We start from the raw sequence: 115343 nt of genomic DNA, 5'->3' as shown, positions 1-115343 counted from the left end.
CCAAGTCTAAGATTCGTGTAGAATTCGGGGGAATCAAACTTATAATTCGTCGTTTCCATAAATGATCAATACCAAAGGTGGCGACATTGACCATGAAATCATAAGTTCGTCCTGTTCCCGAAAAGAATCGATTGACAATTTCGATTTCCGAATCATGACTGTGAGGTGAGTTCATGTGCGCGTTGTTGGTGTCCGTTGCAACGTGAAATAAAATCGGAATTTCTACATTCCAGACAAAGTCGAGTTGAACCCATGCTTCGATCGAGGCTTGTTGAAACGTAATCCTTGGCGGTGTCGTTAGTCAATTGATTCATATTTTCTCTAGATTGAGTCAGTGGCCCTGGTCCTTGAAAGGCAGCAAGCCCGGATCCTCAACATTTCAATGATTCCGTATGTCATTTTAAGACAAAGAATGAGGGGCCGGCCGGAATTTTTACTACAATTTACTCTTCATCGATGAACTCCCCTGTGAAAGGTGACGAGTCGTCTGTGTCCCTATTCCATGAGTGCCGAGCTATTACGCACCTAGATATATCAGTCGACGCATCAAAAAAGTACTATAATACGATACGTATGAAACATTTTCAGTGGCAATCATTTTGGCAACACGATTTAGGTTTACGTGTAGGGTTTGCCTGGATTATTACGCTGTATGTGATCACCATGGCGTGTATGCTCGCCTTCACATATATCACATTTCAAAGCCAAAGGTCTGATGCGGTCATCATTGATCTTGCAGGACGACAGCGGATGCTCAATACGAGACATTTGATGCAAGTCCTGTTGGTTTCACAGGGGGGCACAGCGAATTATCGTGCAACTCGTTTACTTCTTCAGCAAACATTAGATGCTTTGACGAATGGGGGAGAGGCGGTTAGTAATCTTGATACAAAAACTCTGGCGCATTTGCCGCCGGCTCCCACTGACGCGATTAGAGAGAAGCTGGAAGAGCAAAGACAATTGATTGAGACCTTGACCAATAAGGCTGATGTGTTTTTAGAGTTAGAGCTAACTAGTCCGTCATATCAAAAAGTGTTGAATGAACTGCGCAGTCTCAATGTGACGCTCCACAACGTCACGGATGATGCGGTGAAGATGCTTGCTGCGGAGTCACGCGCCAAAGTGACGATAATGGTCGAGTGGCAGGTCGTGGTTGTGTGTCTCGTCGGGTTGCTTGGAATGTTGCTGGCCCTACAAGTATTGAGGGCGAATAAAGAAAAAGAGCGTGAGATTCTTGCGCGGCAAAGAATTCAAGAAGATTTACGTCAAAGTGAAGTCCAGACTCTTCATGCATTGCGTCAAAACGATACGCTCAAATCGGCATTGTTGTCTTCGGTTTCGCATGAACTTCGAACTCCACTTACTTCGATTAAGGCCATGGTTTCCAGGGCTTTTGACTCGTCGATCAAAGTCATGCCGAGTCCTCGAGGTGAGTATGTTCAGTCCATTCATCAAGAAATTGATCACTTATCCCGGTTGGTCGAAAATCTTTTAGATATGTCTCGAATCGAGGCTGGAATATTGAAGCCCAAACGCGACTGGGAACTTTTGGAAGACTTGATTGAGGGCGCTATTGGTGTTCTGGGGAAACATCTCGAGCAACGAGAGCTACATTTGGATTTAGAGGATGATTTGCCTCCATTGTTTGTTGACGGGATTCAAATTCAACAGATTCTTATTAATCTTTTAGAAAATGCGCTGAAATACTCGATGAGGGGTTCTGCAATTGGGTTAAAGGCGTGGCGGGTGAATGATTCTGTGGAAGTCCATGTGTCGAACGTTGGGGAGGGTATTCCCAAGGATGAGGTGTCGAAAATATTCGATCGGTTTTATCGCGTTCGTTCCAGAGGAGAGCGTCATATTCGAGGGACTGGGTTAGGGCTGGCGATTTGTAAAAGCCTCATTGAGGCTCATGGCGGAACCATTACTGTGGAGACAACTGTGAACTTACACACATGTTTTTCGTTTACGCTGCCATTGCATGCTCAGTCTCAAGACCGTGTGTCATCTTCTACCACTGAATCGGATGGGGCTCATGATGAATAAGGGGGCAAGAATTTTAGTCGTCGATGACGAGCGGGAAATTCGACGATGTTTAGAATTGAGTTTGGAGGAACGGGGCTTTACGGTGATCGCGGCCGAGAGCGGGGAGCGGGCGCTGGATCTGTTACAACAGCGACCTGCCGATGTTGCGATTATTGATTTACTCTTGCCTGGCATGGATGGCCTAGAACTTACTCAAAAAATTAGAAAGTGGTCAACGCTCCCCATCATTTTTCTTTCAGCCATTGGAGATGATAAAATAAAAGTAGAAGCCTTAGAACATGGGGCTGATGATTACGTCACGAAACCGTTTAGTACTGAGGAGGTGATCGCGAGGATTCGATCAGTGTTGCGTCGGGTTGTCGGTTCTAAGGACGTCAACCCTGTTCTCACTTTTAGTGACCTCGAAATCGATTTTGAACGTCGTGCATTACATTTGAGTGGTGAACCAATTAAGCTGACACCGATGGAATACGAACTTCTGAAATATATGGTACAAAACGCTGGGAGAGTCCTCACCCGCCGAATGTTGCTCTCTGCTGTGTGGGGTCCTGGGCACGAAGACGACACGCAAAGCCTTCGCGTTCTTGTGAGGCAGTTAAGAAATAAAATTGAAAAAACTCCTGCTAAACCCCGATTTATCTTGACTGATCTAGGTGTGGGGTATCGCTTCAATGCTGAAGCCACCTAGACCCCTTCTCTTCTGAGGGAAGCGTGATACCGTTTCTTCCCTTTGTCAGGACGGCTTCTTCTTGTCACAGTCTATAGCCTGTCGGTTTCAGTCTTTTGAGAGGACATGTGAAAGGGGCAGAGTCGAGTTATTATTGGGGTTCACCTTCATTCATTTTTTGATGCCGGTTGCGATCCTGAGGAGTGTGAATTTTATGGAAAACTTATGTATGTTCACGAAGTTTTCACTGATTTTTTATGAGAGTTGGTTATTAGGTGAATCGAATTCTTACGACCTTGAGGAGTATAATATCGTTAAGGTGAGTTGATAGCGTCACATTCTTCTGTAAATGCGACGCGTCATATAAAGGAGATATGGTCATGGTTCAGCAAAGAAAATTGCTAACAACGTTGTTAGGACTTGGTATACTGTTTCTGATTTATGGTATGGGGTTTGGACAAATGCATTCCACGCCTGTCAGTATTCATATGGAAAGTTGGGCTCCCTATTATCGTCCATTTGAGGCGACTATCCAATCGGGAACTCCTATACATTGGAATAATCCCACCGCTTCCTCTCATACGGTCCGGCATGATGGTTGTGACAAAGAAGGTCCGTGTCTTTTTGATTCCGGAGCAGTACCGCCTAACGGCAGTTTCTCTGTCCAAGGTCTTGCACCTGGCCGCTATCCCTATCATTGTGAATTGCATCCGATCATGCGGGGGCAGTTGGTTATTGCGGGCCCTGTTGAGTCGAAAGTGGGTTCGGCACAAATGCTCAACTAAGACAATGTTTCTAGTGTCACGAGACCCCGAGGAGAGTGTATGATGGTCTCTCCTGTTCTGTTGGAAGTGGTACGACCGAAGAGATGAGAGGTCGAAGTAAGTGTCAGAGAGGAATGGTAAGCTTGTCGAGTCTGTTTGACCTGGCCTTAAAACAACCGGTCCCGGAATCTCAACCGGTCCCACAGTGTGACCTTGCGTAGCAAGGGGGAATTCTTGTCCAGTCGATGCCGTTTCCCCCGGCGTGTTTCGATTTCGATCGTGTCGTCATCAAAGACCTGGATCACTTTCCAAAACTTGTTAATCGTGTATGAATAGGTTTCTCCATGCTGGGCGGGGTAGATTTCTTGCGCGCGCGGACTGGGCTGAGACGATGTTTTTGATTTCGTAAAGACGACAAAGTCACCGACATTGATTGTCATACGGGATACCCTTCGCTTAGGGATATTGAGTACTGGTCATAGATTTCTTTTACTCTCTCGTCGGCTTTTCTTATATAGATTATCACGTTGGCTGTTTTTTTTAAATTCTGGTGTTGGAACACCAGGGCATGTGGCGGCCGCATTTGCATGAATTTTTATTTCACCAACAGCACGTGGAAAAGCCTGAGCGCCTGGTTTGTTCAGGCTGTTCAGCCCACCCTGGACGCTTTAACGTTAACAGTCAGGACTGTTGGTGGGCAGTCGCGAACAGTTCGCGTGACTCATGAATTGAATGAAGATCATCATCTGAGGATTGCGTGTGGTTCGAATTGATCCTCGAGTTGAGACATTTTTTTGTTGAAGATGTGTCATTTATCAACTGGTTTTATCAACTTTTCTCTTTATAATGTAGATGATCACCCCCTTATTCATTTTTAGGATGGTTAAACGTATGCACTTCCGCTTCCAATTTCTTGCATTCGTGGCTGTTGTGTGCCTTGGTAGTTCTCCTGGGTTTGCCTCAGAACGGGTGGACGATACGAGTATTGATATTCCTGACGCTGAGATCGACTCTCGTCCCACTGTGAGGGAAGCAGAGCGTCCTGGCACTGTGGATGATGCGCGAATAACGGTAGCTATCAAGAAAAAGTTTTCGCGGGTCAGCCGCCGGCTATTTTCTGCTATCGAGGTTTCGGTCCATGAGGGGGTGGCCACGCTCAAAGGTACGGCCGAGAGCTTATGGGCACAGGAACGCGCTGGTGAATTGGCTCAGGTGATCCGAGGGGTCCGTGGTGTGATCGATCGTATCTCCGTTGGCCCAGTGGGCAAGACGAAAGATTCGACGATTCAGGAACAGCTGGAACATCAGTTTCGTGAAGATCCTGTGGTTGAGTTGAAAAATCTTGACATCTCGGTAAAGCGAGGGGTCGTCACCCTAAAAGGTCAGTTACAATCGTGGCAGGAGAAGCAGTCAGCCCTGAGTGTCGCGAAAATGGTGAGAGGTGTTCAGGCTGTTCGAGATGCGCTGACCGTTCATTTGGTTGAAGGGAGAACGGACTCCGTCATTCGGAAAGAAATTGTGCGTCGATATCAATTTGATGTATGGGTTGAAAGACCTGAATTAGTGAAGGTGAGCGTTCAGGATGGTGTAGTGACGTTGAGTGGTCGTGTGCGAAGCGTGTATGAAAAACATCGGATCGCAGAGCTTTCTCGGGTGTCAGGTGTTCGGGACGTGCAGATCAATGGAGTTGAAGTCATGCGAGGGACTGATGACCCCATGATTCGTTCCCATCGTCCCACCCCAACGGATGAGGGTATCACTGATGCCATTCATCGTGTCTTGGCCTATGACCCTCGTCTGGCCTTGTTCGACATTCGCGTTTCGGTCAAACACGGAATTGTGACCCTCAAGGGAACGGTGCCGTTTCTGTCCATCAAACGGGAAGCGGAAGAGGATGTGCAGCATACCGTTGGGGTTCGTGCCGTGAAGAATCAACTCACGGTTCAAACCAGTTCCTCCATGACTGATCAAGTCATCCGTACTCGTATTCAGAATGCTTTTAAGCATGATCCGGTTCTGGCAAGGTTTCCGCTGTCGGTGGCTGTCCGGAAGGGAACGGCTCTCCTGACTGGAACCGTGGATTCGATTTACGAACGTCATCGGGCTGAAAATGTGTCATCACGTATCCGGGGCGTACATGCTTTGCAGAATAAAATCGAATTTGCGACTCGAGAAGAAGAAAAAACGGATGGAGACATCCAACTAGATATTGAAAATCAAGTGTGGTGGAATCCCTATCTCTCAGAGCAAGATATCGTGGCAACGGTGAAGGATGGAACGGCCATCTTGAATGGCTCAGTCGAACATGCTCCGCAACGGGTGATTGCCGAACAGCAAGCGTTTGAAGCCGGAGCCTCGGCAGTTGAAAATCGATTGCAAATCAAAAAACGGGCCTCTACCCCAGACTCGTAAATTAGGCGAATGATTGACAGGCGATGAGGCGAACGGTTTCAAGTTTCTGTAATATGTTTTGACCCGTCGTTTGGTTACTCTATCCTGCTGATCGTGACTCCCCGCTGGTTATATCTCGATAAGCGACAAGGCTGAGTTCACATTTCTGTTAGCCAACTTATAACCCCAAGACATATTCTTCAAGTGCCTGATTCTGAGAGCTTTCTTTACAGCGAACCTCGCAAATGATCTTGTTGACTAGGTTGCCACAGAGGCGTAGACTTTAACCCGTTCACAGATTTCCGCCAGGGTTTAACCATGGGGTGACTGACGTGAACAGACAAGATCGATCACATGACTTCCTTAGAAAGCCCGACAGGTTTCTGTGCCTGGAGGGCTTTTGTGTTTTGTTCACAAGGTGAGAGAAGAAGCCCAGACCAGCCAGGAAGGTTGGGAAATATTCCCTTCCTCATCGGCAGTACAGGGGCGTTCTCTTTTTACTGAGGGTACCTACAAAGGAGGTGCTGTCATGATCAAAACAGGTTTCTTGTGGCGAACCATTTTTGCTGGCATCGTGTTGATCGCGTATGTGGGTTGTTCCTCAGGAACAAAAGAAGCAGGTGGCGAGGCCTGTGTTGACCCAAAAGTGGTTGCAGGTTATGTTCACGCGATCATTGAAGCAGACCGGACCCTCTATGCTTCCCTCGTGGTGGAAAGAATGAAGCATCATGGAAAAGACCTGGTGGCAGAAGACTGGGCTGAGAAGGACAAGCTTCCCCTTCCAGCTCAAATGCTTCAGTTTGCAGGGCTGGAGGTGGAAAGGAAGGGAGCTGGCCTGAAATACCGTCTAGCGAGTTTGTGGCCTATTGATAAAACCAATGGGCCGGTCAACGATATTGAACGAACAGGATTGCAGGCGGTGTCGGATGATCCAAGTACAGTGCAGACGAGTACGATCAATCAGCCAACCGGTCCCCTCTTTAAAGCGATCTATGCGGATAGAGCAGTCTCTGAAACCTGCGTAACCTGTTATAATGAACACTCGCTCAGTCCGAGGAGTAACTACAAGCTCAATGATGTCATGGGGGGCATCATTATTGAATTCCCTCTGAAATCATCGTAGGTCTTTGCCTGCGTTGAGCTTTAACAAACATTATCAAGATTGGCATCGTTGCATAATTCACAAACGTAGCCGGTTATGTGGGCTCGTGCGTAGGCTTATACATTGGACAAGCCCTTCCTGAGCCGTCCGGTTAGGCACAACGAAGCCGAAGAGGTCAGAAACCTTGCCCCATGCCTGCGGCCTCATATCGTCTTTATGAATAGTCGCGGAATAGTTCAGTATTGAACCAGTCTTCTGAATTATCTCTCAAATCCTTTGTTACATAATAATGATCTCTGCACTTGTTTTTACTTGTTCGTATGTACTTTTTATGACGGAAAGCAGCGAGCAAAGGCGTTGAGAAACTTGCTGGGACCTTTGATGCGGATCTTTCGTCTGAGTAATGCCCCGAAGATATTTTTCTTTTTCACGAGAAATTCCAGTCGCGTTTTTTAGCTGTCACCCAATTGCCAAGCCCATAACATACTCTTCAAGCGTCTGCTTCTGAGAGATTTCTTTTTTGACCAGAGCGTCCATCTCTTGCTGAATCGTTTCAAGTTCCGTTTCTTGCGCGTGGAGTTTTTTGACATATCGCGTGTATAGCTGACTTTGTCGGGAGAGGCGGTTCATGTTGTCCCGAATTCGTTTTTGGTCTTTGGCAATGTTCGTGATTCGAGACTCGTGTTGTTGGCGGGCGTCTTGTGTGTGCGAGAGTTGCTGACGTAGTTCGACAACACGTTCAAGTGCGGTCTTCACATCGGCGCTTACCTGTTGAGCCTTTAGATAGACGCCGATGATGTCGTGTCCAGAAGTGATGAGGCTCACAGTTTCTTCAAGTGATTTCCCCTCCTGAATGGTTAACGATTCTGTTTTTCCAGTATCAACGGTCATGGCAAATCGATACATGTTTCGTGTTTGCTCGACTGGCGTGAGGGTGTTGACGAGTTTCCAGTCAGAGCGGTAGGGGTGTTCGACGAGCACAGTTTTTTGTTTCTGACTACGATTGATAATAGTGTACGTCGTAGTATTGAGTGCTTTTCGTGTGGCGATGAGCACGCCTTTTCGGAGTTTTGCGGAGACGAGTTCTTGTGCGAGTGGAATCGGTTTTCGATGGACTTCGGTGGTCAGATCCAAGGCATAGCTGATGAGTCGATCTTGTCCGGGAGCTAAATCTTTCATTTGTGCATCTCCGGCATAGGCATTGTCATCAAATACGGTGATGGGTCCTTGCATGAGGGACAGGTCAGTGATGTTTTTGAGTCTGAATGCCTGTAGCGGATGTTTGGCGTGAGTGGTCGAATTATAGAGTGACAGTTTTTCTCCGGTGACAGCTTGATTGAGGATGGGCAGCATGGCGGATCCATGTCGTGGAATACTCACTGGTGCTTGAATCACGTAGCTGAATAGTTCGCCGGTTTCCTGTCCTTGGGCGGCGGCCTGAACGCCTTGCCGAAGATTCCAGTCCGCCCCCATTCGTGATTCTGCTGGTGCGGGAGCAGCAAGGCCCATCATGGTTTCTTGGTCTTCTTGGCGCAGGGCTTGGTTGTCGTTAAATCGTTTGGCTTTTGTGCGACTTTTACGTGAACCGATCCGACTTTCTTCTTTTATTTCAGTTTCCATGGAAAGATTGTCTCCATGTGTTTGAGGTCTTAAAGCCGCATGCAATTCTGATCTAACGAACGGGCGGGGTGCGTAGAGTGGTTGATAGAGATCCATCATGAATGAGATGGGTCGTCCTGAGACTAACGAGAGCTGCACCTGATCCCAATCGTGATCCGTGGTGTTATCGATAATTCCCCATCCTTGCAGGAATGGTTCATCATCATCCTGAAGAATTAATCGATACGACGTTTTCCAGACTGGCGTTTCTCTGAGATAGGCCATTCGTACTCGCCGTTCATCCTCTCCTTCGAATGTGATGGCGATTGTTTTTTTCTGCCGGTCGTGACTCTGGGATAAGACGCCCAAGACTTGTTGCAGTTCTTTGTTGAGGGCGTGATTCACGATCTCAATGTCCTGGATGAGGGGAAGCGGTATGGACCGCAACCTTCCGCTCGCCAGAATATTCAGGTATTCCACTTCAATGTGCTGCGAACCCGTTCCGGTCTCTTTCCATTCATTTTTTTTCTCGACCCCGACGATCGTTCCAGTAATCGGCGTTGGGGTCGTGAGATGAATGGGTTCTCCTCGTAATTGAATGAGGAGTTGTCCCAAGGTTGGATGATTGGAAAGATCGAGACTAAACGAACTCAGTGTTTTCGCCAGCGGGTCTTGAGATTGATATTGAATGGATGAAATGGTCCCGCCGTCAAAATCCTGAACAACCAGACTTTTTAGCAGATCGTTAATATCGTTGACTTGAACGGGAAGTTGAATGTCCGTTTGATTCTGGACGGTTCCATCATGTTGAAAATACCCTACGCCGCTTGTATAGAGAACGACTTTCGAAATTGGGAGTTGATCTGCTTCAGTCAGGCTTGTCTTCTGAGCGGCTGTCACGGCTGGTAGAAGCAGCACGGCTAAACATAAAAACCAGAACGTGCGATAGGGCATGGTGTTCTCCATCAAGTGAATGCATAGAGCAGCTAGTCTATGCCTATGAAATGTCTAGAACTTGACTGATTTTACCATGCACAAATGACACGTATAGGGGGACGCTTCGAGATGGTTAAAAAGAGAGGATCGATACGTTATTCACACTAGATTTTTATGAAGTAAGCAGATTCTGTTGAACCTGAACTATTTCGTCTATCCCTTCACGCCTAATTCCTTCTTGATCAGATCAAGTGCGGTCAGAGCTGTTTCGATTTGGGCAGACGTATGTTCTGAGGTCACGGTGAGCCGAAGACGACTTGTGCCTTTCGGAACAGTAGGCGGTCGAATGGCGGGAATGTAGATTCCGTGTTCTAGCAATCTTGTGCTCATCGATACTGCGAGTTGAGGATCACTCAGGATAATGGGAAGGATGGGGCTTTGGGTGTTAGTGAGTTGAAAGCCCATGGCCTTAAGCCCTTGATAGAGTTGATCGCGATTTTGCCAGAGCCGTGTTCGACGGTCTGGGTCAGATTGGATAATGTTGATGGCCGCTTGGGCTGCTGCGGCCATAGAAGACGGAGGTGCGGTCGTATAGATGAATGAGCGGCTTGTATTAATAAGGTAATCAATCAATGAGCGAGAACCAACCACGTATCCGCCGATTGTGCCCAAGGCTTTGCTGAGAGTCCCCATTTGAATGAGCACATTGGGATCTATCTCAAAATGTTCGACAATGCCACGTCCATGTTTTCCCATGATTCCCGTGCCATGCGCGTCATCAACTAACAAGGTAGCTTGAAAGTCACTGGCCAGGTTTACGATTTCTGGAAGCGGTGGGATGTCTCCATCCATGCTGAAAACCCCTTCCGTGATAATCAACGTTTTCTGTGCTCCAGATCGTTTTTCGAGGAGTTGTTTGAGATGTGTCGTATCATTGTGATGAAAGACTCGAAGGGTGGCTTGGCTGATTCGACACCCATCGATGAGGCTGGCATGGCAAAGACGGTCAGCAAGAATAAGGTCTTGTGATCCGACTAATGTGGGAATAATCCCTGTGTTGGCACTGTATCCGGTACCAAAGGTCAGGGCGGCTTCTGTCGCTTTAAAGTGAGCGAGAGCGGTTTCCAGTCCGTGATGTGGGGTTTGTGTGCCTGAAATCAGGCGTGAAGCTCCTGATCCCACTCCATAGTGTTGTATGGTCTGGATCGCGGCTTCTTTGACTTCAGGGTGATTGGCCAGGCCTAAGTAGTTATTGGAGGCCAGTTGGATAACAGGTTTTCCGTCGATCGTGATGGTGGGGGCAGTCGCAGAGTTGACGGTTTTGAGCTGGCGTCGTAGGTGTTTTCGCGTGAATTCGTCAAGTTCGTCTTCAAACATTATGGGTAGACGATCGGCTGGAGAGGCATGGATGAATTACCTGAAACAGTTGGTTGGATGGCTATTCCATGTTAGAATGGTTGTTGACTTGTCAAATAGAGGAAGAATATCATGCCATATTCATCAAATACTTAACAAAGTCTATTAAACTCATGATTAAATCCTGAGTATTTTTCTACGCAGTAGACCTTACATTAAACACACACGCAGGCTCCGACGTGAGGGAGTCCATAACAAGAGGGTGAGTCATCATGCAACTGACAGGTGCTGAAATTTTTCTTGAGTCATTGAAACGCGAAGGCGTGAAAACCATTTTTGCCTTACCAGGCGGTGTGGTCCTCAAGATTTTCGATGTGCTGCACCAACAAAAAGATATTGAAGTGATTCTCACTCGTCATGAGCAAGGAGCCGGGTTTATGGCCGTCGGGTCTGCAAAGGCGACGGGGAAGCCTGGCGTTGCGCTGATTACTTCCGGTCCTGGGATGACGAATGTAATTACTGCTCTTGCTGATGCCTATATGGATTCTGTTCCTATCGTCGTGTTTTCTGGCCAAGTGCCGACTGCGCTGATTGGGAATGATGCCTTTCAGGAAGCTGACAATATTGGTCTGAGTCGTCCATGTACCAAGTATAATTTCTTGGTGAAGGATGTCAATGATTTAGCGGTGACCATTAAGGAAGCATTTTATATTGCGTCGACCGGTCGCCCTGGCCCTGTCTTGGTTGATATCCCTAAAGATATTTCCATGGACAAAGCGGACTTTAAGTATCCTGACTCTGTCGCGATTCGGGGCTATAGTCCCACCTATGAGGGCAGTCGGTGGAAAATTAAGCAAGCGGCTGAAGCGATCACAAAGGCTAAGCGTCCCATCTTGTATGTTGGTGGAGGCGTGGTGTTTTCAGGTGCCTCCAAAGAGTTGCTCGAATTGGCCGAGATGACTCAGATTCCTGTCGATATGACATTGATGGCATTGGGCGGGTTTCCTGGAAACCATCCGCTCTCCCTCGGCATGTTGGGTATGCACGGAACCTATGTCGCCAATATGGCCATGCACTATTCAGATTTGGTGATTGCTGTTGGTGCTCGATTTGATGACCGTGTGACTGGAAAGGTTTCCGAGTTTTGTCCTCAAGCCAAAGTCATTCATATTGATATCGATCCAACCTCCATTCGGAAGAATGTTCACGTTGATATTCCTATTGTAGGCGACTGTAAACGAGTCTTGGAGGAACTGAATACGATTCTTCGAGCGACGGTCAATGGCAATCAACGAGATCTCCGGAAACCTTGGTGGGATCAACTCCAGAAATGGAAAACTGAGCATCCCTTACACTACGACCAGGATCTGGAAGGCCAGATAAAACCGCAGTATCTGATTGAACGGTTGTACAAGCTGACGGAAGGGCGTGATCCAATTGTTTCGACAGACGTTGGGCAACACCAAATGTGGACAGCTCAGTTCTTTAAATTACCCAGTCCGCGGACGTGGTTGACATCAGGGGGGCTCGGGACCATGGGGTTTGGATTCCCCGCCGCTATGGGAGCTCAAGCTGCGTTTAGAAATCGCTTAGTACTCTGCGTCGCCGGAGATGGTAGTTTTCAAATGAACACGCAAGAACTGGCGACCGCTGTGATTGAGAAATTGCCTGTGAAAATCTTTGTCATCAATAATCGATTTCATGGGATGGTTCGTCAATGGCAGGATCTGTTTTATGAAGGTCGTTATGCCTCCAGTTATCTTGACCAACATCCTGATTTTGTGAAGTTAGCCGAAGCCTACGGCGCCGCAGGTGTACGAATCGAAAAAGTCAGTGAGGTGGATGCTGGGATTCAAGAAGCCTTATCCATTGATCGACCGGTCGTGATCGATGTTCCGGTGTATCAATATGAGAATTGTTATCCGATGATTCCGGCTGGCGGAAGTAATCATGAAATGCTGTTGGCTGACCCGCCGGATTTGAAGAAACCTCAACCGACTGGCAAGAAAAAAACTCAGCAAGGCAAAGATCCAATCTTAACGGCCTAAAGCCGTGCCTCGAGTCATCTTGGCAAAGAACGTCGACTTTCCTGACGATTCTTTTTGATTTAAGCCATGCAAAGCTGATGATATCCCTCACACTTTAGAAACACGATCATAGGTTTATTCGCATATGGAACATATCATCTCTCTCACGATAGAAAATAAATTTGGTGCGCTGTCTCGTGTTGCCGGGTTATTCAGTGGACGTGGTTTTAATATCGAAAGTCTTTCGGTTGCGCCGACTCTTGATCCGTCCATCTCGATGATGACCATTGTGACAACTGGGGAAGAGCGAATTATTGAGCAAATTTTAAAGCAATTAAATAAAGTCATTGACGTCATCAAGGTTGTTGATATTAGTGAAAGTGAATATGTTGAACGAGAGACAGCCCTCATAAAAGTGCATACCCGTCCAGAAGATCGTGCCGAGGCTCTTCGCATTGCCGATATTTTTCGAGCTAATGTTGTTGATTCCTCGCCGATGTCTTACACCATTGAAGTGACTGGCGATGTCCGAAAAGTCCAAGCGATTATTAATCTCCTTCAACCGCTCGGCATTAAAGAACTGGTTCGAACGGGCAGGGTCGCTATTGGACGAGAGCCGACTCGCACCGCGAGTGCTCAATCCCGGCCACTTGCCAAAGTGAACTGACACGTAGCATTTCAACGATCTCCGGCCTGATTATTTTCGGAGAATATGGCCCAACCCTCTTGTATGTTTTAGGAGTCCGTTATGAATATTTTCTATGAGAAAGATGCAAATCAACAAGACATTTCAAAGAAAAAAGTGACGATTGTCGGCTTTGGCAGCCAGGGGCATGCCCATGCTTTGAATTTACACGAAAGCGGGGTCAATGTTGTCGTGGGTGTGCGACCAGGCTCGTCTTGGCGAAAGGCTGAAGCGGCTGGCTTGAAAGTGATGCCGACGGCTGATGCCGTGAAAGATGCGGACGTGGTAATGATCTTGGCCCCGGATGAATCTCAAGCGGCGATCTACGAAAAGGATATTGCTCCGAATTTGAAAGATGGGGCGTATCTGGCTTTTGGCCATGGATTTAATATTCATTTTGGTCAAATTCAACCAACAGAAAAAACCAACGTGTTTATGGTCGCGCCGAAAGGGCCAGGACATCTTGTTCGTTCAGAATACTCTAACGGTAGCGGAGTGCCTTGTCTCTTGGCCGTCCATCAAGATCCCAGTGGCGACACGACAAAAGTTGGGTTGGCATATGCGAGTGCCATAGGTGGGGCTCGAGCCGGTGTGATTCAAACGAATTTTCGAGAAGAAACCGAAACGGACTTGTTTGGTGAACAAGCGGTATTATGCGGTGGACTTACGTCTTTGATTCAAGCTGGCTACGAAACACTCGTCGAAGCGGGCTACTCTCCGGAAATGGCCTATTTTGAATGTTTGCATGAAGTGAAATTGATCGTCGACCTGATTTATCAGGGCGGCATTGCGAATATGCGGTACTCGATTAGCACCACGGCCAAATATGGCGATGTCACGAGAGGGCCGCGAGTTGTGACGGCTGAAACTAAAAAGACCATGAAGCGGATTTTGTCTGAAATTCAAAGCGGACGGTTTGCACGAGAGTGGGTGTTAGAAAATCAGGCGAATCGACCTGTCTACAATGCGCTTTTGAGGAAGGGCGAAGACCATCCCATTGAAGAAGTCGGACAAAAACTTCGAGGAATGATGCCTTGGCTGCAAAAAGATAAACTTGTTGACCAAAGTAAAAATTGATCGGTCTTGTGTGACCTCTCTGTGAAGGTGGGAGATACAATCATTGGCTGATCGTGCTGGGGGAATACCGATTGCTCGCGAAGGGGTTCCCTTTGTTTTAGGGGCCGGAGCGCCGGCCGTGGCGGCAGGTGTCGTGGGTTGGATGGGACCTGCCTTGGCATTGGGAGCACTTGCGAGCTATTGCGCTTGGTTTTTTCGTAATCCGGCTCGTGTCATTCCACCAGGCGATGAGCTGATCGTGTCTCCAGGAGATGGGTTGGTCGTGGCGGTTGAGCGAGAATATGAGTCACGATTTCTGAAAGCTCAAAGTATCAGGATAAGTATTTTTCTCAATATATTTAATGTCCACATCAATCGAGTGCCCTGTGAGGGGGTCCTCTGTGATGTGGCCTATCAGCCTGGCCAGTTTATCCCGGCCAGTAAGCCTGATGCGACGATACGAAATGAGCAAAATGCGTTGATGATTCAACGGTCTGATGGCAAGAAGGTCCTGTGCGTTCAAGTCGCTGGCCTAATTGCCCGGCGAATTGTCTGTTGGGCGACCCCGGGTGAACGTGTGGCCAAGGGTGACCGGTTTGGGTTGATTCGATTTGGTTCACGGATGGATTTATATTTACCTGAAGAAAGTCAGGTTATTGTCAAAACAGGCGATCGAGTGAAAGGCGGGTCGTCAATCCTAGCGGAATTAGCCTAGCGTACTGATAGTTGCATATAAAGAGGACACCACTTCTCTCAGACCATTATTTTGGTAAAATACGTGAGTCACAACAAGACCATGACAAAATTTTTAAAGAAGACACAAGCATGCGTGGATCATTTATAAAAGAACCTAAACGGCGACGGGGGGTGTATCTCATCCCTAATCTTCTCACAACCGGTAACCTGTTTAGCGGATTGGCGTCGATCCTCTTTGTCTTTGACGGGAACTTTCAGGCGGCGGCTATCGCGATTTTTGTTGCGATTGTGTTTGACACCTTAGATGGCACTTCTGCCCGTCTCATGAAGAGTACCAGCCAATTTGGGTTGCAGTACGATTCCTTGGGTGATTTGATTTCGTTTGGTGTGGCTCCGGGGCTCGTGATCTATGCCTGGGCGTTGAACACTCCGACTATGCTGGGAGCGGCCGTCATGTTTGCCTTTGTGGCGTGTGGTGCGTTACGGCTTGCACGGTACAACGTATCAGCGGCATCAAATGATAGTAAGGCGTTTACGGGACTGCCCATTCCAGGAGCTGCTGGTGTCATTGCATCTCTTGTGATCTTTGATCATCATGTTCTTCCCTTAGGCGATGCCATCCGGCCAATTTTCGGGTTGGTTTTGAGCTTGGTGTTATCATTTTTGATGGTGAGCACGATCAATTATCGAAGTGTCAAAGATCTCAAGTTTCGTGAAAGTCATCATTTCAATTATTTGGTGTATGCGATTCTTGTGTTAATGGCGGTCTTAGCTTATCCGCAGCTCATGTTATTAGTGCTCTTCGGAACTTATGCGCTTTCAGGTTTGGTTGATCAAGGTTATCAAGCACTTTCGAAAACATTTCGTCGACAGAAGAACTCGACTGGAGTCAAGGACACTCTGAAGGAATCCAAGGAAACGTAAAGTGAGTCTGAAATTCTGTACATTCTTAAGGTCTCAGGTCGTGTTGATGTCTGTGAGTCAATGTCTTTTTCTTCTAGGAAAAGTGTAGTGTAAGTTCGATCGGGTGCCTGGGTGAAATAACTAGCCTTCGTCCCGATCGGGAGGAAGGCTTTTTTTCATACCTACATTGAGCGATTTTTGTGGATGAGATGTTCTAGGACCTCGTGATGCCAGGGGTTTTAAAAAATGCAGGCAGACTCTTTGGTCTGTCGAGGCTTTTTAAAATTGCTGGCGCGCAAGGGATTGGTGCAGGTCGCCATATACAATTGCTCAATGTAGGTAAAATAGGAGGTATGGGTTATGGCACGGTTGATCAGGATCTTTGATACGACATTGCGGGATGGAGAGCAATCTCCTGGCGCGAGTATGAATATTGAGGAAAAGGTCCTGGTGGCAAAACAACTTGCCCGGCTCAATGTCGACATTATTGAAGCTGGATTTGCCTTTAGTTCTCCAGGTGATTTTGAAGCCATTACGAGGATTGGTCAAGAAGTTGAAGGCCCCGTGATTTGCAGCTTGGCACGGGCAAAACCAGAAGATATTGATCGAGCCTGGGAAGCCCTCAAGGGTACACCCAAGCGCCGGATCCATACGTTTCTGTCGACGTCGGATATTCATCTCAAACATCAATTTCGCATGACGCGTGATGAAGCCAGAATACGAGCGGTCGAAATGGTTCAACATGCCAGAAGTTATGTCGATGATGTTGAGTTTTCCCCAATGGATGCCACACGATCTGACCTTTCGTACTTATGTGAAGTGGTCGAAGCTGTGATTGAGGCGGGGGCTGGGACCGTGAATATTCCCGATACCGTGGGCTATACCACTCCGCAGGAATTCGGCAATATTATTCGAACGCTTCGAGAGCGTGTTCGCAATAGCGACAAGGCGATTATCTCCGTTCATTGCCATAATGATTTGGGGTTGGCTGTCGGGAATTCTATGGCAGCGATTTATGCCGGAGCTGGACAAGTGGAATGTACGATTAATGGCATTGGTGAGCGGGCTGGGAATGCGTCGCTCGAAGAAATTGCCATGGGATTGAGAACCCGAAAAGATTTTTATGATGCTGACACGCAAATCTTGACTGAAGAAATTTCAAAGAGTAGTCGTCTGGTGAGCAAAATTACCGGAATGGTCGTGCAGCCGAATAAGGCTATCGTGGGAGCCAATGCTTTTGCCCATACGTCCGGCATCCATCAAGACGGTCTTCTCAAGGAAAAGAATACGTACGAAATCATGCAGCCGGAATCAATTGGATTAACCCACAGTCGTTTGGTGATGGGAAAATTATCCGGGCGACATGCGTTTCGAGAGGAACTGCAGAAGTTGGGCTATACACTTTCTGATCAAGAGGTGAATGAAGCCTTTGATCGTTTTAAGCGCTTAGCGGACCAAAAGAAGGAATTATTTGAGGAAGATCTTGAGGCGATCGTCTCGGAAGCGGCCATTCGTGTTCCAGAACGGTATGTCCTGAAAGGGCTATCGGTCAAGAGCGGAGTGGGACAAGAACCAACGGCAATGGTGGAACTTGAAGTCGACGGAAACATTGTTCAACAATCAGGCACGGGCGATGGTCCGGTTGATGCCGTGTATCGAGTCATTGCCAGCTTGACCGAAACAAAGAGTCAATTAAAAGCCTACATTGTGAAAGCCATTACTGGTGGAACCGATGCGCAAGGTGAAGTGTCTGTTCGCGTTGAAGAAAATGGGGAACTAGTGACGGGACACGGGTCCAATACGGATATTATTGTGGCATCGGCGTATGCCTACTTGAATGCGCTCAATAAGTTGATGTCGCTGATGGAACGACATGCGCGTGCTGAACAAAAGGTTCCGCTGTGTTAATACTATTTATGGATTTATTGGGTTGAGGCGAGGACAATGAAGAAAAAAATTGCGGTGTTTTCAGGTGATGGAATTGGACAAGAAATTGTTCCAGAAGCCGTCAGAGTCTTAGATGCGATTGGGGCACGTTTTGGTCATGCGTTTGCGTGTGAGTATGCGCAGGTGGGTGGAGCTGCCATAGATTCGGCAGGGATTCCTTTGCCGCCAGAATCCTTGGCGTTAGCCAAAGAGAGTGATGCCGTGTTGTTGGGTGCGGTGGGAGGACCAAGGTGGGAAGGCTTAGACTACGAGCGTCGTCCGGAGCGGGCCTTGTTGGGGCTTCGAGAACAGCTTGGGCTTTTTGCCAATTTACGTCCGGCGAAAATTTATTCGGCATTGATTCAAGCCTCAACGCTCAAGCCTGAAGTGATTGACGGCATTGATGTGCTGGTTGTCAGGGAGCTGACGGGAGGAATTTATTTCGGAAAACCAAAGGGGATCGAAACAACTCCAACGGGTCATCGAGGCGTGAATACCGAGGTCTATACCACGGAAGAAATTACGCGGATTGCTCACGTGGCGTTTAAAGCGGCTCAGAAACGCCGCCGTCTCGTCACCTCTATTGATAAAGCCAATGTACTTGAATCCTCTGAACTCTGGCGGCGAGTCGTGATCGAGGTGCATAAAAGTTACCCTGATGTGGAACTCCGCCACATGTACGTTGACAATTGTGCGATGCAGCTTGTGCGAAATCCGAAGCAGTTTGATGTGATCGTCACCACGAATCTGTTTGGTGATATTCTCAGTGATGAAGCGGCGATGCTCACTGGGTCCATTGGCATGCTGCCCTCAGCGAGTATTGGCTCGAGCGTGGGCATGTTCGAACCGATACACGGCAGCGCTCCCGATATTGCCGGGAAGAATATGGCGAACCCTATTGGAACGATTGCATCGGTGGCCATGATGTTGAATTATTCCTTTGATCTTTCCAAAGAGGCGGAACTGATTGAACAGGCGATTCAGATAACGCTCGATCAAGGCTTTCGCACGAAAGATATTGAAGGTGCGGGCACAACGCTTTTGGGAACGAAGGAAATGGGCGAGACCATTCTTCAGAACTTAGGGCGGTTATAAGATGATTGATTCTATACAATCTGGACACATTGGAACGATTGCTGGGATTGGTGAACCAGGTGGAGCAGGTGACGGAGGCGCATCGACCAAGGCGTCCGTGAATGAACCGAAAAATGTGGCCTTTGATCATCTGGGTAATCTCTATGTGATTGATTCTGAAAATCATGTGATTCGGAAAATTGATGGCAAGAACGGTCTCATTTCGACGATTGCAGGAGATGTGAGTGAATGTCAGCAAACGACTGTTGTCCCGGAGGCTGTCGCAACCGAGACATCGGCTGAACCTGAAGATTTGTTGGCTGATTTAGCTGATAACCCGGCTGGTGCGTATGAGCATACTCCCGATCTCAGCGGGACAGTTCGATATTGGGGAGGAAAAGCGCCAACAGAAACGCGTTTTGATGGCGATGGAGGACCAGCGCCAAAGGCCAAGCTGAACTTTCCTTCAGGAATTGCTATTGATGGGACTGGGGTTTTGTATATTGCGGACACCCTGAACCATCGTATTCGAAAAATTGATCCACTGACAGGGAAGATCCAGACCATTGCGGGAACCGGGAGGGCCAAATGGACGGGCGATGACGGACCTTCTCAAGCCGCCACCTTGAACGAGCCGGTGGCATTGGTGATTGATGGAAAAGGCAGACTGTTTGTTGCCGATCAGAGCAATAACCGTATCCGTATGATTGATACGACAACTGGGGTGATTACTACCGTGGCCGGTATGGGTGAGGCCATCTATAACGGTGATGACATGCCTGCGATTGAAGCCGGTCTTTCCGGGCCAAGCGGGTTAGCCTTAGATGCAGACGGAAATTTATTAATCGCCGATACATTTAACAATCGAATTCGTAAGGTGAACTTGGAGTCAGGAAGCATTGAAACCGTTTTGGGGAATGGACAGGCCTTTAGTTATCAGCCTGGTGCCAACGAGGGAGAACTATCCGTGGCCAGACCCTATGGCATTGCCTTTGATCAGAATGGACATTTATTAATTACGGATTCTGATAACCACTTGCTCAGAAAGTGGGACCCTGTTGAAAACACGATGACGGTCGTGGCTGGGGCGGGAGTAGCTCAATTTTCGGGTGATGGCGATCTTCCTCAAAAAAGTAGCCTCAATTTCCCTTTTGGTGTTGCGGTTGATCAGAACGGGAATATTGCTATCGCGGATACCTTTAATCATCGTATTCGTATGATTGTCGTGTAAGGATGATCCACAGAATATTTTCATGAGGGTTCAACGGTTTTCTTTTTCCCATAATGTGGGTTGTGTGTGAAGGTTGGAGCCATCGTTGACGACAACCATGGTAATTATTCCTTCAGTCTTTCCTCTGATTGATTCGTTTTTGAATGATGAAAGTGGGACAACATACTACAATTAAAATAGATTTTTTGGTTTCCTGCGTCGTGTGCGAGGCGTAGTTATGTCACTCAATTGCTAGAAAGATAAATGGTTTATGAAGAAAAAGTCAGCCTATAACGTCGCGGTTGTTGGAGCCACTGGTGCGGTGGGCACCGAAATGCTGCGCATTCTTGAAGAGCGGAAGTTTCCCGTTGATCAGGTCCTTCCCCTGGCTTCAGCACGTTCTGCCGGTGAAACCGTCTCGTTTAATGGTGAAGACCTCACGGTCAAACTTTTAGAAAAAGATTCATTCACAGGAATTGATATTGCCCTCTTTTCTGCCGGCGCTGACACGAGCAAAGAATTTGCGCCTCTCGCCGTTGATGCCGGAGCGATCGTGGTGGATAATAGTTCTGCCTGGCGTATGGACCCGCAAGTTCCTTTGGTGGTTCCGGAAGTTAATGCCCATGCGCTTGAGTGGCATAATGGAATCATCGCTAATCCGAATTGTTCGACGATTCAAATGGTGATGGCGTTACAGCCGTTACATAAAGCGGTGTGCATTAAAAGGGTGGTCGTGACGACCTTTCAGTCCGTTTCGGGTACGGGCAAAGATGCCATGGAAGAACTGGCTGACCAATCTCGCAAACTCATGAGTTTGCAGGAATCCAAGTCAACGGTTTATCCCCATCATATTGCCTTTAATTGTCTTCCCCATATTGATGAGTTTTTGCCGTCTGGTTATACCAAAGAAGAAATGAAAATGGTCAATGAGACACAAAAGATTATGGAAGATGCGATGATCCAAGTGACCGCGACCACGGTGCGGGTACCGGTATTTGTCAGTCACGCTGAATCGATCAACATTGAAACTAAAGGGCGCTTAACGGCCAATGAGGCTCGGGCCATACTTTCTGAAGCCCCAGGCGTTCAAGTTTATGACGATCCTTCACATCAGATCTATCCACTTCAAAAAGATGTCGCAGGAACCGATGCGGTCTATGTGGGGCGTGTGCGAGAAGATGAGTCGATCGCCAATGGATTGAATTTATGGGTGGTCGCGGACAATCTTCGAAAAGGTGCTGCGTTGAATGCCGTGCAAATTGCCGAGGAACTCATTCGGTGAGAGAAGCGTATGGATTTCAGTGGACTAGGAAAACTGTTGGTGCTGATGGGGCTTTCGATTGTGGCTCTTGGTGTGCTGTTCATCCTGTTGAGTAAGTGGCCTCTGGCGGGAAGTGGATGGCTCGGGCGGTTACCTGGGGATATTCTGATTAAACGCGATAATTTTACCTTTTACTTTCCGCTTGCGACGAGTGTGTTGATTAGTGTGGTGGGCAGCTTTCTTGTGTATCTTTTTATGAAGCGTTAATGTCGTGATTGCTGAGGGTAAAAGGGGGTGAATGATGAGACGTGCGGTTCAGGTTTGAAGAAACATCTGATTGGTCTTGAGGCATGGACCATTGGATTCATCTGTGGTGTCTGTTTCATTTGGCCAACGTCAAGTTTTGCTTCCGAAAACATTCGTGTTGCTTTAGCTGACACTGCCACACGTGTGGTGATCTCGTCGTCCCATCCAATCACACTTCGATTCCCATCTGGTCCACGTGTCATTGAATCCAAATCTTTGGTCGTTAAGTCAGAACGAGGCGGGTTAAACATTAATGGACGTCGACTCGCATTTAAGAAGGTGTTTGTTCGGGGCTCTCGGGGCCATTTAGCGCTGTCTGTTCAGTCATCCGTCCCAGGCGGTTCACCTCGAAGGACCACTCGGAAATGGTTATTAAACGGCCGAGTGGAAATCCAACAGCAACAGGCCAAGCTCCTGGTCATCAATGAAGTTGATGTTGAAACTTATGTGGCTGGGGTGGTGACAGGTGAAATTAATACGAGTTGGCACGCTGAGGCATTAAAAGCGCAAGCTGTAGCGGCACGAACCTATGTGTTATATAAAAAAATGATGAATCAGCAACAACCGTACGATGTGGTCTCAAGTGTTCAAGATCAGGTCTTTCAAGGTCAAGGCCAGGTTAATGCGAAGGTTGAAGCCGCGATTCGAAGTACAAGAGGGCAAGTGATTACCTATGATCGGCATCCCATCCTTGCGGCCTATTCATCAACGGCGGCAGGTCCAACCGAAGATGCCTCCTATGTGTGGAATGTTGACGTGCCCTACTTGAAAGGCGTGGAATGTCCATTTGATGATTTGTCTCCTCGGTATCGTTGGCGGGCCGCGGTCTCACTGGAAACGTTAGAGCGTCAGTTTCGGAAGCTCGACTATCCTGTTGGCACGATAGCCACTATTACTCCGTTTAGCCTGACGCCGTCCGGAAGAATTGACCGCATCCGGATATTGCATTCTCAAGGCCAACTCATTCTTCGTGGACAGGATTTTCGTCGTGTGGCAGGGTATTCCACGATTCTCAGCACACAATTTCAGATTGAACATATGGGTCGAGAACTGGTTTTAGTGGGAAAAGGTTCTGGGCATGGTGTGGGATTGTGTCAGTGGGGTATGAAGGAAATGGCTGAATTAGGATATTCGCATGAAGCCATTGTACGATACTATTATCCGGGAACAGAGTTGTCGGCACTGTCCCAAGTGAATTTGTCTCCCCCTCTTCTTCATTAACTCGTTAGTACGTTGCTTGAGAATATGCAGCTTACTGACTTCCAATTTCCATTCGATCCGTCGCTGATTGCTTCTCATCCAATTCGTCCTCGTGATCATGCAAGATTGTTGATCGTCCCGAAGGCGCAGGGAACGTACTGTGACTCTCATATTTTTGATCTCCCCAATGTGTTGCAGCCTGGCGACTTAGTCGTGGTAAATGATACGCGCGTGATTCCCGCTCGCGTATTCGGCACCAAGCTGCCCAGCGGCGGGAAAATTGAGTTACTGGTGCTTCGGTCTTTTGGTCTTAGTCAATGGGAAGTCCTGTTAAAAGGCAAAGTGCGTGTTGGTCAACGGATTCGTCTAGAAGGAGATGCTGAGGCCGTTGTTGAGGAGCGGAGTCAGGATCGAACCGTTGTGTCGATCATGAGTTCTCTATCGGGACCTGAGTTGTTACAACATGTTGGCCAGATGCCGCTGCCGCCCTATATCAAACGTCAACCGACGGATGCTGATCGAGAAGATTATCAAACCATGTTTGCTCATGCTGAAGGAGCGATTGCAGCTCCCACGGCAGGATTGCATTTTACGCCGCAATTACTCACGGCCTTAACTGAGAAACATATCCATGTGGCTCATATTACGCTGCATGTCGGGTCGGGGACATTTCGGCCCGTGACGGTATCAAAGGTTGAGGAGCATCGCATGGAGCCTGAGTGGTTCCACATATCAGAAGCCACAGCTCAAGCGATTGCTCGTGTGAAGCAGTCTGGTGGACGGGTTGTGGCGGTAGGGACGACGGTGACGAGGAGTTTAGAGTCGGCGGTCGATGCAGCGGGAAGTGTTTGTGCGCAGGAAGGACAGACGAATTTGTTTGTAACGCCTGGTTATCGTTTCCAAGTGGTTGATGCTCTGATGACGAATTTTCATTTGCCGGGGACCACCCTCCTCATGTTGATCGCCGCCTTTGCCGGGTTAGAGCAATCACGAGCGGCTTATGAACATGCTGTGAAGGAGCGTTATCGATTTTATAGCTATGGTGATGCGATGCTCATTCAGTAGCGTCGCTCGTTGCTCGTGCCTGTGCGCTGTAGCGCTTCGGCGCGCAAGCGTGAATCGTATCTCGTAAGAACCAATTCAGAAACATTTCCTGCGAACGACGAGCAACGAGAGACGCTCTGCATCAGAGCAGTTGGTCGTGAATAACGATATTATTTCTTGAGCGCAAAGCAGTTTGAAAGGCTTGAAGGGCTCGTTGTTTTTTCTGTAGAAGAAATTGGAGCCGAATTCGTTCGGTGGTTGTTGCGTCCGGTTCTTCTCCTTCCCCGGCTTGACGTTTGGCAAGTTCTTCCACTTCTTTGAGTTCTGTCGGTGTGAGCGTGGTCGATTCCGACACGAGCAGGCGAGCTTTATCTCGAAGAAGTTCAATTTTCCGTTGGCTTTCAAATTGCCCCGGCGTCATTCGATTATTGGCAAGCACGCGCTGGTAAAATTGCGAGTCGAATTGTCCGTCTTTTTGAAACTCTTTTTGTGCGACGATTGAGTTTCGTAATTCTTCTTGTGACACCACGAGTCCAAGCTCTTCAGCCACGAGCGTCCATGATTTGGCATCAATGAGGCCATTAATCGCTAACTGTTTAATTTGTTCTTCATCAATGTCTTCTTGTTTCAACTGATCACGATAGAAACTATAGTAGTTGTCATAGGTGCGACGATACTCTTGAAGGGACACTTTATACGGTCCGACCTCGGCGACGGCATTTGACGAAGACCCTTCGTAATCCCACGCTCCGACGATCACAAAGGTGACGGTGATCGCGATAAGAATCGACCAGAGAATCCAGGGATGTTTTTGCGATCCCTCTCGCATTGTGCGAAGCATGAATACTCCTTGGTTATTGGACAACAATACGAACCAAAACAATTTTAAGTTAGGTTGTAAATAAACGCAAGATCTACAGAAAACTTATGACTTTACATCCACTTTGACAGCATGGTATTGAGGTACCTCATGAATGGTCTGCGCATGCTCAACATTTTCTCTGTCGCTTCACGTCTCACTCTTTTCGTCGCTCGTTGCTCGTCGCTCGTTGCTCGTCGGTTTTATCTATTACATTTAACCTTACCGTCTTCCACATCTCGTTTTATGTCTTTCACTTTACGAGTTCTGTATGTCTAATGTTCGTGTCCGGTTTGCTCCCAGCCCGACGGGGTTTCTTCATATTGGTGGAGTGCGGACAGCCTTGTTTAACTGGCTGTATGCCCGTCATGAAGGCGGGACGTTTGTCTTACGAATCGAAGATACCGATCGAGATCGTTCGACCGATGAGGCGATTCAAATTATTCTTGAAGCTCTCAAGTGGACAGGGCTTGACTGGGATGAAGGTCCGTACCGTCAAACCGAACGATTGGAGTTGTACCGTGAGCAAGCGATGGGGCTCTTTGAGCGGGGTCTCGCGTATTGGTGTGTGTGTACGCCAGACGAATTAGAGGTCAGGCGCAAAGAAGCACAAGCGAAGGGGGAGTCGTTGAAATATGACGGCACCTGCCGAGAAAAAAGACTTCGAGCTCCTACCGAACCGGCGGCTCTGAGATTTCGATCTCCTCAAGAAGGTCAAACCGTCTTTGATGATCTGATTAAAGGCCAGATTGTGTTTGAGAATCAGATTTTAGATGATCTCATCATTCTGCGTTCCAATGGGTATCCGACGTATAATTTTTCCGTGGTTATTGACGATGCGTTGATGAATATTACGCATGTGGTTCGTGGTGATGATCATGTCAATAATACGCCTCGGCAAATCCCACTCTTCGAAGCGTTGGGTTATGCCGTTCCCAAGTTTGCTCACCTTCCAATGATTTTGGGCTCGGATAAAACGAGATTATCCAAACGGCATAGTGCAACGTCGGTTCTTGCCTATCAAGAGATGGGCTATCTTCCTGAGGCTCTTGTCAATTATCTGGTGCGTTTGGGTTGGTCGCATGGTGACCAAGAAATATTTTCACTGAACGATATGATCCGGTTGTTTAGTTTTGAGCATGTTCAGTCTTCGGCGGCGGTGTTCAATCCAGAGAAACTGCGATGGCTCAATGCCCAGTATCTTCGGACGTCTGAACCACAGTATGTCGCAAAACAAATGCTCCCTTACCTAGAAAAGGAGGGTTATGATGAGAAAGCGTGTGCGAGAATCCCTGGCGGCGTGGAGGCCTTGGTGCCCCCCCTGCGAGAACGGTCCGAAACGTTGCTTGACATGGTCGCGGGTGCAGCCCCTTATCTTTCAGAAACGATTACCATTGAGGAAACCGCGGCGAAGAAATTTTTAACGCCGGCGATTGTGCCGAGTCTGACGAAGTTTGCCGACCGTCTTGAAGCTGACCCGTCTTTTACCAAAGACGTGCTCGAGCACATCTTTTATGTCATACTTGAAGAAGATGGGTTGAAGATGGGGAAGTTGGCGCAACCCCTTCGTGTGGCGTTAACGGGTGGGACGGTCAGCCCTGGCATTTACGAGGTCATGGCCCTGCTTGGTAAAGATCGGACATTGCATCGTATTCGAGAAGGCATCAAGCAGATCGATGTTACATCTTCTTCATTAGCAGGATAAACTTGCGGTTTTAGTCCAGTCCCGCTCGCCTGCCAATCGTCAAAATGTGGTGATGTGAAGGACGATGCCTTGTTGACCTGATTGTTTCTCGATTTGGCTTGACTCACAAAGAAATCCTCTACTAAGCTACACCTAGGATTGGGGGATCGTCTAAGGGTAGGACGGCAGATTCTGGTTCTGTCTGTGAGGGTTCGAATCCTTCTCCCCCAGCCATTTTTTCCGTTTTTGCGAACCCACCATTAGCTCTGGCAATTCAAACACATTCAACACAAATTTTTCAGGATAGACTTCTATATTCTTGAGCAAGCACTGCAGGGCCTCGGTTTGTTCCTGAGGGGTCAGAGCGTGGAAACATTGCTGAAAGTTTTGTAAATTCTGTTGCACCAAATCAGCGTTAAAGTCACGTATCCCAATTTGTTCAATTCTGGTGGAGAGTTGAATTAGTTGTTTCTCTAAGCCCCTCTGTTCGTTCTCTAGACGAAAAATTGCTTGTTCGAGATATTTCACCGAAAGTTTTCCCTGGCCTACCGCCCGAACGTACCGTTGAATCTCTTTGGCAATTGTCTCCAGGCGGGCCTGGACAGCTGACATTTCTTTTTCCAACGGTCCTCGTTCTAGCTTGAGTAATCGGTTCACTTCCTCAATGGACATCTGCAGTGACCTTGGCCCCCTTTTGAGACAAGTCTTAACCAGAGCAGACGGCGACTTCAGCTGCCTGACTCTCCTGACGTTGTTGTAAAAACTCATTCGGAGTCAGGTGCCCGAGTGAGCTATGGGGACGGTGCTGATTATAGTCCAGCCGCCAGGCTTCGATGATCGCTCGAGCTTCCTCAAGCGACCGGAACTGGTGGATGTTGAGGCACTCGTCTCGCCACCGCCCGTTAAACGATTCAATGAAGGCGTTTTCGACCGGCTTCCCGGGGCGAATGAAGTCGAGCTGAACCCCTTGCCGAAACGCCCACTCTTCCAACGCCCGCGATTGGCATTCCGTGCCGTGATCCACGGTGATGGAACGTGGTCGCGCGCGAGCCCCGACGACTCGATCAAGCGCCTGCCCAACGATCTCCCCTGACATTCGAAAGCCCACCTCCAGTAACGGACTGTATCGACTCCAGTTATCGACGACCGTGAGTATCCGAAACGGCCGACCATCGGCCAGCGTATCATGCAGAAATCCATACTCCCGCGCTCAGTCGGACCTCCTGGGGTAGGAGCCGGACCTCGGTGCAAGGCCATGTGTTTGCGTCGGCGGACCCGCATGCGGAGTTGTAAGCCCTCGAGACGATAGAGCCGCCGCACACGCTTTCTGTTTACGAGCCACCCTTCCCGCCGCAAGAGGACCCAGATCCGCAGAGAGCCAAAACGTGGACGGGCATGCGCCAGCTCACGAATGCGGAGACGTAAGGCTGCTTGATCCTTCGCCTGGCTTCGTCGATACCATGACGATCGTGTAAACTGCGCTAATCGACAGGCCCGCACACAACTCACCGAGAATGTCTGCTGGAACCACTGAGCCAATGCTCGGCGGCGGGCGGGCCTCAAACTGTTTTTCGTAAGGCCTCCGACAACATGTGTTTATCCAACGAGAGATCAGCCACCAGGCGCTTCACTCGTGTATTCTCCTCCTCCAGTTGCCGTAACCGTCGGAGTTCTGATACTCCGAGATGCGCATATTTCTTCTTCCACGCATAGAACGTCGCCTCACTCACACCCAGTTGCCGTCGCCGACAGGCGTGCCCGCTTCACTTTGGCGTAGGGCATAAATGACTTGCTCCTCCGAGAATTTGGATCGCTTCATCAAGCCCCTCCTGTCGTGTCGGACCACCGAAGGGACCATCTTACTCCAGTCTTAAACTGTCGTCGATTTCAGGGGAGACGTCAGACTTCGCAAGCTTTTCAAATAAGTTGGGGAGTTGTGAAATTGGAATTACTGCGTTGGAATCCAATTCTTGTGCTTCCATAAACTTCAACGCCTCATCAAGTCTATGATACTTTTCCCTTTCATCATTAGAGAGAAATTCTCCACCAGACCGGTCAGGGTGAGATTCTGCTCGCAACCTTCTTAATTCGGTGGTTAAAGCATTAGGGTCATTAACAAAGGTTTCTAACCCAAATTCTTTGGCAATATCACGGAAAGATAGCCAGTTAATTTCAGCCATGGGGAACTCAAAATAATAAGAGAATAATTCGCCTTTCTCTATTGGCACTTTGAGGATAATTTACGCTAAAAAATCTTCATTTTACTTCCTTAAAGTTCCCCTGTTTTTTCATTTCGTTAGATATATCTTTTCAAGGTTCACAAAGAACAGGTTTTATTCTTCCTCCCCAATTTCTACAAGCCAATTCAGCCTTGCGGCCGGGGCGCCACCCGGATAGAACAAATTCAGAGTCTGATCACGATTGCTCGTAAATGGCCAAAAGCGGGCGCTTAATCTCATTTTTTTGTAGCCAACATTCGATCGCATTCTGAAATAATATATTGGGGAATAAAATCATATTTCGAGGGATTTAGCTGCATTATATATTCGTTCTCAATGTGGAATGTTTCATTAATAAACTTTTGTATCACGCCGCTTTCATGTGAAGTGTCATCACATATAATTCTGAAAATTTGCAACTTCTCATAATTATTCGTTAATCTTTTATACAAAGAAACCATGGTATCTTTATCTTTTAATAGACCCAGAAGTTTCCCGTATTTGAAACTCGAAATCCGTTCTTTAATTTTCTCTTCACCTATTTTTATTTTATCTTCTGGCATCTGTTTCGTGCCTTCTTGGTCATATGTAGGTATGGGCCTTTTATGAAGCAAACTCGATAGGATATGGTATTCTTCGCCCCTATCATCCACAATTTCACAGTATCGTCTTAAATATATAAGTTTGATGAGGTCTTGCTTATTGCTTTTCATGTTTTTAATGCAAACCTGCCCAAAACTTATTATGTCTTTCTTTTCGATTGAAACCTCAGTTAAAACACCATCCCTGTTATTTAAAAAGCTGGCACACGGGAGAGGTTGAAAAATTCCTCTCAATGTACTCAACATATCGACGATCGGTTCAAGATCGTGTGTTACCATAAAAACCGTCTTACCTTTAAAACTATTTTGCCTCCGGAACAGCATTTCAACTATTGCGAACTTTTTATTTTTATCAAACGAAGATATGGGGTCATCTAAAATAATTAAATCTGGACTTTTAGACAGACTTTCGTACATAAATAGGACCAATGAAAAAGCGTTTCTTTCGCCGAAGCTCAGGTGTTGGGAAGAGTTTTCTATGCTTTTTTGCCAATCTTTATGTCTCAACCTCATTTTATATGAATTGCCATCCTCTTCTATGTCTACATGGTAATCATATCCTGCATATTTCAGGAAAGAATTAATTTCCTCCTTATGCTTCTTAATTGTCCTTTGAATTTCGATTTTTTGCTGGTTTATCTCTCCTTGTAACATTCCAATATTACCAAGAACCTTATCGAGTGATCGGTTAACCTCTTCTACAATAGCTTTTGCAGCTCCTGAGTTCATATGCGAAAGTAAGGCTAAATCTATTTTCAAAGAACTAACTTTTCCTTGAACATTATCGTCCTCTTTGAATGAATAAAATGAAATATCTTTTAAACTAGTAAGGTTATTTTTGAGAACGTCAATTTGATTTTTGATCTCAACCAAATAGTTAATTTCTGCTCTCGTTAAGCCCTCCTTATTGCAGAAAATCTTGTGAACTTGTTCTTTTGCATCTCGATTAAAATACTGGAATTATTGTCAAATCTAGTGTCTGAACTGTTGATTACGCGGCGACGGGTTTGTTGGTCGTGACTTCTATTCCATCTGTAAATTGCACACCCTTGATCACCAAGACCAACTGCCGGAATCCCCTCAAGCGTCGCCAGGTCTTTTCGGCACAGCGTCCTAGCTTAAACATCATGTGCAACACCCCATCCCGCGTGAGACAGCCTTTGGTACGCTTCGTGCGGTGTCGGATCGTGGCAAACGTTGACTCAATGGGATTGGTGGTGCGCAAACTTTGCCAGTGTGCTGCCGGAAACGCATAAAATGTGAACAGGTCTTCGCGATCTTTCTTTAAGCATGCCGTCGCCTTGGGATACTTGGCCCCATAGCTCTTGAGAAAGAGCTCGAAGGCCTGTTCGGCGTTGGCTTTGTTCTCTGCCTGCCAGATCTCGTGCAACGCCTGCTTCGCCTTGGGTTGCACACTCTTGGGCAAGGCATTGAGCACATTGCGGGTTTTGTGTACCCAACAGCGCTGCTGCCGGGTGGTGGGGTAGACTTCCTCTAACGCGCTCCAGAACCCCAGGGCCCCATCGCCAATGCCGACAGCCGGGGCCGACAGTCCCCGCGCTTTCAGTTGCAGCAACACCTCGTGCCAACTCTGAGTGGACTCCCGTACCCCATCTTCGATGGCCAAGAGCTGCTTCTCGCCCTGGCTCGTCACCCCAATGACCACTAATGCACAGAGCCGTTGGTGGTCAGCACGAATCCCACTGTAAATCCCATCGACCCAGATATACACCCAAGTCTCCTCCTCAAGGCGTTGCTGACGCCACGTCTGATATTCCTCCCGCCAGGTCTGCTTCAATCGCGCCACCGTACTGGCGGACAGCCCTTGAGCCTCCGGTCCCACTAAGGCTTTCAAGGCCGTCTGCATCTCGCCCGTCGAAATGCCTTTCAAATAGAGCCACGGAATCGCGGCTTCTAACGTGGCCGTTTTCCGCACATACGGCGGCACCAACGCTGAGTGAAAGGTGACTGGGAGGCCCTGACGACTACGGACCTTCGGGACCTGAACGGGCACAGGCCCGAGGCCCGTTTGAAGGTCACGCTCTGGCTGATAGCCATTGCCGACTACGACGGCCCGTCCGTGCTCATCCTGCTGATCGGCATACTCAGCTAACAGCTCCGCCCGCTCGGCTTCCAATGCGTGAGCCAGCAGTTGTCGGGCACCGGTCCGGAGCAACTCCGTTAACGTATCCCGGCTCACTCGCTCTGCGGATTGCGTTTTGCTACTCTTGGTCATCGTGGCGTCTCTCCTTTTTGTGGTTGATGTGTGGATGTTTGGCAACACCCATTTCAACCCGAGACGCCGCGTCTTTTCAACTCACCCAAACACTACTTTCAACTATAACTCAAAATACTGCCCTAACCTTTTCAGTATTTCTAAAAGTTTATTGAGATGTTCTATTGATTTATGGTCATATTCCTTGCTGACTGCCAAAATTTTTTCTCTCTTTTCCTTCGTTGATGAAGTGCAGTAGGGGCAATAATTTGCAACTTCCAAGAAGTCGTTTCCATCGATGTGCCATTTTATCCATCGCACGTTTTCAGATATTCTTAGAAAAGGTGCAAACGGCTTCAAATTTTCTGGTATATTTTCAACTTTGTTCCCCTTGCCTACTGCCTTTCCAATTCTTCCTCCTGCGGAATATCCGGATTTCGATCTTCCAAAACTGTCGCTAAGTTCGGTAAGGTCTTTTATAACTTCTTCCAGGTGTTCGTTATTTCGAAAGGTTTCTTTAATATCCGATATCAAATCGTCTATCTTTTCCATTTTTTTATCGAATTCTTTTGTCTTTATAAAAATCTCAAAGCTGTTATTTACAACCTCATTTTGTTTAAAAACAAATTGATCGACGTATTGTTCATTAAAAATACAAACAGAACTAACCGACTCTAAACCATCTATGCAGGGTTTTCCTTTCCCTCCCCCTTCTTTCTCCAAGTACTTAAAGGGTGTTAATTCTGATAAATCGCCACCTTCAATTGTATTCGTAGCGAGTTCTATAGCTTTAACGATAGTGCTTTTACCAGTCCCATTAATTCCATATTTAATATTCAGTTTGTCCTCGTGAATTTGAATTTTCGCTTCATCAATGTTGTTGCAATTGTTGATAATTATTTGCATACAAATGCTTTCCGTAGTTTAATTTCGGGAAAAGAGAGTCTGATGTGGATCGTTTTCACCAAATCTTCTGCAATTCCATAAATATTAGATTTGAAACCTTTCTAGTAAAATGCCTTGCTCTCTTTAGCAAGTTTAGACCTGAGAGTTGGGAATATAGATCTTCCCTCATTATTACGGCTTACCTTAAAAAAATGGTGGTTAAATGATCTAATTAAACTCGTTTCAAGTTTATGACAAAACGATTAAAAAATCGAGATTTGTATTATTTTCATTTCAGCTCAGGGTTTAAACCCATTTTGAAAGAGGGCCGGAATCAGTCCATAATTGAAGGATGGTTCGGGAGTGGGATTACGTAGCTTGATTTTTTGAAAGAAGAATTAGGATACCTCAGAGAAATCTTGCTTGCGAGGGGCTTTCCCCTTAGAATTGATTAAAAACGGACTAATTCGAATAAGGGTTCGCAAATCGTACAATTTAGGCAGCCATTCTTCTCCTTTTTCCTTGGCAGTTGTCCCTGTGTTCTGTTGTGTCGCCGTAGATGCCACTCTTCTTCCTGACCATTTAACCCTGACATGCAGTATGCAAGCTCGTCCTTGAGAGTTTTGTTCCTTCCTGCCAGAGAGTTCCGTTGTATTGACAAGTAACTAAAATTGTCGGTGGTATGACTAAACGCTGGAAAAGAAGGGGGGTAGGCTCTATGCGGATTAATGCACGATTAAATGATGAACAGACGAGAAAAGTTAATTTTTTAAAAGAAGCTACAAATTCTAGTGTGAGCGAGGTCATTAAACATGCACTAGACCAATATTATGAGGATATTCGAAAAACTCAAGTCAACACGATTGATCACTTACGGAAAGCGGGGTTTATCGGGTGTTCGAAGGGACCGTCAAATCTTTCTACAACGTATAAGGATAAGCTCGCTAAGGGGTTAAAGTCCAAGCATGACCATCGCCGATAGGGGTTTTTGGCTGGCCTTGGCCAATCGGCGTGATCGTCACCATCTTGTGGCAACAGAGCGACTGAGTCAAATCCATGAACCGCTTATTACGACGTGGCCTGTTGTCACTGAAACCTGTTACCTCCTTCTCAAACATCTTGGGAAAGAGGCGCAAGTCTCTTTTATGCAAAGCTATACGACAGGAGCGTATGACCTGTTTGATCTGACGCACTCTCACGTTCCTCGTGTTCTTGAATTGTTAGAAAAATACGCAGACCTGCCTATGGACTTAGCTGATGCCTCTTTAATGATTCTCGCTGAACATTTGGAGGAAGGAAGGATCTTGTCAACGGACGATCGTGATTTTTCGACGTATCGCTGGAAGAATCACAGGCCTTTCAAAAATCTCCTTCTCAACATCTGAAATCTCGGTCAAGTATCTTCCTGTCTAGGCTTTTCTAGAAAGTTCAGCTATAAGAGAACCTCCAAATGAGTATGAGTCGAGCGTTCTCGCTCACATTGGTGTCTCTCCACCCCAAGTCGGATAGTGGAATCGTCGTCTATCGACTGTAGGTTATGGGGTGCTTTAGGGTAACGGCAGATTCTGGTTCTGTCTGTGAGGGGTCGAATCCTTCTCCACCTGCTTGTGGGCCTTCCTATTTAAATTGTTTTCGCATTATTCATTGCTCGAAACTTTCTTGTGAGCCGTGTCTCGCACGGTATGCTGCGCCTGTTTGAATGTTATGACGCAGATGCTTTCTTCCAATTAGCAAGGAGATTGTTAGATTCGTCATATCGAATTCCCCTCATTTCTGAAGAGGGAATGAGTGAGGTAGAAATATTCTTTGAGTACAAAAATAGTAAAACGTTGGTCTGTTGTGCCCAAACGAAATTAAAAAATGTATATCCTCCTGTCTTGGATTCATCTCACGGCTGCAATTTTTTGGGTAGGTGGGATGTTGTTCTTGTCATTCGTGGCCGTCCCACTTCTTAAGAGTAGTGCTGATCCTGCACAGGCTCTACGTTGGTTTCTTGGAGTTGCCCGGCGATTTAGAGCTTTGGTGTGGGTTGCCATTGGGGTTCTTGTAATCACGGGAGCATTGCTTTTATCTAACCACGTAAACTTTTCTGCTTCATTTTCAGATTGGCCGTCTTCAGTGATTATCAAACTTGCCTTGGTCTTCCTGTTGATCGTGACATCCATCACGCACGATCGAATCATCGGGCCAAAAGTACGAGTTATCAAACAAAAAGCATTCGCAGAGTGGACAGGCGCAGATAGATTTCTTGTACGATTCGCACCATGGATAGGCAGGATGACGATGATTTTAGGATTAGCGGTTGTCTTGGCGGGTGTGGGGTTAGTCCGAAACTAAACTTGTGCAGTCCGGCATTGTCATGTCCTCGTAGGCGTGCATTCATGCTGCTCTATTCGAGCAATAGGATTTATAAGCAAGTTTTTTCTCTCCATCTTTTCACTGTCCTTAAATAAACAATCTTCCTCACAAGCTCTCCAGTAAAAAGTATCCAAATAGATACAACCCAAATCGCTCAGATTGCTTGAAACGCTGTAAATCTGCCTATTCCTTAAGCACTTTCAGAAAAATACTTTGCTCTTGTCTTGTAAGTTACTTGAGGAAAACATTCATAAAGTACAAATTTCTTGAAGATTTTCAAGGAAAGTTATCTAAAAAGATACATGACTTATCTGTTTGGATACACATGCTCAGATCTCCATTCGCTCATTTTTTAAGCAACAAAATTTCGCAACACTCTTTCGTCCAAGAATGACTAGGATATGAAGACCGTGAGTTGTTTCCAAATCTTCCTTGGACTTGTTCTTGCTTCAGTCAAAAACATATTTCTATATAATTAAATAAATCGACAATTTCAGTCAAATAAAAACTCACCTCTGTGAGTTAGTTCACAGATTGTGCTGTGGGTAATTGTTATACAGAAGTACTTAAGATTTATGGTGGCCAATGAATCTTAAATCTCCGCAGGGGTCCGTAGGAGTAATTTAAAAAAAATTATCACAAAATACGTCGAACTTGCGGGGGTAGGATTTGTATTCAATAAACAAAGACTTGACCCTCTTGTCACCAATTATAATTTCGTCTCCTATAACTTTTTTTTTAAATTAGAATGGTGGGGGCTATTTTTTTTGGTAATTCATCGCCGCCGTAGGGGGATGTAATATGGTATATTATTGCTCTAAAAGTAGAGTAAAGTCGACCAAAAATGTTCTTCTCCCGTCTATCTCTTTTCTCACTCGTCCATTTTTTATTGCAAGAGTATCTTTGTTTCTTGTGTGTCTATTCGCTTATAGTTGTGCAGAAAATTCACCAACATTCGATATCCCTATCAATCAGCCCGAAACGTCCGATTCTAAAAATTCTAATAAGGTAATAATTATTTTAGTTCACGGGTGGGGTGGCAACAAAGTTACGACATGGGGAAATTTCGGTCAATACCTGCTACAAGAACCGAAATTGAAGGATTATCGAGTATTTTATTATCAGTACCCAACTGGTGCATTCGGACATAACCCGCACATTTCAGACGTAGCAAATAACCTTGCGCAGAGTCTAAAGAATTGCTGTTCTTCATCCAACGAGTATATCTTCATCGCCCATAGTATGGGTGGAATCGTTGTAAAAGAATATATTCTCAACAGATTAAGAAATGGGCAAGCTCCGTCGCTAAAAGTAAACAAGGTATTTCTGATAGCTACCCCCAATACCGGCGCGGACTTAGCGAAGTGGGCTAGATACGTGCCAGGCATCCCAAAAGCACAATTAAAATCAATTGGTGGGGTAAATGATTCTTTCCTTCGACAGCAGTTGCGTGATTGGCATTTACATGTGGAGGCAAAATCGCCAGAACTCCATCCGGTGTTGAAGAAAAGAATAAAGACGGTAGCCATTTATGCGACTAATGATGGAGTTGTATCAATAGCGAGCGCGACTGATCGGTTTCCACATTCCATTGCGGCAATTGATAACGATGTCGGCCGAATATATGATCATACGAACATTGTTAAACCCGTGTCACCAAGTGACTTTGTAGTTCAGAGTATCATAACCGAAATATCAGCCCCTCTCCTTTCTGGGCTTAATATCGGCCCAAGAGATCTAAGTAGATCTGAAGAAGAGGATTATCAATATGCGAAAGCCCTTATTCGTCGAGGCGAGTATATTAATGCATCGAATATACTAAAGCCATTAGTGACTAAATATCCGCTGGCAGCTTTTCTTCGATTTCAGTATGGAACTGCTCTCTCTTATATTCCCTCTCGAAGGACAGATGCTGTTCACCAATTACAAGAAGCAGTGAAGCTAAATCCTAGTCAGCATCGTTGGTATTATAACCTAGCCCTGGCCCTCTATTACCTCGGATTTTTAGATGAAGCAAAAGAGGCGGCTTTGCATGCTCTTATTGATCATGAGCACACAAGGGTCAAGTTTTTGCTTGGACGAATTGCATATGAAAAGCAGGATTACAATGAGGCAAGGTACTATTATCAACTAATCGAAAAAGCTAATGCAGATGACGTGGAATACGCGATATATAACCTCTCACTCATAGAATTCAAGCAGGGCAGCAAACCACTTAATTCCATAAATCAGGGCATTGATTCCGTGGATCGAGCTCTACGGTATGCTGAGGCGCAAGACAGTCTGAGCCTGGTTGGACTCTTAGAAACCATATGCACGGATGCTCTTGATTCTGATAGTCCGCTATATCCTGCCTGGCAATCCGAGGAGTTCCAACGTGTCCTTGCTCGTTATCGCTCGTATAGCCAGGCTAGGGATTGTTTGATAAACAATTAGGAAAAAACTGATATGCGGAGGTGTTTTATGACGTGCATTCATCATTTTAAGATGGTTCTCATAGTAGGCAGTTTCCTCTTTACGCTCGCGCAGTTACCAACAGCGTTAGCGCAAGAATCTGGAACAGCGGGTCCTGGAGTTTGTCCCAAGCCGCCATGTCAAGACTCTACTGCTAGCGCTCACGTGGAAGGTAAACTTCTTCGAATTGATGGGGACCATTATATTATCAAGGACCAGTCAGGTCAGCAGATCCGGTTACGGGTGGATGAGGATACGTTCTTCGCTGACAGTCCGAAAAAGCCAGGAGACCATATCTCGGCAGAGGTCATGGAAGGTGGTCGTGCTATTACAATCCAATGATGTTGTTATGAGGAGCTATACTCGAAAGTGGTGTTTGAAGGGAGTTGAAGAGACGCGGTGTCTCGGGTTGAAATGGTTGTGACTAAACACCCACCTTTAACCACAAAGGAGAGACGCCACGATGAGTCAGCGTACCAAAATGGAACAGGAAGATCGAGGCACCAGCGACGTGGAAAAGGGGACATTCTCCTTTTATTACGATTTGCTAAGAGTAGCCCCCGGCCTTGAAGAATATCCCAAGCAACTATCAGAACATGTTTCACGCACGATTTGTCATGGGTATGGAAGAGCAGAAAGGTACGGACCATGTCAGATAAGCAGCCAAAGGGGACATTCTCCTTTATAGATGACGTGCGGGGTTAACTTAACCGTGACGGGCCCTGTTGCTTCCGGCCATAACGAGGGTTTGAAATACGATGGTTCCAACACGTGTGACTATCGCTGAGCGAAGCAGAGAACGTACCACTTACCCATGCTGACTAAAATTCTCACCCTACATTACATTTTTTAATTTCCCGGTTACGAATCTATGGAGTGTGCTTGAGATAAGCGTTTGATAGGGAATACCTTCTTGGGCCGCTTTTTTTTGAATGCTTTCTAGATCACGCGATGAGATGCGAATATTGATTCGCTTGTCCTTTTGGAGAGAATTTCGTGCTGCCACTTCTAATTTACGCTTCTCTTCTCTGAAGTTTTTGACGCTCTCAAATTCACTGCGCTCAAAGTCTCGGAGGATCTGGAGTTCTTCATTATCTAATTTGAGAGTTTTTTTCATTTCAGATACTCCTTAGTCGCTTTCCTGCTTGGGATAATCGTTTTGAGAAAACGTGTTCGTTTTTCCTTCACATATGGTACCAAATACACGTATCCTTCAATATTCAGAACAATGATTTTCTGATTCGGATACAAGGCATCATTGGGATGCTTGATGATGTCCAGCACATCTCCATTCTGAATATGAAAGACCACGTCTTCAAAGTTGACTCCACGAGTTTGTTCGAGAAAGTCACTTTTTTCGTCATTCCAATCGAAGTCATACATAGGCTCTTATATACAGTCTCATGGTGTGTGCCTTTTGTCAACACGCCACAGTAGTTCTATTTTCCCGCTAACTAATTAGATAGTTTGAATTGCTTATTTTATGGCAATGAGGAAAAGAGGAAGCTACCCTTTATCGTGTTTTGGGCCGGCCTGGCGGTCGGTAGGTGAGCACGCGCCCTACCGTCTTCTCTAGCTTCTTCAGAAAACGCTCACTCCCACACGGTAAGCCTTTTTCATATTCCGTCGAATCTCCGACAGTTGCTCGGGCTCATCGCCTTCCGCTCATCAGTTCAACCAATCTCCCACAGCGTGAAGCTTTGCTCACCACAGGAGATCTCATAAAGGGTAGCGTCCCCCTTTTCTCCCCCTTTTCCGTGTTTCTTATTCCTTCGTTGTAAAGGGATTATATAATTTGACGCCGCAGGTTTTAAAATCTTCAGAAAAGGGGACATTCTTCTTTTCTTATGATTTGCTAAGAGTAGCCTCCGGCCTTGAAGAATATCCCAAGCAACTACCAGAACATAATTCACATACGATTTGTCAGAGGTATGGACGAGTGGAAAGGTACGGACCCGGTCAGATAAGTAGAATGCCCCATTTTCTCGAGCATTAGTGTGTGGTGTCGCCAGCCGTCTGGTGGTTGCCTGTCCATGATACATTGCTGCAGGTACAGTTCTAATCAGAAAATTTACAAAAGCGAGACCTTGACGATATTGAGTTCCATATGTACATTGTACATATGGAGGAGTTGAGATTTGAGTGGGATGAGAAGAAAAATCGTGCAAACATCAAAAAACATGGGGTGTCATTTGAAGAGGCACAATCAACGTTTAAGGATGAGCACGCGGTACAGTTTTTTGATCCAGATCATTCAGAATCAGAAGTCCGTTTGATCCTGTTAGGGATCAGTTCGACGCTTCGCGTCGTTGTCGTCTGTCATTGCTTTCGGGAAGATGACTTGGTCATCAGAATAATCTCAGCTAGAAAAGCTGATCCATCAGAGGAGAGGGATTACTGGGAGGCCAGAACATGAGAGCACACTACGATTTTTCAAAAATGAAAGGGAAGAAGAATCCCTATACGAAGTACCTCAAACAACCTGTCACTATCCGCTTGGACAAGGATATTGTGAGCTACTTTAAACAAATGGGGGCTGAAACGGGTATTCCGTATCAACACCTCATTAATCTGTATCTCAGAGACTGCGCTGAGAGCCATCGCAAATTGAAAATACAATGGGCTTCTTGTTCATAAGCTTCTTAGAGGTTAGAGAGTAGCATTTTTAAAATTCATCGCTCTATGTTGAATTTCCTCCAAATTTTCGCAAACACATAATTCTTTAATAAGTAATTTCTTGTTGAGATTGATGTCTTCGTCTCATTCGAGATTTATCTCTTCTCAAATCTGACTGAACGAGGCATAAGGGCGAGACCGCACTTATGCCTCTCTTTTTTCTCTATGCCGCGACCTGTGTCGAGACGGGTTCCAGGTAGGTCAGCAGTCGTCGTCGGCCGGCGAGGCCTGATTGACTGGGGGCTCCGAGTATGACCCACGCTGGATTCGGGAAGCGATACACATCGACATGGCGGAAGCTGTCGATGAAGTCGCGCATTTGCGGGTGATGTCGCCAGCCATCGGGCGGTTGGCTGTCCATGATACATTGCTGCAGATATTGTTCGAGTCGGTATTCATCCCGGATGGAAATGGTGTGGGTGCAGTCGATTTCTCGAACGATCGCAGGCATGGCTTGAGTGCTCAGGGACGCAAGGACGGGTTCAGCGGTGAGATAATGCCGTGTTTTCAGTGGGCTATAGAGTCGAGTGTAGCGTTCATAGATTTGAGGAATAAAGGCATCATGTTTGGCAAGCATGATGATGACGGTGCCGCGATGGGGATTTAAGGCGTTGTTGATGGTGCTAACGGCTTTTGAGAGTGTTCGAGGGGTCAGTCCATACAGCGATTGTAAAGCCCAAATAATATCATATTGGGTGGTTGAGGTGAGTAACGAGGCTTCTTCGATCGGGGTGTGAAAGGCTCGTCGCGCTTGATAGGGAGGATGGAGCACTTGTTGACACATCGACAGGCAATAGTGGGCTGGGTCCATGTAGTCATAGAAGATCGGTGTATCCGGCGGCAATTGCGGACGCAACATATGCGGAAAGGTGCCGGTGCCGCATCCGATGTCCAGAAGTTGTGTTGGAATAGCTCCTTTGGGGAACAAGGCATCCCAATTTATTGCGCTGAGGACTTTTGTATAGTCTTCTTCGACAATGGTTCTCCAGATATCGGCATTCAATGTCCCTTTGTGGTTTGGTATGTGGGTCGGTGCGGGTTGAGAGCTGACGGTTGGTGGCGCAGTCGGCGACGTGAGTTTGGGCATGGCTGGCTCCCTTGTTCCTTCGGTGAATGGAAGATGAGTTCAATGTTTTGTCTATCGCAAAATAAGTACCGCGTTTGCATCTGGTCTCGAGCCTTGAGAGGCTCTCGTATTGTCGCGTCATTATTAGATTCCAATGATATGTGCCGAGATGAGACAGTTTATGATGGAAAATCGATCGGCAGCTCTTGCCGTGATCTCGGCAAAATTGCGCCAGACGTTTCATCATATTTTTCAAGAAAATCGTAAGGGTGTATACTGAAGCTCTTTATGACTACGAGTTCGGTCAACACAATACTGAAGCAAAATTCGTTTATAGTGTTGCTCGCGCTCTGGGTGATGCTCTGGCAGCTGCCATTTCCTGCGGCGGAAAGTGAGATGTCCGGAATTATGTTTGCGAGCGTGTTGCATCATAAGGAACAGGTAGAAATGGCGAAAGTTGTTCGTGCCGCAAGGCAACGAACACCGGCGGCCCATATTGGATCTGTTATGGCAATTTTGGGAACCTTTAATGAGGCCGGGGTGTTACCCCCTGAGCATGATCCAGAGGCGAATCAATTAATTCATACATTGATTCAGCTACAAAGTGTCGTACTCAAAAGTCAGAGTCCTGCTATTCGAAAATGGGTGCTGAACGCGTTACAGGTGAAGTCTGGAGGTTCTTCGAAACACGTTCAAGAAGATTTGCGTCGTACGGGGTTGACGATGGAATCTTTGGAGGCATTTGTGGATTATGGCCAAACATCTTCACCTTGGGATCGTCCGGAGATAGCAGATGAATTTCTCGAATATAATGTTCGGCAAGAACATTGGAAGCTTTTGGAAAAGATTTTTGTCACGGCTCGTGAACAGTTGAGGTCAAGGGGAGAGACTCTCGCTAAGGTGTTTGCGCGGCAGCGTGCGGAAATGCCTGGGTCCGGACGATAGCTGTCACATTATCGGTGTAATGTGACGGCGTGTTTTTGAGCGGCTGATTGATAGCAGGCCTCGGCGATCTCGACGGCCCGTAGTCCGTCTTCTGCGGTAATGGGCATGGCTGTTCCGGTGCGCAAGGCCTGAATGAAATCGTTGATGACCAAGGGAATTGTGGGGCGTGGTGAAAGTTGAAGTTCTTCCGGTGTGTTATTTTTGTGATATCGGGTTATTGTTGACGCCGACCAATTAGCGTATATGTTTCCGGTCTGACCAATGATTTCTATCTGGGTCATGCGCGAATCACTCAGCCGAGAAACATCAAAGTGGCAGGGTCGTCCTGATTCTGTGGTGAGCTTTCCCCAGGCATGCCCTTCAGGTATTTGGAGTGTCGGTTGGTTCGTCTCGCACTGGACCTCACCAATTTCCTCGCCTGTCAGAAACCTCGTCAAGTCTAACAGGTGTATCCCGATTTCTAAGAGCGCTCCTCGGTTATTCCAGGCCTTGATGTCTTCAGACGTATGTGGCCGACGTTCCAATCGAGCGGTGAGTGACAGCTCTTGCCACTCTCCGATGTCCAGTGCCCATTCTTTGAGTTCGGCAATCGTGCTGTCATAACGGAGCGTGTGTGCGGTCATGATGGGCACTTTCGCGTGAGAAGCGTGTTCGACTATTTGACGAGCATCCGACCCAGAAACTGCAAGTGGTTTCTCAATCAACAGTGGTTTCCTATTTTGAATGGCCGCGATGGCGATTGGGAGAGTCAACGATGGCGGGGCGACAACAATGATGGCATCGACTTCAGGGTCTTTGATGAGGGATTGGTAATCTTGGTGAAAGCGGAGCGAAGATTCTTTGGCAAAGGCTTGTCCTTGTGTCGCATCTCGGCGGCAAATGGCCACGAGTCGTCCTGGTGAGTCTGGACCTAAAAGATGTTGGGCGTATCGCGTGCCATGACGGCCTACTCCAATCAGACCAAGGTTCATGGTCATTTACCTAATGGATACACTTGATGGGTGTTGAAATGGTGGAATTTGTGAACATGGCTTATTGAATTTGTATGAAGCAAATTGGGTCTTTTACGATGGCTGTTGGAAAATCGTCGTCACCGACGGTATAGGATAGAGCCTGCTCCTCGCAATAGTGAGTAATCCAGGGAATCTCTTCTACAGATGTCGTAATGAGTCCAGGTCTGGCTAATTTATTAAGGAGGGAGTTGGTCATGGCAAAGACCGTTTCTCGTTCCTGTTGAAATTGTCCGGTTTCAAAGGTCGCCGGATTGGCTCTGCCGTATGAGAGGGCGGAGAGTTCCGGGAATCGTTCAGGATCGTTGAGGACACTGACAATCCAAATGTGATCATATGTGTCTTTCGCTTCCTGTGCATCTGCTGGCGTAAACCATAATCCATGGTTTTGGCATGTGTGGTTCAGGATCTCGACTTCGTCTTGGAGGAGATTGTAGGCAGCGACGGATCTCTTGAGTTCGGAGGTTTCCATCATCAACGGCGAAATTTCTGCAACGCCTGCTCCAACGTAAAGGCTCGTGCCGTTCGGTGCGAGTCGAGCCTTTAAATGTTCGGCCAGCTTGTTTCCCATCCGTTCGCAGGGGCGACGATGGGCTTTCCAAAACGCCTCTCCACCTTCGTCGCAGTAGATTGCCCCAAGCGCTGGATAGTCGAGGTGTTGAAAGATCGAAGCAATTGCCTGACGAGTCTTGGGTTGGAGTTTTAATGATTGGTGGTTCATGGTCTGCAATATCATACTAGTCTAGCGGCTCGTCTATGCTAAATCGAGTCAACGTATCGGGATGACTCATCGATCTTGACCAATCGATAACTTTTGTGTATTGATTTTTTCTCTATGAGACCGGATGTTTCCAGTAAATGTTGTGTTATAATTGGCCTTCGTGAGCTAACCTTTCCCTTTCAAGTCTACATCGTTATGCCGTTATTCCTATGTCCTTATATTGATTGTCTTTTGAGTTTGTTTGGCTTATTGAAATCGTCAACATCACGAAAGTCTAGGAGCTACATTCTTGGATCTTTTAAAAGAATTACGTCGGGTTATTGACCTTGAGGCTAAAACGATCGTTCAGTTGTCTGAGACCATCGGGCCGTCGTTTGAAGAAGCCGTTCGGTTGCTTGCTGCTTGCTCGGGTCGAGTGATTCTCACGGGTGTTGGAAAGTCTGGTCTCATTGCCCAAAAAATAGCCGCGACGTTAGTTTCGACTGGAACCCCGGCCATTTTTCTACATGCAGCTGAGGGCATGCATGGCGATATTGGCATTGTGACCAAAGATGATGTGGTCGTAGCGATTGGGAAGTCCGGTGAGAGCGAGGAGTTGGTCACGATTCTGCCTTTTGTTCGGCGGTTGGGCGCACATATTATTTCCATTACCGCTAAAACTGATTCGACCATGGCTCGAATTTCTGATTTGGTACTCATCACCCCAATTGAAGAGGAAGCCTGTCCTCTGAACATGGCGCCCACTTCTAGTACGACTGCGGCATTAGTACTTGGCGATGCCATCGCGATGACTCTCATGAAATTAAGAAACTTCCAACCCAATGATTTTGCGCTCTATCATCCTGGTGGGCAACTCGGTAAACGGCTCTTGTTGACGGTTGGAGACATCATGCGATCTGGAGGCGACAACTCCGTCATCTTGATTACCTGTGATGTGCGGTCAATGCTCTGTGAAATTACGAGTAAGCATGCAGGGGCAGTCTCTGTCGTTGATGAACAGAATCGATTGCTTGGTTTTGTCACAGATTTTGATATTCGTCGAGCGCTGGAGGATGGCGGTGACATCTTTGCGATGACCATTCAAGAGATCATGAATGAAAAACCATCATCGATCTACGAAGATGACATGGCCATTACGGCATTAGAGTTCATGGAACGGCGAGAACGGCCTATCTCAGTCCTCCCGGTGCTCAATCGTCAGGATCGAGTCGTCGGTATGATTCATCTTCACGATCTTGTCGCCAAAGGCTTGTGAAATTTTCCTGAAATGTCTGTAGAAATTTTCCGACCATCGTAATTTACCTACAATAGTCGTTCTAGGATACGCTTGAGAACTTCTGAAAGCCTAGCATTAAACATCGGAGCTGCTATCCAACCTCATCAAGTGGCACGACAGAATCGAGTTTGGCTTGTTCAAGGATGGGGGTTGTCCCTCATTGCATTGATGAGCGTATGGCCGCAGCTGTTTCACTATCAGGAGTATCTCTTTTTTACATTATTGATTTGGGGCGTCATCTCGTCCTGGAGAAGCCGCAAAAGTATTTGGATCAAGACTCAAGTTGACTTACCCCTTTTGGTCTTACTTAGTTGGATCTTGCTCACAATTCCTTTCTCTATTGATCCATCCCATAGTTTCTCAGAGTGGAGAAAGCTCGTTGTTAACTTTCTTATTTTCTACTGGGCACTTTTAGTTTTGCAACGACAGGTGAATGTCCAGGTTTCTAGAAAGCTTGTTCATCAAATATTTTTTGTTGTGGTCATTGGTGCGTTCGGTGCAGGAGGATATTCGATCTGGTCATTTTGGGAGCAAGGTGGTGGATTGTTGACTCGGGGCTTGAGGGCTGTAGCCCCAGGGTCAGGTAGCGACAGGTTAGCCATCTACATGGTGATGGCACTTCCCCTCGCGGTCTGTCTTATCTCTCTTTACCAGGACCTATGGAAACGTTTGTTTCTCATCTGTAGTCTCGTCGTCTTATTTTTTGCCGAATTTTTCGCCTATTCGCGTGGAGGTTGGCTGGCCTTGGCAATTCAAGGAATAAGTTTTGCCGGATTTCGTGGAAAATTTTCCATCATTTGGCGTGTAGCGCTGTTTTGTGTGATTTGTTTGATATTATTGTTTGCCATGAGTCAAGCCGGTTATCTTGATGGAGTATTTGTGATGGAAAGTGTGTCAGATCGGTTGGGGTGTTGGAAATTAGGAGTACAAGAGCTCGTCTCACATCCTTTATTCGGCATTGGATTTGGCAACGAGATTTTTGGGAGGGCATTCCCAGGTGATCCACCTGGACCTTGTAGTGAACATGCGCACTTGCATAGTTCCTTTATGATGTATGTTGTGGGGAGTGGAATTCCCGTGATACCGATGTTGTTCTGGCTTGCCTGGAAGACATTCAGTCTTTTGTTGCGAGAGACTAGAATGATTATGGATCGTGATGCTGTATCATTAAAAGTTACGATTGCTGTGGTCACCGTTGGATATATTACCTGTAATTTTTTCAATTATCTGTTTACTGGCAGTCTGGCTTATTTGTTTTTTATTTTATTAGCTGGGGGAATATCAATTTCATTGAGTTCCCTGCACGAGAATAAAGGTCATTATTAGGTGATGAACGCGAATCGTACGATCTGATGAGATTGTGGTTGTGAATGGCATTGTAGTGCTTATGCCTTGATGGGTCAGAAAGGGAATTGCGTGGAGGTTGTATTGGTGAAAGTTCTAGCCTAATGTGTGGAATCGCTGGATTATTGAATGTGACGAGCCTTACTTCCAGACGAGAGATCAGTTCTGTAAAGAAAATGTTGCACGCCCAAATACATCGTGGGCCAGATGATTGTGGGGTTTACCACGATGACCATATCATTCTCGGTCATCGGCGCTTAGCTATCATTGATCTTTCGTCTGCTGGACGGCAGCCCATGTCTAACGAAGCTGGAAACATTTGGACTGTTTGTAATGGAGAGATTTACAATTATCGCGAACTTCGTTGTGAACTTTCGGCAGACGGCCATGTATTTTCATCGAATTCAGACACTGAAGTGATTGTTCATGGTTTTGAGGAATGGGGTATAGAAGGATTACTCGATCGTCTCGTTGGGATGTTTGCCTTTGTGATTTATCATAAGAAAGGACAACAATCTTTGGGTGTGGACGCGAGGCAAGGTGGCAAGGATTTTGATGTCTATTTAGTGAGAGATCGATTAGGTAAAAAACCTCTTTATTATTCTTGGGAAGGACAGCAACTGCTCTTTGCTTCAGAAGTGAAAGCTATTATGGCCTCTGGTCTTGTGGCGACAGATGTGGATTCTTCCGCAGTTCAAGCATACTTAATGTTCGGATCGGTCCCAACACCGTTGACTATTATGAACGGAGTCAAATCGCTGGAACCTGCGACGTATGTTCGTCTGAGTCGTGATGGTTGGGAGCAAAAGCCGTATTGGCAGATTTCGTTTAATGTAGATACCTCGATGAAAGAGGAGGAAGTTATTAGCCATCTTCAGCCACTATTACTTGACAGTGTTAAGTGTCGTTTAATCAGTGACGTGCCAGTTGGTGTGTTTCTCTCAGGTGGAATAGATTCTTCTGCCATTCTCTCACTGTTGACGGAAGTAGCTGATCGGCCTCTACGCTCCTACTCGCTGACATTTCAAGAATCTCAATTCAATGAAGGTCCTATCGCACGGCAAGTTGCAGCACAATTTTCTACAGAACATGTGGAATTAGAACTGACCGCAGAGAGTGTATTTGAATCGCTTCCTGAGATATTTCAAGCAATGGATCAACCGACGATTGATGGAGTCAACACTTATTTGGTTTCCAAGTTAGCCCGTATGTCAGGTGCGATCGTTTCCATTTCAGGGCTTGGTGGTGATGAATTATTTGGGGGATACCCTTCTTTTAAGCAAGTGCCTCAACTTTTCCGTTTCTCTCGATTGGCCAATACTGTTCCAGGAGTTGGGAAAATGTTGGAGGCAATGTTGGATTGTGGACCAAGTTGGCCCAAAATACAGAAATTGAAGTTTGTGTTACAAAACCCGTCATCAGTGGAAGCTGCCTATCTTAGTGTAAGAGGGTTATTCCTGAACGAACAACTTGGGTCTCTTGGAAGCGACAATCATAATTGTGGTAACTCGACCACTTTTTCTCCGCTTGGAATTTTACAGCATTTGGGTGATGAAGCTGCTGACTCAGAATTGCGAAATAGGGTGTCCTTATTCGAGTTGAGGAGCTATATGCATAATCAACTTCTGCGCGATACGGATGTGATGAGTATGGCCCACGGGCTAGAAGTGCGAGTCCCGCTTCTTGATCATCGATTAGTGGAATTCTTGGGCACGGTGCCTCCACGCTTCAAATTTACCACGCAGACAAAGCAACTCCTCTTAAGAGGTGTGCCTAGCCCTCTTCCGACTCAAGTCACATCACAGTTAAAAAGAGGATTTACATTTCCCTTTGATAGTTGGTTTCGAGGGAAATGGAGACCCTATATTGAGGAAGTGTTATTTGCAGAGGATGAGTTAACTTTAAATTCTGCAAGTATAAAAATATTGTGGTCCCTGTTTCTAAAGGGGCAAGTGCATTGGTCGAGAATTTGGAGTCTTGTTGTTCTACGTGTATGGTTACGGCAATACAATCTTCGATGTAGTTAAATGCCAGAGTCTAGTTGCTAATGAACTATCGAGATCGCCTATATCAGAGTTATATCTCTACGCATTTTGGGACAATTCGAGAAATTTCAGCTGAAGCATGTAGCAAGCAATGCCCCACATTTCGCGCCTACTTTAAGCCGCATCTGCCTCAAAGCCTTCAGGCAAAGATTTTGGATGTTGGCTGTGGTTTCGGTGGTTTTCTGTTTTTTCTTCGTCAAGAAGGCTACGAAAATGTCCATGGAGTAGAAATTAGCCATGAGCAAGTTAACGCGGCAAACAGTTTGGGAATCCCAAATGTTTTCGCCGGAGACTTAATTGAATATTTGCACGCACGTCCCGCAGCATTCGACTGCATTACAGCTCTGGATGTGCTGGAGCACTTTCGGAAGGACGAGACTCTCCCTTTGCTCGATGCAATCTTTCAGGCTCTGAAACCTAGTGGTCGGATAGTTGTTCAAGTGCCGAATGGTGGGAGCCCATTCTCTGGGACTCTTCGCTATGGTGACTTTACACATGAGATGGCATTTACGAAAACCAGTATTCAACAGGTATTACACTGCTCGGGTTTTTCTGAAATTGCCGTACATGCAGCTGATCCTTTTATCCATGGTCCGGTAAGTGCGATTCGCTGGGGAATTTGGCAGATTCTTTGTTTGATCTTGCGAGGCTATCAGGCAGTAGAGACGGGTAACTATCGAGGACATATTTTCTCTCAAAATCTTTTATCTGTGGGTGTCAAGAACCATTAAGGATTCGAGAGATATGGTTGTTGGACTATTTACAGGATTGTTGAATCATGGGGGTGTCGAACGAATGGGGCGTCAGATGGCAGTTGTCCTCGCTAGTTATGCAGAAGATAGAGGGCAGTCGTATCGTCTTTTTAGTTTGAATGATCCAGTGGGAACGCATGAAATTAATGTCGAAGGCATGCTCATTGCCATTCACGGATTTAATCGTAATAAGCTACTTTTTGTTTGGACATTTACAAAACTCCTGTTTCAGGTACGCCTTCTACTCCTTGCACATCCCCATTTAGCCCCACTAGCCTTCCTTCTTCGAGTCATGCGATCCTCAATTCCTTGTTATGTGGTGACATACGGAATTGATGTATGGGAACCGCTCTCCATATGGCATCGTTGGGCGTTACAACTCATGACAAAGGTTATCACGATTAGTCAATATTCGTTAGAAAAGCTTATAGCCTTGCAGGGCGTGAAAGCCGAAAATATCTCTCTGTTGTCTCCTTCTGTCGATAAAGGATTTTTGGTGGAGGCATCAAATTTATCGAATATGGGGTCTGACTTCTCTAGGAATATGACATTGCTCACAGTCTCAAGGTTATCGACAACGGATTCTTATAAGGGGATTGATGTGGTGCTACGGGCGTTGCCTCAAGTGTTGGAGTCAGTCCCACATGTGCAGTATTCTATTGTTGGTGATGGAGATGACCGAGCGCGTCTTGAAGGCATCGCAGAAGAAGTGGGTCTCCGAGAGAGAGTGGTGTTTAAAGGTAGAGTTTCGGATGCAGAATTGCAAAACAACTATCGAAATTGTGATGTATTTGTCATGCCAAGCTTGAATGAAGGTTTTGGGATTGTGTTTCTAGAAGCGATGGCATTTAGCAAGCCAGTTGTAGGGGGCAATCATGCTGGGACGATCGATGTCATTCATGATGGGAAGAATGGTTGTTTAGTAAACTACGGAGACACCGATGAACTGTCGAAGTGCCTCATTTATCTTCTTACGGAAGAAGGGATTCGAAACCGACTAGGCAAAGCAGGCCGACATTCAGTCGAAACTCAATTCTCTTTTGCTCGGTTTAAGGAGACATTCTTGTTATTGTTGAAGGAGCATGCCTGTTGAGGGTTCACTTGGGAAGTCTGTTTACTGTGAAAGTGGTAACTTATGCAGTCATTTGATTTGACATTTATTTAGTGATGGAAAAAGGTCCTTCCCCAAAAGCTGCTCTTATATGTGGCGTGTCCGGACAAGATGGTCCTTATCTCGCGCGATTGCTGCTTGGAAAGGGGTATCGAGTCTATGGAACCTCCCGTGACGCACAAGTTTCAACATTTCAAAATTTAGTTCGATTAGGCATACGAGAACAGGTCCAGGTTGAGTCCGTCTCTCTGACAGATTTTCGAAGTGTGTGGCAAGTGATGATGAAAATTCAGCCGGATGAAATTTATAACCTTGCGGGGCAAAGTTCGGTCGGACTTTCATTTCAGCTTCCTGTTGAGACCCTTGAGAGTATTACGATCGGTACATTGACGATGCTAGAAGCGATTCGAATGATGGGAAAGCCGATACGGTTTTATAATGCCGGTTCAAGTGAATGCTTTGGCGATTTGCCTGGTGTGGCGGCAGATGAAACGACCCCTTTTCACCCAAGAAGTCCCTATGCTGTTGCGAAAGCCGCCGCATTCTGGGAAGTCGCGAACTATCGTGAGGCCTACGGTTTATATGCCTGTACGGGTATACTCTTTAATCATGAGTCACCCTTACGTCCGGAGCGATTCGTGTGTAAGAAGATCATCAAGGCAGCGTGTGAGATCGCCGCGGGGCATGCCGACAAGCTCTGCTTAGGAAATATGGCTATTCGCCGAGATTGGGGTTGGGCTCCTGAATACGTCGAGGCGATGTGGCTTATGCTTCAACAAGATCAGCCAGCCGATTTTGTCATTGCAACCGGAGAAAGCCAAAAGTTAGAAGATTTTGTCAGTCTTACATTTTCATCATTAGGGCTAAATTGGCAGAATTTTGTACATTCTGATCCACAGTTAAGCCGTCCAACCGACCTTTCTGAAGGTCGAGGGTGTTCTCGAAAAGCGTGGGAAATTTTAGGGTGGAAGGCCCAAGCGATGATGCCTGATGTTGTGCGAATGATGGTAAAGGCGGAGATGGATGAAGACTATCACCTGTAAGGGGTACGCCTGCTAACCAGTGGAATCTATCTCTACTCTTCACTATCATTTTTGAGAAAATATCTCTGAGTTCTGATAAACGACGAATTGCTCAATAGGGATGCAGATAAGAAATGAGGGTTTCGACAGTGGTCTTCTGGAAAAGGAACGTTTGCCTTGATTAATTGGTCAGGCATAAAACAGGATCATTTATTGGGGAAAATTTTAAGATTCTCTTTAAAATGTCTCTCAAAAAGAATGATCCTATCAATTCGTCGAGGGCCGGCCCAGGGGCTGAAATGGGTAGTTGGAAGTGCAACCCACGGATGTTGGTTGGGAACATATGAACTCGAAAAGCAAAAAACATTAGAGCAGTTTGTGAAGCCGGGTATGACTGTCTATGATATTGGAGCTCAGGCGGGATTTTATAGTCTCCTGTTCTCCCGACTCGTTCAGCATGAGGGCAAGGTGTATGCCATTGAACCTTTCGCAGAAAATGTTAGACATTTGCTCGCTCACATCCAGCTAAACCATATCGAAAACTTAAAAGTTATTCAAGGGGCGTTAAGTGACCAAAGCACTTTAACGGGATTCGGCATAGGAAATAATAATTGTGAAAATTCTCTATTAGAAGGAAGAAATGGAATTTTAATGGTTCCAGTTTTTTCATTGGATGAGTTGATCGAGGTCGGACAAATTGCGCCACCTAATTTACTCAAACTTGATGTAGAGGGTGCTGAGTTTCAGGTATTAGTGGGCGCAACTCGTACCTTGAAGGCTTATAAACCAATAGTATTTCTAGCCTTACATGGGAATGAACAACGTACAAAGTGTTTTCATTTTTTGAGGGAGAATTGTTACGAAGTATTTAACTGCCAAGGGATAGCTTTAGACGATAATGCAATGGAGGATGAAGTCTATGCTATTTCCAAAGGATAAAGTTGTGTTGTGAGTAGAGTCTTCCGCGTTGCTTACTTAGTGTCCCATCCGATTCAATATCAAGCCCCTCTATTGCGTTCTTTGACCCAACAGCAAGAGATTGATTTAACGGTATTATTTCTTAGCGATTTTTCTACCCGGCACTACTTTGACCGAGGGTTTGGTAGTGACATGAAATGGGATATTCCATTATTAGATGGTTATCATTCTCGGTTTTTACCTGTTTTAGGAGGGGGGCAACAAGTTACATTTTGGAGACCGTTCGTCTATGGGTTGTCGCGTTATTTACGCGAAAAACCATTTGATGCTCTTTGGATGCATGGCTATGCTCACCAGGCAAATCTTCGAGCCTTAGCCATTGCCAAGCAACTTGGGATCAAGACGTTACTTCGTGGAGAGTCGCATTTGTCAAGTCACCAACGTTCTTCTGCTAAGGAGTGGCTGCGTTGTCGAATCCTTCCCAAACTTTTTAATTCTATTGATGGTTTCCTTTCAATTGGAACGCTTAATCATGATTATTATGTGCATTATGGAGTATCACCGAACAAGATTTTTCCCATGCCCTATGCTGTAGATAATGTATTTTTTCGGGAAGAAATACAAAAGATTAATTCAAAGAGAGAGACTTTTCGACAAGGATTAGGGTTGGAGCCAGGTCATGCGGTAATCTTATTTGTCTCAAAGTTTCAAAGCCGTAAACGTCCCATGGATCTTCTTCTCGCCTACGCTCGTCTGTTAGAAGAAATGACGAAGGGAGAGCCAGAGCCTTATCTATTATTTGTTGGAGATGGAGAAGAGGGGCCAGAGTTAAAGAAGTCAATCGTGGAATATGGTTTAACCAAAGCTAAGCTAATTGGATTTAAGAACCAGACCGAACTTCCGCGTTTTTATGACTTATGTGATGTGTTTGTTCTTCCATCAGAACACGAACCATGGGGGTTGGTTGTTAACGAAGTCATGAATGCCGGAAAGCCGGTGATTGTCAGTGATCAAGTCGGAGCTGGGTCTGATCTCGTCCAGGACGGAGTGAATGGATATATTATTAAGGTCGGGGATGTTTCCACATTGGCTAGAAGAATCGACGCAGTGCTCAGTAACCCTGGGTTAGCAAAAGAAATGGGTAGAGAAAGCAGAAGGCGGATTTCCGGATGGTCCTTTAACGCTGATGCTTGTGGACTTGTCCGGGCTTTAGAGTTTGTGACTGCCCGAAATCATGATGTTATGTATCGGTAGATATTTCTGCGACAAGTGGGACTGTAAAAGGTAATTGCTTATTGAATGATTTCCTTACTTCCGAAGACTGTGAAAGTTGCAAGAATGAGGGCTCACATATATTCTCGTGGGGACTGCGATTTTTGGGATGGTTTCATGGGGATTTTTAATGACTTGGAATTTTGAGCTTCACGGCTTGATCGAAATATGAAATTTAGTATTATTATCCCCACATATAACGAAGAAGCTGATATTGGTGAAACGTTGAATTCTCTTATTCAACTTACATACGACAAAAAAGAAATTCTTGTCGTTGATGATTCAACCGATCAGACTCCTGATATCGTTCGCTCGTATGCTTCTATGGGGGTTACGCTTATAAGGCCAGCGAAACGAGGTGGACGTTGTGAAGCGAGGAATTTAGGCATTCGATCAGCAGATGGTGAGGTTATCGTGATTTTGAATGCAGATGTTCGCCCACGGTCAGATTTTTTGGAGCAGCTCCTTGCTCATTATACACTTGGCTATGACTATGTTCTTGTGGGATCAAAGGTTTCTAATACTGATTCATTCTTAGCTCGGTATATTGGGGCTATAGCTGATATGGATTATGCTGGCGACACCTCATGGATGGAATGGACTGAAGGATTTTCATGTCGAAGAGAACTGGCAATAAAGGCAGGGTTATTTCCTGTAGGACATCCTATTCCTATTTGTGCCGGAGAAGATGGTTTTTTTGGGGAAAACCTTAGAAAGTTAGGGGCCAAAAGGGTGCTAGACCTTAATATTATTGTTGATCACGTTGCACCTGGAAACTTAGGAGAGTTCTGGCAGATAAGAAAAGGTCGAGGTTGTGGTGGTCCACAGTTTCGTCGTTTTATTCAGCGGTGGTCTTTTGGAAAAATTATCGCAAGAGCGATCCTTCGACTTATCAAATCTACCATCATTGTGCTTCTCGTCTTTCCTCCTGTCATTATTAATTGGAAGGTCAGTAGTTTTTCTATGTATGGTAAGCGAGACCTTTTCCCTTTCATTGGTGCTTGGTTTATTGAGTTACTTGCGTATCATGTGGGTGAATGGCAATCAGTACGTGAGGTCATGAAAGCCGAACAGTTAAATTCCTAAGCTTCCAATTTTTTCATGCTTCAATTGGACGATCTCACACCATTAAATTTTGAAATCCCGAGTGAATCTTTTATCGAATCATCGATAAAAAAGCCGATCCGACGGTATGTCTATCCTTTGTATAATTGTCTGACCAGTCATTTGCTGGCTAAGCGATATCGTGAGACGATTCCATTTCGTGTTGACCGATGGTTATGGGGACAACGAGGGAGTGACTATGAACGGCATCGACGGCGTGTCAATCGTTATTTGCCGTTAGCAGGGAAGGATATTCTTATTGCTGGGTGTGGTACTGGGCAGGACATTCCCACGTGGTTTCCCTATGCACCGCGCTCGGTCACTGGCATAGATTTATTTAACTATCAGACAGCCTGGACGATACTTCAACAGCATTTGTCTCGTGTTTTTCCAGATACGGCTATCATGTTCGCTCAGCGAGACTTAGCCTGCCTTAACGGATATGCAGATGAGACATTTGATGTGATCGCTTCCGATGCTCTTTTTGAGCATCTGTCGGATCTTTCCTCTGTGTTGAAAGAATTTCGAAGACTGTTACGTAAGGATGGCTTGCTATACGCTACGTTTGGTCCTCTATGGTACTCCTGGGGAGGAGACCATATCTCGGGTTCCGATGATCCAAGGCATGGCTATAACCACCTTCTTCTTAAACAAAAGGATTATCATGAATATCTCAACAGCTTTGGTATGTTAGAACACTCGGCACATGACGGTCGGACGTGGATTAAAGAGGGATTATTTAGTTATTTGTCCCCAAGCGACTATTGTCGAAAATTAGAAGAGTCTGGGTATGAAAGATTATTCACATCGTTGATTATTGATCCTCGTGCGGTGAAATTTTTGAAAATGAATGTTCAGGAACGACACCGATTAGAGAGGATCGTGGCACAGGCAACGGATTTATTAGTGACCGGGATGACCGTGATTTATAAGGTTAGGCGCAATATATGAGAGTGGTGACCTCATGCTTTTCACGATTTCACATTTTTGATCAAGCCAGTCAATTGCATCGCTTAGGAGTTTTAGAAAATATTTTAACAGCCTGTCCCAAGCGCTGGGCAAAAGATTGGGACATTCCTCAGCAAAAAGTTGTTTCCTTGCCGTTGAGTGGTGCCTATGGATACGTTGTCGAAAAAGGACTAAAAAAAGTGCATCCGCTTCTTGGTCGTTTGGCATCCGAATCACTCCACTCTCATTTTTCAAAAAGGTTAGCAAGGTATATTCCTTCTACGTGTGACGTATTTATTGGCCTGTCTTCATTGTGTTTAGAGGCTATTATCGAGGCTAAAAAGAAGGGGATTTTTACGGTTGTTGATCATGGAAGCGTGCATCAACGTGCGGAGAAAAAAATACTTTTAGAGGAATGTAAACTTTTGTCTATCTCAATAGACGAGGTTGTTCCTTCAGAGTGGATCATTGAGAAGGAAGAGGATGAGTTTGAAGTGGCTGATTGTGTGTCAGTCTTAAGTGATGTGGCGAGACGGACTCTTGTTGAAGCAGGAATCCCGAGAGAGAAGGTTATGGTGAATAATTGTGGTGTTTGCCTGAGTGATTTCAAGCCTTATCCCAAATCAGACAATATCTTTCGGATTATCCAATGTAGTGCAATTACTCCCACTAAGGGTGTCCACTATCTTTTGCAAGCATTTAGTGAACTTAAATTGCCAGATTCTGAATTATGGATTGTTGGTCGTGGCAAAGAGGTCTCACCCCTTCTACCAAAGATAAAGCAGTATGCAGCTAGTAACGTTTATTTTAAGGGCGCCTATCCACAAGCTGAACTCTCTGGAATTTACTCACAAGGGTCCATTTTTGTTTTGCCATCACTTGTTGATGGTTTTGGGATGGTCGTACCACAAGCAATGGCGTGCGGGCTTCCCGTGATAGTAACTGAAAATGTTGGTGCAGCAGATTTAGTGATGGAAGGGAAGAATGGTTTTATCATACCTATACGTGATGTCGACGCATTGAAGGACCGGATACTTCGTTTGTATGAAAATAAAGATTTGTTGTTGGATATGAGTCGCAATGCCTTGCGTTCTGTTAGCGATGGTTATACATGGAATGATTATGGGGATCGACTTTTGGCAGAATTGAAAGAACGTGTTTGCTGTTAAACCACATCGATAGTGCTTCGTATTCTCGAAATATTAGGATAAATACACCTAGCTAAATTTTCACTGTGAGTCTACTAGAAGGCGTGTAGCCTTCTCTTGCTTTTTGTTGGTGCCTAAAAACTACTGAGTGGTAAGCTCTTTGGTTTTTGTTGAAAATTTTGAAAGTAATCCCTACACATTACCATGAGGAAAATTCTAGAATGTAAATATATATTGGCAGAGACGACTTTAGGTGTTCTCAAAATGAATGATTCTTTGTATACTGAAAGGATTCATATTTAATGTTACAGGTGAATCCTGATCGGTGGTTTTGTAGGCCTTTCCGAGGTAGGTATTCACTTGTCGGAATTTTCCTTTTCTCATGTTTGTAAATAACGTGGCTCAGAGTATCGTAGCCATTGATCTGACTATCTTCGAAATGGTTCTTCTCTGTCATGTCGTATTTCCGGCGATTGATCATCTTTAACTAAAATGATGAATGAGCAAGATGTTTGAAAATCCTATCATTGGAGTGGGTACCTTCAACCCATCTCCTCGGGCAAAAGAGCTTGTCATGCAGGCTTTAGAAAATCGACGTCTGTCATATGGCCCAATGATGCAAGAGTTTGAACATTCGTTCTCCAAGTTGCATGGCTGTCGTTTTGGAGTCATGAGCAACAGTGGAACTAGTGCTCTTCATGTCGCAGTTGCTGCACTGAAGGAAATTCATGGATGGAACGATGGCGACGAAGTTCTCGTACCAGCTACCACTTTTATTGCAACGTCAAATGTGATTTTACATAATAATTTGACTCCGGTTTTTGTGGATGTTGATCCACTGTATTACTGTTTGGACCCTAATTTGATTGCGGAAAAAATCACTTCTCGTACGAGAGCGATTATTCCTGTTCATGTTTTTGGGCAATCGGCTGATATGGATCCAATTCGCGTCCTTGCTTCTGAGGCAAATTTGAAAATTATCGAAGATACATGTGAAACGATGTTTGCGACTTATAAAGGCGAGAGTGTTGGTAGTATGGGGGATATTGGGTGTTATTCAACGTATATTGCGCATTTGATTGTGACTGGGGTCGGTGGGATGAATACCACCAATAATCCTGAGTATGCCGTCAAAATACGGTCTCTTGTTAACCATGGGAGAGATTCTCTGTATCTCAACATTGACGATGATAACGAATTGACGAAGGAAGAGTTGCGTGTAGTCGTTGGACGAAGATTTTCTTTTGTGAGCCTTGGCCATAGTTTTCGCATCACAGAGTTGGAGGCAGCCTTAGGTCTTGCACAGTTGGAAGAGTGGGAATGTCTCATCGAAAAACGGCGAGCCCATGCTCGCCATCTCGTCAGGGAGTTGTCTGTCTATGGAGATCGCATGCAACTTCCCGCTATACGACCTGGATGCGAACATTCCTTCATGATGTTTCCAATTGTCCTGAAAGATCAGCCAAAGAGAGATTTGGTGCATTATCTCGAAGAGCATGGCGTTGAGACCAGAGATATGCTCCCCCTGATCAATCAGCCCATTTACCAAAGTCTGTTAAAACTTCGGAGTGATGATTTCCCAGTTTCCAAGTGGATCACTGAGAGTGGATTCTATATTGGATGTCATCAAGATCTTTCTGACTCAGACTTGGATTATATGATCGAACTATTTGTCCGGTTCTGGAAGCCTCGGGTCCAGGCATCTCAAAAGGAAACGTCTCTCCTAGTCCTGGTCTTTCCTGAGCAGGGAGCCGATCTAGACGAAATTCTTGAATCTTTACCATTTGAACTTTTTGATGTAGTAGTGGGACTTGTCCGGACATGCTCTGAAGGATGGCAACAAACGTTTGCAAGGTATAGAATTCACCTTAAGGCTATTGGGGCTGAAGACCCTCTGTGCTTTTTGGCACGCCAAGGTGTGAGTCACGAAAATATTGTCGTTTTTCCAGCCGATGGGAGTTATGGTACCAGGGATATTGCTAAGTTGCTTTTTGCATTGGAATCTGGAAATGACATGGTGCTTGCATCTCGTTTCTTACCAGGTGGTGTTCGTCATGATCTGGCAAAACGATTCCCTTACCGTAGTCTAGGCAATCGAATTTTTACGATGCTTGCTAATATTCTTTTCTATGGGAATTTGACCGATAGTCTTTCAGGTTTTCGTGGCCTGAAAATAGCAGCTTTTCAATCTATTCCTACGCCAGGTAAAGATTTGAGTCTCCTGTATACTCTTTCGATTCAAGCGATGAAATGTCGTTGGAAAGTAAGGGAAGTTCCGACGCAAGAATCGGTGGAACTTTCTCATTTACATAAAAGAAAAGCCTGGGGTAGTCTGATTCCAATGTTTAGCATACTTATCAAGGAGTGGTTCAAAAAAGAGAAAAAACCCATTTAGTGCCAGTATTATCTACGCTGGATTTTGAGAGGGAGGCTAGTCCTAGGTTAAATAAGTCAGAACTTCTTAGATAAACTTGGGTGCCTGTTAATGATTAAGATCCTTCATAGGTTATTCGGCCAATTCGATCTTGTGAAGAGTGTGGAAAGTTAATCACGGTTTAGTCTATGTCAACAAGGAATATGAAATGACAAATCACCCGCACTCAACCTTGGTAATATTGACGAGAAACGAAATCGAGGGTTCCCGAGCCCTTTTTGACAAAATACCAATAGCGGCTGTAGATGAATGTCTTGTTATAGATGGAGGATCAAAGGATGGGACCGCAGAGTTTTTTCGTGAAAAAGGAGTTCGTGTCGTTGAACAAACCATTCTAGGTCGTGGCGAAGCTTTTCGAATTGCTGCCAGAGAATCGAACAGTGATTATCTCATTTTTTTTAGTCCAGACGGGAATGAGGATCCGGATGATATTCCACGTCTGCTTTCCAAAATTGATGAAGGACACGATATGGTGATTGCATCCCGTTTTCTTCCAAGCAGCCGAAATGAAGAAGATGATCTGTACTTTCCTTGGAGAGCTTGGGCAAATCAGGCATTTACCCTGATGGCTAATATTCTTTGGCATGGCAAGCTGACAGATAGCATCAATGGTTTTCGTGCAATTAGGAGGGATGTATTCAATCGTTTGAATCCTGATGGTCCTGGCTATGTTATTGAATACCAGTTATCAATTCGTGCAATGAAGCTTGGACTAAACATTGCTGAAGTTCCTACGCTGGAAGGCCAGCGAATTGGCGGGGAAAGCGGCGCGCCTTCAATCCCAACTGGCATGCTATTTTTAAGGTTTCTCTTTCGAGAAATTACGGTTGGACGAACATTTTAGTAGACAACTGTATCGGGCCAGAGGGGCAATTGAAAATCTAACAAGTCTTACAGTTTTGATAGTTTCGTTTGGGCGATGGAATCTCCGCCACGTCCAGCCTTTTGGTACCATTGAATGGCTTGATCATAATTACGTTCAACCCCTCGGCCTTTTTCATACATTAAGGCCAGATTTCTCATTGCTGCAAAAATACCATTATGTGCACTACGTTCATACCATTGGAATGCTGAACCATAGTTAACGTCTACTCCACGCCCCAGTTCGTATAATAACCCCAGATTGTTCATCGCCGTGGCATTTCCCTTGCCTGCGGAGTCTTTGAACCATTGTGCTGCTATAGCAAAGGAACGTGGTACGCTTTCCGCTCGGTAGTACATCCTTCCAAGTTTACACATGGCAGTGCTATTCCCCAAATTGGCGGCATTGCTATACCAGTTGTATGCTCGAGTTAAATTGATTGGGTCATGCTGTCTTCCGAGTTCATACAAGTTGCCAATATTTTTTGATGCAATGGAATCTCCTTCGGATGCTGCAGCCATGTACCATTTTTTGGCTTCTGTAGTATTTTCTGTGACGCCGAACCCTCTTTCATACATTATTCCTAGATTCCGCATAGAAGGTACATCATTCAGGCGGCTAGCTTTGTTAAACCACTCGAAGGCTTGATTGAGATCTTTGGGCACGGCGAGACCTTCTGCATAGAGAACACCCAAGGTTCTCATAGCTGCAGCATCCTCTAGCTTTGTGTTTACTCGTGCCCATTTTGTCATTTCAGAATAATATTGTTTGATTAGTTCAGAACGTTTCCCGATGTTCTCAGCCAGATGAGACCTCATTTTCCATTGCTGTGCAATTTCTTCACTCTTTGGAATTATTAATCCAGATTCGTACAGATCGCTTAGTTTGCGCATAGCAGATACATTTCCCAAGTGAGCTGCGTGTTGGTAGAGAGACAGTGCCATTTGGGAGTCAGGTGATATGTCCGTTCGAGATTCGTAGAATTGAGCAAGTTGTACCATTGCTTGACTATTACCTTGTGCGGCGGCCTTTCGGAAAAGTCCTAATGCTTTCTTGAAATCTTGATGCGTAGAAATTCCTGAATGGTACATACTTCCTAGTGATGTCTGTGCTTGGGCATCACCTTGGTTTGCGGCACGAGAGAAGTACTGGAACGCTTGGTCTGATGCATTTTGGATATTCAAATTGTTCAGGTAAAGCCTTCCGAGACTTGTAATGGCAGGTAGGAAATTTTGTTGTTCTGCTTTGCGATACCAATTCATTGCCGTGTTGATATTCTTGGTTACACCATATCCATGTTCATACATCAGTCCAAGGTTATACGATGCGATAGGGTGTTCTTTGCGGGCGGCCATTCGAAACCATGCCTTGGCTCCTTCGTCATTACCCTTTTCAAAATCCACTAGTCCCATGAGATAGGCATTCTGTGCGGTGTGTTGAGTGGCTTGTGCTTCTCTAATTGAATAAGAAAAATGGTCTCTTGGAAGACTGTCCCTGAAAAAGGGAACATCCTGCTGTTCGCATTTATCGAGGTCTCGAAGTAATTCTTGATACACGCCTGCTATGGCTAGTTTTTCGAGATTGGTATTCGACCAGAATTTTGTTGAAGGTATTGAAATTGAAAGCGTTGTCGAGACTAAGACGAGGGTGATGAATGAAAGACAAACAAGATTGCTTCCCCCCGACCAAAGTCTTTTGGCCAGTGTTGTCAGTCTACTAGATATGAATCGATACCCATTAGATAGCTGTAAATCAGTTGTTAAGATGCTATGAATCAAGAAAAGTACAAATAGAATTTTAATATGTCGTATGTAAGTGAGAGAGACCCAATCTTCGAACCCATGAATGATCTGAATCCAAAGTATTGAATAAAGCATAATGCCTGAGATGGAGCCAGTGACAACAAGGTTTTCAAATAGGTACCGATATAAAACGCCTAGCAACAACATGCCGATTACGACTCCAAGGAGCCCAAAGTTAAGGTACATGTCACCGATTTGTGTGGGGCCAATTCCTGTTATGACATCATTTGTTCTGAGGATACCGATAGCTTTCCCAAAGTCATTGCCGTCGTTGAGGAAGCGTGGTTGATGACCTAGGAGAGCGGTAATATTGAATGCTCTAAAAAAATCCAGGAATCCTTGTCCATAGAGCAACTGTTCTGCGTGGTCTACAATAGCTGTGAATATATGAGACTGCCCAAGTCTTCCAATTGAACTGTCAATGACTAGTGAGGATGTTGCCACCAAATCAGAGCTAAGCGTTTGTATAAATGATTGTTCCTGATGCTCAGTGAAATAGTTTTGATCAAGGTTTACCTTATCCTTCATGTATAATTTGATTGGGAAGACGAGTAATAGGATGGCTAGGCCTATCACAATAATTCTTCCTGTACATCTCCGGTAGAGGTAATGTCTGGTGAGCAAATAGATCAATATGGGTGTCAGAATCGACATTCTGCCAGCACCAAACTTGACCTGTCCGAGAAATTCGAACACAAATAAAGGCCATGCGATGCGGCCCCATAAATTTGCCTGATCGTCATGATTCCGTAATAGGAAGAAATACTGTGAAAAAGCGATGGCCAAAGCGATAAAGTGGAAGGGGTTCAGCGAAAGAAAAGAACTGAGGGTTATGCTAATGTCCGAATTTGGTTCTGCAAGGTCGGAGATGATACGAGGGCATTTAATTGCAAACCCAGTTATTAGGACACCGAATGTGACCCATAAAGACCTGCTTGGATTCCACGGCTTGTCTAGAAAATCAGAAAGGGAGCGGTGCCGTAACCCTTTTCTTAAAGAATAATACCCCAGAAGAAACGCCAAAAGTCCAGCCAGCAAGTATGTAAAAGACTTTTTGTTCAGAACATTGATTCCACGTGCTTCGAGATTCGTAAACTCGGTTGTGAGGCCTACTGCCAGCGCAATTGGAAGAATTGAAAAAATGACAACATAGTAGAGGGTGAACGAAAATCCAAGATTGAATATGTCAAGATTGAGGAGTTTTCTCATTATATTACGAAACCTAAACAGTGGCGCTCTCAGGTGAGCGTTTCTTATGACCTCTCTCATGTTTTAAGTCTGCAAATTCTAATAACAGCAAAAATAAGTACACCAAATACTAAGAGAGTATGGATCATCCCACCGATTACAAGATTTAAGCTTGACATTGATAAGTGTGCCGTTGACATGATGATCAATGTTCCAAAGATCATGTTGCCGACAGCTGTACTCGTACCCACGAAAAAATGCCACCCGAGATGCAGGGCTGTGCCAAGGGCGATGGCGCTGAGTACGATTCCACCCCATCCATAGGCCATCCAGGATTCAAAAATTGTGGGCATGGACCAGACAAACGGCTTGTCCGTCGGTTTGGAGTATCCGTATTTCAAACCGATTAAGAGTCCAGTTTTTTCTACTGGTTTGTCATTCCATAATATTCGAGGAATCAATTTGTAAAATAGCGGTTCGTATGTCTCCCAATATGAGTAGGGTACCTGGCTTGGTGTCATTCTGATCGCATATGCAAAATTGCCAAGAGAATTCAATCGGTGGGCTATACGCGCGATGATGTGATAGAGATTGGGGTTAGTATTTTGCGAGAGCGGCCAACGTAGTTTATGGTAATTTGGGTCATACTCCTTTAGGTCGTCCTTCTTATTTATGACTTCTGAGCCATGTTGGTCGCGAGGATCTAGTGTTTGAGCCTGCTTATACAATGTTTTTGCACGAAGGAGATCTTTTGGTATGCCGAGTCCATTCTCATAGAGATTGGCCAGGTACCGAATTGCTGAAGCATCTTCCAGGGTGGCAGCTTTCGAATACCACTTGTGTGCAAGAGCATAATCTCTAGGTATTTCGTCCCCTAGTTCATACATTCGTCCGATGATGCGCATCGCAGGACCATCACCTTTCTGTGCTGCATCATGATAGCAAGCGAGCGCCCTCCTGTGGTTATACGCAAGCCCGTTTCCGCTTTCATACATTGATGCGAGGTGCCTCATGGCAACACCATCACCTAAGATTGCAGCTCGTTGATACCAGCGACCAGCTTTAGATAAATCCTTTCCGACTACAATTCCATTTTCGTACAATAGACCTAATTTTCTCATTGCAAGTTTGAGTGTTTCTGGATCATTCTGAGGTTTGGTAGTAATGCCTACTTCCGTTAAAGATAAGTCCATGCTCTGTAGGTCGTGTACGATAGCTTTGAAATAATTTTTGGGGAGGCCGTGCCCATACTCATACATGGTGGATAAAACTTTCATGGCGTTGGAATTGTGTTTTTCGGCCGCACGCCGATACCAAGCTATTGCATGCTCTATACCGTTAGGTTGAATTAAGGCACGTTCATAGAGATAACCAAGTCTGAGCATTGCATTGGAATTATCCTGTTCAATGGCGCGGTGGTACCAACTCTGGGCCATAGTGATTGCTTGTTTATCTTCCGCATTTTCTTCAGCTGTTACGCCTAAGGAAAGCATCGCCAGATCATTCCCATTCAGGGCCTGGAATTGTATCTCTTCTGGTTCAAGTTTGTGTTTGAGATGAGTAAGCGCACTCATCGAATCATATGCAATGAGATTTGAGATTGCGTGTTTCGCTGTCTCAATGGCATGCTCGTCGGAGTCTTCGCCTAAAGGTTTTATGCATAAGTGAGGTGCGAGGTCATCATTTTGAGATTCATTCATTATCTTTTGATGCAAGGCTACTAAGGTTGTATCTCGTTCAAAGGCACCGCCGTACCGTGCGGTTCTGATTTCTGATTTGAAGGCCAATGCGAGTCCGATACCGATTACAAACAATACTAGGAGTCCAACTTGAATTCGTAGAGGAGTCCTCATCACTCCAAGTGCATATAAAACTCCAAGTGCGCTGATCGCGATAGGGTTTACATATCCCAATAAAGCAGGAAGAGCAAACGTTACCATTCCGCTAGGAATGAGCAACAGAAAAATGATGAAGTGTTTGAATCTACCGAGCGCATCAAGACGAAGTAGGTAAATTCCCAATATGATGGCAAGTGTTGGCGCTAGTGATAAAATGTGAGTTAGATTTTCGAAAATGGAGGGGAATTGCATTGTCTGATGTAACGCAGAAATTATGCTTCCTAGAGTTGCGAATCCAACAAAACACCACCAGACTCCCTGTCTGTTGATATGCCAGAGAGTCTGCTGCTTTGAAAATTTTTGTCCGACGACAATAATACTTCCTGATAAGAGAATCCACGTGATCCATACAACTGTGGCATATGAAATCTCAGCTGTTGTGAGATGTACGACAGTCTGATCGACTCGTAGGGAGAACGGCAGGGTATAAAAGATTAGCGGAGTTAAGAAGACGCAAATCATTGGGAAGAAACAAAAGAATAGGAAGCGCCAAATCATACAGTCAGGCTATTGCGAATCCAAACTCTCGGTGTGTCGGAGGTTATTTGTTGTATTCGGTAAGCATCTCAACCACCAAAGCCCTAGACAAAAAATGCTTAGTACGACACTCCATGGGAACATCATCATTGTAATGCTTGTGAGGATGATTGGACATACTTCCTTTGAAATGAACAGTAAATTAAATCGGTTACAGTACTTGAAAAGAAGCCGTGGCACAAACCAAAGTGGAAGAAGAGCGTCGGCAAGAATCATCCCCGATATCATCCCAATAAGACCGAAATACTGTGCTCCGGTGTAACTGAGACTGACGGTGAAGAGCGAAGATAGAGCCAGAGTTCGCGCCAGGCCTTCGTGCTGATTCACTGCCATTAGAACATGGCTACAGGCTGTCCAAAGCACAAGCTGCATGACATAGAGGAGAATCAAATCCATCGCATTCTGGTTGTATGTAAGAGTTTCGCCTAGCCAGAGCTGGAAGATTTCTTCTCCCAAAAAATGAAAAATAATAAAAAATACAAAGGCTCCAAACAAAGAAGATCGAAGTAAGAAACGAAATAATTCATGTAGTTTTTCGTAATCACCTTCCATGTCGAGGCGGGTGAACTCTGGCCATGCGGTGTGAGACAGAAGACCAAGCAATTGCTTAATAGCGTTTGCAATGGTACGTAATGCTGAGAACACGACAACCTGCACAGACCCAAGGAGTGCCCCTGCGACTAGGATGGTTCCCTGGATTGAAAGTAGCTGAGAAACTTGGATTGAGAAGAAATGAAGGCTCGGCCGTAGAAATGTCCTCATAACAGAATAACTGGAGTGTTGTAAGGACAGAGTGGCGATATCCGGAAGCTGTTTTTTGAGATCGACGATCACCATTCCAACAACTATCCCGTATGGCAAGATCTGTAATGCTGCGATGCCCAGCATATTGGCACCAAAGAGCAACCCTCCTGAAGTGAAAACCATGTGTGTCAGAATAATTAGATTACCGAACATCACACCTCTCGGCAGTAGGCCAATGGCCCGATAGATCCCCAACAGAAGTCCCTGCGGAAGAGCTATAAGAAACTGTGCGCCTAGCAAGCTGGCAATCATAACGGTCATTGCATGAGATGTTTCTGTGATGCCTATTGTGTGTTCGATCGGGTACAGCCCTAAAACAATGATCAGTAGTAGTAACGCTGCTGCTGGTAAATAGAGGAAGAGAGCTAAGCCGCTATGAAGCGATTTTCGAAATAATTCGAAATCTTGGCTGGCGTAAGCTTGTGTCAGTCGATTGACAATATAAACTTGCCCACCAAGCTCTGTCAGTGAGAGATAGGCGACCAAGGAAGAAAGAACCAACCACTCACCATAAATATTTGCTCCCCAGGCCGTTAAAAATAGTGGAACGAGCAAGATTTTTGAGGCAACATTGAGGACTTGACCAATGGCATTTGCTCCAAATCCTTTTACGAGGCGTGACCAAGTGGTGCCAGGAAATATGCGTGCGGATATTGGCTCTTCTGCTTTCATCTCATAATCCTACGTTTTCTCGCGATCATGTGAAGAAATTTATGCACCCTATGCCTTGTTTGAGAAGTTCTAGATTCGGGTCGGAGATCAGTTTTCGAAAACTATTCTTTTGTAAAACTCAGATTATCGTAAGTGTTTTGGCTTATCCTTTAATGGAAGCCCATAGTATTTTCTGAGTGCAGTGGACGGTATAACTTGTTAATTAGTGCGCTGTCGAATAGACTCTGATATTTAACAGGACTCGCGAGGATGAGTTATGTGTTATGTAAATGATAAGTGAGGAAAGCTATTTGGTCTATTGGATTGGTTTTTCTTTGCTTCGCTCTACGCCATCCTTTGTTGAGCGAATGTAGACACTGTCTGCTACAAACGTTAAAGCCGGAATTTTGTGACTAAGCTTCCTTAATATCTCCGATAGACGAATAATCAACTGCATGCCAAAAGGCATCAAATGGATGTCGCTTTTTTGTAAGCCCAGGCCGAAAAAACAGTCTACAGATATGACCGTTGGTCCAACTCTATTGTTAAAAGTTCGCTTAAGCTCTCCCAGGCTCCAGTATCGTACTTCAAATGCTTTGGGCATTCTAAACCATCGTTTTATTTGGTGGTGCAATGAGCGAATGCCTAATAAGTTAGGCATTTGAATGAATGTTGTTCCCCCAATTCGTAAGACTCGACCTGCTTCAGATAGGGCCGTTCCTACGTTTGCTTTGGAAAGATGTTGTAACACGCTATAGGAAAAAACAACGTCCATGCTTTTATCATTGAATGGGAGGTATCGAGAATCGGCAACGATATATTTAATTGGTAACGCCAACTGTTTGGCTACTCTGTGAGCAGCCATAATTGCACCCATCGACGGATCGAGGCCGACTGCGACATATCCCTTTCGTGCGGCAGCTACGCACCAACGCCCCCAATTACACCCTAAGTCAAGGAAGGTTTTTTGATGACCATTCGGTAGACGTAAGTCTGGGATTGGATATGTCTTAAGGTTGCCGATCAAATGCTTGTAGGCTATACCGTTTGTTTGAGCGACGACAAATGCTACGACGGGATCAATTCCCGATTGATCTTTCAAGATGAGGTCTGCAATACCTAGTCGTTCATAATCGCTAATGCCAAGTGTCTCGATATAATAATTCGAAGTTTTCGTGACAGGTTGATTTTTTTTTGCCCACTCAAGAGAGGCATGTGCGACCCAATGTGTTTGCTCGACATTGGGTGCAAGCATAATAGGGACACCATTGATAACAGGATACTGCCGCCCCGCAGTCGATACAAGATTCCCATCTCGGTACTCTAAGCGAGTATGATCAATAGGACAGACTAAATTTTCGAGATACCAACTATCGAGTTCTGAATGTGCATCTTTAGTTGAGGCCATGAGAGCGTTCCACTTTATTTAGGTTGGCAAACTGCTAGGGTTATGTAAATCGAAGGAAATATGAGGTGCAAAAAGAATTAACATTATTTTCGATTACTCAATTTTCTTCATAGTTCACGGTCGCAGTTTGTAGAGATTTGCTCAATTATTTATCTATTGCAGTGCTAGGCATCACTTGAAGGCCACACGGAATTCTGTTTGGCAGTCACTGAAACTTTGTGAAGATGTCTCTTGTTTTCCGAGCCTACTTATAAGGCCTGCAACGTGTTTGGCGAATAGACAATATCCATATTCATTGAAGTGGGTCCCATTTAGTGATAAGGCATATAGCCGTTCCTTACCGTATTTTTTGTATATGGGTTCAAAGTCACTGATCATTATGTTTTTCTTTCCTTTAAAGGTTTTTCTCATCGCGGATATTTGCATGGCAAATTGAGGTGTATTTCCACCATACGGGGGAAGTGTGACAACGATGACTTGGCCACCCCAACTCTCTGCTGTATCGGCTATTTTTCTAAGGGATTTTTTCATAATGGAGAACGAAGCTGATGATTGTTCATTCCATTCTGCCTTTCTTGTAAAGCGAAATCTAGTTCCTAATGCGGATTGAAGAGAGCTTCTTATCCCAGACAGTGTAACCAATCCGCGAATGTAAGCCTGCCAATTTATGTTCTCTTCTTTAAAACGTACGGACTCTTGAGAAGTCTCTTCACTCTGATACGGGTTCAAAGTAATTAGTTGGTCTAATCTTGCGTCAATTTGGTTTTGTTTCATTTTGAGTAATTTAGTATTCGTATTGTCTACATAATATTTTAAATTTGCATGCTGATATTCTCGCTGTGTATCGTCTAAATCATTGTAAAACCAAACTAGAATCGTCGTCTTAATTTTGAGAGGGCGTACATACTCCATAAATGTTGCGACATACGATACGAAGCCATTTCCACTCATTCCCAAATTGATCGTATGAAATCCATTTTTGTTAAGTTGCCCTCCTATCGTATGTTCTCGTGGTACGCAATACCCTTGAACATAAGAATCTCCAATAAGGGCCATCTTCACTCGTGGGTTGTCATGAATAGAGTCATGATTGTTGAAGCCAAAGCGATCACTTTGATAGGTTAACCATTGGCCGACTTCGTTGCACAGGATCACGGTGGCATGTGAGCGTCCACCAAGGGGCAGATAATCAAATTCCCCAAAATAATCAGCAGTTCTGATGGGCGTGAAATTTGGTACAGCGTCCACCCCTGCCTTTCGTAAATCAACTAAGACCTCTCCTGCTTTTCTTGGATCCCATTCAAGCCCAGCGTCCGTAACTGCGAGTCGGAGTCTATGTTCTGGAGTGAGACGTTCAAAGTAAAAAACGTTATAAGTCATCAATAAAAAATTGAAGAATAACACCGACGCAAATGTCGATATGCATACTGTCATGATATTTTTGATCATGACCTATTTCCAGGCTTTTCACTTGGTCCGAGCATACATTATCTGTAATTTTATTAATTCCCTCTGGTGGAGGCTGCGTCCTGAAATTGAATGCCATGAACCATGAATTGTGCATAGCGAAGAGGATTCATGCATGACGTTTAGTCTTGTATTCTTCATTTAAGAGTCAAAAACTTTAATATGGGGACAAGCAGTTACTGATTCCTAAGACGTGCCATCGTATGGGATTTTTCGATCTGATGTGCCATAGCGACATATCCTGCTAGGCTCAAATGCAAGTCGTTTGGTCCATATAAATCTATAATATCCTCTCTCACTTGTTTGAAGTAGGGTAATAGGTCAACGGTCACGATACCATATGCTCGAAGTGAAGCGTTAATGGCTTTTACCTTGCTTGTCACAATTGGGTCGGCAATGAGGTCTTCGTAGACACTAGTTTTGTCAGGTACAACAATAATTATTAACTCTATTCCTCGAACAGCAAGTCGGTTTTTAATAGCACGCACATTTTGGCTGGCTCTGTTGAATTGCTCAGGGTTCCAATCCTTACCATTCTTAACGGCATCCAGAAATATTGAGAGCAATCGATCAGAGCGTCGATTAGAGAAAAGGTCATGTTGTTTTAAAGGCTGATTATAGACTTTGCCGTTAAAGAATGAATCTTCTGGCTTCAATGCCAAAGATAAGGTATTTTTGACGGTACGGTACAGATAGTCAGAGTTCAGTTCCGGATTTAATGGCTTCTTTTTAGACGAAGTATTATGTTCCTGAACTTTAATGTTTTGGGGTGTGATTTCACCGATTGTGCAATGGAAGTTATACAAGAATGTTTCAAGATATCCTTCCTCAATTCTTTCGATCATCACAAGTTTAAGCGATGAAGGTGCAGTGCTGAGCAACCACTCTATCCAATTCTCAACACAGCCAACATCACCAAAATGATATGACTGATGCTTTAAGCCAGTTTTATCTGAAAGAACACTCTGCCAGTAGTTCCACCTTGAAAAGGAGTCTCCCAACACTAGAACATCTGGGTGAGGGGTAGGTTTCCCATTACCGTGAACATGGATGACAGGTTCTATCTTGAGGGCCCTGTAGTCCTGTTCGGACCAATGTCCCATTCGAGTTAGAATACCTTCTGGTTTTTTAATGTAAAATGCCAGTGCCAAATATATAAGGATGGGGACAAGAAATGCAAAAATAAACCCATACGATCCAGCATAATTAGAAGATGCCATTTTCATTCTGCGACCATCAAAACTGGTAATAGATGAATGGGCTAACCGTATGCATCTGCCCCCACATGACAACAAACAAGATTCCAGTTAGAAACCCTAAACTCACTAACGTATACGTCGATCGTTTTCTTTCAAAAAAGAAGGCTGTGATTTGTTGTGTATTGGGGAACGTCCAGATCATCAAAAACCCCATACCTAAAAGGAGAAAAAAAATCTGGTCATCTGAGAACACCAAAGTTGAGACACTTTCTGACCCTATGGTAAGCAGAGCCTGAAATCCAGCTGTTTGTAATTGTTGATATAAAATATTTAGCTGTGCGGCAGATTTAATAGATACATCTATGCCATTTATGCCGAAACATCCTTTTAAGACGGCTATAGCAGACTCCCAAGTTTCTGCTCTAAAAAAAATCCAGGCTATTGCTACAGCAACAAATGTTAAAGCCGTTCCTCCAAGCCTGCCTAATAGTGTAGATGCTGGAAATACGGGGAGCTTTAATTTCTTTTTTAGTCCATCCCATCCATGGTTCACCAATAAAAATATTCCATGCAATCCACCCCATGCTACGAAATTCCAACTTGCTCCATGCCAAAGTCCCCCTAGGAGCATCGTGATTATGATATTGATATTTTGTCTTGGTCGGCCTTTTCGATTTCCTCCCAAAGGAATGTATAAATAATCTCGGAGAAACCGTGATAATGTCATGTGCCATCGACGCCAAAACTCTATAATGTTATGGGATTTATACGGTGAATTAAAATTAATAGGAAGATGAACACCAAATAGAAGTGATATGCCAATAGCCATATCTGAATAACCTGAAAAATCAAAATACAGTTGCATGGTATAGGCAAGTGTACCTGCCCAGGCTATCATGAAGGCAGGCTGTATGCCTTCTCGTGCGTTATCAAAAACTGGGCTAGCATATTCAGCAAAATTGTCAGCCAAAAAAACTTTCTTGCCTACTCCAATAGAAAACACCAATAGTCCGATGGCCAGTTTTTCTATTTGAACTTTAGGAATTCCTAAAGACGAAATCTGAGGCAACATCTCTTTGTGATGTAAGATAGGTCCCGCAATTAAATGAGGGAAATATGTCACAAAGAGTAAATAGTCAATGAAGTCGTACCGACAAGCCATGCCGCGATACACATCAACCAAAAAGGTAATCTGTGTGAAGGTGAAAATTGATATTCCAAGAGGGAGTGCTACGTTGACGAATGTGCCTTCCAATCCCGTAAGGCTGGTCATCGTAGAAATGAAGAAGTTCCCATACTTAAAATATATAAGGACTCCAAGGTTTCCTGCGATTGAGATCGAAAATAGGATTTTCGATGTGGCTGAATCTTTGCACTTTTCCAGTTGCAATCCCATAAGATAATTAAATGTCACAGAGGCTAACACCAACAGGACAAACTTGGGATTCCAATAGCCATAAAAAATAAGAGAGGCGACACACAACCACAACGCTGCCAGTTTGTGGTGAATACGAATTACTAAATAGAACCCTATGAGAACTACCGGCAGAAAGATAAAAATAAATTTATAGGATGTAAAAAGCATAGAGGGCTAAAGCTTGCGATACGCTATAGGAAATTGGGTTTGCATATAAACTACCTAACCATAATGTACTGAGACCTCGTGGCTGATGTGAAAACTATACAATCAATTTTCGTTTCAGTTTAATTATCGACTTGATGAGATTCATTGCACTATGTGCTTACAGGTGGGAGTCATTGAATTTTGAGAGCGAACGTTTATCATCCAACAGTAAGTGTCAAGTCTAGACTGATGTGTGTGATCATTTCCTTCAGATCTTATTGTTCTTGCATGGACTCAAAAGTCACAGAAAACTGGCTGAAGTTGGGGCAACTTTATTTGTAGAGTCATATTGAAGGTTATCTTACTTTAATTTGCAATTTTCAGACATCGGTATCCATTGCCGCAGCTATCGGGTTTTCCCACGTTAATATCACGGTACCCTATTCCATGGATGTACACGTCAAGTGCAGTTTGGTTCTCACTCAGATTTTTTTTATTCTTTATTTTTAGTTCCGAACCCGTTAATGCGGAAGGCCCGATTTCGATTGCAGAAAGCGGGTGATGATCATCACCTCCACCAAGCTGCACCACTTCAGTTTTATCTATTTTGTTTTTAAAGAAAAACCGTGAATTACCGTTAGGCTGGAAAATGAAATTTTGGGAGTTCATTTCTTTTTCAATTCGAATATCATTCCCAGCCAGTCCCCAACGGGTGAAGTACGTGTCATTGTCTATTTCAAAGCTTAAATACCTATTACTGTAGGAATTATCTTCAGAAATGAAATCAAAATTTAATTCCATTAATCTTCGTCCATCTAATGGTTCATAGTTACTTTCCATGGATAATGCAAGATAGGGCAGATCACATATCACTTTTCGATGACTATTTCCTAAGCAATTCCCTTCTAGTCCCAGGCTATTATACGCAAGATAAAAAACGTCGTTTTTAGTGAACGTTCTATTCATAAAGATGCCAAATGGTGCACGGTCATTTGTTGGAAATGCCAGTGACTTATTTGATCCACTTTTTTTGATTTCAGTATGGGCAGGAAGAGACTGTTGGTCTGCTCGGGAAATGTCCGCATCAATAAATGAAAAATATCCATCATTGCGTTTAGATTGCAGGCCGGCATGGTAAGCTTTGGGATTAGCGTGATAAAAATCAATCAATTTTCCTAATGCGAATTCTAGAGACCAATTAGAAAAGTCAGTTATGGAATTGAAGTCTGATTTTGATTTGGCTTGTAATTTTGCACGATTGGCTCGAAATTTTCTGTGGTTAAAACCAACTTTCCTGGCACTTGCTAGTAACACATTTTTCTGGTCAAGCATTTTGGCATAGGCTTCGGTTAAGTCATCTCCATACTTTTTCTCATTTGCCTCTAAATAACGGCGCTCTAATTTAATTTTTCTATCGACAGCAAGTTTGTATTTTGATAACTCTTCACTAAGATGCTTAATGTTTTCGTCAAATCTTTTATTAAACGGAGCATCACTTTCCTTACTGCACCCTAGATGCGAAAGTATAAGTAAAAACGAAAGTAGGAAAGTGAGAAGTTTCATGGTTGATTTTGGGGATTATTGTAAATAAATATCTAAAGGCCTATGTTACTCTGAGATTTAAATTATCTTTATTTATTGTCCAATTAGCTGGACCATCCGAAATCAAGGCGTCAGTGATTGTAGTGTCCGTCGATATTAGATGGGAGCCCCGTGCGCTGGAGCATGGTTTTCTCGTTTTTCATGAGGCGCAGCTCTAACTTTATTTAGTTTTTCGCAAGTAAGTTGATTCGACCTGTTTTTTTATTGCCTTCCCTTGGGTGACAAAATGATTCCATCATAGATGAGCTTATTAGGGGGAGAGAGGTAGAGTCTAGAATCATACAATCAATGCTGGAGAGTATGCGCAATGACAATCCTATAGCCGTTCAATTGTTCCAGAATGTGTAAGTCTAATAATGCAAGAGGCTGATTTTCTGATTTCTTCAAGAGGTATTTTCCCTCCACCCAATTTAAAAAACACTTTCTGGTTTGGGTCATATGAAAATGATTGTTTTTCGGTAGGCATGGTTTCTAGGAACTTCTGCCTTGCAAATGATTGTCTCGACCATTGGAGGCCGAAGAATCGGCCAAATGTCTGGGTTGAAGAGTCTTGATGTGCTTGGATGCAGTGAGAGTACTTTTCCTCGACCAGCTTATTTCTTTGAGCAATCTCTGTTCCGAATACATTTTTCTGGATTTGTAGTTCATCAATGGTGGATGCAATTTGGTTTACAGAAAACGCACTCATTGCTATGCCCGCCACTATTGCACTTGTTTGAAACAACCAGATGTGTGATTTATTATGTCTAAATGCGGATTCAATGCTGAGTATCGCTATGACAAGTGTTATTCCGGATAAACCAAAAGATGGGATGAGATAACGTAACGATTGAGGATGTTTAGCTACGATGCCGAGCGCCAAAAAGTGAATGACAATGAGCCAAAGCAAAAGGAAGGAATGTTTATGTAACTCGCGGAGTCCTCGAAAGTTGATTAGATATGCAAAGATGGTGAGTGCAATGATGATCAGATACATCGGTTGAGCGAGTACAACTTCACCCAAGTCTGACAGATACTTTTGTGGGGCGATTACCGTTCGTTTTCCTTGCCCGTAGATGCCAGAGCCCATGACAAGATTAAATATCCATCGAAGAAAAGAATAATAAATTTTCGGATATAACAAAAACACCGACGTGAAAACAAATGCTCCCCCAATCAAATAGCGCACATATAACTTCAATGTTGAAATTGAGCGAAACAATGCGATAGGCATGAATAAAATGGGGAAAAAGGTTAGTTTTGTCGCAATCCCAAGTCCAGCTATCCAGCCAAACGCTTTGACTAGTTTGGGATCATCTGTTGCCTGATTCGAATTCATGGTGAATCCTATTAGGCATGTCAATATTGTTGATACAAATATAAGGAGTGGCTCCGGTGTCACTCGTCCTAAGGATGTAACTGTAATAGGAAATAGCAATGGGGATGCTTGCACCAAAATTCCCAACTCCACCCTGTTGGTTTTCTGAAAAAAAACAACTCCAGCAGCGAATAATGCAATAATGTTCAGGGCAATGAGTGCGTTGCTAATGGAAAACAAATATATTTCTGGGTTTTGGATCACAGCCTTCATAATCTCTATGGAGCTTTCAAACGGGTGGATGAACTTAATGACTAATGCCCCTAATAACTGAACTGGAGTTCCTGGATGATCAACGTAGGCTGGAGAGAGAAAGTCTATAATGTTGAGGCTATTAAAAAGGTATGCGTAGTCAGGGTCATAATTTAGAAGAAAGTATGGTGTTGTGACATTTCTAACTTGAACTGCAATAAATGCTGTGCATAGCGGGATGATGAGCAATATAAAATACTTAATCAATAGCTTGTGATAATTGATTATCCCCATAGTCATGCGCCACAGACTTACATTGACTACTTGTCCTCAACAAGAAACGAAGTTCTGAGATATTTTGGGGAACCAAAGGAAGCGATGGTGTGGTCTCAGGGTGTTAGTAATGGGATGTTGCCTTAGAACTGCATGAGAGTCAACAGATTTTCATAAATATTCGATCAGTGGCCTTTTCGACAGAATTCCTGAGGTGAGAGTTTTCCTATTTACGAACTACTTTTACTCTGCTTCATAACCGACATAATTGTTTTGTCCCAAATATGTGTAATTCTTTATCGAGCTGAAGGCAGTATTTTCTTTCTCTTCTTAATGTTTTTGTGCGGTGCGAATGGAATATTCTGTATTGTCCTATGTGCACAAAAAAGGTACATTAGATTTATTGCCGCCAAAGAGTCAGTTGAGGTCTGGGTTGGTCATGATCGCCCCAACCAGGGCAAGTTTAGAACGAACAGTACATCCATTCTATAGACGAGACATAGGTAGAAAAGAGCGCGTTTTCCTTGACCATCCTTCATATCATTCCAAGTTTTGCCCCAGCGTGGTCATATGGTGGTTCTGTGCAATCTGCCTACTTTCTTTGTATGGAGTTAGCAAGAAATGGAAATTTGGTTCGGGTCCTTACAACAAATTCTAATGGCTTAGGAAAAGACTTAACGATTACCCCTGACTGTGAACATGAACTCCTCAAGCGATTACAGGTCAGATATTGTCGTCGTCTGCTTCGTCATTCGATCTCTTTCAGTTTTCTGAAGGCACTGCCTTCGTACCTTCGTCAAGCTCAAGTTGTACACTTAACTGGCGTGTATTCTTTTCCCACTCTTCCGGTACTTTTTCTCTGTCAACAATGGGGTATTCCAGTCGTCTGGTCTCCAAGGGGGGGCTTTCAACGATGGAGTGGTTCTCGCCGTGTATGGCTGAAGTCTGGATGGGAAATCTTTTGCAAGATACTTCTTCCGAAAAATCTTACTTTGCATTTGACATCTGATGGTGAGGCAACCGAAAGTCTAGAGAAGTTTCCTGGTGTTTCGACGAGTGTAATTCCAAATGGTGTAGAAATCCCTGAGGCACTACATCATACGAAAGAAAATGGCGTTTTACGTTTGTTGTATTTAGGCCGTTTGGATAAAAAGAAAGGTATTGAAAATTTATTGCTTGCCTGTCATCGACTTAAAGAGAAGCAACAACAAAGCTTCAAGTTAACCATAGCCGGGGAGGGATTGGAATCTTATGCTCTTTCGCTGCGAAAACTAGCTAGCGCGCATGGTCTCAACCCCCATGTCAAGTTTGTTGGTCATGTAGACAACAAACAGAAGCGAAGTTTGTTTGAACAGACTGATTTAACCATCGTACCATCGTATACGGAAAACTTTGGAATAGTGGTGGCTGAGTCTCTTTCTTATGGGATTCCGGTAGTAGCTAGTACGGGAACTCCATGGAAACGTATGGAAGAAATTGGCTGTGGCTTATGGGTTAGTAATGATCCCGATTCGTTATCCCAAGCACTCGCTCATATGTCCAGTATGAATTTGCCTGAAATGGGGCTTCGAGGTCGACTATGGATGGAACAGGAATTCTCCTGGGGTGCTATTGCAAAAAGAATGGGCGATTTATACGAGCGGCATATAAGTGCGTGAGGGAATGAAGTAAAGGGTTGTATCTCTCAATTTGTGTATTCGTATTTTACCGTTTGCTTGTAGGCAACGTGTCTCTCCTCTAAGCGGTATGTACGAGTGCTTTTACTGAATGTTAGATTGACGCTACTGGTAGCGGATTTGTGAGCTATAAAATGGCCATTGAGTAAGATAGTCTGGGCCTTTTTCTGCGAGAGTGAATATTTACGAAAGCAGGAAATATGAAGGTGTGCATTGTGTCATCCTGTGGGGGGCATTTGACTGAAGTACGTGCTTTGCAATCTGTGTATCAGGTGTATGACCACTTTTATGTCTTAAATGACAAGGTGAGTTTACCTGACGATATGGAGGGGAAAACCTATTTCATCATGCACTCTGAACGCGATTGGAAGTTCTTCTGGAACCTTTGGGAAGCGTGGCGTATTCTTCGCTTAGAGCGCCCAAGGGTTTTGTTAAGTACTGGCGCTGGTCCGATTGTGCCTTTCTCTATCATTGGCAAAGCACTCCGGATTCCTATCATTTTCGTTGAAACGTTCACTCGGGTTTCCTATCCGTCTTTGACGGGTCGCATTATGTATCTGTTGGCCGATCGTTTTTTTTATCAGTGGAAATCCCTTGCGCAGTTTTTTCCCAAGGGAGTGTATTGTGGGCCACTTGTATGATTTTCGTAACGGTGGGAAATGCGCTCCAAGGATTTCCTCGATTATTGGAGGCTGTAGAACGTGAGGCTAAACAAGGTATCTTAAGCGGTGAAGACATACTGTTTCAATGCGGTCATACTAATGGGTTTTTTTCGGAAACCGGCCGACTCGTTTCTTTTCTCCCACTTGAAGAATTTGAGGGTAATATCCAGCAGGCCGAACTCGTCATAGCTCATGCTGGAGCAGGAACCTTAATTCATGTATTTCGTGCGGGAAAGGTTCCCTTGGTGATGCCTAGGCAGAAGCGATATGGAGAACATGTGGATGATCATCAATTGGAGTTCGTCGAAGCACTTGCTGCCCAGGGACGAGTCTTGTCAGTGTTAGACTCTGATGGACTAGGAAGCGTCATTGAATGTGCTAGGATACGGACTAAAAAAACAGATCCCCTCATTGTTGAAAGTGGATTGCATCTCATCAGTGATGCCATAAAGGAAGTAATACATTGCCCATGATCATTTTGGGATTAAATGCCTATCACGGCGATGCGGCAGCTTGTGTGGTTATTGATGGAAAACTTGTGGCTGCGGTTGAGGAAGAACGATTTCGAAGGATAAAGCATTGGGCTGGGATGCCCACCTGTGCGATTCGATACTGTTTGGACGCCGCCCAAGTTAGTATTCATGAGATAGACCATCTTGCAATCAACCGCAATCCTAATGCCAATCTGTTTAAGAAGGCGCTCTTTGCTTTCTCAAAACGTCCAAGTTTTTCTGCGATCAAAGATCGTCTAAAAAATGCATCAAAAGTTCAAGATCTTCGGGTGGTGTTAGCTGAAGCATTTGAGACAGAAACAGAACGTTTAACGTTTTCTATACATCAGATTGAACATCATCGTGCTCATCTTGCTTCTACTTTTTATGTATCTCCCTTCGATACCGCAGCTGTTGCTTCAGTGGATGGATTTGGCGATTTTTCGAGCACCATGGTTGGGATTGGGGAAGGGGAGAAGATAAAGGTATATGAGCAGGTCATGTTTCCGCATTCGTTAGGGTTGTTTTACTTGGCTATGACCCAGTTTTTAGGATTTCCGAATTACGGAGATGAATATAAGGTCATGGGACTAGCTGCAAGTGGTCATCCTGAGTATCTACCGGCGCTTCAAGAGGTCCTTCAACTGGAAAGCCATGGTAGCTTTTCGTTGAACCTTGATTATTTCTTGCACCATTCCGAGGGAGTATCAATGTCTTGGGAGAGTGGTGCTCCGGTCATTGGTAAAGTGTTTTCAGATCAATGGGAAAGGCTCCTAGGCCCTGCCCGTCAACATGGAGGCGAAACTCTTGGTGATCGCCATGCGAATTTGGCTGCATCACTTCAGGCAATGTACGAAAAGGCTTTTTTTCATATTCTTGACGATTTGCATAAACGAACAGGTCAAAGTCAATTATGTTTAGCCGGAGGCTGTGCGCTAAATAGCGTTGCGAATGGTCAAATTTCTTCTCGATCTAAGTTTGCACATGTGTATATTCCTCCTTCTGCCGGAGATTCTGGTGGTGCTATAGGAGCCGCGTTTTCAGTGTGGCATGAGGTTTGTGGCCAGCCACGTTCGTTTGTTTTAAACCGTCCTGATTGGGGTCCAGAATTTGATCATGCTGAAATTCAGCAACAGGTTCAAAAATACGAACGTGCCTTACTTGATGCCAATTGTGTGGTGATACCTATCCAAGGTGAACGAGAGCGGTGCCTATGGACTGCGAAACGGATTTCAGAGGGCAAGGTTGTTGGTTGGTTTCAAGGGCGAATGGAATGGGGCGCCAGGGCCTTAGGGCATCGAAGTATTTTAGCTGATCCAAGACGTGGGGATATGAAGGATATTTTGAATGCACGGATTAAACGAAGAGAAGAGTTTCGACCATTTGCCCCGTCAATATTATATGAAGCAGTCGATCAGTTCTTTGAGCAGTCGTCTCCTTCTCCGTTTATGACCATGACTTTTCGTGTGAAGCCGGATAAGCGTGTGATTATCCCTGCTCCAACACATGTGGACGGAACGGGTCGTCTTCAGACTGTGACTCAAGATCAAAATCCGTTGTACTGGCAATTGCTTAAGACGTTTGAAGGGCTCACAGGTGTTCCCGTACTATTAAATACGTCTTTCAATGAAAATGAGCCAATTGTTTGTACTCCAGAACAGGCATTAGATTGCTTTTTGAGAACGAAGATGGACGTCTTAGTTGTCGGGGCATTTGCCATTGAGGTTCAACCTCTCCAGTGAGTAATAGTCCGCATATCGTCTTTTTGAACCGCTGTTATCCTCCAGAAGTTGGCGCTACAGGCAAGATTCTTAAGAGGCTGGCTGAGGAACTCAGTGCCCGTTTTCGTGTGACACTTCTTGTTGGGCGTCCTGCCTTGCCAAGTAAAGATCGATCGTTTTGGGGGTGGAGCGTCTCTTCACAGGAGGGGGCTGTAACCGTAGAACGTATAGGAACAACAGCATTTGAACATACGTGTCTGATTGGTCGAATCATAAACTATCTGACTTACCTTCTTTTGGCTATGGTTAGAGTTTTCACGATTCGACCAACACCTGCAATAATCATTGCTATGACAGATCCACCGCTTACCTGTGTCATCGGTGCTTTGGCCGTAATGATCAAAAGCTGCAGATTTGTGTATAGCGTTCAAGATCTTCACCCAGATATGGCCTTGGCTTCAGGAATGGTGAAGCCAGGATTGGTCGTATCGGCGTGGCATTGGGTCCATATTTGGGCTATGAAAAAAGCCCATGTTGTCATTGTATTAGGTGAAGATATGCGGGATCGAGTGGTAGCAAAGGGGATTAATCCTGAGCGTGTTGTTGTGATTCGGCATGGTGCTGACCCAAGGGAGTCTCCTCTATCAAACGGACACCCGCTTGTAAGGGAAATACGTAATGGCTTCTCATTCGTTGTGGTGTACTCTGGGAATTTTGGATTTGCTGGTGCATGGGAAGTTCTTATCGAATCGGCTCGTCAACTGACAGGACAAGATGTCAGGTTTGTATTTGTTGGAGAAGGAAGTTTTCAGTCGAAGCTCAAGAGTTTAGCGGCTGGACTTTCGAATGTCCTATTTTTGCCGTATTGCTCGCATGAAGATTTTCCTTATCTGTTAGCAGCTGGGGATCTGCACATTGTGACAATAAGAACTGGACTAGAGGGACTGGTTGTCCCGAGTAAGCTGTATCCTCTTTTAGTTGCCGGATGTCCCGTTCTGGCGATAGCGCCACAAGGAAGTGATGTCGCGAGGATGATTCGACAGCACCAATTTGGTTTATTTGCTGACTCAACAAGCACTGACGCGGTTGTTGAATCCATCTTATATCTGAAAGATCACCCTTGCGAACTGAAGAAGATGGGCCAGCGTGCTGCTAAACTTGGTACTGTGTATAGTCACTCAAGGATGGCGGGAAAATTTTGTAATATTCTGGAAGGTTTCTGTAGCTGAGCGATTTGAGAAAAAATATTGTTGGATGTTGTTCAGATTTTTGAAAAACATGTACAGATAAGAGAATCGAGAACCACATCAATTTTTCTGTCATGCAATAACTGTTCTTGCAAAAATAAGCCGATATATATTATAAATAGATTATACTATACCTTATAAATACTTCATATTTACTTCTGCAGTCGTAACGGCTTTAGATCCAGTTAGGTTCACCATCGTTTCCCTTTCTTTTCCTGCTCGGTATTTAAAGTGGCTTTCTGAAAAACCGGTGGTTTACTCCAACTGTCCTAAGGAGGGGTAATGGAGCTTTTAGGCCTTCTTTTTTTTACGGTTGCAGCAGTCACATCTCTGCTACTGACGCCTGTCATTGCAATCATTGCAAAGAGATTTGGTGTTGTTGATCATCCAAGTGGAAGGAAAGTTCATTCGAGCCCTGTTCCTCGTCTTGGTGGGGTTAGTATTGTCTGTTCCGTAATCATTACTTTATGCGTTGTATTCGTACTGGCTTCTCAGGGGCATTTGACGATCCCCTTAGCATCAGTGTGGATGCCTTTTGTCGTGGGGAGCGTGATCGTTTTTGTCGTAGGACTATGGGACGATATCAAGCCCCTACCAGTTTGGGTTAAGTTTGGGTTTCAAAGCACTGCTGCGTTAGTGGCTATTGCATGGGGAATACGATTTGACCGAATCTCGTTCTTAGGTGAAACTGGATTAGATATCGGGTATTTGGCTTTTCCGTTAACATTTCTGTGGATTATCGGAATTACAAATGCATTTAATTTAGTCGATGGGCTTGATGGACTTTCTGCTGGTTTGGCAAGTATCGCTGCTGGGACAAGTGCCGCAGTTTTTATTTTGCGAGGAGATCAGAGTGAAGCCATACTTCTCATAATCATTGTAGGTGCTTTGTGTGGATTCCTTCGATATAATTTTTACCCGGCCAAAATATTTTTAGGCGATTCAGGAAGTTTAGTCATTGGTTATGTTCTTGCTCTAACCGCAATTACTGGCTCCCAAAAGGGTGTGACTGCATTAGCCATACTGTTTCCGCTCTTAGTATTTGGATTGCCGATTGCTGATACGCTTATTTCCATGATTAGGCGTTACCTGGGAACCCTTCACGTCCTTAATCCATATAAAAGCACGATCAAACAGAAAATTTCTTCACTCCAGTGGATGTTTGAACCTGATCGAGACCACATTCATCATCGATTGTTGGCTGTTGGGTTTTCACATCGTGGAGCCGTCCTAACTCTCTATGGACTTGCATTATTGCTATCATCTTTAGGGTTTTTGACGGTGTTGGCAAATGGACGAAATGCTGGCCTTGTTCTTGCTTTAGTTGCACTGGCGACTTATATCGGAATTTCAAAGCTAGGATATACTGAGTTACGTTTTGTTCAGGCAGAACAATTCATGCGGCTTTATGACAGGATGGGGCTACATAAGTCCTTCTTTTTAGGTTTTTTTGACATCTTCATTGTAAGTTTTTCTTTTTGGGTTGCGTTCGTTTTGAAGTATGAACCGCAGTTAAATCCAGAGTTTTTTCTCTGGTTCAAGTCTCTTTTCCCAATAGTCTTGGGTCTTCAGTTTGGGGTGTTCTACGTCTTTGGCTTGTATCGTGGTGTGTGGCGAGCACTCAGTACCGGTGATCTCTTACGGATAATTTTAGCCGCTGGTGCGGCCGTAGTCTTGTCTTCAATTGTTGCGTTAGTGATTCTTCCACCTGCAGGAATAATTGGTTTTTTCTTTAATGATTTTTTGATACTCAGCGCGTTGATTGTTTGCTCGCGCAGTACATATAGAATCTTAGACTACTTTCGCTTCGAACAGGATGAGTCAAGGCGTCCTGCACTAATTTATGGTGCAGGTAAAGGTGGCCAGCTTATTCAGCGTGAGTTAAATCAAAATTTTGATTTAGGGTTTCGGGCTATTGGGTTCATTGATGATGCAGCTTCATATCTGGGCTGTACCGTAAACCGTCTTCCAGTCCTTGGAACAGTCGATGAATTAGAAGTCATCCTCTCCAGACATTCTCAATGTGTTCTGATTCTTGGTTCCACACATATTTCGTTGGAGCGAATTCGGTATGTTCGGGATGTTTGTGGTAAGCGAGGAATCCCTGTGTATGTTGGTCAGATGAAATTAACCCCATTAGAAATTAAATGCAGCAACGTTAGTGTTGGAAGCCAAAGTGATAAACGAACGCCAGTTGAAGAACGTGGCGATGTTCGTGGTTTTGAAAAAGAACCCTCCATGCCGTTTTTGTAATTTCTCCCAATTTATTGTTCAAACCTTTCTTGTTAAAACTTTCTCTCTTCTGGATAATGCTGACATTTTTTTGCCTTCAGTGTCTTTAGTTTCTCCATCAGATGTTACTTCTTTTTGTATCTAAAAAATTCATGTATCCCTAATAGAGGGTTTCACGGTTAAATCGACCTGAGAGCCAACGACTCCTAAAAATCAGCCATGGTTTCTCGATGGAATATACGACTAGGGTCGCTCCGGCGACGGCACTGCTGATTAAAATGAAGAAAAGAAAGTGGAACTCGAGGCGCCACTGTGCATGATTGATTACAAAGGCGATAAACATCGCTATTGGGCCATGAACAAGGAAAAGAGGATAGCTGAGATATCCAAGAAAACGTGGTAGATTTCCTAACCTAGAATAGCAAGACGTTTTCTCATTCGCTTGGATAATCATCATGGAAAAAATAATCGCTAAGATCAGAAACCAAAATTTCTGAGTTACCCAGCCAAACGCGTAACCGCTTAAGATGAGGATAAGGAATAGAGGCCATACAGAACAAATGTTCCGAACCATCGTCTGATTGACTAATGAATGGTAGTGTTGATAGACCAGTACTCCGATAAGCCAAGGGAGACCATAGTAAAATATAAGAGACAGCGGATATGCTGTATTCGTCAGTAGAAGGTATCCAACGTAAAAAATAACGGCAGAGAGTAGTGTTGCCTGGGGCATAGATATGCTGCCACGAGCGAGTTGGATTTGTCGTCTGAATATTCCCCAATAAATATAGTAAAAGACTTCATGGGTTATTGTGTACGATGAGGCGAATGATCCGAAGGCGGCAGTCAATAATCCAGCACCTTGAAGAAAGAATACTTGCGTAATAACACCTTCGAACGATATATATTTTGTCCAATATGCTGGTCTGTACTCTGATTGAAACATAATGAGTTCAAATATGATTGTTATAAATATGACGGTGTAATAAAGAGGGGCTAGTCGTGTGAATCTAGCCGTAGCATAGTTTCTTAGGAAATGCTGCGTTGATGTATTCTGGCAAGACCGTTCAATGCAGAAGCCACTTATCACAAAAAACCCTATCACCCACTGAAACCCGAAACAGGCGCGAATAGATTCCTCCAGTGATAAAATGACAGGTTGACTGGAGGTTTTTGCGATATCGTAAGTATGCCCTATTGCTATGAATAGGGCGAAGATTCCACGCATGAAGTCAATGGCTGAAATAACCTTGTCTGGGATGTCTGTATGGTTGCCCATCGATGATGTCTATGTTTGGCGAGTCGGAGGTGGCCTCCGTGACCGAGAGCATGAGCTAAGCAGCACAGTGTGAATATAGCTGTGGTAATGATTTGCTGTGATAATATCTCTACCTTATAACACGTAACAGTTTTGTGGTCCTCCTGAAAGTGGCCATAGACTTTTTCTGAACCGGTTTTGAGGAATATTGATGTTTATTTCACGTGCGTGCCTGGTAGGATGTCTTCCTTGATCGTGATGATTCCCCCAACCTCTTTGTCCCCTGCCGCCAGCACCATTCCCTGAGATTCCACCCCCATCAAATTGGCGGGTTTTAGATTGGCCACGACCACAATCGTTTGTCCGACCAGGTGATCGGGTTCGTATTTTTTGCCAATTCCCGCTACAATTTGCCTTCGCTCGCTTCCGAGGTCTACTTGAAGTTTTAAAAGTTTATTGGATTTTGGCACTCGCTCGGCTTCAAGAACTTTCCCTACTTTAAGCTGGACTTTCATGAAGTCTTCAATGGAGATTTGTTCTTCTGTTGGAGTCTCTGGCGAATTTTTGCTTGTCTCTTCATTTGAACTTTTTGAGGACTTCTGTTTAGCGGGGTTCACTTCCTGACTGATCACGTTCTTCTCATTTTTCACCGTTGTTACGTCAATTCTTGGGAATAGGGCTTGGCCTTTTTGGACCGTTGTTCCAATGGCGAGGTCTCCCCAGGTAATTTTTTGAGAGAGGAGTGGACGGGAGAAGTCTAATGATAATCTTAATTGTTCATTCATATGCTGGGCCGTGCTTGGCATAAAGGCGGCGTTAGCAAGACACAAAATTCGTAAGGTCTCAGCGGCATTGTACAAGACCGTATGCAGACGTTCTTGTTTGGCAGGGTCTTTGGCTAACACCCAGGGGGCGGTCTTATCAATATATTGATTCCCTAATTGAACAAGTCCCCAAATACTTTCTAGAGCGCGATTAAATTCAATCCGTTCAGGACTCAAATGGTGGGGGAGCGTGGTTTGAAGAAGGGTTTGGGCTTCGGTTTGTAATTCTCGATCAAGTTCATCTTCGGTTGAACGAACCGGCGCAGGTATGGTGCTGTTGGCAAAACGTTGAATGAGTGTCACCGTTCGGCTGAGCAGATTCCCTAACCCGTTGGCGAGGTCACTATTATTTCGACCAATCAGAGCCTCTTGCGAGTAATCGCCGTCTTGGCCAAACGGAACTTCGCGAAGGAGGAAATACCGAAAAGCATCGACACCAAATTCATCCACGACGGAATTGGGATTGACAACGTTTCCACGGCTTTTTGACATTTTTTCGCCACCCACGGTCCACCAGCCATGTGCAAAGATGGTTTGAGGAAGCGGAAGCTCAAGGGCCATGAGCATCGTGGACCAATAGACGGCATGAGTCGTCAAGATATCTTTGCCCACCAGGTGAACTGTCGCTGGCCAATATCGATCTCTGGAAGGAGATGGTGGTAGATAGTCCAAGGCAGAAACATAATTCGTCAAGGCGTCAAACCATACGTATGTGACATAGTCAGCATCGAAGGGAAGTTCGATACCCCAAGTCAGGCGAGATTTTGGTCTGGAAATTGAGAGGTCTTCCAAGGGTTTTTCAAGAAACCCAAGGATTTCATTGCGTCGAGAGACTGGTCGAATAAACTCAGGATGATCGTTGATATGGGCTTTGAGACGATCTTGATACTGACTCATTCTGAAGAAGTAATTGCTCTCGCTTAATTGTTCGACCGGACGTTTACAGTCCGGACACAGTCCGCCCTCAACATCTTTCTCAGTCCAAAATCGTTCGTCGAACGTACAGTACCACCCGGTGTATTCGGCTCGGTAAATAAGGTCCTTGTCATACAGCGTCTGAAGAAAACCTTGAACAACGGTTTGATGTTGTGGGTCTGTTGTTCGAATGAACCCGTCATGACTCATCATGAGTTTTCCCCACAAGTTTTTGAATTGTGGGGTCAGCCGGTCACAGTGGGCTTGCGGAGAAATATTGGCTTTGGCCGCAGCCTGCTGGACTTTTTGTCCATGTTCATCAAGGCCGGTGAGGAAAAAGACGTCATCGCCATGTAAACGGCGAAATCTCGCGAGGACATCAGCCGCAATCGTGGTGTAGGCATGTCCAATATGGGGAACATCATTTACGTAATAAATCGGAGTGGTGATATAAAATGGTTGTGTCATAATAAGTGTATTGAGGCGGTATCGCGTACGATGCGTACTGTGGATTACTGTTGTCCTGTTGAATGGTGAGTAAATAGAACGATGCTCATCTTTATTGCATTATGAAGGGGGAATGGCTTCCCGAAGGTGTAGAAAAAACTGCTCAAATCGCAGTTGCGAATTGAGATTTCGCTGAAGTCCTTGCTCCAATTGATGAAGTGTGTCAAGCAGACCTAATATCTTCTGCGGTGAAGTTCGTTGGGCTAACTCTCGCAGTTTGGGAAGATGATCTTCATGGAAAAGAAACTCCGTTGGAGCTTGGGTTGCGACAAGCAGGATGTCACGTAGGCCAGTCCAAATCCACAAGAGGGCTTCTGGTATTTGCCCGGACTTGGATAAGGTCTCAGCGGCTTCAAAGCTTCCAGAGATCGAGGCTGAGTTTTCAAATAATAACGAAAAAAACTCGTGTTGCTTGGCCTTGGTGTCCTCCAGATCAAGGTTCAGGGCTTCTCCTAGCCGTGCATTCGTGAGGAAGCTGATGAATCGAGCATCGGCCTTTGAAAATCCTCGTTCTTGCATAAGGTAATCGATGGCCTGTTCCTGAGAAGGAGGAGCAAATCTTACAGTCAGGCAACGGGATTTGAGTGTCGTCAAAAGGGCTGAGGGACGGCTGGTGACGAGAAGGAATAAGCAATGATCAGGCGGTTCTTCGAGTGTTTTGAGGAGTGCATTCGCGGCACCGATCGTAAGACGATCCGCGTTGTCAATCATGCAGATCTTCTTCATCCCAAGAAGTGGACGATAAATGACGTGATGTTCAATTTCTCGAACCCGTTCAATTTTGATTTGTGGGTGCTGGCCTTGTCCTTCTTCGGGCTGAATAAAGAGAATGTCAGGATGAATGTGTGCCATGATTTGTTGACAGGATCTGCATGTTCCGCATGCATCTGGTGTTGGGGAGTCCGCATGGGTGTCGCAATTCATGGCTTGAATAAATTGTATGGCCGTCATGCGTTTGCCGATGGCCTCCTCGCCTATCAATAAATAGGCATGGGCAAGGTGATTCGACTGGATGGCGTTGCGCAGCCATGTGATGGGAGTTTCGTGTCCGATGATGTCTTGGAAAGGCATAAATAGATGAGGTTTTTGGCAGCCGCGTGATAACTTGAGATATGTCTCAGGTCGATGTCTTGACCCGTATTCTTCTATGTAACAGGTTGATGACCTTGTGCTCAATTGTCTTGGCAATATTTTCTGGACTCTCTCGTCCATTGATAATGATGATACGCTGAGGGTTTTGTGCGGCGATATTCAAAAACCCCCGACGCACACGGCTATGAAACGCCTGGGACTCTCGATCGAGACGGTTTTGATTTTTAGCACGTTTTCGTCTGGCGAGACCTTCTTGAATGGGAAGATCAAACAAAAATGTCAGGTCCGGCATGAGGCCTTGGGTGACAAAATCATTAAAGATCGTGAGAGCTTTCATCTCAAGTTTTCGTCCAAAACCCTGATAAGCGAGTGTCGAATCTGTAAACCGGTCACAGAGTACCACCCGGTTCTTGACGAGAGCTGGAAGGATTTGATGTCGAATATGTTGGGAGCGAGCCCCTAAAACCAGAGCTGTTTCACATTCAGCGGTGATTGACTCTTGAATGTCAGCAGATGAGGGTTCTTGAAGAAGCAGGGCACGAATTCTTTCCGCACAACGCGTGCCACCAGGTTCTCGTGTTTCGAGTACCGAATGACCAAGAGAGGTGAGTGTCGCCGCCAATCGGTGGCATTGCGTAGTTTTGCCGGACCCTTCAATCCCTTCAAAGGTAAGAAAGAGCCCCAATCGTTTGCCGGACAGTCGTGAATCTCTGTTTTTGAAATACTGAGTCGTTTTCACTGTGAGATCCTAATGTAAGTTATTGAAAATCTCAAGAAAAGGCTTGCAGGGACTAGATGATATTTGTAAGATGACGTACGTCCAATCTACCAAGTATGCCAAATCCTATTATCCTTCAATCTTGGAGTCAGGTATAGAGCCTCGTTAGCTATGTCGCAGGCTTCGCTCAAGCGCTATCTTCTTACAGGCTTATTGGTTATTACGCCGATTTGGGGGACGATTCTTGTCCTCAAAACGCTGTTTGTGACGGTCGACAGTATTCTCGGGAATGTGTTAGCCGATTTCCTGATCCAGGAGTATTACTTCCCGGGGCTGGGAATTATTGCCCTCCTCATCCTGATTTTTCTTGCGGGGATCTTAACGACCAATATTCTTGGTCGACGAATTGTGAAACGGTGGGAGGGATTTTTAGACCGCGTGCCAATTGTACGGGGGATCTATGCCACCCTCAAGTCAGTCATGGATATTCTCTCCTTTAAACAACGCGAAAAATATGACAAAGTCGTCATGATTCAATTTCCTAAGGATGGTAATTATTGTTTGGCCTTTGTGACCGGTGAGACCAGAGATGAAGTTCAGCGCTTAGTTCCGGAGCCACTCATTCATGTTTTTGTTCCAACGTCTCCCAACCCCACATCTGGATATTTCTTATTGGTTCCTGAACATGAAGTGATGCCAGTCGATCTTGAAGTTGAAGAAGCGATGAAGTTGATTGTCTCGGGTGGACTCTATTCCTCAGATCGTCAGTCTAATGTTGATGAAATGGTACAAAGAAAAGCACAGGAAACCGTGAGTCCTGATGTCAAGGTCACAACTGGATGAGGTGTTATCAAACATCATGAAGGCAGTAACGTTATGAGTTCAGTGTCTGCTGTGATTATGGCTGCCGGGCAAGGGACCCGGATGAAGTCGGCCATTCCTAAGGTTTTACATCCCGTCGCGGGGAAACCTATGCTCTGGTATATGTCGGCCTTGGCTCGTCGTATTGCGGATTCAGCCGTGGCGGTTGTGGTTGGGCATGGTGCTGAGCAGGTACGGGACTATCTTCATCAAGAGGAAGCGACGCTGGCTCCATTTTTTGTGGTCGAGCAGACGCAACAACTTGGAACAGGGCATGCGGTGCAACAGGCTCAGTCTGTTGTCTTGAGTGATAAGGAGCCCGTGGCAGATCACTGCCTGATTTTGAATGGCGATACGCCATTACTGACCGAAGCGACTGTTCGTGCCTTACTCGATTATCACGACTCGAGTCAGGCAACCGTGACGATTTTGACGACAATTTTAGAACATCCACAGGGATATGGCCGAGTCGTTCGTGGGGCAGAGAGTCAAGTCCTCAACATTGTTGAAGATCGTGATGCGAGTGAGAGTGAGAAATCCATTCAAGAAGTCAATGTTGGCACATATATTGTGAATACCAATTTTCTTTTTGAGAGTCTTGAGACATTAAAGCCACAGAATGTTCAGGGAGAATATTACTTGACAGATATTATAGGTATGGCCGTCTCCCAAAAACTTCGTGTTTCAGCACTAGTGACCACAGATACGAATGAAACGATTGGGATCAATAATCGAGAGCATTTAGCCTTGGCTGAACAAGAAATGCGTAAACGTGTGTGTCGGATATGGATGCAGAATGGTGTCACACTGCTTGATCCGAATCGAACAAGTATTGATGCGGATGTTGTGATTGGGCGGGACAGCGTCCTCTATCCAGATGTTCGATTAGAAGGTCGGACAACTATTGGTGAAGACTGCGTCGTGCGTTCACACACCAGAATCACCAATAGTATCTTAGGGGATCGAGTTCAGGTGTTAGAATGTTGTGTCTTCAATGAGGCGGAAATCGATCAAGAGGTCAATATTGGCCCGTTTGCGCATCTGAGACCTGGAGTCAAAATACGAGCGCGTGCCAAAGTGGGAAATTTTGTTGAGCTTAAACAGGCGGAATTAGGTGAGGGGTCCAAGGCTAATCATTTAAGTTATCTTGGAAACACCATCATCGGACGAAATGTGAATATTGGGGCAGGAACCATCACATGTAACTATGATGGGTACCGAAAAGCCCAGACGGTGATCGAAGATGACGTCTTTATTGGGAGTGATACACAACTCATTGCACCTATCAGGGTTGGTCGTGGCGCCATCATTGCGGCCGGCACCACGTTGACGCAGGATGTCCCACCGGAGGCTTTGGGAATTTCTCGACCCGTTCAACTGAATAAAGAGGGGGCCGCTAAGCGTAAGCGGGACTCGCGGAACCGTAGGTCCTCGGACTCTACAAGCAACGTCTCCGGCCAAAACAATCAGGCCGAAGATTCTTCTTTTCATAAAGACGAGTTGTAGTCGCCTATCGCTCATGATTTGATCATGCGATGAGGTCTTGGCTATAGATTTGTACAACAACGACCGACATAATGAAGAAAACGTGTCATAATCATAACAGACGGATCACAATCGAGGATTGATCATGTGTGGCATTATTGGATATATCGGAAAAGAAAATGCAACGCCGATTCTGATCGATGGATTAAAGCGATTGGAGTATCGCGGATATGACTCTGCCGGAATTGCACTCCTTCATGGGGGGGAACTTGCAGTCAAGCGTAGCGTTGGCAAACTCATTAATTTAGAGCAACTGGTGGAACGGGAGCATCTTGATGGATCGCTTGGGATTGGACATACACGATGGGCGACTCATGGGAAACCATCTGAGCAAAATGCCCATCCGCATCGCTCAGGTAATTTAGTGCTCGTCCATAATGGCATTATTGAAAATTTTCTTTCTCTGAAACATCGTTTAGAAACTGAAGGCTATCGGTTTTCTTCAGAAACCGATACGGAAGTCATCGCGCACTTATTAGAGTCGTATATGAAGAAAGGACTCTCGCTGAGAGAAGCCTTACGAGCGGCGGATTCGGATTTACACGGGAGTTATGCCGTGGCTGCCATCTGTGTCTCCGAGCCAGATGTCATTGTAACCACGCGATCTGGTTGTCCACTGGTGATTGGGAAGAATGGAAAAGGCTCGTTCTTAGCGTCTGATGTCACACCCTTATTGGCGCACACGCGAAATGTGGTTTTTTTGGAGGATGGCGACATTGGAATTTTAACCACTTCGGATATTTCCGTGATCGGTGCCGATGCTCAAGTCGTGAATCGGGCAAGTGTCACTATCGATTGGGATGCAGATGCGGCAGAAAAGGGTGGTTATCCCGATTTTATGTTAAAAGAGATTCATGAACAGCCTCAGGTCATCATGGATACACTTCGGGGGCGTTTTAATTATGAGACCGGAGAGGCTGATCTTCCTGATTTATCCATGACCGCCCAAGAATTGATTGAAGCTCGACGTATTTGGATTGTGGCCTGCGGCACCTCTTGGCATTCGGGATTGGTTGGAAAGTATCTTTTTGAAGAAATGATTCGGAAACCGGTGCAAGTCGACATTGGTTCAGAATTCCGCTATCGGGAGCCCATGATTCAAAAAGATGATCTCTTTATTGCGATTTCCCAATCCGGGGAGACGGCAGATACCTTGGCAGCTGCGAGAGAGGCCAAAAAGCGTGGAGCTCGGGTTTTATCTATTGTGAATGTCGTAGGCAGTACGTTGGCGCGAGAGTCTGATGGTATTATCTATACACGATGTGGTCCTGAAATCAGTGTCGCCTCGACCAAAGCCTTCACCGGGCAAGTGATGGCCCTCTATCTGCTGGCGCTCCATGTTGGACGTGTGCGAGAAGTGTTGAGCGCGGAGGAAGGTCGATGGTGGTTAGATCAATATACCGCTCTTCCTGGCCGGGTGGAGACGGTTCTCAAGCAGGAAGCAGACATTGTCCGTATTGCTCAGCAATATTATTCTAAAAATAATTTTCTGTACTTGGGCCGTGGAATTAACTATCCGATTGCACTTGAAGGTGCCTTAAAATTAAAGGAAATTTCATACATTCACGCCGAAGGTTATGCGGCGGGAGAAATGAAGCATGGGCCGATTGCCCTGGTTGATGAAGATATGCCTGTCGTTGTGCTTGCTCCTCGTGATCGACTCTATGAGAAGACGGTCAATAATTTGATGGAAGTTCGAGCCCGAAGTGCACCGGTCATTGCGTTTGGATTCGAAGGTGATCAGGAATTAAGTCGAGTGTCAGAAGTGGTCGTGCCAATTCCCGAAGTCCATCCATTGTTGACTCCGATCTTGTTTGCCGTGGGCTTGCAATTGTTGGCATATAATATTGCCGTGCTACGCGGGCTGGATGTTGATCGTCCTCGAAATTTAGCGAAGAGTGTGACGGTTGAGTAACGTCACCCTTCCGTGTTTGTACACACCTACGCTGCTGTTGTATGAAGCCGTGTGTTTATTTTTATTTTCAAGGCAAGTTCAACCTTTTCTTACCTAATCCTAAACTATTCGAACGAATTTTTGTTTGTCTAGATTTACGTCACGGTCTTTTTACCCAACTGTTTTTGGACTCCAGATTGTATTAAGCGATATTCCATCTTTGAGTATTTCTTCGATCGTCACAACGAAAGCCGGGAACGTGTGAGCAAACCAAATTCATCGATTATTGTCACAGGTGGTGCAGGGTTCATTGGAGCCAATTTTGTCCGGTTGCTCCTTTCTCGATCAACCGCTGACTTGGTAATCATTGACAAATTGACGTATGCCGGAAATATGTTGAACCTCCAAAGTCTGTTACCTCATGACCGGGTCACATTTATTCAGGCTGATATTGCAGATCGGGTGTCGATGAGTCGAATTTTTGCAGAGCAGAGACCCCAGGCCATCGTTAATTTTGCTGCAGAGTCGCATGTTGACCGTTCAATTGATAGTCCGATTTCTTTTCTTGAAACCAATACGGTTGGAACATTTGTGTTGCTCGAGGAGGCTCGACACTATTGGCGGGGCTTGCCTCACGAGCATCAACAATATTTTCGATTTCTTCAGGTGTCAACCGATGAAGTGTATGGAACCTTGGGCGCTGAGGGCCTTTTTTCTGAAGAGACCTCCTATGCCCCGAACTCTCCCTATGCGGCTTCCAAAGCAGCAGCTGATCATTTTGTTCGAGCGTATTTCCATACCTATGCCTTACCGACGATCATCACCAATTGTTCCAATAACTACGGGCCTTTTCAATTTCCTGAAAAACTGATCCCGCTCATGTTGCTCAACGCCTTAGAGGCGAAACCTCTCCCAATCTATGGCGATGGTCAACACGTTCGAGACTGGCTCTATGTCGAAGATCACTGTGAAGGCCTTTGGCTTGTTTTGACCAACGGACAACCTGGGACGAAATATAATCTCGGAGGACAGAACGAACAGACCAATCTCGAGTTAGTGAATACAATCATACACATATTAGAAGAATTGGTTCCGGCGTCACACAATCAGAGACTTCTGGATCAATCGATAACGACGTATGAACAGTTGAAATCGTTTGTCACTGATCGGCCTGGACATGATCGTCGCTATGCTATTGATGCGACAAAAATAAAGTCCGAACTCGGATGGAAGCCTAAGTACGATCTTATGGATGGCGTGCGTCGTACGGTTCAATGGTATCTCGATCACCAAGAGTGGTGCCAGGCTGTCCAAGTCAATCAGGACACGCGTGTACGATTAGGGTTGCAATCTGTTGTACGGAATGCATGAATGTGTCATGTGGAGATTGGCCGCATTTTTCGGTCATGATCTTCAAGTGCGAGAAGGAGCGTGTGTAAGATGAAAGGGATCATTTTGGCGGGAGGAGCCGGCTCACGGCTGTATCCCTTGAGTTATGCCGTGAGCAAGCAATTGATGCCGGTATATGACAAGCCCATGATCTATTATCCTTTGTCCACGTTGATGTTGGCCGGCATTCAAACGATTCTGATTATTACCACTCCGCACGAACAAGATGGATTCGTCAGACTGCTCGGCGATGGGAGCCATTTGGGATTAGATATTCACTATGCCATTCAACCTCAACCCGGTGGGATTGCACAGGCTTTTCTCATCGGTCGAGATTTTATCGGGGACGAAGCCGTGGCCTTGATTTTGGGAGACAATATTTTCTATGGACATGGTCTTCCAGATTATTTACGCAAGGCTGTTGAACAGCCGTCTGGAGCAACCGTGTTTGCGTATCAGGTTCGTGATCCTCAACGCTATGGTGTCGTGAGTTTTGATCAACACGGGAAGGCCAGGTGTCTGGAAGAAAAACCAAAAGTTCCAGAGTCTTCTTATGCCGTGACTGGCCTCTATTTTTATGATAATCGTGTTGTTGAAATTGCCAAATCCTTGAAGGCCTCTCCACGCGGAGAACTTGAAATTACCGATGTGAATATCGAATACTTAGGCTCTGGTCAGTTGCATGTTGTGCCATTGGGGCGGGGCATTGCGTGGCTCGACACCGGAACTCATGAATCGCTTTTGCAAGCCGCTCATTATATTCAGGTTCTGCAGGAACGTCAGGGATTGATGGTGTCGTGCCCCGAAGAAATAGCGTATGACATGGGATATATAAGTGATCAGGATGTGAAGCAGTTAGCAGAGACGATGAAAGGCAATGCCTATGGTCAGTATCTCTTATCGATTCTCGGGCAACCCATGAGGAGAATATTGTGAATATTCTTCAAACATCATTGCCTGGAGTGGTCATTCTTGAACCAGATGTCTATCGAGATGGACGAGGGTTCTTTTTGGAGACCTATCATCGAGAAAAATATGTTAAGGCTGGTCTTCCTCAAACATTTGTCCAAGACAATTACTCACGGTCAGGTCGTGGCTCTCTTCGGGGTCTGCATGCACAGATTCACTATCCTCAGGGAAAACTCATTCGCGTGAGTCAAGGGGAAGTCTTTGATGTTGCGGTGGATATTCGTCGAGGTTCCCCGACATTTGCGCAGTGGGTTGGTGTGACATTGACTGGGGAAAACTTTAAACAAATTTATATTCCTCCTGGTTTTGCTCACGGATTCTGTGTGATGAGTGAGGTGGCAGATGTGGAATATAAATGTACGGAGTTGTATCATCCCGATGATGAGATCGTGATTTCCTGGCAAGATCCGGTTCTGAATATTACCTGGCCTCTTACGACCCCAATCATTTCCCCAAAAGATGCGGCTGCATTGAGTGTCGATGAAGAACAGAGCCGCCTTCCGGTGTATCAAGACGCGTACGTATGAAAGTGTTACTGGTCGGAGCATACGGTCAACTTGGTCATGCGCTTCAACAATCGTTGACGGCTCATGATGTGTGTGCTTATGGAAAAGATGCGTTGGATATTTCCAATCGAGAACGTACGGGGAAATTGGTTGAAGGGGTCAAGCCAGACATCGTGATCAATGCTGCGGCCTATACCCAGGTTGATCAAGCTGAGTCAGATGGCAGTATGGCTTACCGGATGAATGCGGTTGGTCCGCAAAACCTTGCATTGACGGCGGAAGCCCTTGGTGTTCCACTCGTCCACATTTCGACTGATTATGTGTTTGATGGCACGCAGACGGAACCGTATCATGAGTTTGATCGACCAAATCCGCGTTCGATATATGGAAAAAGTAAATTAGCTGGAGAAGAAATTGTTCGTGCGACTGCTCGGCGTCATTTTATCATTCGAACGGCATGGTTGTACCACACCGTCGGGAAAAATTTTCCCAAAATGATCTGTGATTTAGCACAACGATCCTCTGTGCGTGTGGTGAATGACCAATTTGGTTCACCGACATATGCGCCTCATCTCGCAACAGCGATTGATCGGTTGCTAACGACGCGTGCATACGGGACCTATCATCTCGCGGGTTCTGGCGGAACAAATTGGTTTGACTTTACGCAAGAACTTTTTACGCAGATGAATATTCAAACGCTGCTCACACCAGTGTCCACGAAAGAATTTCCTCGGCCGGCACCTCGGCCAGCCTATGCCGTCTTAACGACGTTGCAAGATCCTTTCATACTCCTGCCGCCATGGAAGCAAGGGGTGGCTGAGTTTGCACGGCACTATTCTCCACAATTCCATGGAAAATCTCTGGGATAGGACGAAGAGAATCGCACTTAGGTATTGTGATAGAAAATTCTTCGTTGTATAAGAAGCCTCTGTCAGTTCTCGATACCATAGCGAATCCAATTAATTCCCAGTTGATGAGAAAGGTAGCCCTAGGCGACGGTTGTTGGGTATCTCTGATTGGGTTGAATAGGCCATCGACGATGACAGTGGTTGTGCCCCTAAGTTGATGATTACAGGTCGCCTAGACAGTGAAATACTATGCTTCAAACATCGGAAGGTTATACCCGCTTGGATGTACTGACAATGATTGACGTTTTATCTCACGTATTGGATACCAACATTGTACAAGTTGCCGCTTTATCGTTTCGGTATAACTGAAACGGCTATAGAAATCCCTTTTACGAATGCACGCATTGAGTAAGGAGTCACCGTGGGTTATGTAGAGGCTATTGTCCTGGCTGTCCTTCAGGGGTTAACGGAGTTCCTTCCGGTGTCGTCGTCCGGCCATCTTGTGTTGGCGCAATATTGGTTTGGCCACGTTGAAGAAACAGGTCTGTTGTTTGATATCATGTTGCACTGTGCAACGGTCGTTGCCATCCTCGTCTATTTTCGAAATGATTGGCTGGCGTTAGCTCGAGGACTGTTGGGATATCAACCGGCAGTAAATGAGGCCAGTGTGTTTACCGGAGCTGAATGGCGGACGGTCCTGATGGTCATTGTCGCGTCGATTCCGACGGCGATTTTAGGGCTGAGCATTCAGAAAATTGGCTTAGAACTTTTCTCACGTCCCGATATTGTTGGTGGATTTCTCATCTTTACGGGAGTGGTGTTGTGGGTTGGTCGTGGAAAATCGATTGGTCGTGGGATTCAGGAGATGAATATTTCTGATGCTCTGATTATTGGGTTGGTGCAAGGTATCGCGGTCTTGCCGGGTATTTCGCGATCGGGTTCAACTATTGCCGGGGGGCTGCTCCTGGGGCTTGAACGAGAATTGATTGTTAGGTTTTCCTTGCTTATTTCTATCCCTGCTATTCTCGGGGCTATGCTCCTGGAAATGCTCAAAGTGATGGATCATACTGATGTGTTAATTGGACCTTACCTTGTGGGTATGAGTGTGGCGGCCTTAGTTGGATATTGGTCAATCGGCATTATTCTACGTCTCGTCAAGCAAAATCATTTCCATTTATTTTCGTATTATCTTTGGCCAGTTGGGATTGCGATTATTCTCTGGATGCACGTCCTGTAGCGTTTGAATTACATCTAGCGATTGTGCTTGATTTTGGTGTTCTCCTACCTCACGATCTTCACGCTTCACGCTTCACGCTTCACGCTTCACGCTTCACGCTTCACGCTTCACGCTTTGACCGTTCGTCGTGCGACGCCATGTTCGACGCCAGCCGTGGCCACAGCTTTAGCGATGTGGGATACGACTTTTTTATTAAAGACGCTAGGAATGATGTACTCTTCATTGAGGGCTGATGGAGGAACGAGATTGGCAAGGGCTTGGGCCGCAGCGAGCAGCATGGGTTCATGAATCGTCTTGGCTTGTATATCCAACGCTCCACGAAATATCCCAGGAAAGGCTAAGAGGTTATTGCATTGGTTTGGGTAATCAGACCGTCCACTGGCATAGACACGACAATAGGGAACGGCCTCCTGTGGCGAAATTTCTGGATCGGGATTCGCAAGAGCAAACACGATAGGGTCTTTGGCCATCAGGGCCAAGTCTTCAGGTCTAAGCGCGTTTTGGCTGGAGAGGCCGATGACCACGTGAGCTTTTTTTAACGCATCTTGGAGGGTTCCTGACGGACGGTCATAGTGAATGAGCGTATGGAGATCGTGAACATGATCTTGAAGAATCTTAATAGGTTGATCGAGCACTAGGCCGTTTTTGTCACAGCCTTTGATAGCTGTCGCGCCCGCTTCTATGAGCAGTTTGCAGCAGGCGGTCCCTGCGGCACCGAGCCCAACGACGACAATTTTCACTTGACTGAGCTGGCGTCTTGTGACCTTTAGCGCGTTATATAATGCGGCAAGCACAACAACGGCTGTTCCATGTTGATCGTCATGCATCACGGGGATGTCTAAAGTCTCGCAAAGGCGTTGTTCAATACCAAAGCAGCGAGGGGCGCTGATATCTTCGAGATTAATACCTCCAAATCCCGGAGCCAAGGCGGTAATCGTACGGACAATCTCGTCTGGATCCTGGGTGCTGAGGCAAATAGGCCAGGCATCAATGTTGGCAAACTGATGGAGGAGCATGACCTTACCTTCCATGACCGGAAGGGCAGCTTCCGGACCAAGGTTGCCTAGCCCAAGAATGGCTGAACCATCGGTGACGACGGCAATGCTATTCTGTTTACTTGTGAAGGTATAAGCTTTGTCTCGATCCTGCGCAATGGCTTTCACGACCCGGCCTACGCCTGGAGTATAAATCATGGAGAGCGTGTTGCGAGTTTTAATAGGGAATTTGCTTTCGACTCGGATTTTCCCGCCCAAATGCATCATGAAGATATTGTCCGATGCGGCAACGACCTGAACGTCTGGCAATTGGCTTAAGCGTTGAAGGATTTGTTCGCCGTGCTCCTCACTTTGCGCATCAAAGGTCACATCTCGAATGACGGATGTTTTTGTTGCTGAAATGAGGTCAACCGCCCCCACGCTTGCCCCTTCTTCTGCCAGAGCGGTCGCTAACTGTGCAAACACTCCTGGACGTTGTGTGAGTTCTAATCTGACGGCCATACGGTAATTTGAATAGGGACCTCCATCTTCTGGAGATAGGCGTTGTCTTTTTTGGCGGGCAATAATCTTGGGAGTCATGGTTTGATAGTCAGGGAAAATACTCCTCTCACTTGTGAGGTTTAAGAAGGGTAAGCCATCCGTATACTTCATTATAATATGCTTTTCGGATAAAATCTGCTGTAAATAAAATCTCAATGCCGGGTAGGTTAGAGAGAGGCTGCGATGGATGATCTTGAGGGAGCGGAATTGTCGGCGGCAAGTGGACAGAAAGGATTTGTTACTGATCAAGAGGAATTGTGATCACGATTCCTCCTAATACGCTGTTGAGCTTGAAATCGCGTTTAGGACTGAGCGGATGTGAATTATGGCAGTGAATGCAAGCTTTTGTAACAGCTTTATCGGCAAAAATAGCCTGGAAATAGCGTTTTTTTCCACTAATGACTTGCCCCATATAGGGGGTGTCTGGATTCTTGCTGACGGTTTCCAAGCCTTGCCGTTCGAAGTCTGTTGCGGGACCATTTCGGCGATAGATTGGCCAGAGACTGATTAAGCGGTAACGGATTCCGCTTCCTTTTTCAGCCACCAGTCGTCCTGCACGTTGGAGGAACTGAGCGGGTAAGGGAAGAGCATTTTGTTGTTCCCAATGTTCAGCCGCGTTGACAATGCCTTTATCCTGCATCCTGTTGACGACATGAGTGGTATAGACGGTTCGGTCGGCCTCGATAATCGAGTGCGCATAGAGAGCCACCTGTTCTGGTGGGATTCCAGGATCTATGAGTGTTTTTTCACCAAATGTGAGTGGAACCCAGTTCGTGACGACAAGACAGCCACACAATATTCCCATCCACCCTAAGTGTATACCTAATCTGCTCACGATGCCTCCTCCTGTATCGTTTCTTGAATCTGAAATGTGATGTGACAGGATGTGCCTTCGCCTTCTTGACTTTTTACTTGAATCTGTCCGCCATATTTTTGAATGATTCTGCGGGCAATCGTTAACCCAAGTCCCGCACCTTTCCCCTGTTGTTTTGTCGTAAAAAATGGGTCGAAAATTTTCGATAATTGCGTCCGCGGTATGCCAGGGCCTGTATCCTCAATTGTGATGTGTGCCACGTTTTCTGTTAATCCTGTTGTGATGGTTAGCGTTCCTTCCTCCTCCATCGCTTGAATCGCATTTGCAAGGATATGGGCGAGAGCCTGGGAGAATTCTTGAGAAATGACTTTAATCACCGGAAGAGGATGGTAGTTTGTCAGAATGTTGAGCGACGACGTGTCGTGGGTTTGTTTGACGATATCAAGCGCGAGGTCTAATTGCTCATTGATATTAACTTCAGACAGCTGTTCTGTTAGTTGTGATGTCGCTAATCCCGTAAAGTCCCTGATGATGGCCGCCATTCGTCTCCCATGTTGAACAATGTCATGGGCGTATTCTTTGATTTGATCAGGATTGTCTTCTTGTTCGATAGCTTCTCCAAGTCCAATGACGCCGACGAGCGGATTGTTCAGTTCATGCCCAATTCCTGCACTGAGGACACCAAGGCTGGCTAGCTTTTCTTCTTTGATGAGGCGATCCTGTAAATGGCTTTCTTTGGTCATATCTCGAAATACGAGTCCTATGCCAGGTGCATGTCCAGGTCTTGCCTTTACGGTAAACCATTCATAGCGATAGGTCTGATTATAAAGATGAAACTCCTGACCTTTTGATGTTGAACTCCAATCGGATTGCTGCTGAAGCGGGTCTCTGAATGTGTGTTGAGATTGAGGCCGAGGTGAAATTGGCGCGATGTCGGCAGATACGAAGCAAATCGATTGAAACTCGTCGCCGAGCTTCTTGGTTGTTGGAGGGTCGGTTTTAAGAATTTGAAAGAGTTGTTCCCCTTCGACATGCCCATTATTGTTGAGATGAAGGGCCTCTTTGGATGCACGGTTCATGTATTGTATCTGTTGCTCCTGGTCTAACATGATTACAGGATCGGGGACGCTATCGAGTATTTGGGTCGTTGACTCTTGAAGGTATTGAACTTCTTGGGCCTTGAGTTCGACTTCACTCTCCAGTCCGGCAAACGTTGACGCGAGTTGCCGATTCATCCGATTGACTTCGTCAGCCAATTCTTCAAGCTCGTCATTGGTCTTAATATTCACCGGTTCTTGTAATTCGCCACGACCAATGAGTTTTGCTGCTTCTTGAAGTTGACGGATGGGTGTCACGATGCGTCCTGCGGCAATGGCGCCAAGGGCAGCCAGCAATCCTACCGATAGTAGACCGAAGACCGAGATCCAGGTGAAGAGGTGATCGATGGGAGCAAACAGTTCTTCGGACGACTGCCAGACGAACATATGCCATCCGATTCCGGTTGAGGCCTGAGTAATGTCGCTTGTGGAGGGTAGGGGGGCAAAGCCGATAATGGAAGAACGCTCTCCGCCATGACCGTCGCTTGGAGCCGCTGTCCAACCTTTGTGCATCGGAGTGACTAATGGAATGATCTGCGGATCGCTCAGACTCGTGCCGGTAGGAAGAATGGGACAACTCAGCACCTTCCCATGACCGTCAATCAGCATGACATGACCGGTTTTCCCAAATCGGATAGTCTCGATCGAGGCCCCAAAAAATTCTTTGGCATCATAGATGCGATGTAAGATGCCAATGACTTGATAGCGAATGCTGTCCATGATCGGGAGTGAAAGGGTAAAGGTATAGACCTCCATTTCATCATTAAAGGCGACATTTTCAATGTAGGGTTGTCCTACCCCATTTTTGAAGGCTCCTTTCCACCACAATTCCTGAGCATGGGCATAGGCGACATTGGTGTTCAATGTGGCGATCAGACGCCCAGCGACATCAGTGATAAATAGCCCTCGGGTGGCTGACCGCGTGATGACGGGGATCGGATGGCCTGGGTCGACATACGATCCTCCATAGTAGCGCCGGAGAGTTGTCACGAGATCGTTTTGTGTTAAGCGTTCGACGAACTCAGGATTTTGTGCAGTCCAGTTTTTGGTTTCTTGAGTGATAACCGTTTGCAAAGCTTCATCGCTGTAGGTCGCAAGCTGATCACGGTGAGCTTCCAATGCTTGAATGATGGAAATATCGGTGGTGATTTGAGAATTTTGCGCCAATTCTTCACTCAGAATTAGGTCAATTTTTCTTGCGGTTTCCGACGCGAGGGCTTGGAAGCTTGTCCCACTCACTTCTCGGATTTCTTTGGTCCCCTGTAGAAATGCCATGACCAGGCCAATAGTAAGCGGGAGGGTGCCCACCAGGAGCATGGAGAGGATAAGCTTGCGCTTGAGACCACGCTTAACTTTGACCGGTGTCTCTTGAGGGTGAGTAGTATCCATGAACTCACAATACCTTGCCTACTGCTGATAGGCGTGAGCAATTTCAATCGTAAATGTTGTGCCTTTGCCGACTTCGCTTTTGACGGAAAGTTTGCCGTTATATTTTTTGATCATGGCTTTCACGGTGTGGAGGCCTAAGCCTGTCCCTTGTCCCTTTGGTTTGGTGGTGAAGAATGGGTCGAAAATTTTCCCTAAATTTTCTTTTGCAATTCCAGACCCGGTGTCGGAAATGGCAATCTTACCGAATCCGTTTTCTTGCCATGTGTCGAGAGTCAAGGTTCCCTTGCCATCCATCGCATGGATGGCATTGGTAATCAGATTCACGAGGACCTGAAAGAGTTCATCCGGATTGGCGAGGACTTCAAGTTGACCTTGATAGTTTTTAATGATCGACAGGTCCTGAAGAATTGTTGCAAATTGAGCAATTTTCACGGCCTCATCGATGGTCGAGTTGACTTCAACTGGGATCGCATCACCAGGTTTAGCGGCTCTGGCATATTGTGTAATGTTTTGACAAATTCCTTGTATGCGTTTCCCAGCTTCAATAATGCTGCTGGCTTGTGTATGAATTGTGTCAAGATCAGTTTCTTCCATAATATTTTCTGAAAAGGCCAGCAAGATATACAGCGGATTATTGATGTCATGAGCAATGCCTGAGGCAAACGTGCCCATTCCTGCAAGTTTTTCTGCTTGAAACAATTGCGATTGCATCTGTGATGTATGTTTGACGAGATCCCACAAGACTTTGGAGGCGGCACCTCCTAAGACTTCTGTTTCGGTATGCTTGTGTGTGGCTACCAAATTTTCGATTTCAGGGTCGCCGGTCACATTGACAATGAGATTGACTCCTGAACGACGGATCAGGCGTAATGGGTCTTGTGTCGTGGGTATGTGAAGTCGGGTCGCGTACTCAAGCGCAGGGGCTGATGCGTCTCGATCAGCAATGCCGATGATTTCAACTCTCGGGAGGTTGGTGAAGAGTTCAAGAAGGGCGGACCCCCCTTTTCCAGCTCCTAAGATGACAATGGTCGTGTGATCTTGGTTGTTCATAGTTTCAAAACCTTATGAGGAGTCAACATGTGTCACGGCGTGCATGAAGTAGGAAAACGAAGAATTCTCCCAGGGAAGTCGTAGCGGCGATGCCTTAAAAGTGCCCAAAACATCAACTTTCCTCGACTGCAGCCCTCCCTGATCGCAGGGAGAGCTGTGAGAGTCTGGAGCCAGGACAAAAACCAAATCGGGTAGGAGACGTATCAGAGTCAACTGATCAGGAATTCTCCGCGTCAAACGTTGAATCGTACTGTATCTTCATCAGAATCCGCGGAGTTCACGCTGTCCCATGGCTTGCGCTACGGCAGCTCGTAGTTTCTCAGCCTCTACGGGTTTAACCAAATAGTCGACAATGCCATGTTTTAACAGAGATGTCGCCATATCCATATCGGGAAATCCCGTTAACACGATCAGAGGAACGCTGGGCCATTCCTGTTTGTAATAGTTGATCACGTCAATACCGTTTTTGTTGGGCATACGGATATCGGTGATAATCACATCGAGGACAATCGAATTTTCGCCTTTTTTAATTTCTTCGATAGCTTTCTCTCCATCTTCAGCTTCTAGGACATGATAGCCTGATTTTTCCAATGTCATGCGAACCACTTTCCTGACATCAGGTTCGTCATCGACAATGAGGACAAGTCCTTCAGAGGGCTGTCCACTGAACATATACGCTGATTTGGGTTGTGACATGCGATTACCTCCTACGTTAAAGATAAAGTGAGAATGCTTTTTCGCATCAGAACATTTATTGAAACTAGCAGAAACGTCAATAAATGATAAAGATTATTATAAAGAATTTCTTTGATTCGTTGGCTTACTCATTTGAGACTTTTCCCTGGTGATGATGTTTTATTCATAGATTTGTGGGGTCAGGAACAGGAAAGTTGAGTGTAAAGGTCGTACCTTTTCCCTGTTCACTTTCTACCGTAATGGTTCCTCCATGTGCCTCCACAATATCTTTGATGATCTTGGTTCCGAGTCCAGTCCCACCCATTTTTCGACTGATAGTTTCTCGCGAGAACAAGCGGTCACGGATTTCAGGATGCATACCGTTGCCAGTATCGGTAACCGCGAGTGTTAAGGTGAGTGGGGCCGGTCCCGTTTGCCCTGTAATAGTCACCGTTCCCCCAGAGGGCATTTCAGGGATAGCGTTATGAACAAGGTTGTATAAGGCGTTAAAGAGACGAGTCTTGTCACCGTGTATGATCGGGAGAGAATCAAGCATCCTGGCATGTAAGGAAATGTTCTTATCGGAGGTATAGAGTCTCAAGGATGCAAAGACCTCTTCCACAACTTCAGATAGTCGGCAAGGAGTAAACTTGGGTGGACTGATCGTTCCCTTGACGGTATCGGCAATCTCGCGAACTTGCCTGTGCAGTCTCCAGGCGTTGTTGATGATCATGCCTATAGCTTCGTGGGTAAACACTATAGTGTTTAGAGTTTCTTTACCTGTGCTAGCAGAGAGACTCGAAAAGTGTTCTCGTAGTTCTTCCTCGAGTAGTTTTGCTCCATTGAGGACAGGCATGAGCATATTTTTCATATCATGAGTGATGTCTCCCAGTACTCGAGTGACTTCGGCAAGTTTGGCGTCTTCTTGCTGTTGTATGGCCAATCGTGTTTGTTCGGTGATGTCCTGAAACGTCACGAATGTTCCCACGAGTTGTTCATTTTCCCAAACTGGTGTGCTGGTATAGTTTACAGAAAAGTGAGTGTGGTTTTTTTTTCGAAGTACAGCATTCTCAGAATGATGAATTTCTCCACTCTTTACGGTGTGACACATCAGGCACGACGCTTGTGAGAGGTGTGAGTCTCGGGTGTTTGTTTGATGTGCGGTATCATGTATGGAAGCCCCAACAAGTTCCTGCACTTCATACCCGAGTAGTTTGGCCCCAGCTGGATTGATAAACACCATCTTGCCTTCGGGATCTAACCAATAAATGCCCTCTTCTGTGGAAGCGAGAATTCGTTCGTTGTATTTTGCGATCTTCAGGTGTGTGTCGAATAAAATATTACGTTCGATAGCAGTGGTGATATGGTTCGCAGTCATCTCCAGACTATTTTGCATGAAGGCGCTGATCGGATATCGGAAACCAAGGGCGAGCACCCCTATGATTTTTTGGTTCTTCTGTAGCGGGTATCCGGCGAAAGCGACAAGATATTCTTGTCTAGCCCATTCCTGGGCTAATACGTGAGGATCACCGATGACGGTGTTGGTGAAGTAGGATTTTCCCGTCTCTGCGATTTCAGTTATGTTGAATTGGTCAACTCGCCTTGGCCTGTCGGTATAATTAATCTGAGTGTTGTGTTCGGCGGTACCTTGTAGCTCTAGGGTGTGATCTTGAGGATTATGTGTCCAGATTTGTGTGATAATGGCATCAAGATGGCGAACGAACGATTCGGTTGCCTTTTGTAAGAAGGTTGAAAGTTCGTGTTCTTGTGAAACGATCTGTCCGATCTCTGTGTTTAAGGCAAGCAGGCAATTTCTTTCTTCCAGGTCTCGTTCTAATTTTTTTCGTTCAGAAATATCACGGATAAGCTCACAAAAAAACACGTCATTTGTTTTCTCTGAATGTGAAAGCAATAGTTCAATCGGGAACTCTTCTCCTCTCCCTTTAACGCCTTGTAGATCAGCGATTGTTCCCGCGATATGTCCCCAATTATATCCCTGGAATTGTTCAAGCTTTTGCTGATCGCCACTATGGTATCGATCAGGCATAAGAAAAGTGAGTGGTTTGCCGAGGATGTCTTTAGCACGATATCCAAACAAATGTTCAGCAGAAGAGTTCCACGAAAGGATGTGACCATCTTGGTTCCCTAAGATAATTGCATCTTGAGCTGTCCGAACAATCGATTGATATCGCGCTCGAAAGGTAATGAATTCTAAAGTCGTGATTTCAGCGATTTTCCTTAAGAATCGTTTTTCCTTAACTTGCTGAAGAGCCTTGATGCGTTGATAGTTCTCGTAAGATTTCCAAAGAAATTCATCTTCTCCAATACTTTGAAACTGGAAGTTTATGTCTGATGGTACATGCTGAATAAGCAAGTGGATTGGAAGCTTTATGGCTAGACGATTGAAGGAATTCAAAATGGCTAATTGTTGGAAATCCAATGTCTCGACATCGAGTAGCAGAGTGTCATATCGTTTCAGTTTTACTCTTATGATGGCGTCCTTCCATGAAGTCACTGTGTCAACGGCATAACCAAGTTCCACCAAAAAGTCGGACGATGTGATAGGAGAGTGAACTCCATGCTGCAGGATGAGAATGGAATAAGTCGTATTTGTGTGCCGACACGTACGCATGGTTTTTATCTCGACGGATGTGCTTCTTTTAACCTTAGAAAAGCAAATTTCGGTCCATTTGCGTTTTCGAATAGGCTTCGTCGTAGGCTGTTGGTTTTTAAACGAATTTAAAATGTCAGTCATGATCGATTCGTGATTGGGACGTTGAGAGTTATGAGCAATTCCATCTATTTAGATAAATGAAGTCGTCGATTGGATACAAAGAAAAAATCCACATGACACACCTATTCAAGTCCCACATGCGTCCAATTTTCATTTTCTTCGAGCGTTCTTAAGCTAGAGTCCTTTGTGAACGCAAACTGGGTACGCAGGCAGCTAGGGCGTGAAAATATAAAAGCCCTTCGAGCAAATTTATGCCGAAGGGCTTGAGACTGTTGTTGAATTTTCCTGAAGATAGACATGCCCGATTCTCCTTGAACCGGCTTCAGACCACTATCAATTAAATGCCGATTGGATAGCAATGTCAAGGATTTGTCGCCGAGATATCACATTCAGAATCAGGGTGGAAAAGTTGAGTGGGAGGTGTTTGGCTGATTCCATATGTTCATTGCCGCCTTCATGGATGCTCCCGTCGCTGTTTGCCCATAATCTCTGGTCAGGATTTGTTCGAGAGCCGATAGGAGCATCAGGATATATTCTTCGCGAGAGGATTCGCCTATGAGCCCAATGCGCCAAACCTTCCCGGCTAACGGGCAAAATTCTTCGCCAACCTCAATGTGAAATTCTTTGAGTAGCGCTTTTCGTACATGAAGATCGTCAAGAAATGGAGGCAGTCGTACGCATAGCAAGGTGGTGAGTTTGAATGAGGCCAAGGGGGAACAGTTCAAAAGCAAGTGTGTTGAGTCTAGCCAGAAGCGCGTGACTGTTTCGTTAATGACGTGCAATCCGGGCTTCGAGTCCTTCTTCTTGTATTAAACGAAGAGACTCGCGTAGAGCATAGGTCATCGAGATTGGCGCGGTATGGTGATTGGTGCGTCTGGACTTACTCCAGTAATCCGAAATTAATGAGCAGTCTAAATGCCAACTCGTGCAAACTGCTTGACGCCGGCGAATGCATTGTACTGCTCTGTCGCTGAAAGTGATCGGTGCGACGCCCGGTGGACAACTGAGACATTTTTGCGTTGCGCTATAACAGACATCAATGTGCCAGGCATCGCCGTGGACTTCCATGCCCCCCCAGCGTTGTGACGGTATCGACAATGTACAATGCCTCATGTTGCTGACCTAACTGGCCGATGTTTTCGAGGGGCTGGAGGACCCCGGTTGACGTTTCGGCATGAACGATGGCCACGGCTTTAATGTGTTTCGTTGCTTTTAGATGGTGTTTGATGTGTTCGGGATCGAGAGGTTGTCCCCACGGGACGGCAAGAGGAATGACTTGTCCGCCGCATCGTTCGACCATAGAAGCCAGTCGAGTGCCAAAGATGCCATTGATCCCGACAATGATCGCATCGTCAGGTTGAATGAGATTGACAATAGCGGCTTCCATGGTGGCGGAAATTCAGGGTCTATAACGAATCCAATTAATTTCCAGTGGTGACCTTGGCGACGATTGTTCCGTAACACTATGCATCCACAATGGCGCAACTAACGTTGAATGCCATTCTGGCCCTGAGAGGTCAACTCAAAGTCGCCAAGACAGCGAAATACAGCGCCTCAGGCATCGAAAGTTATTTGGAACGGCTATAGGTGACCTACAAGAGGGGTCGACATGGCTTGTAAGACTCGTGGGTGAACCTTACTAGGGGCGGGGCCTAGAAGGATGCGCGCGATGGATTGATTGCTGGTAGCGGTTGCATGGTGGTGGTCAGGGATTTGACGAGCCGATTATATCGGATTTCGAATCTTGGAGGCTATGTTATCTAGAAAGGGCCAGATGCATCGAATCGTAATCCGAGACCCTGGTCCTGTCTACTGCTTGTCTCATTGGTCACTCCACGCACCATGGTATACTTCAGATAGCCTGATATCTAGGCTGTTTTTACCGGTTGAGTGAAGCAGGGGAATCTTTTCACTCAATAATCATAAGGCGAGTAGACGTTTGGAACGTGAACCACACATCCAAGATCAAGACATAACTTTCACGGAAGAAATCGTTCTTAGTCATATGAAAAGTCCATCTGTTGGATTTTCGTTTGGGTGGACCGTTCTCTGTACGTTGGTATTTCTTGGTGGGATGGGATTGCTCGTTTGGTCCTATGATTCGATCACAGCCTTAGAGCGTGTTGATCAACCCGAACGGGCTTTAGAGCATATCGTGAGTCGATCCATGAATCTCGAATCATCGCTGATACAGGCGTCACCATGGGAGCAATCTTTGTATCAGTTGCTGAAAGGCCAGGGTGAAACCTTAAAGCCACTTATTCAGTGGTATAGCGAGCTGGCAAATGAAACAGTTGATCCATTGAATGCCCTCTATGCTGGCGTTTTGGAGGCAGAGTCAGGTTCTCTTGATCAAATGAACCGGCGGGTGGAGACATGGGATGGTGACGATGAACAGCTTCAAGGATTTCGCGAAATACTGGAAACGGCATATGGTGCCGAAGTTCGCGATGGTGAAGACATTCTGTTGTTGCAGGCACGTCTTGCAGAGGAAGTGCCGGATAACTGGTTCTACGGTCGATTAGCCATACAACTTGCCAAAGCGGGGCACGATACAACATTTCTCCGTATGACTCAAGGTCATGTCCAGGGTCGACAGAGTCAACTCTTTTGGCGAAACCGACTTTTAATGATCACTGAAGTTGGTGGAGCCGTCATGAGTTTGCTGGCCTTATTGATCGTGATCGGGATTCGCTATCGCAAGGGAAAGGAAGGTCTGATCGTTGGTCATGCCGTATTACCGCCGCCGTGGGTTGGTGGTGATGGGTTTGCGGTGTTCATGCGCGGCGCGGCTGTCACCTTCTTGTTGTTGTCAGGGTTGGGAGCGCTCTTAGGGGCCTATTTTAGTTTCATGAATGGCGAGGTGAATGAGAAGTTCATGGAACTTATGAGCTCGATCATTCTGTATGTGCCGATTCCCCTGGTGTTGTATTACTATCTGTTGCGACCAAAGGGGCAATCATTGCGCCAGGTGTTTGGTCTTCAACTTCGTCATGGGAAAATTGGCGTGTTGTTTCTCTCAGTCTTGGCCTTGTTTGCCTGCGGGTTGTTCGGGGATTTAGTGATCAGTGTTGCCGGAGATACGATAGGAAAGTCAACGCATTGGACTGAATGGTTTAATGATAGCTTGGTGTGGGGTGATATCACCGATCTGGCCATTCTCTTTTTAGAAGTGGTCGTGCTCGCCCCGGTATTTGAGGAAATCATTTTTCGAGGCATTGTCTATGCGAGTTTGCGACGGCGGTTTGGTTGGGTGTGGTCAGCGGTGTTGAGTACAACCATTTTTGCCATTGTGCACGGGTATGGAATTGTCGGCCTTTTTGCCGTGGGTTGGAGCGGGTTTCTCTGGGCATGGGCGTATGAGAAGACAGGTAGTCTATTGCCAGGAATTGCTGCGCATGCCTTAAATAATTTTGTCTTTCTGGCAAGTCTTCTGGTGGTGTTCAGGTAGTCAATGTAAAGCGTCAACAGGAAATAAGAAAATGCATTGCCAAGGAATTTCCTTCAGTTTCTCTTATTTTTCACTTGGCATTTGAGACTTTTCAATCTGGTCGAGAGCTTCATAAAGATCAGGATAAAGAAATGTATGCTGAAGGGTCGTTGTCAGTTTCTTGATGGTAAGGCGTTTCCCGGGATTCTTTGGCTGAGAGAGTGACGGACAACACATGTCCCATCGTTTTGTAGCCACCGAAAATATTTCTGACCATTGACGGGGAATTCCATCGCTCACGACAAAGTTTTCCCCATCTTGTGCTTTCTCAAGTGCTGCTAAGCAAATCTTCGCAACATCTTCAATGTGGATAAGGTTGACATATTTGCGGGTGTTTTGGACCTTCCCCTTTCGCATCCAATCGAGTACATGCCGTCCTGGGCCATAGAGACCGGCTAATCGTAAAACAACGGCACCATAATTTTGACGAAAATACTCTTCACTTTGGACACGCGGAACGGAAGAATCTACCGACGTGTGTTCATCAACGAAGGCAGGATGTTTGGGCTCATAGGCTGAGGTGCTGCCCAGCATCACCAGTCGTCCTCGGCTTGGTGACAGCGTGTTGAGGAAATCGGCTGCAGTTTCTTGCGGAAGGGCTGGGAAACACCAAATGAGGTGAGCATCCGTTGGAATCTGTTTCCAGGACTCCGACTGTGCGAGATCAAAAAAGAGTCGTTCATTTTTGACAACGTGGGAAAGATGGCTGGTTGGTGAACGACTGGTTGCATAGGTGTGCCAGCCATGAGCTTTGGCAAGAGGGTAGAGAAATTTTCCGGTATAGCCTGCTCCAAGAATGACGAGAGGCCGTGAACGTAAATCAGTCATGATGACGAGTTATTTGCTCTAGGAGAGTGTGTCGTTAATCTTGTTTGTTCATGTTCGCTGGTGGAAAAAATATTTCTTTTGACGAGATACGCGCAACGAAATACGGATACGCGAATGAACAGTTAGGAGTCTATAGAGGAAAGTTATTGTTCTTGACTGTCAGCCATATATTGGCTGGCGTAGTGGACATAGTTTTGTGCGGATTCCGTAAGCCATGCCAGTTCCGTATCCGAAAGCGGACGTCTGACTCGGGCCGGACTGCCTAAGACCAGACTATTGGCGGGGATATGAGTTCGTTCGGTAATTAAGGCTCCGGCGCCAATGACGCAATTTTCTTCGATGATCACTCCATCCATAATGACCGCGCCCATGCCCACCAGGACGCGGTTATGAATCGTACATCCATGGAGGACCACATGATGTCCAATAGTAATATCATCGCCTAATCGCAAAGAGTACGTATCATGAGTTACATGAAGAAGTGAGAGGTCTTGCACATTGGTGCGATGGCCAATGCGGATAGAGTTGACGTCCCCTCGAACGACCGTATTGAACCACACACTAGATTCTGGTCCAATTTCGACATCACCAATAATCGAGGCCGTTTCCTCTATAAACGCACTGCTGGCTATCGTTGGCATCACTCCACGAAACGCTCTAATCATGATGACATGTCTCCAGATTGAAAATGGGTATTCTTTGGTGATACATCGGAGAGCAAGAGATTTATCTGACCAACACAGCGGCAATCACGAGGACGGTAAGCGCGGATATGACCGCCGTATAGACCGTCACGCTTCGATCGCTGAGCCATGCTGTTTGCCAATCTTCAGGATACAAGGCCTTTCCGACAGAGTAGAGCCCTTCGTCGTAGAGACCTAAAATTTTTTCCATTTCTATTAAGGTTTTTTTTGCTATCCGATGACGATCGCGTTGTTGAAGAATAAGATACACGAAAATGGCGGAGAAGAGTGCGACGCCAGTGATGGCAAAAATTTGCGTTGTCACGTTTGTGCCATGAGTGGGGGAGACTGCCATGATTGTGACTAAGAGCAGGACCAAAAATGCGCTAGCAAATGCCGTGAGGCGCATCATTTGCTCACGTCGACGAAATACCTCTTCTTTGTACCACGGGTACAAGACCCGAAGGATTTCGAGTTGTTCTTCGCGAAGATCGGTGTCAACTGGCATAATCGTTTAGTAAGAAGTCATCTGGAGATTTGTGTTGAGACCGCAATATCAATGGATATCAAGCTCATGTTAAAAGATGTTGAGTCATCCAGTCAGCAAGGAGTGTTGTCATTTTACGAAAATCATCAGGTTTGCCGAAATGGTGATTGGCGCCAGGTAGCAAATGGAGGCACTTCTCTCCCGCCAACGATTGTTCCAGTCGTTCAATTTGCTGAAGCGGTACCAACTCATCCGCATCGCCATGCACAATGAGGGTTGGCATGTTAATCGTTTTCGCGACAGTGTACGCATCATAAGTCAGGCAATTTTCATAAATCGCATAACGTAGTTCGATCGGATTATTGGAGCCTGTCACATCTGGAATTTCACCTGTCTTCCGCCATCGTGTCATGGCTTCTTGTCCAAATTCTAACTGAAGCATCTCCGGAAAGTCAGGGACCGGGCATTTGAGCCCGAGAGCAGCCAGGTTGGCATCACAGGAGGCAATCAATGTCGCAATGAGGCCACCATAACTTGATCCTACAAGCCCGATGCGAGAATACCCCTGAGTACGGACAAAGGCTAAAGCCTGTTTCAACTCATCGCAGCAGGTATCGACGGACAGATCTGCAAACGCACCATCGGATTCCCCCATTCCAAACCAATCAAAACAAAACGTACTGATTTCTTGACCAATCAGTAATTCTGTCAAACGACGATTGGTCCTGCTTTGTTTGTTGGACAGAAATCCGTGACAGAGTACGACAATTCTGTCAGTCGACGATTCAGGTTCAGTCAAAATAGCCGCGACCTTGCGATGATTCGAATCCTGAAAGAATAGGGTAGTTGGATTAGGTGGCATTAAATATTTTCCGCAGAAACTTGGAAATGATAATTTGATTCATAGTGACAATTCTATCAGTTTTCAAACCGTGAAATGTTGTATAGTACTAATCCGCTAACCAATTATAGGTCTGTTCGTAAGCTCGATCGACCTCATCCAGGTTCAGGCATTAAAGGACAGAGCCAACTTGATCTATTGACCGATATAGGTGAGCAAGAGTTATGTCATAGTTTCCCGAATACTCAATTGCGAGGCTGATCCGCAATGGAATGCTAGAACACGGTACGGGCAAGTTTCTTTCGCCAAGCATGCGTGAAGCAAAGATGACGTTTTCTGGGCGGTTTAATATCGCAACCACAGATGTCCTAGTGCGTGCATTGAATCGAATCGCGGATTAGTTGTTATGCCGATATCCTAAGTTTGATATATCTAGCCTGTTGCCTGGGCATGAATCGCAGGAAAAATATTTGGTGTGGGTTGACATTGTGCGCGGTAGTCGTTGGTCGATATATGATGATAGAAAAATGACCGAGGTCAGATTGAATAAATCATGGGCTATAGCGAATCCATTTAATTCCCAGTTGAATTATTAAGACTGCCACAGCGTCATGCTGAGTCTCAAGCAATGGAGGTTATTTGAAGCGGCTATAGGTTGATATTCAATGAGGTTTATTTCTCATACAAGGGTAAGAGTAGAAATGATCATGATTTCAAGCAAAGTGAATTAGTCGTTAACGCAATATCCTAAATTAGACGTATACATGACGCCAGTCGTACCAAAAAACTTAGAGCAAAAAGCTGAAGAGGCCATTCCCAAAATATTGCGAGACTATCTTGCGCCAGGCAATGTATTAATTTTTCAGCCGTGGCCATTGTTGTGTGGTTTTTAGGAATACCGTGGTTGCAGTCATTTGGGCTGATGGTGAATTATGAGGTCGTGTGGTATCTCAGCATTACTGCACTTTCAGTGTTTTTTGCCATCTGGGTCTTTCAACATCTTGATG

95 protein-coding genes, 1 tRNA gene and 1 pseudogene (2 of these 97 only partly in view) are annotated in these 115343 nt (G+C 45.4%); 57 read left to right on the top strand and 40 right to left on the bottom strand.

The genetic code is table 11. The annotated features are described in order from the left end of the window. A protein-coding gene (locus ACWQXP_RS21535; RefSeq protein WP_454064943.1) for a class I SAM-dependent methyltransferase crosses the window boundary here: on the bottom strand, positions 1 to 175 show its start. 527 nt of this gene lie to the left of the window's left edge; 175 of the gene's 702 nt are visible here — the first part of the coding sequence; the start codon lies at positions 173 to 175; its stop codon lies off the left edge, out of view. A 398-nt stretch (positions 176 to 573) separates the two neighbouring features. Here ACWQXP_RS21535 and ACWQXP_RS21530 point away from each other — a divergent pair, with 398 nt between their 5' ends. From ACWQXP_RS21530 to ACWQXP_RS21520, 3 genes are all read left to right on the top strand, one after another. Continuing rightward, entirely contained in the window at positions 574 to 2046 is a 1473-nt protein-coding gene (locus ACWQXP_RS21530; protein ID WP_454064942.1) for an ATP-binding protein, read from the top strand. Next, positions 2036 to 2734 carry a response regulator transcription factor gene (locus tag ACWQXP_RS21525; RefSeq protein WP_454064941.1) on the top strand — a complete coding sequence of 233 codons (699 nt, stop codon included), beginning with the start codon at positions 2036 to 2038 and terminating at the stop codon, positions 2732 to 2734. The genes ACWQXP_RS21530 and ACWQXP_RS21525 overlap by 11 nt, the downstream gene beginning before the upstream one ends. A gap of 359 nt (positions 2735 to 3093) precedes the next feature. Then, positions 3094 to 3498 carry a cupredoxin domain-containing protein gene (locus tag ACWQXP_RS21520; protein WP_454064940.1) on the top strand — a complete coding sequence of 135 codons (405 nt, stop codon included), beginning with the start codon at positions 3094 to 3096 and terminating at the stop codon, positions 3496 to 3498. A 146-nt stretch (positions 3499 to 3644) separates the two neighbouring features. On the opposite strand, the gene ACWQXP_RS21515 is transcribed toward ACWQXP_RS21520, so the two are convergent. Beyond that, a complete protein-coding gene (locus tag ACWQXP_RS21515; RefSeq protein WP_454064939.1) occupies positions 3645 to 3917 on the bottom strand; it encodes a hypothetical protein in 273 nt (90 codons plus the stop codon). A gap of 451 nt (positions 3918 to 4368) precedes the next feature. Between ACWQXP_RS21515 and ACWQXP_RS21510 the strand changes: the two genes are divergently transcribed. Then, positions 4369 to 5889: a BON domain-containing protein gene (locus ACWQXP_RS21510; RefSeq protein WP_454064938.1), complete on the top strand. Its 1521-nt coding sequence runs from the start codon at positions 4369 to 4371 to the stop codon at positions 5887 to 5889. Between the two features lie 508 nt (positions 5890 to 6397). Beyond that, positions 6398 to 6991 (top strand): Tll0287-like domain-containing protein, encoded by a 594-nt coding sequence (locus tag ACWQXP_RS21505; RefSeq protein WP_454064937.1) that lies wholly within the window; start codon positions 6398 to 6400, stop codon positions 6989 to 6991. A gap of 438 nt (positions 6992 to 7429) precedes the next feature. Here the strand turns inward: ACWQXP_RS21505 and ACWQXP_RS21500 are convergent, their stop codons facing one another. Together ACWQXP_RS21500 and bioF are read right to left on the bottom strand one after the other, a co-directional pair. Then, positions 7430 to 9523 carry a hypothetical protein gene (locus ACWQXP_RS21500; protein WP_454064936.1) on the bottom strand — a complete coding sequence of 698 codons (2094 nt, stop codon included), beginning with the start codon at positions 9521 to 9523 and terminating at the stop codon, positions 7430 to 7432. A gap of 195 nt (positions 9524 to 9718) precedes the next feature. Then, on the bottom strand, positions 9719 to 10882 hold the full coding sequence (bioF, locus tag ACWQXP_RS21495) for an 8-amino-7-oxononanoate synthase (protein ID WP_454064935.1): 1164 nt from the start codon (positions 10880 to 10882) through the stop codon (positions 9719 to 9721). 251 nt (positions 10883 to 11133) lie between these two features. Here bioF and ilvB point away from each other — a divergent pair, with 251 nt between their 5' ends. The 13 genes from ilvB (at position 11134) to queA (ending at position 24270) form a co-directional block, all read left to right on the top strand. Then, positions 11134 to 12909: a biosynthetic-type acetolactate synthase large subunit gene (gene ilvB / locus ACWQXP_RS21490; protein WP_454064934.1), complete on the top strand. Its 1776-nt coding sequence runs from the start codon at positions 11134 to 11136 to the stop codon at positions 12907 to 12909. Positions 12910 to 13033: 124 nt separating this feature from the next. Continuing rightward, complete coding sequence (gene ilvN / locus ACWQXP_RS21485; RefSeq protein WP_454064933.1) at positions 13034 to 13555, top strand: acetolactate synthase small subunit; 522 nt, start codon at positions 13034 to 13036, stop codon at positions 13553 to 13555. 81 nt (positions 13556 to 13636) lie between these two features. Continuing rightward, positions 13637 to 14650, top strand: a complete 1014-nt coding sequence (gene ilvC / locus ACWQXP_RS21480) for a ketol-acid reductoisomerase (RefSeq protein ID WP_454064932.1) — start codon at positions 13637 to 13639, stop codon at positions 14648 to 14650. 43 nt (positions 14651 to 14693) lie between these two features. Beyond that, on the top strand, positions 14694 to 15344 hold the full coding sequence (locus ACWQXP_RS21475; protein WP_454064931.1) for a phosphatidylserine decarboxylase family protein: 651 nt from the start codon (positions 14694 to 14696) through the stop codon (positions 15342 to 15344). A gap of 110 nt (positions 15345 to 15454) precedes the next feature. Continuing rightward, positions 15455 to 16249, top strand: coding sequence for a CDP-diacylglycerol--serine O-phosphatidyltransferase (gene pssA / locus ACWQXP_RS21470; protein ID WP_454064930.1), 795 nt, complete (start codon positions 15455 to 15457; stop codon positions 16247 to 16249). Positions 16250 to 16455: 206 nt separating this feature from the next. After that, positions 16456 to 16614, top strand: a complete 159-nt coding sequence (locus ACWQXP_RS21465; protein ID WP_454064929.1) for a hypothetical protein — start codon at positions 16456 to 16458, stop codon at positions 16612 to 16614. After that, positions 16589 to 18136, top strand: coding sequence for a 2-isopropylmalate synthase (locus ACWQXP_RS21460; protein ID WP_454064928.1), 1548 nt, complete (start codon positions 16589 to 16591; stop codon positions 18134 to 18136). Before ACWQXP_RS21465 ends, ACWQXP_RS21460 begins: the two co-directional genes overlap by 26 nt. Positions 18137 to 18172: 36 nt before the next feature. Beyond that, entirely contained in the window at positions 18173 to 19249 is a 1077-nt protein-coding gene (gene leuB, locus ACWQXP_RS21455; RefSeq protein WP_454064927.1) for a 3-isopropylmalate dehydrogenase, read from the top strand. 1 nt (position 19250) lies between these two features. Next, positions 19251 to 20459: an NHL domain-containing protein gene (locus ACWQXP_RS21450; RefSeq protein ID WP_454064926.1), complete on the top strand. Its 1209-nt coding sequence runs from the start codon at positions 19251 to 19253 to the stop codon at positions 20457 to 20459. Between the two features lie 250 nt (positions 20460 to 20709). Continuing rightward, complete coding sequence (locus ACWQXP_RS21445; RefSeq protein ID WP_454064925.1) at positions 20710 to 21720, top strand: aspartate-semialdehyde dehydrogenase; 1011 nt, start codon at positions 20710 to 20712, stop codon at positions 21718 to 21720. 9 nt (positions 21721 to 21729) lie between these two features. Continuing rightward, positions 21730 to 21966, top strand: coding sequence for a DUF2905 domain-containing protein (locus ACWQXP_RS21440; protein ID WP_454064924.1), 237 nt, complete (start codon positions 21730 to 21732; stop codon positions 21964 to 21966). 27 nt (positions 21967 to 21993) lie between these two features. Then, positions 21994 to 23226, top strand: coding sequence for a SpoIID/LytB domain-containing protein (locus ACWQXP_RS21435; protein WP_454064923.1), 1233 nt, complete (start codon positions 21994 to 21996; stop codon positions 23224 to 23226). Between the two features lie 24 nt (positions 23227 to 23250). Next, positions 23251 to 24270: a tRNA preQ1(34) S-adenosylmethionine ribosyltransferase-isomerase QueA gene (gene queA, locus ACWQXP_RS21430; RefSeq protein ID WP_454064922.1), complete on the top strand. Its 1020-nt coding sequence runs from the start codon at positions 23251 to 23253 to the stop codon at positions 24268 to 24270. Positions 24271 to 24391: 121 nt separating this feature from the next. Here the strand turns inward: queA and ACWQXP_RS21425 are convergent, their stop codons facing one another. Beyond that, positions 24392 to 25090, bottom strand: a complete 699-nt coding sequence (locus tag ACWQXP_RS21425) for a SurA N-terminal domain-containing protein (RefSeq protein WP_454064921.1) — start codon at positions 25088 to 25090, stop codon at positions 24392 to 24394. Positions 25091 to 25379: 289 nt separating this feature from the next. On the opposite strand from ACWQXP_RS21425, the gene gltX reads away from it, so the two are divergent. Next, entirely contained in the window at positions 25380 to 26813 is a 1434-nt protein-coding gene (gltX, locus tag ACWQXP_RS21420; RefSeq protein WP_454064920.1) for a glutamate--tRNA ligase, read from the top strand. Positions 26814 to 26952: 139 nt separating this feature from the next. Further along, positions 26953 to 27026: transfer RNA gene (locus ACWQXP_RS21415), tRNA-Gln, on the top strand. Positions 27027 to 27498: 472 nt separating this feature from the next. Here ACWQXP_RS21415 and ACWQXP_RS21410 read toward each other — a convergent pair. The 5 genes and pseudogenes from ACWQXP_RS21410 to ACWQXP_RS21390 all read right to left on the bottom strand — a co-directional run bounded on the left by ACWQXP_RS21410 (position 27499) and on the right by ACWQXP_RS21390 (position 32734). Next, positions 27499 to 28611: pseudogene (locus tag ACWQXP_RS21410) on the bottom strand (IS3 family transposase). 40 nt (positions 28612 to 28651) lie between these two features. Beyond that, the gene (locus ACWQXP_RS21405; protein ID WP_454064919.1) at positions 28652 to 28972 is read right to left on the bottom strand and encodes a hypothetical protein; all 321 of its coding nucleotides are present in this window, start codon (positions 28970 to 28972) and stop codon (positions 28652 to 28654) included. A 275-nt stretch (positions 28973 to 29247) separates the two neighbouring features. After that, on the bottom strand, positions 29248 to 30486 hold the full coding sequence (locus ACWQXP_RS21400; RefSeq protein WP_454064918.1) for an AAA family ATPase: 1239 nt from the start codon (positions 30484 to 30486) through the stop codon (positions 29248 to 29250). A 118-nt stretch (positions 30487 to 30604) separates the two neighbouring features. Next, positions 30605 to 31849, bottom strand: coding sequence for an IS256 family transposase (locus ACWQXP_RS21395; RefSeq protein ID WP_454064917.1), 1245 nt, complete (start codon positions 31847 to 31849; stop codon positions 30605 to 30607). Between the two features lie 102 nt (positions 31850 to 31951). Further along, entirely contained in the window at positions 31952 to 32734 is a 783-nt protein-coding gene (locus tag ACWQXP_RS21390) for a hypothetical protein (protein ID WP_454064916.1), read from the bottom strand. A gap of 697 nt (positions 32735 to 33431) precedes the next feature. Between ACWQXP_RS21390 and ACWQXP_RS21385 the strand changes: the two genes are divergently transcribed. The 5 genes from ACWQXP_RS21385 (at position 33432) to ACWQXP_RS21365 (ending at position 37867) form a co-directional block, all read left to right on the top strand. Further along, positions 33432 to 33695, top strand: coding sequence for a ribbon-helix-helix domain-containing protein (locus ACWQXP_RS21385; protein ID WP_454064915.1), 264 nt, complete (start codon positions 33432 to 33434; stop codon positions 33693 to 33695). After that, on the top strand, positions 33679 to 34098 hold the full coding sequence (locus ACWQXP_RS21380) for a type II toxin-antitoxin system VapC family toxin (protein ID WP_454064914.1): 420 nt from the start codon (positions 33679 to 33681) through the stop codon (positions 34096 to 34098). The genes ACWQXP_RS21385 and ACWQXP_RS21380 overlap by 17 nt, the downstream gene beginning before the upstream one ends. Before the next feature lie 475 nt (positions 34099 to 34573). Then, a complete protein-coding gene (locus ACWQXP_RS21375; RefSeq protein ID WP_454064913.1) occupies positions 34574 to 35050 on the top strand; it encodes a CopD family protein in 477 nt (158 codons plus the stop codon). 933 nt (positions 35051 to 35983) lie between these two features. After that, positions 35984 to 37507 carry a DUF7379 domain-containing protein gene (locus ACWQXP_RS21370; protein ID WP_454065163.1) on the top strand — a complete coding sequence of 508 codons (1524 nt, stop codon included), beginning with the start codon at positions 35984 to 35986 and terminating at the stop codon, positions 37505 to 37507. A gap of 27 nt (positions 37508 to 37534) precedes the next feature. Continuing rightward, positions 37535 to 37867 carry a hypothetical protein gene (locus tag ACWQXP_RS21365; protein WP_454064912.1) on the top strand — a complete coding sequence of 111 codons (333 nt, stop codon included), beginning with the start codon at positions 37535 to 37537 and terminating at the stop codon, positions 37865 to 37867. Between the two features lie 493 nt (positions 37868 to 38360). Here ACWQXP_RS21365 and ACWQXP_RS21360 read toward each other — a convergent pair whose 3' ends face one another. Together ACWQXP_RS21360 and ACWQXP_RS21355 are read right to left on the bottom strand one after the other, a co-directional pair. Then, complete coding sequence (locus tag ACWQXP_RS21360) at positions 38361 to 38642, bottom strand: CopG family antitoxin (protein ID WP_454064911.1); 282 nt, start codon at positions 38640 to 38642, stop codon at positions 38361 to 38363. Next, entirely contained in the window at positions 38639 to 38908 is a 270-nt protein-coding gene (locus ACWQXP_RS21355) for a toxin (RefSeq protein ID WP_454064910.1), read from the bottom strand. The genes ACWQXP_RS21360 and ACWQXP_RS21355 overlap by 4 nt, the downstream gene beginning before the upstream one ends. Positions 38909 to 39647: 739 nt before the next feature. Here ACWQXP_RS21355 and ACWQXP_RS21350 point away from each other — a divergent pair. Then, positions 39648 to 39941 (top strand): BrnT family toxin, encoded by a 294-nt coding sequence (locus ACWQXP_RS21350; protein ID WP_454065162.1) that lies wholly within the window; start codon positions 39648 to 39650, stop codon positions 39939 to 39941. Continuing rightward, positions 39938 to 40162, top strand: a complete 225-nt coding sequence (locus tag ACWQXP_RS21345) for a BrnA antitoxin family protein (RefSeq protein ID WP_454064909.1) — start codon at positions 39938 to 39940, stop codon at positions 40160 to 40162. The genes ACWQXP_RS21350 and ACWQXP_RS21345 overlap by 4 nt, the downstream gene beginning before the upstream one ends. Before the next feature lie 202 nt (positions 40163 to 40364). Here ACWQXP_RS21345 and ACWQXP_RS21340 read toward each other — a convergent pair whose 3' ends face one another. Continuing rightward, positions 40365 to 41288 (bottom strand): class I SAM-dependent methyltransferase, encoded by a 924-nt coding sequence (locus tag ACWQXP_RS21340; RefSeq protein WP_454064908.1) that lies wholly within the window; start codon positions 41286 to 41288, stop codon positions 40365 to 40367. Between the two features lie 267 nt (positions 41289 to 41555). Between ACWQXP_RS21340 and ACWQXP_RS21335 the strand changes: the two genes are divergently transcribed. Further along, complete coding sequence (locus tag ACWQXP_RS21335; RefSeq protein ID WP_454064907.1) at positions 41556 to 42212, top strand: hypothetical protein; 657 nt, start codon at positions 41556 to 41558, stop codon at positions 42210 to 42212. Positions 42213 to 42220: 8 nt separating this feature from the next. Here the strand turns inward: ACWQXP_RS21335 and ACWQXP_RS21330 are convergent, their stop codons facing one another. Together ACWQXP_RS21330 and ACWQXP_RS21325 are read right to left on the bottom strand one after the other, a co-directional pair. Beyond that, positions 42221 to 43183 (bottom strand): Gfo/Idh/MocA family protein, encoded by a 963-nt coding sequence (locus ACWQXP_RS21330; RefSeq protein WP_454064906.1) that lies wholly within the window; start codon positions 43181 to 43183, stop codon positions 42221 to 42223. Positions 43184 to 43244: 61 nt separating this feature from the next. After that, positions 43245 to 43943 carry a hypothetical protein gene (locus ACWQXP_RS21325; RefSeq protein WP_454064905.1) on the bottom strand — a complete coding sequence of 233 codons (699 nt, stop codon included), beginning with the start codon at positions 43941 to 43943 and terminating at the stop codon, positions 43245 to 43247. A gap of 289 nt (positions 43944 to 44232) precedes the next feature. Between ACWQXP_RS21325 and ACWQXP_RS21320 the strand changes: the two genes are divergently transcribed. From ACWQXP_RS21320 to ACWQXP_RS21260, 13 genes are all read left to right on the top strand, one after another. Continuing rightward, positions 44233 to 45198, top strand: a complete 966-nt coding sequence (locus ACWQXP_RS21320) for a KpsF/GutQ family sugar-phosphate isomerase (RefSeq protein ID WP_454064904.1) — start codon at positions 44233 to 44235, stop codon at positions 45196 to 45198. A 72-nt stretch (positions 45199 to 45270) separates the two neighbouring features. Next, a complete protein-coding gene (locus ACWQXP_RS21315) occupies positions 45271 to 46545 on the top strand; it encodes an O-antigen ligase family protein (RefSeq protein WP_454064903.1) in 1275 nt (424 codons plus the stop codon). Between the two features lie 122 nt (positions 46546 to 46667). Continuing rightward, positions 46668 to 48590 carry an asparagine synthase (glutamine-hydrolyzing) gene (gene asnB / locus ACWQXP_RS21310; RefSeq protein ID WP_454064902.1) on the top strand — a complete coding sequence of 641 codons (1923 nt, stop codon included), beginning with the start codon at positions 46668 to 46670 and terminating at the stop codon, positions 48588 to 48590. A gap of 20 nt (positions 48591 to 48610) precedes the next feature. Next, complete coding sequence (locus tag ACWQXP_RS21305) at positions 48611 to 49339, top strand: class I SAM-dependent methyltransferase (protein ID WP_454064901.1); 729 nt, start codon at positions 48611 to 48613, stop codon at positions 49337 to 49339. A gap of 13 nt (positions 49340 to 49352) precedes the next feature. Further along, positions 49353 to 50453, top strand: coding sequence for a glycosyltransferase family 4 protein (locus tag ACWQXP_RS21300; protein ID WP_454064900.1), 1101 nt, complete (start codon positions 49353 to 49355; stop codon positions 50451 to 50453). A gap of 74 nt (positions 50454 to 50527) precedes the next feature. Then, the gene (locus tag ACWQXP_RS21295) at positions 50528 to 51514 is read left to right on the top strand and encodes a GDP-mannose 4,6-dehydratase (RefSeq protein WP_454064899.1); all 987 of its coding nucleotides are present in this window, start codon (positions 50528 to 50530) and stop codon (positions 51512 to 51514) included. 156 nt (positions 51515 to 51670) lie between these two features. Next, entirely contained in the window at positions 51671 to 52432 is a 762-nt protein-coding gene (locus ACWQXP_RS21290) for an FkbM family methyltransferase (protein ID WP_454064898.1), read from the top strand. A 9-nt stretch (positions 52433 to 52441) separates the two neighbouring features. Then, complete coding sequence (locus tag ACWQXP_RS21285) at positions 52442 to 53665, top strand: glycosyltransferase family 4 protein (RefSeq protein ID WP_454064897.1); 1224 nt, start codon at positions 52442 to 52444, stop codon at positions 53663 to 53665. A 186-nt stretch (positions 53666 to 53851) separates the two neighbouring features. Continuing rightward, positions 53852 to 54769: a glycosyltransferase gene (locus ACWQXP_RS21280; RefSeq protein WP_454064896.1), complete on the top strand. Its 918-nt coding sequence runs from the start codon at positions 53852 to 53854 to the stop codon at positions 54767 to 54769. 15 nt (positions 54770 to 54784) lie between these two features. Continuing rightward, positions 54785 to 55738 carry a class I SAM-dependent methyltransferase gene (locus ACWQXP_RS21275; protein ID WP_454064895.1) on the top strand — a complete coding sequence of 318 codons (954 nt, stop codon included), beginning with the start codon at positions 54785 to 54787 and terminating at the stop codon, positions 55736 to 55738. Beyond that, positions 55735 to 56904, top strand: coding sequence for a glycosyltransferase family 4 protein (locus ACWQXP_RS21270; RefSeq protein ID WP_454064894.1), 1170 nt, complete (start codon positions 55735 to 55737; stop codon positions 56902 to 56904). Before ACWQXP_RS21275 ends, ACWQXP_RS21270 begins: the two co-directional genes overlap by 4 nt. Positions 56905 to 57391: 487 nt before the next feature. Beyond that, positions 57392 to 59278 (top strand): DegT/DnrJ/EryC1/StrS family aminotransferase, encoded by a 1887-nt coding sequence (locus tag ACWQXP_RS21265; RefSeq protein WP_454064893.1) that lies wholly within the window; start codon positions 57392 to 57394, stop codon positions 59276 to 59278. Between the two features lie 187 nt (positions 59279 to 59465). After that, positions 59466 to 60161 (top strand): glycosyltransferase family 2 protein, encoded by a 696-nt coding sequence (locus tag ACWQXP_RS21260; protein ID WP_454064892.1) that lies wholly within the window; start codon positions 59466 to 59468, stop codon positions 60159 to 60161. A 47-nt stretch (positions 60162 to 60208) separates the two neighbouring features. Here the strand turns inward: ACWQXP_RS21260 and ACWQXP_RS21255 are convergent, their stop codons facing one another. From ACWQXP_RS21255 to ACWQXP_RS21215, 9 genes are all read right to left on the bottom strand, one after another. Further along, positions 60209 to 63190, bottom strand: a complete 2982-nt coding sequence (locus tag ACWQXP_RS21255) for a hypothetical protein (RefSeq protein ID WP_454064891.1) — start codon at positions 63188 to 63190, stop codon at positions 60209 to 60211. A gap of 56 nt (positions 63191 to 63246) precedes the next feature. After that, positions 63247 to 65565 carry a hypothetical protein gene (locus tag ACWQXP_RS21250; RefSeq protein WP_454064890.1) on the bottom strand — a complete coding sequence of 773 codons (2319 nt, stop codon included), beginning with the start codon at positions 65563 to 65565 and terminating at the stop codon, positions 63247 to 63249. A gap of 9 nt (positions 65566 to 65574) precedes the next feature. Beyond that, on the bottom strand, positions 65575 to 67080 hold the full coding sequence (locus ACWQXP_RS21245) for a lipopolysaccharide biosynthesis protein (protein ID WP_454064889.1): 1506 nt from the start codon (positions 67078 to 67080) through the stop codon (positions 65575 to 65577). Between the two features lie 295 nt (positions 67081 to 67375). Beyond that, positions 67376 to 68467 carry a methyltransferase domain-containing protein gene (locus ACWQXP_RS21240; RefSeq protein WP_454064888.1) on the bottom strand — a complete coding sequence of 364 codons (1092 nt, stop codon included), beginning with the start codon at positions 68465 to 68467 and terminating at the stop codon, positions 67376 to 67378. Positions 68468 to 68638: 171 nt separating this feature from the next. After that, entirely contained in the window at positions 68639 to 69916 is a 1278-nt protein-coding gene (locus tag ACWQXP_RS21235) for a hypothetical protein (RefSeq protein ID WP_454064887.1), read from the bottom strand. Positions 69917 to 70110: 194 nt separating this feature from the next. Then, positions 70111 to 71160, bottom strand: a complete 1050-nt coding sequence (locus ACWQXP_RS21230) for an alginate O-acetyltransferase AlgX-related protein (RefSeq protein WP_454064886.1) — start codon at positions 71158 to 71160, stop codon at positions 70111 to 70113. A gap of 10 nt (positions 71161 to 71170) precedes the next feature. Further along, entirely contained in the window at positions 71171 to 72547 is a 1377-nt protein-coding gene (locus ACWQXP_RS21225) for an MBOAT family O-acyltransferase (RefSeq protein WP_454064885.1), read from the bottom strand. Between the two features lie 516 nt (positions 72548 to 73063). Then, positions 73064 to 74260, bottom strand: coding sequence for a hypothetical protein (locus ACWQXP_RS21220; RefSeq protein WP_454064884.1), 1197 nt, complete (start codon positions 74258 to 74260; stop codon positions 73064 to 73066). A gap of 355 nt (positions 74261 to 74615) precedes the next feature. Next, entirely contained in the window at positions 74616 to 76142 is a 1527-nt protein-coding gene (locus ACWQXP_RS21215; protein WP_454064883.1) for a hypothetical protein, read from the bottom strand. A gap of 503 nt (positions 76143 to 76645) precedes the next feature. Here ACWQXP_RS21215 and ACWQXP_RS21210 point away from each other — a divergent pair. From ACWQXP_RS21210 to ACWQXP_RS21185, 6 genes are all read left to right on the top strand, one after another. After that, complete coding sequence (locus ACWQXP_RS21210; protein WP_454064882.1) at positions 76646 to 77779, top strand: glycosyltransferase; 1134 nt, start codon at positions 76646 to 76648, stop codon at positions 77777 to 77779. A gap of 218 nt (positions 77780 to 77997) precedes the next feature. Continuing rightward, the gene (gene pssD, locus ACWQXP_RS21205) at positions 77998 to 78438 is read left to right on the top strand and encodes a PssD/Cps14F family polysaccharide biosynthesis glycosyltransferase (protein ID WP_454064881.1); all 441 of its coding nucleotides are present in this window, start codon (positions 77998 to 78000) and stop codon (positions 78436 to 78438) included. After that, positions 78435 to 78932, top strand: coding sequence for a glycosyltransferase (locus tag ACWQXP_RS21200; RefSeq protein WP_454064880.1), 498 nt, complete (start codon positions 78435 to 78437; stop codon positions 78930 to 78932). Before pssD ends, ACWQXP_RS21200 begins: the two co-directional genes overlap by 4 nt. After that, positions 78929 to 80692, top strand: coding sequence for a carbamoyltransferase family protein (locus ACWQXP_RS21195; protein WP_454065161.1), 1764 nt, complete (start codon positions 78929 to 78931; stop codon positions 80690 to 80692). The genes ACWQXP_RS21200 and ACWQXP_RS21195 overlap by 4 nt, the downstream gene beginning before the upstream one ends. Then, positions 80689 to 81900 carry a glycosyltransferase family 4 protein gene (locus tag ACWQXP_RS21190; RefSeq protein WP_454064879.1) on the top strand — a complete coding sequence of 404 codons (1212 nt, stop codon included), beginning with the start codon at positions 80689 to 80691 and terminating at the stop codon, positions 81898 to 81900. Before ACWQXP_RS21195 ends, ACWQXP_RS21190 begins: the two co-directional genes overlap by 4 nt. Positions 81901 to 82200: 300 nt before the next feature. Beyond that, positions 82201 to 84171: a hypothetical protein gene (locus tag ACWQXP_RS21185; protein WP_454064878.1), complete on the top strand. Its 1971-nt coding sequence runs from the start codon at positions 82201 to 82203 to the stop codon at positions 84169 to 84171. Positions 84172 to 84310: 139 nt separating this feature from the next. On the opposite strand, the gene ACWQXP_RS21180 is transcribed toward ACWQXP_RS21185, so the two are convergent. The 4 genes from ACWQXP_RS21180 to tmk form a co-directional block, all read right to left on the bottom strand. Beyond that, a complete protein-coding gene (locus tag ACWQXP_RS21180; RefSeq protein ID WP_454064877.1) occupies positions 84311 to 85429 on the bottom strand; it encodes an acyltransferase family protein in 1119 nt (372 codons plus the stop codon). A 194-nt stretch (positions 85430 to 85623) separates the two neighbouring features. After that, positions 85624 to 87615, bottom strand: coding sequence for a methionine--tRNA ligase (metG, locus tag ACWQXP_RS21175; protein ID WP_454064876.1), 1992 nt, complete (start codon positions 87613 to 87615; stop codon positions 85624 to 85626). A gap of 99 nt (positions 87616 to 87714) precedes the next feature. Beyond that, positions 87715 to 88725: a DNA polymerase III subunit delta' gene (gene holB / locus ACWQXP_RS21170; RefSeq protein WP_454064875.1), complete on the bottom strand. Its 1011-nt coding sequence runs from the start codon at positions 88723 to 88725 to the stop codon at positions 87715 to 87717. Between the two features lie 46 nt (positions 88726 to 88771). Continuing rightward, positions 88772 to 89485: a dTMP kinase gene (gene tmk / locus ACWQXP_RS21165; RefSeq protein WP_454064874.1), complete on the bottom strand. Its 714-nt coding sequence runs from the start codon at positions 89483 to 89485 to the stop codon at positions 88772 to 88774. 150 nt (positions 89486 to 89635) lie between these two features. Here tmk and ACWQXP_RS21160 point away from each other — a divergent pair, with 150 nt between their 5' ends. From ACWQXP_RS21160 to ACWQXP_RS21125, 8 genes are all read left to right on the top strand, one after another. Continuing rightward, positions 89636 to 90307 carry a DUF502 domain-containing protein gene (locus ACWQXP_RS21160; protein WP_454064873.1) on the top strand — a complete coding sequence of 224 codons (672 nt, stop codon included), beginning with the start codon at positions 89636 to 89638 and terminating at the stop codon, positions 90305 to 90307. Between the two features lie 33 nt (positions 90308 to 90340). Then, positions 90341 to 91831, top strand: a complete 1491-nt coding sequence (glmU, locus tag ACWQXP_RS21155) for a bifunctional UDP-N-acetylglucosamine diphosphorylase/glucosamine-1-phosphate N-acetyltransferase GlmU (protein ID WP_454064872.1) — start codon at positions 90341 to 90343, stop codon at positions 91829 to 91831. A 124-nt stretch (positions 91832 to 91955) separates the two neighbouring features. Next, entirely contained in the window at positions 91956 to 93785 is a 1830-nt protein-coding gene (glmS, locus tag ACWQXP_RS21150; protein ID WP_454064871.1) for a glutamine--fructose-6-phosphate transaminase (isomerizing), read from the top strand. A 240-nt stretch (positions 93786 to 94025) separates the two neighbouring features. Continuing rightward, on the top strand, positions 94026 to 95135 hold the full coding sequence (gene rfbB / locus ACWQXP_RS21145; protein WP_454064870.1) for a dTDP-glucose 4,6-dehydratase: 1110 nt from the start codon (positions 94026 to 94028) through the stop codon (positions 95133 to 95135). Positions 95136 to 95204: 69 nt separating this feature from the next. Next, positions 95205 to 96089, top strand: coding sequence for a glucose-1-phosphate thymidylyltransferase RfbA (gene rfbA / locus ACWQXP_RS21140; protein ID WP_454064869.1), 885 nt, complete (start codon positions 95205 to 95207; stop codon positions 96087 to 96089). Then, a complete protein-coding gene (gene rfbC, locus ACWQXP_RS21135) occupies positions 96086 to 96649 on the top strand; it encodes a dTDP-4-dehydrorhamnose 3,5-epimerase (protein ID WP_454064868.1) in 564 nt (187 codons plus the stop codon). Before rfbA ends, rfbC begins: the two co-directional genes overlap by 4 nt. After that, entirely contained in the window at positions 96646 to 97497 is an 852-nt protein-coding gene (gene rfbD, locus ACWQXP_RS21130) for a dTDP-4-dehydrorhamnose reductase (protein WP_454064867.1), read from the top strand. The genes rfbC and rfbD overlap by 4 nt, the downstream gene beginning before the upstream one ends. Before the next feature lie 400 nt (positions 97498 to 97897). Next, positions 97898 to 98713 carry an undecaprenyl-diphosphate phosphatase gene (locus ACWQXP_RS21125; RefSeq protein ID WP_454064866.1) on the top strand — a complete coding sequence of 272 codons (816 nt, stop codon included), beginning with the start codon at positions 97898 to 97900 and terminating at the stop codon, positions 98711 to 98713. Between the two features lie 107 nt (positions 98714 to 98820). On the opposite strand, the gene ACWQXP_RS21120 is transcribed toward ACWQXP_RS21125, so the two are convergent. From ACWQXP_RS21120 to ACWQXP_RS21085, 8 genes are all read right to left on the bottom strand, one after another. Beyond that, positions 98821 to 100359 carry a malic enzyme-like NAD(P)-binding protein gene (locus ACWQXP_RS21120; protein WP_454064865.1) on the bottom strand — a complete coding sequence of 513 codons (1539 nt, stop codon included), beginning with the start codon at positions 100357 to 100359 and terminating at the stop codon, positions 98821 to 98823. A gap of 127 nt (positions 100360 to 100486) precedes the next feature. Continuing rightward, positions 100487 to 101083, bottom strand: a complete 597-nt coding sequence (locus ACWQXP_RS21115) for a Tll0287-like domain-containing protein (RefSeq protein ID WP_454064864.1) — start codon at positions 101081 to 101083, stop codon at positions 100487 to 100489. After that, positions 101080 to 103548 (bottom strand): ATP-binding protein, encoded by a 2469-nt coding sequence (locus ACWQXP_RS21110; RefSeq protein ID WP_454064863.1) that lies wholly within the window; start codon positions 103546 to 103548, stop codon positions 101080 to 101082. Before ACWQXP_RS21110 ends, ACWQXP_RS21115 begins: the two co-directional genes overlap by 4 nt. A gap of 18 nt (positions 103549 to 103566) precedes the next feature. Next, positions 103567 to 104598, bottom strand: a complete 1032-nt coding sequence (locus ACWQXP_RS21105) for an ATP-binding protein (RefSeq protein ID WP_454064862.1) — start codon at positions 104596 to 104598, stop codon at positions 103567 to 103569. A 261-nt stretch (positions 104599 to 104859) separates the two neighbouring features. Continuing rightward, entirely contained in the window at positions 104860 to 105294 is a 435-nt protein-coding gene (locus tag ACWQXP_RS21100) for a response regulator (protein WP_454064861.1), read from the bottom strand. 163 nt (positions 105295 to 105457) lie between these two features. Beyond that, positions 105458 to 108028 carry a PAS domain S-box protein gene (locus ACWQXP_RS21095; protein ID WP_454064860.1) on the bottom strand — a complete coding sequence of 857 codons (2571 nt, stop codon included), beginning with the start codon at positions 108026 to 108028 and terminating at the stop codon, positions 105458 to 105460. Positions 108029 to 108402: 374 nt separating this feature from the next. Further along, positions 108403 to 108717: a hypothetical protein gene (locus tag ACWQXP_RS21090; RefSeq protein ID WP_454064859.1), complete on the bottom strand. Its 315-nt coding sequence runs from the start codon at positions 108715 to 108717 to the stop codon at positions 108403 to 108405. Positions 108718 to 109043: 326 nt separating this feature from the next. Continuing rightward, positions 109044 to 109394: an aminotransferase class V-fold PLP-dependent enzyme gene (locus ACWQXP_RS21085; protein ID WP_454064858.1), complete on the bottom strand. Its 351-nt coding sequence runs from the start codon at positions 109392 to 109394 to the stop codon at positions 109044 to 109046. A gap of 618 nt (positions 109395 to 110012) precedes the next feature. Between ACWQXP_RS21085 and ACWQXP_RS21080 the strand changes: the two genes are divergently transcribed. Beyond that, complete coding sequence (locus ACWQXP_RS21080; protein WP_454064857.1) at positions 110013 to 111458, top strand: CPBP family intramembrane glutamic endopeptidase; 1446 nt, start codon at positions 110013 to 110015, stop codon at positions 111456 to 111458. Between the two features lie 63 nt (positions 111459 to 111521). Here the strand turns inward: ACWQXP_RS21080 and ACWQXP_RS21075 are convergent, their stop codons facing one another. The 4 genes from ACWQXP_RS21075 to ACWQXP_RS21060 form a co-directional block, all read right to left on the bottom strand. Continuing rightward, entirely contained in the window at positions 111522 to 112325 is an 804-nt protein-coding gene (locus ACWQXP_RS21075) for a hypothetical protein (RefSeq protein WP_454064856.1), read from the bottom strand. Between the two features lie 143 nt (positions 112326 to 112468). Further along, positions 112469 to 112990 carry a gamma carbonic anhydrase family protein gene (locus ACWQXP_RS21070; protein WP_454064855.1) on the bottom strand — a complete coding sequence of 174 codons (522 nt, stop codon included), beginning with the start codon at positions 112988 to 112990 and terminating at the stop codon, positions 112469 to 112471. Between the two features lie 61 nt (positions 112991 to 113051). Beyond that, positions 113052 to 113516, bottom strand: a complete 465-nt coding sequence (locus tag ACWQXP_RS21065; protein ID WP_454064854.1) for a hypothetical protein — start codon at positions 113514 to 113516, stop codon at positions 113052 to 113054. A gap of 64 nt (positions 113517 to 113580) precedes the next feature. Continuing rightward, a complete protein-coding gene (locus ACWQXP_RS21060; RefSeq protein ID WP_454064853.1) occupies positions 113581 to 114357 on the bottom strand; it encodes an alpha/beta hydrolase family protein in 777 nt (258 codons plus the stop codon). An 847-nt stretch (positions 114358 to 115204) separates the two neighbouring features. Here ACWQXP_RS21060 and ACWQXP_RS21055 point away from each other — a divergent pair. After that, positions 115205 to 115343, top strand: partial view of a hypothetical protein gene (locus ACWQXP_RS21055; protein WP_454064852.1) — the 5' portion only. Its footprint extends 86 nt past the window's final position; the window shows 139 of its 225 coding nt (coding positions 1-139); its start codon is at positions 115205 to 115207; its stop codon lies off the right edge, out of view.

The sequence above is a fragment of the Candidatus Nitrospira salsa genome (assembly GCF_965152625.1).
The sequence above is the reverse complement of the archived record's forward strand: the minus strand, read 5'-3'. Positions and strand labels throughout refer to the sequence as shown.

Excerpts from the sequence above, each read along its gene's own strand:
- queA (WP_454064922.1), top strand. The coding sequence starts at position 23,251 with ATGCAGCTTACTGACTTCCAATTTCCATTCGATCCGTCGCTGATTGCT.
- ACWQXP_RS21330 (WP_454064906.1), bottom strand. The coding sequence starts at position 43,183 with ATGAACCTTGGTCTGATTGGAGTAGGCCGTCATGGCACGCGATACGCC.
- ilvB (WP_454064934.1), top strand. The coding sequence starts at position 11,134 with ATGCAACTGACAGGTGCTGAAATTTTTCTTGAGTCATTGAAACGCGAA.
- ACWQXP_RS21265 (WP_454064893.1), top strand. The coding sequence starts at position 57,392 with ATGTTTGAAAATCCTATCATTGGAGTGGGTACCTTCAACCCATCTCCT.
- holB (WP_454064875.1), bottom strand. The coding sequence starts at position 88,725 with ATGCCTTTCCAAGACATCATCGGACACGAAACTCCCATCACATGGCTG.
- ACWQXP_RS21235 (WP_454064887.1), bottom strand. The coding sequence starts at position 69,916 with ATGATCAAAAATATCATGACAGTATGCATATCGACATTTGCGTCGGTG.
- ACWQXP_RS21100 (WP_454064861.1), bottom strand. The coding sequence starts at position 105,294 with ATGTCACAACCCAAATCAGCGTATATGTTCAGTGGACAGCCCTCTGAA.
- ACWQXP_RS21450 (WP_454064926.1), top strand. The coding sequence starts at position 19,251 with ATGATTGATTCTATACAATCTGGACACATTGGAACGATTGCTGGGATT.
- rfbD (WP_454064867.1), top strand. The coding sequence starts at position 96,646 with ATGAAAGTGTTACTGGTCGGAGCATACGGTCAACTTGGTCATGCGCTT.
- ACWQXP_RS21200 (WP_454064880.1), top strand. The coding sequence starts at position 78,435 with ATGATTTTCGTAACGGTGGGAAATGCGCTCCAAGGATTTCCTCGATTA.
- ACWQXP_RS21080 (WP_454064857.1), top strand. The coding sequence starts at position 110,013 with ATGAAAAGTCCATCTGTTGGATTTTCGTTTGGGTGGACCGTTCTCTGT.
- ACWQXP_RS21195 (WP_454065161.1), top strand. The coding sequence starts at position 78,929 with ATGATCATTTTGGGATTAAATGCCTATCACGGCGATGCGGCAGCTTGT.
- ACWQXP_RS21350 (WP_454065162.1), top strand. The coding sequence starts at position 39,648 with ATGGAGGAGTTGAGATTTGAGTGGGATGAGAAGAAAAATCGTGCAAAC.
- ACWQXP_RS21445 (WP_454064925.1), top strand. The coding sequence starts at position 20,710 with ATGAAGAAAAAGTCAGCCTATAACGTCGCGGTTGTTGGAGCCACTGGT.
- ACWQXP_RS21230 (WP_454064886.1), bottom strand. The coding sequence starts at position 71,160 with ATGAAAATGGCATCTTCTAATTATGCTGGATCGTATGGGTTTATTTTT.
- ACWQXP_RS21065 (WP_454064854.1), bottom strand. The coding sequence starts at position 113,516 with ATGCCAGTTGACACCGATCTTCGCGAAGAACAACTCGAAATCCTTCGG.
- ACWQXP_RS21300 (WP_454064900.1), top strand. The coding sequence starts at position 49,353 with ATGGTTGTTGGACTATTTACAGGATTGTTGAATCATGGGGGTGTCGAA.
- ACWQXP_RS21460 (WP_454064928.1), top strand. The coding sequence starts at position 16,589 with ATGGCACGGTTGATCAGGATCTTTGATACGACATTGCGGGATGGAGAG.
- ilvN (WP_454064933.1), top strand. The coding sequence starts at position 13,034 with ATGGAACATATCATCTCTCTCACGATAGAAAATAAATTTGGTGCGCTG.
- ACWQXP_RS21335 (WP_454064907.1), top strand. The coding sequence starts at position 41,556 with ATGACTACGAGTTCGGTCAACACAATACTGAAGCAAAATTCGTTTATA.
- ACWQXP_RS21215 (WP_454064883.1), bottom strand. The coding sequence starts at position 76,142 with ATGGGGATAATCAATTATCACAAGCTATTGATTAAGTATTTTATATTG.
- glmS (WP_454064871.1), top strand. The coding sequence starts at position 91,956 with ATGTGTGGCATTATTGGATATATCGGAAAAGAAAATGCAACGCCGATT.
- ACWQXP_RS21260 (WP_454064892.1), top strand. The coding sequence starts at position 59,466 with ATGACAAATCACCCGCACTCAACCTTGGTAATATTGACGAGAAACGAA.
- ACWQXP_RS21515 (WP_454064939.1), bottom strand. The coding sequence starts at position 3,917 with ATGACAATCAATGTCGGTGACTTTGTCGTCTTTACGAAATCAAAAACA.
- ACWQXP_RS21240 (WP_454064888.1), bottom strand. The coding sequence starts at position 68,467 with ATGGCCTCAACTAAAGATGCACATTCAGAACTCGATAGTTGGTATCTC.
- pssA (WP_454064930.1), top strand. The coding sequence starts at position 15,455 with ATGCGTGGATCATTTATAAAAGAACCTAAACGGCGACGGGGGGTGTAT.
- ACWQXP_RS21295 (WP_454064899.1), top strand. The coding sequence starts at position 50,528 with ATGGAAAAAGGTCCTTCCCCAAAAGCTGCTCTTATATGTGGCGTGTCC.
- ACWQXP_RS21160 (WP_454064873.1), top strand. The coding sequence starts at position 89,636 with ATGTCGCAGGCTTCGCTCAAGCGCTATCTTCTTACAGGCTTATTGGTT.
- ACWQXP_RS21380 (WP_454064914.1), top strand. The coding sequence starts at position 33,679 with ATGACCATCGCCGATAGGGGTTTTTGGCTGGCCTTGGCCAATCGGCGT.
- ACWQXP_RS21095 (WP_454064860.1), bottom strand. The coding sequence starts at position 108,028 with ATGACTGACATTTTAAATTCGTTTAAAAACCAACAGCCTACGACGAAG.
- ACWQXP_RS21390 (WP_454064916.1), bottom strand. The coding sequence starts at position 32,734 with ATGCAAATAATTATCAACAATTGCAACAACATTGATGAAGCGAAAATT.
- ACWQXP_RS21500 (WP_454064936.1), bottom strand. The coding sequence starts at position 9,523 with ATGCCCTATCGCACGTTCTGGTTTTTATGTTTAGCCGTGCTGCTTCTA.
- rfbA (WP_454064869.1), top strand. The coding sequence starts at position 95,205 with ATGAAAGGGATCATTTTGGCGGGAGGAGCCGGCTCACGGCTGTATCCC.
- ACWQXP_RS21375 (WP_454064913.1), top strand. The coding sequence starts at position 34,574 with ATGTATATCCTCCTGTCTTGGATTCATCTCACGGCTGCAATTTTTTGG.
- ACWQXP_RS21060 (WP_454064853.1), bottom strand. The coding sequence starts at position 114,357 with ATGCCACCTAATCCAACTACCCTATTCTTTCAGGATTCGAATCATCGC.
- ACWQXP_RS21305 (WP_454064901.1), top strand. The coding sequence starts at position 48,611 with ATGAACTATCGAGATCGCCTATATCAGAGTTATATCTCTACGCATTTT.
- ACWQXP_RS21070 (WP_454064855.1), bottom strand. The coding sequence starts at position 112,990 with ATGATTAGAGCGTTTCGTGGAGTGATGCCAACGATAGCCAGCAGTGCG.
- ACWQXP_RS21325 (WP_454064905.1), bottom strand. The coding sequence starts at position 43,943 with ATGAACCACCAATCATTAAAACTCCAACCCAAGACTCGTCAGGCAATT.
- ACWQXP_RS21280 (WP_454064896.1), top strand. The coding sequence starts at position 53,852 with ATGAAATTTAGTATTATTATCCCCACATATAACGAAGAAGCTGATATT.
- metG (WP_454064876.1), bottom strand. The coding sequence starts at position 87,615 with ATGACACAACCATTTTATATCACCACTCCGATTTATTACGTAAATGAT.
- ACWQXP_RS21345 (WP_454064909.1), top strand. The coding sequence starts at position 39,938 with ATGAGAGCACACTACGATTTTTCAAAAATGAAAGGGAAGAAGAATCCC.
- ACWQXP_RS21220 (WP_454064884.1), bottom strand. The coding sequence starts at position 74,260 with ATGAAACTTCTCACTTTCCTACTTTCGTTTTTACTTATACTTTCGCAT.
- ACWQXP_RS21120 (WP_454064865.1), bottom strand. The coding sequence starts at position 100,359 with ATGAAGTATACGGATGGCTTACCCTTCTTAAACCTCACAAGTGAGAGG.
- ACWQXP_RS21365 (WP_454064912.1), top strand. The coding sequence starts at position 37,535 with ATGACGTGCATTCATCATTTTAAGATGGTTCTCATAGTAGGCAGTTTC.
- ACWQXP_RS21360 (WP_454064911.1), bottom strand. The coding sequence starts at position 38,642 with ATGAAAAAAACTCTCAAATTAGATAATGAAGAACTCCAGATCCTCCGA.
- pssD (WP_454064881.1), top strand. The coding sequence starts at position 77,998 with ATGAAGGTGTGCATTGTGTCATCCTGTGGGGGGCATTTGACTGAAGTA.
- ACWQXP_RS21185 (WP_454064878.1), top strand. The coding sequence starts at position 82,201 with ATGGAGCTTTTAGGCCTTCTTTTTTTTACGGTTGCAGCAGTCACATCT.
- ACWQXP_RS21405 (WP_454064919.1), bottom strand. The coding sequence starts at position 28,972 with ATGGCTGAAATTAACTGGCTATCTTTCCGTGATATTGCCAAAGAATTT.
- ACWQXP_RS21385 (WP_454064915.1), top strand. The coding sequence starts at position 33,432 with ATGCGGATTAATGCACGATTAAATGATGAACAGACGAGAAAAGTTAAT.
- ACWQXP_RS21505 (WP_454064937.1), top strand. The coding sequence starts at position 6,398 with ATGATCAAAACAGGTTTCTTGTGGCGAACCATTTTTGCTGGCATCGTG.
- ACWQXP_RS21520 (WP_454064940.1), top strand. The coding sequence starts at position 3,094 with ATGGTTCAGCAAAGAAAATTGCTAACAACGTTGTTAGGACTTGGTATA.
- ACWQXP_RS21245 (WP_454064889.1), bottom strand. The coding sequence starts at position 67,080 with ATGAAAGCAGAAGAGCCAATATCCGCACGCATATTTCCTGGCACCACT.
- bioF (WP_454064935.1), bottom strand. The coding sequence starts at position 10,882 with ATGTTTGAAGACGAACTTGACGAATTCACGCGAAAACACCTACGACGC.
- leuB (WP_454064927.1), top strand. The coding sequence starts at position 18,173 with ATGAAGAAAAAAATTGCGGTGTTTTCAGGTGATGGAATTGGACAAGAA.
- glmU (WP_454064872.1), top strand. The coding sequence starts at position 90,341 with ATGAGTTCAGTGTCTGCTGTGATTATGGCTGCCGGGCAAGGGACCCGG.
- ACWQXP_RS21465 (WP_454064929.1), top strand. The coding sequence starts at position 16,456 with ATGCCAGGGGTTTTAAAAAATGCAGGCAGACTCTTTGGTCTGTCGAGG.
- ACWQXP_RS21340 (WP_454064908.1), bottom strand. The coding sequence starts at position 41,288 with ATGCCCAAACTCACGTCGCCGACTGCGCCACCAACCGTCAGCTCTCAA.
- ACWQXP_RS21440 (WP_454064924.1), top strand. The coding sequence starts at position 21,730 with ATGGATTTCAGTGGACTAGGAAAACTGTTGGTGCTGATGGGGCTTTCG.
- ACWQXP_RS21250 (WP_454064890.1), bottom strand. The coding sequence starts at position 65,565 with ATGATTTGGCGCTTCCTATTCTTTTGTTTCTTCCCAATGATTTGCGTC.
- ilvC (WP_454064932.1), top strand. The coding sequence starts at position 13,637 with ATGAATATTTTCTATGAGAAAGATGCAAATCAACAAGACATTTCAAAG.
- ACWQXP_RS21110 (WP_454064863.1), bottom strand. The coding sequence starts at position 103,548 with ATGGATACTACTCACCCTCAAGAGACACCGGTCAAAGTTAAGCGTGGT.
- ACWQXP_RS21355 (WP_454064910.1), bottom strand. The coding sequence starts at position 38,908 with ATGTATGACTTCGATTGGAATGACGAAAAAAGTGACTTTCTCGAACAA.
- ACWQXP_RS21395 (WP_454064917.1), bottom strand. The coding sequence starts at position 31,849 with ATGACCAAGAGTAGCAAAACGCAATCCGCAGAGCGAGTGAGCCGGGAT.
- ACWQXP_RS21075 (WP_454064856.1), bottom strand. The coding sequence starts at position 112,325 with ATGACTGATTTACGTTCACGGCCTCTCGTCATTCTTGGAGCAGGCTAT.
- ACWQXP_RS21255 (WP_454064891.1), bottom strand. The coding sequence starts at position 63,190 with ATGAGAAAACTCCTCAATCTTGACATATTCAATCTTGGATTTTCGTTC.
- ACWQXP_RS21530 (WP_454064942.1), top strand. The coding sequence starts at position 574 with ATGAAACATTTTCAGTGGCAATCATTTTGGCAACACGATTTAGGTTTA.
- ACWQXP_RS21270 (WP_454064894.1), top strand. The coding sequence starts at position 55,735 with ATGAGAGTGGTGACCTCATGCTTTTCACGATTTCACATTTTTGATCAA.
- ACWQXP_RS21525 (WP_454064941.1), top strand. The coding sequence starts at position 2,036 with ATGATGAATAAGGGGGCAAGAATTTTAGTCGTCGATGACGAGCGGGAA.
- ACWQXP_RS21180 (WP_454064877.1), bottom strand. The coding sequence starts at position 85,429 with ATGGGCAACCATACAGACATCCCAGACAAGGTTATTTCAGCCATTGAC.
- ACWQXP_RS21425 (WP_454064921.1), bottom strand. The coding sequence starts at position 25,090 with ATGCTTCGCACAATGCGAGAGGGATCGCAAAAACATCCCTGGATTCTC.
- ACWQXP_RS21085 (WP_454064858.1), bottom strand. The coding sequence starts at position 109,394 with ATGGAAGCCGCTATTGTCAATCTCATTCAACCTGACGATGCGATCATT.
- gltX (WP_454064920.1), top strand. The coding sequence starts at position 25,380 with ATGTCTAATGTTCGTGTCCGGTTTGCTCCCAGCCCGACGGGGTTTCTT.
- ACWQXP_RS21510 (WP_454064938.1), top strand. The coding sequence starts at position 4,369 with ATGCACTTCCGCTTCCAATTTCTTGCATTCGTGGCTGTTGTGTGCCTT.
- asnB (WP_454064902.1), top strand. The coding sequence starts at position 46,668 with ATGTGTGGAATCGCTGGATTATTGAATGTGACGAGCCTTACTTCCAGA.
- ACWQXP_RS21105 (WP_454064862.1), bottom strand. The coding sequence starts at position 104,598 with ATGAACAACCAAGATCACACGACCATTGTCATCTTAGGAGCTGGAAAA.
- ACWQXP_RS21275 (WP_454064895.1), top strand. The coding sequence starts at position 54,785 with ATGCTTCAATTGGACGATCTCACACCATTAAATTTTGAAATCCCGAGT.